This is a genomic window from Sphingomonas telluris (assembly GCF_022568775.1).
Lineage (GTDB): Bacteria > Pseudomonadota > Alphaproteobacteria > Sphingomonadales > Sphingomonadaceae > Sphingomicrobium > Sphingomicrobium telluris.
Genome location: NZ_JAKZHW010000002.1, coordinates 413,848 through 525,677 on the forward strand (window position 1 = coordinate 413,848; position 111,830 = coordinate 525,677).

Annotated in this window: 110 protein-coding genes and 2 tRNA genes (2 of these 112 only partly in view); 70 read left to right on the forward strand and 42 right to left on the reverse strand. The window is 63.8% G+C overall.

Annotated elements, in window-relative coordinates; all coding sequences use genetic code 11:
- The 3 genes from LZ016_RS13100 to LZ016_RS13110 form a co-directional block, all read left to right on the forward strand.
- A protein-coding gene (locus LZ016_RS13100; protein ID WP_241447908.1) for a DUF1489 family protein crosses the window boundary here: on the forward strand, positions 1-332 show its 3' portion. Its footprint begins 97 nt before the window's first position; the window shows 332 of its 429 coding nt (coding positions 98-429); the start codon falls outside the window, past its left edge; the stop codon is at positions 330-332.
- 70 nt (positions 333-402) lie between these two features.
- Complete coding sequence (locus LZ016_RS13105) at positions 403-1,080, forward strand: CADD family putative folate metabolism protein (protein WP_241447909.1); 678 nt, start codon at positions 403-405, stop codon at positions 1,078-1,080.
- A 61-nt stretch (positions 1,081-1,141) separates the two neighbouring features.
- Positions 1,142-2,191 carry a hypothetical protein gene (locus LZ016_RS13110; protein WP_241447910.1) on the forward strand — a complete coding sequence of 350 codons (1,050 nt, stop codon included), beginning with the start codon at positions 1,142-1,144 and terminating at the stop codon, positions 2,189-2,191.
- Here LZ016_RS13110 and LZ016_RS13115 read toward each other — a convergent pair.
- The 5 genes from LZ016_RS13115 to dinB form a co-directional block, all read right to left on the reverse strand.
- Positions 2,184-2,876, reverse strand: coding sequence for a DUF4956 domain-containing protein (locus tag LZ016_RS13115; RefSeq protein ID WP_241447911.1), 693 nt, complete (start codon positions 2,874-2,876; stop codon positions 2,184-2,186). The two genes, LZ016_RS13110 and LZ016_RS13115, sit on opposite strands and share 8 nt — an antisense overlap.
- Positions 2,877-3,149: 273 nt before the next feature.
- Complete coding sequence (locus LZ016_RS13120; protein WP_241447912.1) at positions 3,150-3,848, reverse strand: GIN domain-containing protein; 699 nt, start codon at positions 3,846-3,848, stop codon at positions 3,150-3,152.
- Positions 3,849-3,883: 35 nt separating this feature from the next.
- Positions 3,884-4,606 (reverse strand): head GIN domain-containing protein, encoded by a 723-nt coding sequence (locus LZ016_RS13125; protein WP_241447913.1) that lies wholly within the window; start codon positions 4,604-4,606, stop codon positions 3,884-3,886.
- A gap of 135 nt (positions 4,607-4,741) precedes the next feature.
- Positions 4,742-5,281: a CarD family transcriptional regulator gene (locus LZ016_RS13130; protein WP_241447914.1), complete on the reverse strand. Its 540-nt coding sequence runs from the start codon at positions 5,279-5,281 to the stop codon at positions 4,742-4,744.
- 220 nt (positions 5,282-5,501) lie between these two features.
- Positions 5,502-6,536 (reverse strand): DNA polymerase IV, encoded by a 1,035-nt coding sequence (gene dinB / locus LZ016_RS13135; protein ID WP_241448377.1) that lies wholly within the window; start codon positions 6,534-6,536, stop codon positions 5,502-5,504.
- Positions 6,537-6,745: 209 nt separating this feature from the next.
- Here dinB and sucC point away from each other — a divergent pair, with 209 nt between their 5' ends.
- From sucC to LZ016_RS13160, 5 genes are all read left to right on the forward strand, one after another.
- On the forward strand, positions 6,746-7,951 hold the full coding sequence (gene sucC / locus LZ016_RS13140) for an ADP-forming succinate--CoA ligase subunit beta (protein ID WP_241447915.1): 1,206 nt from the start codon (positions 6,746-6,748) through the stop codon (positions 7,949-7,951).
- Between the two features lie 19 nt (positions 7,952-7,970).
- On the forward strand, positions 7,971-8,720 hold the full coding sequence (locus tag LZ016_RS13145) for an electron transfer flavoprotein subunit beta/FixA family protein (protein WP_241447916.1): 750 nt from the start codon (positions 7,971-7,973) through the stop codon (positions 8,718-8,720).
- Entirely contained in the window at positions 8,717-9,646 is a 930-nt protein-coding gene (locus LZ016_RS13150) for an electron transfer flavoprotein subunit alpha/FixB family protein (protein WP_241447917.1), read from the forward strand. The genes LZ016_RS13145 and LZ016_RS13150 overlap by 4 nt, the downstream gene beginning before the upstream one ends.
- Before the next feature lie 7 nt (positions 9,647-9,653).
- Entirely contained in the window at positions 9,654-10,199 is a 546-nt protein-coding gene (locus LZ016_RS13155) for a hypothetical protein (protein WP_241447918.1), read from the forward strand.
- A gap of 406 nt (positions 10,200-10,605) precedes the next feature.
- Positions 10,606-11,430: a hypothetical protein gene (locus LZ016_RS13160; RefSeq protein WP_241447919.1), complete on the forward strand. Its 825-nt coding sequence runs from the start codon at positions 10,606-10,608 to the stop codon at positions 11,428-11,430.
- 2 nt (positions 11,431-11,432) lie between these two features.
- Here LZ016_RS13160 and LZ016_RS13165 read toward each other — a convergent pair whose 3' ends face one another.
- From LZ016_RS13165 to LZ016_RS13175, 3 genes are all read right to left on the reverse strand, one after another.
- Positions 11,433-12,437: a histone deacetylase family protein gene (locus LZ016_RS13165; RefSeq protein ID WP_241447920.1), complete on the reverse strand. Its 1,005-nt coding sequence runs from the start codon at positions 12,435-12,437 to the stop codon at positions 11,433-11,435.
- Positions 12,434-13,651: a Na+/H+ antiporter NhaA gene (gene nhaA, locus LZ016_RS13170; protein WP_241447921.1), complete on the reverse strand. Its 1,218-nt coding sequence runs from the start codon at positions 13,649-13,651 to the stop codon at positions 12,434-12,436. The genes LZ016_RS13165 and nhaA overlap by 4 nt, the downstream gene beginning before the upstream one ends.
- 275 nt (positions 13,652-13,926) lie before the next feature.
- Positions 13,927-14,496: a DnaJ domain-containing protein gene (locus LZ016_RS13175; RefSeq protein WP_241447922.1), complete on the reverse strand. Its 570-nt coding sequence runs from the start codon at positions 14,494-14,496 to the stop codon at positions 13,927-13,929.
- A gap of 38 nt (positions 14,497-14,534) precedes the next feature.
- On the opposite strand from LZ016_RS13175, the gene LZ016_RS13180 reads away from it, so the two are divergent.
- The gene (locus LZ016_RS13180; RefSeq protein WP_241447923.1) at positions 14,535-14,819 is read left to right on the forward strand and encodes a BolA family protein; all 285 of its coding nucleotides are present in this window, start codon (positions 14,535-14,537) and stop codon (positions 14,817-14,819) included.
- 6 nt (positions 14,820-14,825) lie between these two features.
- Here LZ016_RS13180 and LZ016_RS13185 read toward each other — a convergent pair whose 3' ends face one another.
- Positions 14,826-18,041 (reverse strand): autotransporter outer membrane beta-barrel domain-containing protein, encoded by a 3,216-nt coding sequence (locus LZ016_RS13185; RefSeq protein WP_241447924.1) that lies wholly within the window; start codon positions 18,039-18,041, stop codon positions 14,826-14,828.
- A gap of 266 nt (positions 18,042-18,307) precedes the next feature.
- On the opposite strand from LZ016_RS13185, the gene LZ016_RS13190 reads away from it, so the two are divergent.
- The 11 genes from LZ016_RS13190 (at position 18,308) to LZ016_RS13240 (ending at position 26,972) form a co-directional block, all read left to right on the forward strand.
- Positions 18,308-19,204: a pirin family protein gene (locus tag LZ016_RS13190; protein ID WP_241447925.1), complete on the forward strand. Its 897-nt coding sequence runs from the start codon at positions 18,308-18,310 to the stop codon at positions 19,202-19,204.
- The gene (locus LZ016_RS13195; protein WP_241447926.1) at positions 19,201-20,085 is read left to right on the forward strand and encodes an alpha/beta fold hydrolase; all 885 of its coding nucleotides are present in this window, start codon (positions 19,201-19,203) and stop codon (positions 20,083-20,085) included. The genes LZ016_RS13190 and LZ016_RS13195 overlap by 4 nt, the downstream gene beginning before the upstream one ends.
- A gap of 24 nt (positions 20,086-20,109) precedes the next feature.
- The gene (gene nusB, locus LZ016_RS13200; RefSeq protein ID WP_241447927.1) at positions 20,110-20,565 is read left to right on the forward strand and encodes a transcription antitermination factor NusB; all 456 of its coding nucleotides are present in this window, start codon (positions 20,110-20,112) and stop codon (positions 20,563-20,565) included.
- Positions 20,566-20,578: 13 nt separating this feature from the next.
- A complete protein-coding gene (gene thiL, locus LZ016_RS13205) occupies positions 20,579-21,556 on the forward strand; it encodes a thiamine-phosphate kinase (RefSeq protein WP_241447928.1) in 978 nt (325 codons plus the stop codon).
- A 158-nt stretch (positions 21,557-21,714) separates the two neighbouring features.
- Positions 21,715-23,823 (forward strand): sodium-translocating pyrophosphatase, encoded by a 2,109-nt coding sequence (locus LZ016_RS13210; protein WP_241447929.1) that lies wholly within the window; start codon positions 21,715-21,717, stop codon positions 23,821-23,823.
- 86 nt (positions 23,824-23,909) lie between these two features.
- Positions 23,910-24,881 (forward strand): quinone oxidoreductase family protein, encoded by a 972-nt coding sequence (locus LZ016_RS13215; RefSeq protein WP_277622776.1) that lies wholly within the window; start codon positions 23,910-23,912, stop codon positions 24,879-24,881.
- Positions 24,882-24,952: 71 nt separating this feature from the next.
- Positions 24,953-25,171: a translation initiation factor IF-1 gene (gene infA / locus LZ016_RS13220; RefSeq protein ID WP_114952794.1), complete on the forward strand. Its 219-nt coding sequence runs from the start codon at positions 24,953-24,955 to the stop codon at positions 25,169-25,171.
- Positions 25,172-25,183: 12 nt separating this feature from the next.
- Positions 25,184-25,756, forward strand: a complete 573-nt coding sequence (locus tag LZ016_RS13225; protein WP_241447930.1) for a Maf family protein — start codon at positions 25,184-25,186, stop codon at positions 25,754-25,756.
- The gene (locus LZ016_RS13230) at positions 25,749-26,687 is read left to right on the forward strand and encodes a ribonuclease E/G family protein (RefSeq protein ID WP_241447931.1); all 939 of its coding nucleotides are present in this window, start codon (positions 25,749-25,751) and stop codon (positions 26,685-26,687) included. Before LZ016_RS13225 ends, LZ016_RS13230 begins: the two co-directional genes overlap by 8 nt.
- Positions 26,671-26,856 carry a DNA gyrase inhibitor YacG gene (locus LZ016_RS13235; RefSeq protein WP_241447932.1) on the forward strand — a complete coding sequence of 62 codons (186 nt, stop codon included), beginning with the start codon at positions 26,671-26,673 and terminating at the stop codon, positions 26,854-26,856. Before LZ016_RS13230 ends, LZ016_RS13235 begins: the two co-directional genes overlap by 17 nt.
- Positions 26,857-26,896: 40 nt before the next feature.
- Positions 26,897-26,972 (forward strand) — tRNA-Phe (locus LZ016_RS13240).
- 154 nt (positions 26,973-27,126) lie between these two features.
- On the opposite strand, the gene LZ016_RS13245 is transcribed toward LZ016_RS13240, so the two are convergent.
- Positions 27,127-28,080: an excinuclease ABC subunit UvrA gene (locus LZ016_RS13245; RefSeq protein WP_241447933.1), complete on the reverse strand. Its 954-nt coding sequence runs from the start codon at positions 28,078-28,080 to the stop codon at positions 27,127-27,129.
- Between the two features lie 83 nt (positions 28,081-28,163).
- Positions 28,164-28,391 carry a zinc-binding dehydrogenase gene (locus LZ016_RS13250; RefSeq protein ID WP_241447934.1) on the reverse strand — a complete coding sequence of 76 codons (228 nt, stop codon included), beginning with the start codon at positions 28,389-28,391 and terminating at the stop codon, positions 28,164-28,166.
- Between the two features lie 42 nt (positions 28,392-28,433).
- On the opposite strand from LZ016_RS13250, the gene LZ016_RS15745 reads away from it, so the two are divergent.
- The gene (locus LZ016_RS15745; protein WP_366512925.1) at positions 28,434-28,721 is read left to right on the forward strand and encodes a LuxR C-terminal-related transcriptional regulator; all 288 of its coding nucleotides are present in this window, start codon (positions 28,434-28,436) and stop codon (positions 28,719-28,721) included.
- On the opposite strand, the gene LZ016_RS15750 is transcribed toward LZ016_RS15745, so the two are convergent.
- Positions 28,687-28,923 carry a DUF2171 domain-containing protein gene (locus LZ016_RS15750; RefSeq protein WP_366512942.1) on the reverse strand — a complete coding sequence of 79 codons (237 nt, stop codon included), beginning with the start codon at positions 28,921-28,923 and terminating at the stop codon, positions 28,687-28,689. The two genes, LZ016_RS15745 and LZ016_RS15750, sit on opposite strands and share 35 nt — an antisense overlap.
- Between LZ016_RS15750 and LZ016_RS13255 the strand changes: the two genes are divergently transcribed.
- Positions 28,819-29,247 carry a hypothetical protein gene (locus LZ016_RS13255; RefSeq protein ID WP_241447935.1) on the forward strand — a complete coding sequence of 143 codons (429 nt, stop codon included), beginning with the start codon at positions 28,819-28,821 and terminating at the stop codon, positions 29,245-29,247. The genes LZ016_RS15750 and LZ016_RS13255 overlap by 105 nt on opposite strands.
- A 169-nt stretch (positions 29,248-29,416) precedes the next feature.
- On the opposite strand, the gene LZ016_RS13260 is transcribed toward LZ016_RS13255, so the two are convergent.
- The 3 genes from LZ016_RS13260 to LZ016_RS13270 form a co-directional block, all read right to left on the reverse strand.
- Positions 29,417-29,665, reverse strand: a complete 249-nt coding sequence (locus tag LZ016_RS13260; RefSeq protein WP_241447936.1) for a hypothetical protein — start codon at positions 29,663-29,665, stop codon at positions 29,417-29,419.
- 85 nt (positions 29,666-29,750) lie between these two features.
- The gene (locus LZ016_RS13265; RefSeq protein ID WP_241447937.1) at positions 29,751-30,221 is read right to left on the reverse strand and encodes a hypothetical protein; all 471 of its coding nucleotides are present in this window, start codon (positions 30,219-30,221) and stop codon (positions 29,751-29,753) included.
- A 1,019-nt stretch (positions 30,222-31,240) separates the two neighbouring features.
- Positions 31,241-31,951 (reverse strand): CoA transferase subunit A, encoded by a 711-nt coding sequence (locus tag LZ016_RS13270; protein WP_241447938.1) that lies wholly within the window; start codon positions 31,949-31,951, stop codon positions 31,241-31,243.
- A gap of 172 nt (positions 31,952-32,123) precedes the next feature.
- Here LZ016_RS13270 and LZ016_RS13275 point away from each other — a divergent pair, with 172 nt between their 5' ends.
- The 6 genes from LZ016_RS13275 to LZ016_RS13300 all read left to right on the forward strand — a co-directional run bounded on the left by LZ016_RS13275 (position 32,124) and on the right by LZ016_RS13300 (position 42,207).
- Positions 32,124-35,555, forward strand: a complete 3,432-nt coding sequence (locus LZ016_RS13275; protein WP_241447939.1) for a TonB-dependent receptor domain-containing protein — start codon at positions 32,124-32,126, stop codon at positions 35,553-35,555.
- A 117-nt stretch (positions 35,556-35,672) separates the two neighbouring features.
- Positions 35,673-37,682 (forward strand): tetratricopeptide repeat-containing sulfotransferase family protein, encoded by a 2,010-nt coding sequence (locus tag LZ016_RS13280; protein ID WP_241447940.1) that lies wholly within the window; start codon positions 35,673-35,675, stop codon positions 37,680-37,682.
- 4 nt (positions 37,683-37,686) lie between these two features.
- Positions 37,687-38,832: an aspartyl/asparaginyl beta-hydroxylase domain-containing protein gene (locus tag LZ016_RS13285; RefSeq protein WP_241447941.1), complete on the forward strand. Its 1,146-nt coding sequence runs from the start codon at positions 37,687-37,689 to the stop codon at positions 38,830-38,832.
- Entirely contained in the window at positions 38,829-40,340 is a 1,512-nt protein-coding gene (locus tag LZ016_RS13290; protein WP_241447942.1) for a putative 2OG-Fe(II) oxygenase, read from the forward strand. Before LZ016_RS13285 ends, LZ016_RS13290 begins: the two co-directional genes overlap by 4 nt.
- Positions 40,341-40,349: 9 nt before the next feature.
- A complete protein-coding gene (locus tag LZ016_RS13295; RefSeq protein WP_241447943.1) occupies positions 40,350-41,861 on the forward strand; it encodes a 2OG-Fe(II) oxygenase family protein in 1,512 nt (503 codons plus the stop codon).
- 79 nt (positions 41,862-41,940) lie between these two features.
- Positions 41,941-42,207, forward strand: a complete 267-nt coding sequence (locus tag LZ016_RS13300; RefSeq protein ID WP_241447944.1) for a hypothetical protein — start codon at positions 41,941-41,943, stop codon at positions 42,205-42,207.
- Between the two features lie 3 nt (positions 42,208-42,210).
- Here LZ016_RS13300 and msrA read toward each other — a convergent pair whose 3' ends face one another.
- Genes msrA through LZ016_RS13350 form a run of 9 tightly spaced genes read right to left on the reverse strand, consistent with a single transcriptional unit; the run spans position 42,211 to position 48,185 of the window.
- Positions 42,211-42,828 (reverse strand): peptide-methionine (S)-S-oxide reductase MsrA, encoded by a 618-nt coding sequence (gene msrA / locus LZ016_RS13305; RefSeq protein WP_436286368.1) that lies wholly within the window; start codon positions 42,826-42,828, stop codon positions 42,211-42,213.
- A gap of 44 nt (positions 42,829-42,872) precedes the next feature.
- Positions 42,873-43,526 carry a glutathione S-transferase family protein gene (locus LZ016_RS13310; RefSeq protein ID WP_241447945.1) on the reverse strand — a complete coding sequence of 218 codons (654 nt, stop codon included), beginning with the start codon at positions 43,524-43,526 and terminating at the stop codon, positions 42,873-42,875.
- A complete protein-coding gene (locus LZ016_RS13315; RefSeq protein ID WP_241447946.1) occupies positions 43,523-44,224 on the reverse strand; it encodes a DUF899 family protein in 702 nt (233 codons plus the stop codon). Before LZ016_RS13315 ends, LZ016_RS13310 begins: the two co-directional genes overlap by 4 nt.
- A complete protein-coding gene (locus LZ016_RS13320; protein ID WP_241447947.1) occupies positions 44,221-44,889 on the reverse strand; it encodes a dihydrofolate reductase family protein in 669 nt (222 codons plus the stop codon). The genes LZ016_RS13315 and LZ016_RS13320 overlap by 4 nt, the downstream gene beginning before the upstream one ends.
- Positions 44,882-45,382, reverse strand: a complete 501-nt coding sequence (locus tag LZ016_RS13325) for a VOC family protein (protein ID WP_241447948.1) — start codon at positions 45,380-45,382, stop codon at positions 44,882-44,884. Before LZ016_RS13325 ends, LZ016_RS13320 begins: the two co-directional genes overlap by 8 nt.
- 10 nt (positions 45,383-45,392) lie before the next feature.
- Positions 45,393-46,220, reverse strand: a complete 828-nt coding sequence (locus LZ016_RS13330; RefSeq protein WP_241447949.1) for a VOC family protein — start codon at positions 46,218-46,220, stop codon at positions 45,393-45,395.
- Positions 46,221-46,255: 35 nt separating this feature from the next.
- On the reverse strand, positions 46,256-46,996 hold the full coding sequence (locus LZ016_RS15755; protein ID WP_366512926.1) for a DUF1428 domain-containing protein: 741 nt from the start codon (positions 46,994-46,996) through the stop codon (positions 46,256-46,258).
- 35 nt (positions 46,997-47,031) lie between these two features.
- Positions 47,032-47,712: a glutathione S-transferase family protein gene (locus LZ016_RS13345; RefSeq protein ID WP_241447950.1), complete on the reverse strand. Its 681-nt coding sequence runs from the start codon at positions 47,710-47,712 to the stop codon at positions 47,032-47,034.
- Between the two features lie 20 nt (positions 47,713-47,732).
- Positions 47,733-48,185 (reverse strand): VOC family protein, encoded by a 453-nt coding sequence (locus LZ016_RS13350; RefSeq protein WP_241447951.1) that lies wholly within the window; start codon positions 48,183-48,185, stop codon positions 47,733-47,735.
- Positions 48,186-48,274: 89 nt separating this feature from the next.
- On the opposite strand from LZ016_RS13350, the gene LZ016_RS13355 reads away from it, so the two are divergent.
- From LZ016_RS13355 to LZ016_RS13370, 4 genes are all read left to right on the forward strand, one after another.
- Complete coding sequence (locus LZ016_RS13355; RefSeq protein ID WP_241447952.1) at positions 48,275-48,934, forward strand: winged helix-turn-helix transcriptional regulator; 660 nt, start codon at positions 48,275-48,277, stop codon at positions 48,932-48,934.
- A gap of 45 nt (positions 48,935-48,979) precedes the next feature.
- Complete coding sequence (gene cobS, locus LZ016_RS13360) at positions 48,980-49,987, forward strand: cobaltochelatase subunit CobS (protein ID WP_241447953.1); 1,008 nt, start codon at positions 48,980-48,982, stop codon at positions 49,985-49,987.
- 7 nt (positions 49,988-49,994) lie between these two features.
- Positions 49,995-51,806 carry a cobaltochelatase subunit CobT gene (gene cobT / locus LZ016_RS13365; protein WP_241447954.1) on the forward strand — a complete coding sequence of 604 codons (1,812 nt, stop codon included), beginning with the start codon at positions 49,995-49,997 and terminating at the stop codon, positions 51,804-51,806.
- A 217-nt stretch (positions 51,807-52,023) separates the two neighbouring features.
- The gene (locus LZ016_RS13370) at positions 52,024-53,142 is read left to right on the forward strand and encodes a PepSY-associated TM helix domain-containing protein (protein ID WP_241447955.1); all 1,119 of its coding nucleotides are present in this window, start codon (positions 52,024-52,026) and stop codon (positions 53,140-53,142) included.
- A 27-nt stretch (positions 53,143-53,169) separates the two neighbouring features.
- Here LZ016_RS13370 and rpmB read toward each other — a convergent pair whose 3' ends face one another.
- Positions 53,170-53,460: a 50S ribosomal protein L28 gene (gene rpmB / locus LZ016_RS13375; RefSeq protein WP_241447956.1), complete on the reverse strand. Its 291-nt coding sequence runs from the start codon at positions 53,458-53,460 to the stop codon at positions 53,170-53,172.
- 159 nt (positions 53,461-53,619) lie between these two features.
- Here rpmB and LZ016_RS13380 point away from each other — a divergent pair, with 159 nt between their 5' ends.
- The 4 genes from LZ016_RS13380 (at position 53,620) to LZ016_RS13395 (ending at position 56,857) form a co-directional block, all read left to right on the forward strand.
- Positions 53,620-53,901 carry a hypothetical protein gene (locus LZ016_RS13380; protein WP_241447957.1) on the forward strand — a complete coding sequence of 94 codons (282 nt, stop codon included), beginning with the start codon at positions 53,620-53,622 and terminating at the stop codon, positions 53,899-53,901.
- Between the two features lie 69 nt (positions 53,902-53,970).
- Positions 53,971-54,399: a nucleoside deaminase gene (locus LZ016_RS13385; protein ID WP_241448381.1), complete on the forward strand. Its 429-nt coding sequence runs from the start codon at positions 53,971-53,973 to the stop codon at positions 54,397-54,399.
- Between the two features lie 73 nt (positions 54,400-54,472).
- Complete coding sequence (locus LZ016_RS13390) at positions 54,473-55,816, forward strand: hemolysin family protein (RefSeq protein WP_241447958.1); 1,344 nt, start codon at positions 54,473-54,475, stop codon at positions 55,814-55,816.
- A gap of 21 nt (positions 55,817-55,837) precedes the next feature.
- The gene (locus LZ016_RS13395; RefSeq protein WP_241447959.1) at positions 55,838-56,857 is read left to right on the forward strand and encodes a glycoside hydrolase family 5 protein; all 1,020 of its coding nucleotides are present in this window, start codon (positions 55,838-55,840) and stop codon (positions 56,855-56,857) included.
- On the opposite strand, the gene LZ016_RS13400 is transcribed toward LZ016_RS13395, so the two are convergent.
- From LZ016_RS13400 to purD, 3 genes are read right to left on the reverse strand one after another with little or no spacing between them, the layout of a single operon-like run.
- On the reverse strand, positions 56,854-57,351 hold the full coding sequence (locus LZ016_RS13400) for a helix-hairpin-helix domain-containing protein (RefSeq protein WP_241447960.1): 498 nt from the start codon (positions 57,349-57,351) through the stop codon (positions 56,854-56,856). The two genes, LZ016_RS13395 and LZ016_RS13400, sit on opposite strands and share 4 nt — an antisense overlap.
- Positions 57,352-57,891, reverse strand: a complete 540-nt coding sequence (locus LZ016_RS13405) for a hypothetical protein (protein WP_241447961.1) — start codon at positions 57,889-57,891, stop codon at positions 57,352-57,354.
- The gene (gene purD, locus LZ016_RS13410) at positions 57,888-59,159 is read right to left on the reverse strand and encodes a phosphoribosylamine--glycine ligase (RefSeq protein ID WP_241447962.1); all 1,272 of its coding nucleotides are present in this window, start codon (positions 59,157-59,159) and stop codon (positions 57,888-57,890) included. The genes LZ016_RS13405 and purD overlap by 4 nt, the downstream gene beginning before the upstream one ends.
- Here purD and xseA point away from each other — a divergent pair.
- The 6 genes from xseA (at position 59,152) to LZ016_RS13440 (ending at position 63,065) form a co-directional block, all read left to right on the forward strand.
- On the forward strand, positions 59,152-60,564 hold the full coding sequence (gene xseA / locus LZ016_RS13415) for an exodeoxyribonuclease VII large subunit (protein ID WP_436286369.1): 1,413 nt from the start codon (positions 59,152-59,154) through the stop codon (positions 60,562-60,564). The two genes, purD and xseA, sit on opposite strands and share 8 nt — an antisense overlap.
- A 3-nt stretch (positions 60,565-60,567) precedes the next feature.
- Positions 60,568-60,774, forward strand: coding sequence for a DUF2093 domain-containing protein (locus LZ016_RS13420; protein ID WP_241447964.1), 207 nt, complete (start codon positions 60,568-60,570; stop codon positions 60,772-60,774).
- A 117-nt stretch (positions 60,775-60,891) separates the two neighbouring features.
- Positions 60,892-61,179, forward strand: coding sequence for a hypothetical protein (locus LZ016_RS13425; protein ID WP_241447965.1), 288 nt, complete (start codon positions 60,892-60,894; stop codon positions 61,177-61,179).
- The gene (locus tag LZ016_RS13430) at positions 61,173-61,457 is read left to right on the forward strand and encodes a hypothetical protein (protein ID WP_241447966.1); all 285 of its coding nucleotides are present in this window, start codon (positions 61,173-61,175) and stop codon (positions 61,455-61,457) included. The genes LZ016_RS13425 and LZ016_RS13430 overlap by 7 nt, the downstream gene beginning before the upstream one ends.
- A 15-nt stretch (positions 61,458-61,472) precedes the next feature.
- A complete protein-coding gene (locus LZ016_RS13435; RefSeq protein WP_241447967.1) occupies positions 61,473-61,754 on the forward strand; it encodes a hypothetical protein in 282 nt (93 codons plus the stop codon).
- A 45-nt stretch (positions 61,755-61,799) separates the two neighbouring features.
- Entirely contained in the window at positions 61,800-63,065 is a 1,266-nt protein-coding gene (locus tag LZ016_RS13440; RefSeq protein ID WP_241447968.1) for an aspartyl/asparaginyl beta-hydroxylase domain-containing protein, read from the forward strand.
- Here LZ016_RS13440 and clpB read toward each other — a convergent pair whose 3' ends face one another.
- Together clpB and LZ016_RS13450 are read right to left on the reverse strand one after the other, a co-directional pair.
- Positions 63,066-65,672: an ATP-dependent chaperone ClpB gene (gene clpB, locus LZ016_RS13445; protein ID WP_241447969.1), complete on the reverse strand. Its 2,607-nt coding sequence runs from the start codon at positions 65,670-65,672 to the stop codon at positions 63,066-63,068.
- A gap of 60 nt (positions 65,673-65,732) precedes the next feature.
- A complete protein-coding gene (locus tag LZ016_RS13450; protein WP_241447970.1) occupies positions 65,733-66,593 on the reverse strand; it encodes a hypothetical protein in 861 nt (286 codons plus the stop codon).
- Between LZ016_RS13450 and LZ016_RS13455 the strand changes: the two genes are divergently transcribed.
- The 6 genes from LZ016_RS13455 to LZ016_RS13480 all read left to right on the forward strand — a co-directional run bounded on the left by LZ016_RS13455 (position 66,592) and on the right by LZ016_RS13480 (position 72,807).
- A complete protein-coding gene (locus LZ016_RS13455; RefSeq protein WP_241447971.1) occupies positions 66,592-66,978 on the forward strand; it encodes a polyhydroxyalkanoic acid system family protein in 387 nt (128 codons plus the stop codon). The genes LZ016_RS13450 and LZ016_RS13455 overlap by 2 nt on opposite strands.
- Positions 66,978-68,288 (forward strand): FAD-dependent oxidoreductase, encoded by a 1,311-nt coding sequence (locus LZ016_RS13460; protein WP_241447972.1) that lies wholly within the window; start codon positions 66,978-66,980, stop codon positions 68,286-68,288. Before LZ016_RS13455 ends, LZ016_RS13460 begins: the two co-directional genes overlap by 1 nt.
- Before the next feature lie 90 nt (positions 68,289-68,378).
- Positions 68,379-68,455, forward strand: a tRNA-Pro gene (locus LZ016_RS13465).
- A 63-nt stretch (positions 68,456-68,518) separates the two neighbouring features.
- Positions 68,519-69,811, forward strand: a complete 1,293-nt coding sequence (locus tag LZ016_RS13470) for a hypothetical protein (protein ID WP_241447973.1) — start codon at positions 68,519-68,521, stop codon at positions 69,809-69,811.
- A 49-nt stretch (positions 69,812-69,860) separates the two neighbouring features.
- The gene (locus tag LZ016_RS13475) at positions 69,861-70,475 is read left to right on the forward strand and encodes a methylamine utilization protein (protein WP_241447974.1); all 615 of its coding nucleotides are present in this window, start codon (positions 69,861-69,863) and stop codon (positions 70,473-70,475) included.
- Positions 70,465-72,807, forward strand: coding sequence for a putative bifunctional diguanylate cyclase/phosphodiesterase (locus LZ016_RS13480; RefSeq protein WP_241447975.1), 2,343 nt, complete (start codon positions 70,465-70,467; stop codon positions 72,805-72,807). The genes LZ016_RS13475 and LZ016_RS13480 overlap by 11 nt, the downstream gene beginning before the upstream one ends.
- On the opposite strand, the gene LZ016_RS13485 is transcribed toward LZ016_RS13480, so the two are convergent.
- On the reverse strand, positions 72,808-73,944 hold the full coding sequence (locus LZ016_RS13485) for an L-lactate dehydrogenase (RefSeq protein WP_241447976.1): 1,137 nt from the start codon (positions 73,942-73,944) through the stop codon (positions 72,808-72,810).
- Between the two features lie 114 nt (positions 73,945-74,058).
- On the opposite strand from LZ016_RS13485, the gene LZ016_RS13490 reads away from it, so the two are divergent.
- A complete protein-coding gene (locus tag LZ016_RS13490; protein ID WP_241447977.1) occupies positions 74,059-74,541 on the forward strand; it encodes a carboxymuconolactone decarboxylase family protein in 483 nt (160 codons plus the stop codon).
- Here the strand turns inward: LZ016_RS13490 and LZ016_RS13495 are convergent.
- Together LZ016_RS13495 and maiA are read right to left on the reverse strand one after the other, a co-directional pair.
- On the reverse strand, positions 74,538-75,323 hold the full coding sequence (locus LZ016_RS13495; RefSeq protein WP_241448382.1) for a class II aldolase/adducin family protein: 786 nt from the start codon (positions 75,321-75,323) through the stop codon (positions 74,538-74,540). The two genes, LZ016_RS13490 and LZ016_RS13495, sit on opposite strands and share 4 nt — an antisense overlap.
- A 26-nt stretch (positions 75,324-75,349) precedes the next feature.
- Positions 75,350-75,991 (reverse strand): maleylacetoacetate isomerase, encoded by a 642-nt coding sequence (maiA, locus tag LZ016_RS13500; RefSeq protein WP_241447978.1) that lies wholly within the window; start codon positions 75,989-75,991, stop codon positions 75,350-75,352.
- A 61-nt stretch (positions 75,992-76,052) separates the two neighbouring features.
- On the opposite strand from maiA, the gene LZ016_RS13505 reads away from it, so the two are divergent.
- Positions 76,053-76,262, forward strand: a complete 210-nt coding sequence (locus LZ016_RS13505; RefSeq protein WP_241447979.1) for a KTSC domain-containing protein — start codon at positions 76,053-76,055, stop codon at positions 76,260-76,262.
- Here the strand turns inward: LZ016_RS13505 and LZ016_RS13510 are convergent.
- Both LZ016_RS13510 and LZ016_RS13515 read right to left on the reverse strand, forming a co-directional pair.
- A complete protein-coding gene (locus LZ016_RS13510) occupies positions 76,259-76,519 on the reverse strand; it encodes a DUF2171 domain-containing protein (protein WP_241447980.1) in 261 nt (86 codons plus the stop codon). The genes LZ016_RS13505 and LZ016_RS13510 overlap by 4 nt on opposite strands.
- A 64-nt stretch (positions 76,520-76,583) precedes the next feature.
- Positions 76,584-76,838 carry a hypothetical protein gene (locus LZ016_RS13515; RefSeq protein WP_241447981.1) on the reverse strand — a complete coding sequence of 85 codons (255 nt, stop codon included), beginning with the start codon at positions 76,836-76,838 and terminating at the stop codon, positions 76,584-76,586.
- 133 nt (positions 76,839-76,971) lie between these two features.
- Between LZ016_RS13515 and LZ016_RS13520 the strand changes: the two genes are divergently transcribed.
- The 5 genes from LZ016_RS13520 (at position 76,972) to LZ016_RS13540 (ending at position 82,136) form a co-directional block, all read left to right on the forward strand.
- A complete protein-coding gene (locus tag LZ016_RS13520) occupies positions 76,972-77,172 on the forward strand; it encodes a hypothetical protein (protein WP_241447982.1) in 201 nt (66 codons plus the stop codon).
- Between the two features lie 106 nt (positions 77,173-77,278).
- Positions 77,279-78,565 carry a homogentisate 1,2-dioxygenase gene (hmgA, locus tag LZ016_RS13525; protein ID WP_241447983.1) on the forward strand — a complete coding sequence of 429 codons (1,287 nt, stop codon included), beginning with the start codon at positions 77,279-77,281 and terminating at the stop codon, positions 78,563-78,565.
- On the forward strand, positions 78,562-79,848 hold the full coding sequence (gene fahA / locus LZ016_RS13530; protein WP_241447984.1) for a fumarylacetoacetase: 1,287 nt from the start codon (positions 78,562-78,564) through the stop codon (positions 79,846-79,848). Before hmgA ends, fahA begins: the two co-directional genes overlap by 4 nt.
- Positions 79,849-79,915: 67 nt before the next feature.
- Positions 79,916-80,404 (forward strand): peptide-methionine (R)-S-oxide reductase MsrB, encoded by a 489-nt coding sequence (msrB, locus tag LZ016_RS13535; RefSeq protein WP_241447985.1) that lies wholly within the window; start codon positions 79,916-79,918, stop codon positions 80,402-80,404.
- Between the two features lie 7 nt (positions 80,405-80,411).
- The gene (locus tag LZ016_RS13540; RefSeq protein ID WP_241447986.1) at positions 80,412-82,136 is read left to right on the forward strand and encodes a cytochrome c biogenesis protein DipZ; all 1,725 of its coding nucleotides are present in this window, start codon (positions 80,412-80,414) and stop codon (positions 82,134-82,136) included.
- Positions 82,137-82,140: 4 nt separating this feature from the next.
- Here the strand turns inward: LZ016_RS13540 and LZ016_RS13545 are convergent, their stop codons facing one another.
- The 3 genes from LZ016_RS13545 to LZ016_RS13555 all read right to left on the reverse strand — a co-directional run bounded on the left by LZ016_RS13545 (position 82,141) and on the right by LZ016_RS13555 (position 85,139).
- Positions 82,141-82,551 carry a Cif family virulence factor gene (locus LZ016_RS13545; protein ID WP_241447987.1) on the reverse strand — a complete coding sequence of 137 codons (411 nt, stop codon included), beginning with the start codon at positions 82,549-82,551 and terminating at the stop codon, positions 82,141-82,143.
- Positions 82,548-84,050 carry an MFS transporter gene (locus LZ016_RS13550; RefSeq protein ID WP_241447988.1) on the reverse strand — a complete coding sequence of 501 codons (1,503 nt, stop codon included), beginning with the start codon at positions 84,048-84,050 and terminating at the stop codon, positions 82,548-82,550. Before LZ016_RS13550 ends, LZ016_RS13545 begins: the two co-directional genes overlap by 4 nt.
- Before the next feature lie 63 nt (positions 84,051-84,113).
- Complete coding sequence (locus tag LZ016_RS13555) at positions 84,114-85,139, reverse strand: LacI family DNA-binding transcriptional regulator (protein WP_241447989.1); 1,026 nt, start codon at positions 85,137-85,139, stop codon at positions 84,114-84,116.
- Between the two features lie 158 nt (positions 85,140-85,297).
- Here LZ016_RS13555 and LZ016_RS13560 point away from each other — a divergent pair, with 158 nt between their 5' ends.
- The 7 genes from LZ016_RS13560 (at position 85,298) to LZ016_RS13590 (ending at position 97,343) form a co-directional block, all read left to right on the forward strand.
- The gene (locus LZ016_RS13560; protein WP_241447990.1) at positions 85,298-88,261 is read left to right on the forward strand and encodes a TonB-dependent receptor; all 2,964 of its coding nucleotides are present in this window, start codon (positions 85,298-85,300) and stop codon (positions 88,259-88,261) included.
- Positions 88,262-88,320: 59 nt separating this feature from the next.
- Entirely contained in the window at positions 88,321-89,841 is a 1,521-nt protein-coding gene (locus LZ016_RS13565; protein ID WP_241447991.1) for a tryptophan halogenase family protein, read from the forward strand.
- Entirely contained in the window at positions 89,841-91,613 is a 1,773-nt protein-coding gene (locus tag LZ016_RS13570) for an alpha-amylase family glycosyl hydrolase (protein WP_241447992.1), read from the forward strand. The genes LZ016_RS13565 and LZ016_RS13570 overlap by 1 nt, the downstream gene beginning before the upstream one ends.
- Positions 91,603-93,204, forward strand: a complete 1,602-nt coding sequence (locus LZ016_RS13575) for an alpha-glucosidase (RefSeq protein WP_241447993.1) — start codon at positions 91,603-91,605, stop codon at positions 93,202-93,204. Before LZ016_RS13570 ends, LZ016_RS13575 begins: the two co-directional genes overlap by 11 nt.
- Entirely contained in the window at positions 93,201-95,276 is a 2,076-nt protein-coding gene (locus LZ016_RS13580; protein WP_241447994.1) for a glycoside hydrolase family 97 protein, read from the forward strand. Before LZ016_RS13575 ends, LZ016_RS13580 begins: the two co-directional genes overlap by 4 nt.
- Positions 95,273-96,253, forward strand: a complete 981-nt coding sequence (locus LZ016_RS13585) for an alpha/beta hydrolase (protein ID WP_241447995.1) — start codon at positions 95,273-95,275, stop codon at positions 96,251-96,253. The genes LZ016_RS13580 and LZ016_RS13585 overlap by 4 nt, the downstream gene beginning before the upstream one ends.
- Positions 96,254-96,431: 178 nt before the next feature.
- A complete protein-coding gene (locus LZ016_RS13590; protein ID WP_366512929.1) occupies positions 96,432-97,343 on the forward strand; it encodes a phytanoyl-CoA dioxygenase family protein in 912 nt (303 codons plus the stop codon).
- Positions 97,344-97,346: 3 nt separating this feature from the next.
- Here the strand turns inward: LZ016_RS13590 and LZ016_RS13595 are convergent, their stop codons facing one another.
- Positions 97,347-98,147 (reverse strand): class I mannose-6-phosphate isomerase, encoded by an 801-nt coding sequence (locus LZ016_RS13595; RefSeq protein ID WP_436286370.1) that lies wholly within the window; start codon positions 98,145-98,147, stop codon positions 97,347-97,349.
- A gap of 121 nt (positions 98,148-98,268) precedes the next feature.
- A complete protein-coding gene (locus LZ016_RS13605; RefSeq protein WP_277622777.1) occupies positions 98,269-99,036 on the reverse strand; it encodes an outer membrane protein in 768 nt (255 codons plus the stop codon).
- Positions 99,037-99,501: 465 nt separating this feature from the next.
- Here LZ016_RS13605 and LZ016_RS13610 point away from each other — a divergent pair, with 465 nt between their 5' ends.
- From LZ016_RS13610 to LZ016_RS13630, 5 genes are all read left to right on the forward strand, one after another.
- Positions 99,502-100,629, forward strand: a complete 1,128-nt coding sequence (locus LZ016_RS13610) for a mannose-1-phosphate guanylyltransferase (protein WP_241447996.1) — start codon at positions 99,502-99,504, stop codon at positions 100,627-100,629.
- A 76-nt stretch (positions 100,630-100,705) separates the two neighbouring features.
- Positions 100,706-101,860: a KpsE/RkpR family capsule polysaccharide export protein gene (locus tag LZ016_RS13615; protein WP_241447997.1), complete on the forward strand. Its 1,155-nt coding sequence runs from the start codon at positions 100,706-100,708 to the stop codon at positions 101,858-101,860.
- Positions 101,860-102,666, forward strand: coding sequence for an ABC transporter permease (locus LZ016_RS13620; protein WP_241447998.1), 807 nt, complete (start codon positions 101,860-101,862; stop codon positions 102,664-102,666). The genes LZ016_RS13615 and LZ016_RS13620 overlap by 1 nt, the downstream gene beginning before the upstream one ends.
- Complete coding sequence (locus tag LZ016_RS13625) at positions 102,663-103,334, forward strand: ABC transporter ATP-binding protein (RefSeq protein WP_241447999.1); 672 nt, start codon at positions 102,663-102,665, stop codon at positions 103,332-103,334. Before LZ016_RS13620 ends, LZ016_RS13625 begins: the two co-directional genes overlap by 4 nt.
- Positions 103,335-103,537: 203 nt before the next feature.
- Positions 103,538-104,596 carry a glycosyltransferase gene (locus LZ016_RS13630; protein ID WP_241448000.1) on the forward strand — a complete coding sequence of 353 codons (1,059 nt, stop codon included), beginning with the start codon at positions 103,538-103,540 and terminating at the stop codon, positions 104,594-104,596.
- Here the strand turns inward: LZ016_RS13630 and LZ016_RS13635 are convergent.
- Positions 104,528-107,722, reverse strand: coding sequence for a glycosyltransferase (locus LZ016_RS13635; RefSeq protein WP_241448001.1), 3,195 nt, complete (start codon positions 107,720-107,722; stop codon positions 104,528-104,530). The genes LZ016_RS13630 and LZ016_RS13635 overlap by 69 nt on opposite strands.
- 16 nt (positions 107,723-107,738) lie before the next feature.
- Positions 107,739-108,260, reverse strand: coding sequence for a DUF4214 domain-containing protein (locus LZ016_RS13640; RefSeq protein ID WP_241448002.1), 522 nt, complete (start codon positions 108,258-108,260; stop codon positions 107,739-107,741).
- Between the two features lie 220 nt (positions 108,261-108,480).
- Here LZ016_RS13640 and LZ016_RS13645 point away from each other — a divergent pair, with 220 nt between their 5' ends.
- The 3 genes from LZ016_RS13645 to LZ016_RS13655 form a co-directional block, all read left to right on the forward strand.
- A complete protein-coding gene (locus LZ016_RS13645) occupies positions 108,481-109,854 on the forward strand; it encodes a glycosyltransferase family 2 protein (RefSeq protein WP_241448003.1) in 1,374 nt (457 codons plus the stop codon).
- 137 nt (positions 109,855-109,991) lie between these two features.
- Positions 109,992-111,050, forward strand: coding sequence for a polysaccharide pyruvyl transferase family protein (locus LZ016_RS13650; RefSeq protein WP_241448004.1), 1,059 nt, complete (start codon positions 109,992-109,994; stop codon positions 111,048-111,050).
- 6 nt (positions 111,051-111,056) lie between these two features.
- A protein-coding gene (locus LZ016_RS13655) for a glycosyltransferase family 2 protein (protein WP_241448005.1) crosses the window boundary here: on the forward strand, positions 111,057-111,830 show its 5' portion. Its footprint extends 240 nt past the window's final position; 774 of the gene's 1,014 nt are visible here — the first part of the coding sequence; the start codon lies at positions 111,057-111,059; its stop codon lies beyond the right edge, outside the window.

Genomic DNA, 111,830 nt, shown 5'->3' on the forward strand with positions numbered 1-111,830 from the left:
CACGCGTCGACGCGCGCGCGGAGCAGGGTGAGGTCCGCGTGGTGACTCGCATGCGGCCCAAGCGCGCGGACGAGCTGGTCGGCGGCAATCTCTACTGGATCGTCAAGCACCGGATCATCGGCGGCCAGCGCATTCTCGCGTTCGAGGATCGGCCCGACGGGCGAATCAATATCGTCTGCTCCGGCGAGCTCCAGACGGTCGCCCCGATCCCCAAGCGCGCGCACCAGGGCTGGCGCTATTTCGAGGCCGAGATCCCGGCGGGGGATGAATCGGGCCTCGCCGAGCTCCCCGCGCAATTGTACGGACGACTCGCGGCGTTAGCGCTCGTCTGATTGCGCGCGTCGGCTTGCCGACGTTTTCGCTGGCAGCTATCTCCCGGCCTCCAACAGCAGGAGGCCCATGATGACCACCCTTTCCGTTTCGTCTTGCATCGATTCGAAGGTGGCCGAACGGGCCATGCTGAGCCATCCGTTCTACCAGGCGTGGACCGAGGGACGGCTGCCGATCGAGACCCTGCGCGACTATGCGCGCCAGTACTTCCACCATGTCGAGGCTTTCCCGCGCGCCGTTAGCGCCGTGCACAGCGCCTGCCCGGACCGCGACGGCCGCCGCATGCTCGCCGAGAACCTCGCCGAGGAAGAGGGTGTCGAGGTTGGCAAGCAGGATCATGCGACGCTGTGGATGATGTTCGCCTGCGGGCTGGGCGAGGATGAATCGGCCGTGCGCGGTCAGCAGCTCAATGCCGAGACGCAGGGCCTCATCGACACTTTCCGCAAGCTGTCGCGCCGTTCCTACGCTTCCGGCCTCGGCGCGCTCTATGCGTACGAGAGCCAGTTCCCGGGTGTCGCCAGCGCCAAGATCGAGGGTCTCATCGACCGCTACGGCATCGAGGACGAGCAGACGCTGCGGTTCTTCCGCGTGCACGAGGGCGCGGACGTCGAGCACAGCCGCGTCTGCCGCGAGCTTCTCGACCGCCTTCCCGAGTCGGAGCGCGAGGAAGCCGTCGCAGCGGGCGAAGAGCTGGCCGTCGCGCTGTGGAACTTCCTCAGCGGCGTTGAGCGGACCGCCACCGTCCACTGATCGCCCGATTGACAAGGTGCTGAATTAGCGGCCCCTTTGCCGTGCTCGTTGGAGGTGCGGCATGGGGGCACGCCTTGCTCTTGCATTTGCGCTGGCAGTCACTGCCGGACCGGGGGCCGCTGCGCCCAAGCCGCCCACGCGGTTGTTCACGGACGATGCGCCGATCCACATCGCGCTGAAGGGCGCCCTAGCGAGGATCGCGGCGACGCCCGCTCCCGCGCGCACGGCTTACCCGGCGACCCTCAGTCTGATCTCGCCAACTGCCGAGCAGCACGCTGTCCAACTCTCGCCTCGCGGTCTTGCGCGTCGCACGAAGACGGTCTGCACCTTTCCGCCACTTCGCGTCGAGTTCACCGCCAAGCCCGCTGACACATCGCTGTTCGAGCGTCAGCATCGCCTGAAGCTGACCACCTATTGCCGGGTTACGGCCGGACATCAGCAGCACGTGCTCCTCGAATATGCGGCCTACCGCCTCTACAACATCCTCAGCCCGATCAGCCTCCGCGCCCGCCTCGCGACGGTCGACTATGTCGATCAGGACGGGCGGGGCACGATCACGCGGACCGGCTTCTTCGCCGAGGATCCGGGCGACGCCGCCAAGCGAAACGGACTCTTCGAAGTGAAGATCATCGCGCGCGTTGCTCCCTCGGCGATCGATGCGACGGCTGAGGCTCGCGCGGCCATGTTCGAATATATGATCGGCAATCTCGACTGGTCGATGCGCGGTGTCCACGCGGGCGAGAGCTGCTGTCACAACTTCAAGCTGCTCGGCGCGACTGCCAATGCACAGTCCGGGCTGATCCCGGTGCCATACGACTTCGACTACTCGGGCCTGGTTAACGCGCCTTATGCCGTGCCGCCCGAGGGCATACCGGTCCCCTCGGTCCGCGTGCGTAGGTACCGTGGCTACTGCATCCACAATGCACAGGCGCTCGCTGTGGCCGCGGAGTTCCGGACGAAGCGCGGCGAACTGATGGCCGTTCTCTCTACGACTCCGGGTCTCGATGAAGATCGCAGGCGGAAGGCGTCAGCCTATCTCGACGACTTCTTCAGCGACATTGCGACCGACGCGGACGTCACCAAGCGCCTGCTCAAGACCTGCATCAACTAGGGTCGACGGCTTCCTTGTCGACCGTCTTTCTCTCAGTCGCTTCCTTAGCTTCGGCTGCCGCCTCTTCAGGATCGCAGTCGATCATGTAGCGCTTCTTGAGGCCTCGCCGGTCGCCATAGTCCGTCACCCAAAGGCCGAGGAAGACGTAGTTGAAGGCGACGGTCATCACGATGGCCAGCTCCAGCGCGCCAATCCCCGCCGACAAGCCGATGCCGACGGACAGCAGGATGAACAGCGCGTCGCCCGAACTCTTCAACGAATTGCGAAACCGGACGGCCGCTGCGATCCCGGCGATTGAGAAGGCCAGCGCGAGGGAGTTCTGAACGATGATGATGATGCTGGTGACGACGATCGGCAGGATCACGATCGTGTCGACCAGCGACTGATCGTAATCCTCGGGATTGCGGATCGCGATGTAGACCCAGCTGACCGGCAGCGCCGTCAGCAGCGCGCCGAGGATGGTGATCACCAGCCAGTAGACGGTCCCGCGCAGTCCGCTAGAGGGGGTCGCCAGCGGTGCGAAAACCTCGTCGACAGCCGGACGGGTCTTGGCCATCAAGGCCTCCACCCCGCCGAACGGCATGTAGTCGCGAAGGTTCGGAAAGAGCTGAAGCGCGATCAGCACGATAATCGTGACCGCCAGATAATAAGCGGTAAGCTTCGCGAAGAGTCGAAGCGCCAGCACGACCGGCATCCTGACACAAAAGCCGCGATCCGCAACGGCTGTATGAAAAAGCGCAGCCGCCTCGAAGGAAACGGCTGCGCCTGGTCACTTGGAAATCCTAATTTACGCGCGATCAATCGCGCGACGTGCGCGCACTCAGAACAGGATGATCAGCAAAATGATCAACAGGATGAGGCCGCCAATGCCGATGTACATAGTTTCGCTCCCATCTTGCTTGGCTTCGTGACTGTAACGAACTGCCTGGGAGCCGGGTTCCGGCGGATCGGCGCGCTGTCAGCACCCCGTGACGGATGCTGAGCCCTGAGCGGTCACCGTGCAGGAGGGGCCTCCGGCAACGTCGATGGTGGCGGTGCCGCGCGCATCGACCTTCAGCGTGCCGCCGACGTTGGCCTTGATCTGTGACGGGCCCTCGGCGCCGATCGAGGCGTCCTTCACCTGGAGGTTCGTCGCGTCGAGCGAGGAGACGCCCCGGATGATGGCGGTCAGCTTGGCGGCCCGGCCGGCGAGCGTTGCGCTGCCCGTTCCGCTGATTCCGACCTTTAGCTGGTCGACGTCGGCATTGCCGATGGCCACCGAGCCTGCGCCCTGCAGGTCCACGCCGAACGAGAGGCCGCGCACACGATCAATCTGGAGCGTGCCTGCGCCATTGAGCCAGACCTGCGACAGGTCATGCGTGCCGACGATGATCTCCGCGGGACCGACGCTCTGACCAGGGTAGCCACCCCAGCTCGACGCACTGGAACGCACGACGAGCGTGCTGCCTTGCACGTCGACCGAGACGCGATCGAGCGCTGCCGAGGAGCCCGATGCCTTGGCGAATGGCGCGACGCCTGTCCTCAGCGTAACCTTGAATGGCCCGTCGACGCGGATGCGCTCGAACGAGGTGACGGAGAAATTGCGCTCGGTCGCCAGTGCCGGCGAGCCGGCCAGCGCGGCGGCGGAAAATGCGAGGAGGGCGGCGATGGTCTTCATGCCGCTCTTCTCACCCGAACAGGGTTAATATGTCACTAGGAGCAGCTAACGTTCCCGGCTCCTGCCTTGGACACCGAGCACTTCGCTCCGCCGGTCAGCCGAACGTCGCCGGCACCCATGATGCTGACGCTCGCGGTCTTCGAAGCATGGCCGTCGACGTCGCCGGAGCCGGCGATCGAAACGGCCGCCGTTTCCGCCTGAACGCCTTTCGCGTCGATCCCGCCTGACCCGGCGATATCATAGGAAGCTTGCTGGGCTCGACCGCCCATCAAATGGGCATTGCCTGCGCCGGCGATGCTGACTTTCAGACTTTGAACCTCAACATGCTCGACGCGCAAATCACCGGCGCCGGCGACCGCACCGTCAAAGCTGTTCCCGGCGACGCGATCAATGTGGATATTGCCCGCCCCGGCAAGCTCGGCCGCGCGAAGCGTCGGCACGGTGACTGTCAACTCGACCTTGCCGCGGGAGCCATGGCCCCAATTGAAGTGCTTGTCCTTGGGGTGGATGAGCAAGCGCCCGTCCTTCACTTCGACGATCAACCGGTCGAGGACATTCTGCCCGCCCTTCGCGTGAACGCTCGGCGCGCTTCCCGTTCGGATATTGGCGTCGTAGGCCCCCGCCAGCTCGACCCGGTCAAAGTCGCCGACCTTGTAATCGCGCTCGGTCGTGGGGCCCGCGTCCGCGCTGCGTGCTTCGGTGCAGCCGACGACGCTCACTGCCGCTGCTGCCAATCCCACCATGATCGCCTTGCGCATCAACGCCTCCCTATCTGTGTTATACAAGCAATACACCTAGGTTGCTGGCCCGTGCAAGGCGGAAAAGCAATGTGCACAAAGAAAAAGGGCGCACCCGGATGGGCACGCCCTTGATCTGTTCAGAAGCCAGACGCCTTAGGCGTTCGCAGCTTCCTTCGGCTTGTGGTGGATCACCGCAGCCTTGTTGAGGATGTCGAGGATCTTCGCCAGGGCAGCCTTCTCGTCGGTCTGCTCCATGGCGCCGAGCTCACGCGCCAGGCGCGAGGACGCGGCTTCGAAGATCTGACGCTCGGAATAGCTCTGCTCCGGAGCGTCGTCCGGGCGGAACAGGTCGCGAGTCACTTCCGCGATCGAGGTCAGGTCGCCCGAATTGATCTTCGCCTCATATTCCTGGGCGCGACGCGACCACATGGTGCGCTTCACCTTGGGCTTGCCCTTCAGGGTCTCGAGCGCGTCCTTCATGGTCTTGTCGCTCGACAGCTTGCGCATGCCGACCGAGTCCGCCTTGAGGACGGGGACCCGCAGGGTCATCTTCTCTTTTTCGAAACGGAGCACGTAGAGGTCGAGGCGGGTGCCAGCGATTTCAGTGCTCTGGAGTTCAACCACGCGGCCAACACCGTGCTTGGGGTACACCACATAATCGCCAACGTCGAAGCTAAGCGCCTTGGCAGCCATTGCTATCCTTTCCGTTGAGGCAGAAAGAGCCGACACGCATTCTCGCATCGTCCCCCAAAACGACCCGTGGTCGCGGCTCTTTGCCTTGTTCCGGTCCTGCTAAAAAAATCGGCCACCACTGTTAGCGGTAACCTCTGTGACAATTTTATATCACAACTGATCTCTAAAAACCAGACCGAGTCGATTCTATCCCCAGTATCATCCCCAGCTAATTGCTGTTTCAGATGGCGAGCCCCAGTTGACGGGCGGGCTCGGCCCCGTCCTCCGTAAGATTATGTAGTCCGAGGCCCAGCAGCCGGATGCCCTTCGGGACAGGATGAAGCGCCGCCAGAAGCTGCTGACCCGCAGCCTCAAACGCAGACCGGTCGAGGGGGGTTCCAAAGCTGCGCGAACGTGTGATCATCTCGAAATCGGCGAATTTGACCTTGAGCGTCACAGTCCTGCCGGCGACTCCTGCTCGCTCGATCCGGTCCCAGGCATAACCCGCGATGCGGGCCAGCTGGGTTGCGAGCTCATCGGGCTCGCGAAGATCGGTGTCGAAGGTTCGCTCCGCGCTGACAGACTTGTACGGCCGGTCCGAGCAGACCTCGCGATCGTCGATCCCCCGGCAGATCCGCCAATACCAGCGTCCGGAACTCCCGAATCGGGTCTCAAGCTCGGCCAGGCTGCGCTCCTGCAAGTCCGCGCCTGTATGAATGCCGAGGCTCTCGAGCTTGCGCGCAGTTACCGGTCCGATGCCGTGAAATCGTGAGACGGGGAGCGCGGCGATATAGGCGTACGCGCGGTCCGGCGTGATGACGCACAGGCCATCGGGCTTGTTCTGGTCGGAGGCGAGCTTGGCGACGAACTTGCAGTAGGACACGCCGGCCGAAGCGGTGAGCCCGGTTTCGTCGCGGATGCGCCTCCGGATCTCCTCGGCCGTCGCCCGGGCCGTTCCCAGACCCGCTCGATCCGACGTTACGTCCAGATAAGCTTCGTCGAGGCTCAGCGGTTCGATCAGGTCGGTATAGTCGGCGAAGATCGCCCGGATTTGCTGCGACACCGCGCGATAGACGTCGAAGCGCGGCTTCACGAAAATGATGTCGGCGCACCGGCGCTTCGCGGTGACCGAGGGCATGGCCGAGCGGACGCCGAACTTGCGAGCCTCGTAGCTCGCAGCCGCGACGACTCCGCGATGACCACCCCCAACCGCAACCGGCTTGCCCTTCAGCTCCGGCGCATCGCGCTGCTCCACGGACGCATAGAAGGCGTCCATGTCGATGTGGATGATCTTGCGTACGGGCTTGTCGGACTCGGACACGGTCCCAAGTGTCTGTCCTACAGCACTTGCCTGAGTCTAGCGTTGGATGCGGGTCTCGTGCGCCGGGCAATCTAAAGTCGCTGCAAAGGCGCCGCTCTCCGTGACTTTTGTGACTTTATGCCTGCCTTCCATTCTGCAGCCCATGTGCTTAAGGGCAGCCCGCGATGAACATCCACGAATACCAAGCAAAAGAGCTGCTCGCGAAGTACGGCGTGCCGGTCCCGGCTGGCCACGCGGCGATGAGCGTCGATGAGGCGGTCCAGGCCGCGCAACAGCTTCCCGGACCCCTGTGGGTCGTGAAGGCGCAGATCCACGCAGGCGGCCGCGGCAAGGGCAAGTTCAAGGAACTCGGCTCCGATGCGAAGGGCGGCGTGCGTCTCGCCCGTTCGATCGACGAGGTCCGCGACAACGCCGAGGAGATGCTCGGCAAGACGCTGGTCACGATCCAGACCGGCCCGCAGGGCAAGCAGGTCCAGCGCCTCTACATCACCGATGGCGTCGACATCGCGAAGGAATTCTACCTCGCGCTGCTCGTCGATCGTGAGACCGGGCGCATCGCTGTGGTCGCCTCCACCGAAGGCGGCATGGACATCGAAAAGGTGGCCCATGACACGCCGGAGAAGATCGAGACTCTGACCATCGATCCGGCCACCGGTCTGCAGCCTCACCACGGCCGCGCGGTCGCAGCGGCTCTCGGGCTCACCGGAGACCTCGCCAAGCAGGCCGGCAAGCTGATGCCGCAGCTCTACAACGCGTTCGTCGGCACGGACGCTTCGCAGATCGAGATCAATCCGCTCGCCGTCACCGAGGACGGCAAGCTGCTCGTGCTCGATGCGAAGGTCGGCTTCGACAACAATGCCGAGTTCCGCCATCCGGAGCTAGAGCAGCTGCGCGACCTCACCGAAGAGGATCCTATGGAGGTCGAGGCGTCGAAGTACGACCTCGCCTACATCAAGCTCGACGGGAACATCGGCTGCATGGTCAACGGCGCCGGCCTTGCGATGGCGACGATGGACATCATCAAGCTGAACGGCGCCTTCCCGGCCAACTTCCTTGATGTCGGCGGCGGCGCTTCGAAGGAGAAGGTCACAGCGGCCTTCAAGATCATCCTCAGCGATCCCGAAGTGAAGGGCATCCTCGTCAACATCTTCGGCGGGATCATGCGCTGCGACATCATCGCGGAAGGAATTGTCGCGGCGGCAAAAGAAGTGTCGCTGAACGTCCCGCTAGTGGTTCGCCTCGAGGGGACGAACGTGCAGCAGGGCAAGGACATATTGGCGATGAGCGGACTTCCGATCGTCGCCGCCAACGACCTTGGCGACGCCGCGAAGAAGATCGTCGCGGAGGTCAACCAGGCGGTCCCCGCCTGACCATTCTGGGAGCAACGCAATGAAGGTGCTGGTCGCCGTAAAGCGGGTGATCGACTATAACGTGAAGCCGCGCGTCAAGATGGACGGGACGGGCGTCGATCTCACCAACGTGAAGATGAGCATGAACCCTTTCGACGAAATCGCCGTCGAAGAGGCAATCCGCCTGAAGGAAAAGGGCGTCGCGACGGAGATCGTCGCCGTGTCCATCGGCCCGGCCAAGGCGCAGGAGACGCTGCGCACCGCACTGGCCATGGGCGCCGACCGCGCGATCCACGTGACGACCGATGAGGAAGTCGAGCCGCTCGGCGTCGCCAAGCTCCTCGCGAAGATCGCCGGCGAGGAACAGCCGCAGCTGGTCATCCTCGGCAAGCAGGCGATCGACGACGACAACAATGCGACGGGCCAGATGCTCGCCGCGCTCCTTGGCTGGCCGCAGGGCACTTTCGCGTCGAAGGTCGATCCGTCTGGCGGCGAAGTCAGCGTGACTCGCGAGGTCGACGGCGGTCTCGAGACCGACAAGCTGAAGCTTCCGGCGGTGATCACCACGGACCTTCGCCTGAACGAGCCGCGCTATGCTTCGCTGCCAAACATCATGAAGGCGAAGTCGAAGCCGCTGGCGACCAAGACTCCGGAAGAGCTCGGCGTCGACATCGCGCGTCGCCTCGAAGTGCTGAAGGTTACGGAGCCCGCCAAGCGGCAGGCCGGCGACAAGGTCGGCTCGGTCAATGAGCTCATTGGAAAGCTGAAGACGCTGGGGGTGGTGCAGTGAAGACTCTCGTCTACGTCGAGCATGAGGGCGGCCAGATCAAGGACGCCACCCTCGCCGCGGTGACCGCCGCATCGAGGCTGGGCGAAGTCCACGCGCTCGTGGCCGGCAGCAATGTCGGCGCGGTCGCGGACGCAGCCACCAAGATTGCGGGCGTGGGCAAGGTCCACGTCGCCGATGGCGCGCACCTCGATCACGGCCTCGCCGAGAATGTCGCGCCGGTCGCGGCCAAGCTGATGGAGACGCACGACGCGTTCGTCGCTCCGGCCACGACCACGGGCAAGAACCTCGCTCCGCGCGTCGCTGCGTTGCTCGACGTGATGCAGATTTCCGAGATTCTGTCGGTCGAGGACGAGAACACGTTCACCCGCCCGATCTACGCCGGCAACGCCATTGCCACCGTTCGGTCGAGCGATGCCAAGAAGGTCATCACGATCCGCGGCACGGCCTTCGCCAAGGCTGAGCGCGAGGGCGGCAGCGGTTCGGTCGAACAGGTCGACGCGGGCAGCGATGCGGGCAACAGCAGCTTCGTCGGCCTCGAAGAATCGAAGAGCGATCGGCCGGAGCTAACCAGCGCCAAGATCATCGTCTCCGGCGGCCGCGCGTTCGGGTCCTCGGAGCAGTTCCACTCCCTACTCGATCCGCTCGCCGACAAGCTCGGCGCCGGCGTCGGCGCGAGCCGCGCCGCGGTCGATGCGGGCTATGCCCCGAACGACTATCAGGTCGGGCAGACCGGCAAGATCGTCGCTCCCGACGTCTATATCGCGATCGGCATTTCCGGCGCGATCCAGCACCTCGCCGGCATGAAGGACTCGAAGATCATCGTCGCGATCAACAAGGATGAGGAGGCCCCGATCTTCCAGGTCGCAGACATCGGCCTGGTCGGCGACCTCTTCAAGATCGTCCCGGAGCTGACCGAGAAGCTCTGAACCCAAGGTGCCCGCTCGTCCGCGTCGCCGGCTGAGCCGCCGCTGGTCGAAGGTCTCGAAGCGCTTCGGGATCGCAGGGCTCGCATTCGGTGCTTGGGGACTGTTCTACCCTCGGCCGCTTCCGCTCGTCGTCCCGCTGCTGGCGATTACGCCGGTCATCGCGGTGATGGCGTCACTGGCGTCGAACCGGGAACTCGATCCTTTCGACGAGCCGGAGCGGGCATTTGGGCTGGCAACGTTTTGTCTGCTTCCCCCGATCTCGCTGAGCCTCGTCGACCTGCGGTTCTTCCCCTTACTCGAAGGCTGGCGCCTCTTGGGTTTTGGCGCCGTGTCGGGAGTGATCATCGGACTGCTCTATCTGAAGGTTCGCCCCGCCACGTTTATCGAAACCCGTACATCCATTTGGCAGCAGATTGCGGGATGGCTCGGCGCGATCGTTTACGGCTGGATACTGGTCGTCGCGGCCAATGGCCTCGGACCGCAGGGCGCGCGTGCCGTGTACAAAGTGCCGATCCTCAAGATGCGCGTCGAATCCGGCAAGAACACGAGCTAATACCTGACCCTGCCGCCGTTCGGACCCGTCCGGGAAATGGACGAATGGAGCGTGGCCGGCGAGTTCTATCGTCGGCAACAAGTCGGCGGGAGCGTCTGCATTTCGATCTACCCCGGAGCCCTGGGCGAACCCTGGTATGAGCCGCACCGCTGCGCCGTTTAAGACCCATTCAGCTGTAAGTCCTTTCGCAACCTCGCTCCGGTAATGCTCCGGAACGATGGCACAGTTGCGTAGGCCTGCCGCGATCATCGCGGTCTTTGTCGGGTGCGGGCTCCTGTTTGCCTGGCGCGGGGCCGATGCCGCTCGCGACTGGGTGTCAGGAATTTCCCAGGTTGGGGATCTCGCAAGCGAACTGGACGAACCTCGGCGGTCCTCCCGGCCAGCGGAGCCCCCGAAGCCCCTCTTCGTGGCCGATCCGGGTGGCACTCCACGAGACGGTTGCTTTCCGGCGTCGTCGATCAGGGGCGCCCGCGTCGTTCTCGCGGGCGCTTACGAAGGCAACCGGCAGACCGATCTTGCCTTCGAAGGTTCTGGCGATGCGGTCGGCAGCGTGGCCCTTCTGGCCGATAAGCGTGGGCCGCCGCTTTTCCTCATCGTGTCGGGTCATGACCCGGTGATCTGGGACTTGGCTGATTTCCCGACCTCGCGCCTGCGCGGCGTTCTCGTGACCGGCTACGATCCCCAAGGGGTCGCTCACCTTCCGGCGTCCATACCGTTGCGGTTCGCCGTTGGTCCGAACGGCAGTCCCAAATGCGGTTCGTTCGAACAGGCCTACGAGACGGGCAATGGCCTGCGGCAGTTGCGAGCAGGAATCCGCCGGGCGCTCGGCGTCGGCCTGTCGAATTTCGCAGGAGCCTACGATCCGACGGCTCTTCACGTTGAAGGCGGTTCAACGGAATCGAGCGGATCGATCGTGATCAAGGCCGAAGACGTGAAGGCCAGCGCGCCGCTGCAACGCACAGGGTTGTTCGCTGGAGATCGTGGACTGGCACAGTTGGTGAACGCCGGCGCAATCCGGCCGGCAACCAAGGGGGATCTTGCCAAGTGGCGCACTGCCGGGGACGGAATGGGCGCCTATGTCGTAGAGCGTCAAACCGACCTACCGCGTGACATGTATGGCGCGAATTCCCGAACGTTCCTTGTGCCGCGCGGCGTTCCGATGCCTCGCGATCCCGGCAGTCATAATCGGATCCTTCGCGAAGACGGCGGCTGCACTGGTCCGGCCTGCTAACTTCAGAACCGGCTGAGAAACTCCGAGACGTTCGCGCCGAGGGCGTCGACGGCATAACCACCTTCCATCACGACTACCGTCGGCAGGCCGAGCTTCGCGATAGTTCGGGCCATCGGTGCGTAGTCGGTCGTCCGCAACTTGAAATAGCTGATCGGATCGCCCTCGTACGTGTCGGCGCCGTACGAGACGATAAGCAGGTCCGGCGCGTGCCGGCCGATGGCCTCGACTGCCATCGCCAGTGCCCCTTCGTAGCTGCTCCACTCCGTGCCGCGCGGCAGTGGAAAGTTGAGGTTCGCGCCTTCACCGGTACCCTGTCCACGCTCGTCGGCGTGGCCCCAGTAATAGGGATAGTCCATCACCGGGTCGGCGTGGATCGACACGTAAAGGACGTCGCCGCGCTCGTAGAAGATGTCCTGCGTGCCGTTGCCGTGGTGATAGTCGACGTCGAGGATGGCGACGCGCTTCCGGCCAGCAGCAACGGCATGTTCCGCTGCGATCGCGGCATTGCTGAGATAAGAATAGCCGCCGAGATAGTCGGCCCCGCAATGGTGGCCCGGGGGTCGGCAGAACGCGAACGCCGTTCGTTCACCGCCGAGCACGGAGTTCGTCGCTGCGAGTGCCGTCTGCGCGGCCCAATAAGATGCCTCCCACGTGCCCGGTCCGATCGGCGTCGACGTGTCGAAGCTGTATTGCCCGAGCAGCGCATCGATCCGCTGCAACTTCAGCGGCCGTCGCTTCACCACCGGGAAGGTGTAGGGAAGAGCGTCGCCCTCGCGTCCCGCGGCGAGCCACTGATCATGCGCCATTCTCAGGAAGTCGAGGTAGTCCTGGCTATGGACGCGGAGCAGCGGATCGAGCCCGAGATCGCCCGGCGCCTGCGTAGATCCAATCGCCTTGAGGATGGCTTCGACGCGACCCTCATGCTCGGCGGCTGGATGCATGGCGCCATTGAAGAACTCGCTCGCAGGAACATGCGCTCTCTGCCGGTCGTCCCAGAAACATTTCATGATCGCTCGTCCTCGGGCTGGTCGCCGCCGAAAATCTCGCGGGCCTCGGCTGACTCCCGATCGTCGATCGGCTTTTGCGCGACGAACCGCAAAACGGCGTAGCCGAGGATGGCGGACAGGAGCGATCCGGCAAGCGTGCCCACCTTCGCCGCTTCGACTTCCTCCTGCGATGCCGGAAACGCCAGCGCCCCGATGAACAAGCTCATGGTGAAGCCGATGCCACAGAGTGCCGAGGCTCCGTACAGCTCGCTCCAGCGTGCGTGATCGGGTCGCGGCGCAAGGCCGGAGCGGACCGTCGCCCAGATCGCGCCGAATACTCCGATTTGCTTGCCGACGAACAGGCCGAGCATGATGGCGATGGGAAGGGGATTGGAAATTCGGAAGTTGCCGAGCTCCACGCCGGCGCTGGCAAGTCCGAAGAGCGGCATTACTCCGAACATCACCCACGGGTGTATCGCGTGCTCCAGCCGCTTGAGGGGCGAGTGATCCTCGTCCAGTCCCAACGGAATCGTTAGTGCGGCGAGGACTCCCGCGATGGTCGCGTGAATGCCGCTCGCAAGCATAGCGTACCAGAGGAACACGAAGCCGATCATATAGGGCCAAAGGCGGCGCACCCCGAACAGGTTCAGCGCGGCCATGGCGCCGAGGATGAGGACCGCAGCACCGATCGCAATGGCGCTGAGGTCGGCCGTGTAGGCAAGCGCGATGATGATCACCGCGCCGACGTCGTCGACAATGGCGATTGTCACGAGCAGGAGCTTAATCGCCGGGTTCGCGCGGGCGCCGAGCAGCGCCAGCACGCCGACCGCAAAAGCGATGTCCGTGGCTGCGGGGATCGCCCAACCGCGGATGATCGATGGCTCGAATCCGGTGACTGAGAGATAGATGAGCGCCGGCACGGCCATGCCTGCGGCCGCTGCAACGATCGGCAGCCTCCGCTCGGCGGGAGTCGACAGCCGCCCGTCATACCACTCGCGCTTCACCTCGAGGCCGACGAGCAGGAAGAAGACCGCCATCAATCCGTCGGCAATCCAGTAGTGGACCGACAGCAAGCCGAAGCGAGGCATCGGCGGACCAAACTTGAACTCCAGCAGGTGTTGGTAGGCATCGGCGAGTGGGCTGTTCGCTAGTATCAAGGCAGCGGCAGCCGCTCCGATGAGGATCAGGCCGGCGCGCTTTTCCTGTCGTTGAAGCTGAACCAAGTCCGCTGCCATTGGCGACCATTAGCGTCCCCGATGATCATTGGAAGTTTGGAAGGAGAGGGACGCCTCCAGCACTGTCGGCACTTTCCTCCGCGCTTTGCGTTGTGAGGATTGGCGGTTTTCCGCCATCGGCGAGGCTCGGGCAGGCATTTCGCCGCGTAGGCGTTTGCGTACGAAGCTCGGCCCTTCTTCTGTTGTTCCAAGGTCGAGCGCGACCCGCGTTTCGCAGCCGACCTGGCCTTTTCGGGAACAGGCTCCCCGACCGTGAAACGCGGGTCGAACGCCTCTTAGGCGAGTGCCGCCGACTTCCTCAGCAATTGGTAGGCTTCGATGACCTCGCCGAGCTTCTTTTCGTGGCTGCGGTCGCCGCCGTTGCGGTCCGGGTGGAAGCGCCGAACCAGCTTGGAATATCGGCTGCGCACCGACTTAAGGTTCGCATCCTCACCTAGGCCGAGGACCGACAGCGCCCGCCGCTCCGCCCTCGAGAACCGCGACGCCTCCTCCCGCCTGGCATGCCGGAAGCGCCCCGAGATCGCATCGAGCGGATCCGAGAAATCGGACCACGAGGGCGCCGGATCGCCTCCACTCGTCGCGAAAGCGCGCGTTGCGCGATCCCAGCCGCCAAGCGGGGACTGGGCCTCCGCGATCTCGTCGGCGCTCATGCCCTCGAAGTAATTGTACTTCGCATTATGCTCGCGAACGTGCTCCAGGCACAGCAGGCGATAGACGCCGGGACCGTGGAAGTCGGCGGGCTGAACCGGCGCCTTATATTCGCCATGCGCGTCGCAGCCTCGCACCGCGCAACGGCCCGTTGCTCCCTCGACTTTTCCATGCATTTTCGGATGACGCGTCGCCACTTGGTTCCTCGATCGGCTAGCCGCTCTATATAGGAACGATGACCACGACCGCCACGGGACCTGTCGCAACTGAAATGCTGAAGCGCCTCAACTCGGCGCTCTCGCCAACCTCCATCCGCCTCGTCGACGACAGCGAGAAACATCGCGGACACGGAGGCTACAATCCCGCCGGCGAGAGTCACTTCACCTTGGACATCGAGAGCGAAGCCTTCGCGGGCACGACCCGCGTCCAACGCCAGCGGATGATCTACAAGGCCCTGGGGGACTTGATGCGCGAGCGGGTGCACGCGCTCCAGATCAGAGCGCGCGCACCCGGAGAGTAGCGCCAATTAGAAGGCGAACTGGAGGCCAAGGCGGCCGCCGATGGACAGCTTGTCCTGCTGCTCCTCGGCATTGAGTTCGCCGGTGATCGACAGGCCGTCGCTTCCGCCGATGGCGCGGAAGGCGCCGACGAAGCCGCTAGTGCGTTCCTCGGCCGCCACGGTGAACGGCGTGCCGTCGTCGCCGAAGCGCGCGGTCGTCGTTCCGAGCTTGCCGCTGAGGATCTGGCGGCGTCCGCCTTCGAGCTCTAGCCGCATCCAACCGCCGTCGTCGGTCTTACCGCCGCCGACGAGCTGGTAGCCGAGCGCGAGCGTGCCGGTCACCGCCGTCTCGTCGCTCTTGCGGCTGTCGACCGTGAGGTTGAACGCGTCGCCGCCGCCGGACTCGGAGTAGCCCTTTTCCTTGAGCGAGTAGTGCTCGATGACGGCCGTCGGGCGAAGCGACAGGTTGCCGAAGCGCGCGTCGTAGGAAACGCCCGCGGTCGCCGAATAGATGTGACCCTTCCACTCGCCGTCGGCCTCCCGGCTTATCGGCGCTCCGTCGACTGTCGCCGTGAAGAAGCGGCTGCCGTCGAAGTTGATCGTGGCGATGGTGCCACGCGCAAAGGCGCTGAACGGCCCGTGCGTGGTCCGCCAATAGAGGCCGGCCTCATATTCGTCGGTGCGGATTTCGTTGTCGCTGCTCTTCCGCCCGTCCTTGCCGGACAGATAGCTCAGCGTCGCGCCGACATTGCCGATGGGGCCGACGCTCGTCTCGACGCCGGCGGCCATGCCCCAGCCATTGAGGTCGTACGACGAGGTGTCGCCGATCGACTTGCTTCCGCCCCAGGCGACCTGCTCCAGCCAGATGCCGAGCTGCCCGCGCTTGATGGCCGGCGGCTTCGGATCGATCAGGAGCTTGTTGACCAGGCGCGAGCCCTTGGTCGCCGTCTCGAACGTGCCGCCCGCATTTTCCGGAAGCATCTGCTGCAGGGCATCGCGCAGGGTCGCGCTGTCCTGCGCACCCAGGAACACGGACGCGACCGGTGCGTCCGCGTCCGCCGCCTCGATCACCGCGTCCAGGATGGAGCCCTCGGCCAGATTGACGCCCAGCTCCTCGTTCGACTTCTGCCGGATGACCAGCGAGATCTCATTCGGAGTGGTCGTGACGAGATCGCTCTCGAACAGGAATGGTAGCGATTCGACGGTGCTCGTCAGGTTCGTGCCGCCGGTCAGCGTGCCGGCCTGGACGATCTTGTACGTGCCTTCCGCGCCGCCGAGCGACGTGAGGTGGACGTCGACGATCGTGCCGGTCCCGAAGGCAGCAGCGCCCGTGACATTGTAGAGCGTGTTGGTGCCTGCCGTAGAATCGACGGTAACACCCAGCTTCGCGCCCGAACCGGTCGTCAGCGACGACAGGTTCACGGCTCCGAGGTTGGTGGCATTGAGCGTGCTGCCCGCGCCGACATTGACTGCCAGGCCCGCGCTGTTGCTCAGCTTGCCGTTGAGCGCCGACGTGCCGGTCAGGGTCAGCACGTCCGCGCCGCCGCCGAAGTCCACGTCGCCTGCGAGCGACGAGGTCCCGCCGAGCGTGAGCGTGTCCGCCCCGCCCTCGAAGGTCACCGCGCCATTCATGATCGCATCGCCCGAGAGCGAGAGGCGATTGTCGCCGCCGCCGAACTTCGCTGCGCCGGTGACGGTGCCGTCGGCCACGTCGAGAACGTCATTGCCGGAGCCGAACAGGATCTGGCCAGCGATCTGCGGGGCCGAGCCTGAGGTCACGGCGAGTTGGCGAATGGTCGCGCCGGTGGTGTTTGCGGTCAGATCGAAGGCGATCGCCTTCGTGCCGAGCGACGCAGCGCTCGCGACGCCGATGGTCCCGCTGTTCTCGATCAGCGTGACCGTGCCGGACTTGTCGACGATCGCGGAGCCAACGCCATCCGCTCCACTGAGCGTTGCGGCGATGGTGCCCGTATTCTTGATCGTCGAGACGTTGGCTCCCGCGTCGATGACCAGCGCTTGCGAGGTGCTGGTTGCCGTGGAGCCGCCCTGTGCCGTGATGGCTCCGGAGACGGTGATCGTGGGCACCGTCGCGCCCGCACCAATGCGCAGGCCCGTGGCGTTGCCGCCGTTGGAAACCGCCGCGACCGTGCCGGATACCGACATGCCGCCCGCGACGCTCACCGCGTGGCCCATGCCGCCGACGACCATGCCGTTACCCGCGACGCCTGAGTAGACGCCGCTGCCGAGGATCGCGCCCTTGATGACGATGCCCTTGCCGCCAGAGCCGGCGACCGCACCGATCGTCGTGTCTTCGGTGGTGGAGCCGATCACCACGGCTGGCGCTGCACCCAGCGTCGTGATCGTCGCAGTCGACTCGTCGGCGTCAGGAACGCCGTCGTCATCTTCGTCCGTGTCCGTGGTGCTGTTGTCCTTTGGCCGTGCGTCGAAGAGGATTCCGCCTGCGACGTTTCCGCTGACCACGACAGCCGATCCGCCCTGAAGCAGATCGTCGGCATCGAGCTTCGACGTATCCGCGGGCGGCGTGGTGTAGCGATAGCCGGTCGTCTGGACCGTGTTCTGGATCACCAGCGCTCCGCCGATGTCGCCCGTCAGCGAGACGCCGACGCCGTTCGCGCCCTGCACCTGGATCGTGCCCTTCGAGAGGGTGACGTTGCCGCTCACGTCTCCGGCCTTGATGCCAACGGTGTCATTGCCGAGCAGGCTGATGCTGCCGCTGTTGGTGATGTTGCCGGTCAGCGGGCCGTCGAGGACGATGCCGCCGGAATTGTTGCCTTCGACGGTGATCGTCCCGCTGTTCGCGATGTTGCCGGCAAGCGCGCCGAGGACGTGAATACCGAACCGGCCTGACCCCTGCGCGAAGGCGCCATCGATGTCGCCGTCGCTGTCGGTATCTGTCGCCGTGTAATTCTCGTCGATCGTGATCGTGCCGCTGTTGCTGATGTCACCCGTCAGGCCCGCGTTGGCGACGATGCCAGCGGAATTGTTCGATCCCTGGATGGCGATCGTGCCTTCGTTCTTCGCGTAATTGTTGGTGTTGACGGTCACGGCTACGCCGCTGGTCGGCTTGACCGACCCGGTATTGCTGATGCGGATATCGCCCGACGCACTGGTCGACTGGTTCGTCGTCACTGCCGTGGAGATGACCGTTTCGGCGTTCGCCGGGACTGCCGCAATCGCCGCGGCGATCGCCCCCAGACCCGTCGTTGCAAGCAGGAAACGCATGCGAGAATTGCCCTTTCTTCCGGACAGCTACGTGGCCCCCCGGCTTGTTCGTTGGTTGCGCGCCAGCGAGCCGGAAACAGCGTTCCCAGTGCAAGCTTGAAAAAAGGGGACCGAAGTCGCGGCCGCGATCTCGTTCCACCCCCGGACCGATGCCGCCCAAAGCCGTTTCTGCCTGAAGCCAAGATGAACAAATGTTAAGATACTGGCGCACTTGGCAAAATTCGGCTTCCTTCCGCCTGGTCCAGAGAATCGCTAGGAGCGTTGGGATGGAGCAGACGATTCTGCAGAGCATCGCGCCCGTCACCCACGACCTCGGCGGGTTCAAGGTCCATCGCACGCTGCCCAGCAAGCAGCGGACCATGGTGGGGCCCTTCATTTTCTTCGACCAGATGGGCCCGGCCCGCCTCAGCCCCGGACAGGGGATCGACGTGCGGCCGCATCCGCACATCAACCTAGCTACCGTCACCTTCCTTTTCGCCGGCGCGATCGACCATCGCGACAGCCTGGGGACGTATCAGCGGATCGAGCCGGGAGCCGTGAACCTGATGACCGCGGGCCGCGGGATCGCCCACTCCGAGCGGTCGCCCGGGGATGAGCGGGCGGCCGGGCCGAACCTCGACGGGATCCAGACTTGGCTCGCGCTTCCACAGGCCAAGGAGGAGATGGATCCCGGGTTCGAGCACGTTGCGGCGGAGCGTCTGCCGTTGGTCGAGGGAGACGGTGTGCGCCTGCGCCTGATCATGGGTGATGGCTTCGGCGAGCACTCGCCCGTCACCCAACATTCGCCTACGATCTACGCGGCAATCGAACTCGCGCCAGGCGCCGTCATGCTCGTCGATCATGAGGCGGACGAAAGGGCGCTCTACCTGCTCGACGGTGATGCGATCGTGGACGGATTGCCGCTCCTGCCGCAGCACCTGACGCTCCTCGCGCCAGGCCATCTGCCGCTGCTTTCGTCCGCAAGCGGCGCGAGGCTGATGCTGTGCGGCGGCGCGCCAATGGATGGCGAACGCCACGTCTGGTGGAATTTCGTATCGTCGCGCCGCGACCGCATCAATGAGGCGAAGCGCGCTTGGCGAGCGGGCGAGTTCGTGCTTCCGCCGGACGACCATGACGAGTTCATACCCCTGCCGGAGGTCCCGCTGACGGTCAGCTATCCGTGACCGAGTTCCGGCGCGTCGGCCTGTCCACCGGCGTCACCCTCAACGTCGCGTTCGCCGGACCAGAAGACGCTCCGGCGATCCTCTTTCTCCACGGCTTTCCGGAATCGCATCGCACGTGGCGAGAGATCGTGCCGCGGCTGGAGGATCAGTTCCGGCTGATCATGCCCGACCAGCGTGGCTTTGCCGGGTCCGACCTCGTTCAGGACGTCGGCGCCTACAAGACGGAAACGCTGATCGGCGACGTCTTCGCCCTGGCCGACACGCTCGGACTGGATGAGTTCGCGCTCGTCGGTCACGACTGGGGCGGAGCAATTTCCTGGGGCGCGGCGCTTCGCGGCGACCCGCGGCTGAAGAAGCTGGCGATCGTCAACGCGCCGCATCCGGTGGTCTTCCAGAAGAGCCTCATCGAAGACGCGGACCAGCGCGCGGCTTCTCAGTACATCAGCGCGTTTCGAGCGCCAGGCTTCGATAAGGCGATTGAGGCGATGGGTTACCGCGCCTTCTTCGACAAGACCTTTGCCCGCCACGTGGGCACGTCGAAAATCCTCGAGGCGGAAAAGCAGCAATATATCGCCGACTGGTCCCAGCCGGGCGCCATGACCTCGATGCTCAACTGGTATCGGGGTTCGCGCGTTGTCGTGCCGCCGCCCGGCGTCACCGTGCCGCTTCCCGACTGGCTGCTGCGCGCCTTCCCGAAGGTGGAGGTTCCGACGCTCGTCGTTTGGGGGATGCAGGACACGGCGCTGCTCCCGATCCAGCTCGAAGGGCTGGAGGAACTGGTCGAGGATTTGCGCATAGAGCGGCTGCCAGAGGCGGGTCACTTCGCTCCGTGGGAGGCTCCCGACGAAGTCGCCAACGCGCTTCGGGACTTCCTCGCCTGAGCCAGCGCGGCTAAGCGCGTCCCGATGAATACCGCAGCGCGTTCCCGTTCCCGCTCTGCCGCCCGACTGGCGGCGGTGCAGGCCCTCTATCAGCATGACATGGAAGGGACGCCCGTTCCGCGCCTGCTCAAGGAATTCCACGAGCATCGGCTCGGCGCGACCATCGAGGAAGCGCAGTACATCGAAGCGGAGCAGAGCTTCTTCGACGACGTCGTTTCAGGTGCGGACGCGCGCCGGGACGAGATCGACACAGTGATCGCCTCGAAACTCGCCGAGGGCTGGAGCCTCGAGCGGCTCGACCGGCCGATGCGCGCGATCCTGCGCGCCGGGACCTACGAGCTCCTGGCGCGCGCCGACGTGCCGGTGGCTTCGGTCATCTCGGAGTATGTCGACGTGGCCCACGCCTTTTACGACAAAAGGGAAAGCGGCTTCGTGAATGGACTTCTCGACGCGGTCGCAAAGGAGGCGCGCCGGGGCTAGGCTCGCGTCGAGCATGCGTGAATCCCGAGCCATCGAGCGCCTGAGGCGCATCGCCGCCAGCCCCGCCGCCCTCGGCCTCACCGACGATGTGGCACTGCTCGACGGCCTGGTGCTCACGCACGACAGCATCGCCGAGGGCGTCCACTTCCTCGCCACCGATCCCCCCGCGAGCGTCGGGTGGAAGCTGGTCGCCGTGAACCTCTCCGACCTTGCGGGCAAAGGCGCGATCCCGGCCGCCGCTCTACTGTCGCTTGCCCTGTCAGGCGACGACGATTGGGACCTCCATTTCATCGATGGCGTCGACGCAGCGTGCGAAAGCTACGGCCTTCCCTTGGTCGGCGGCGACACCATCGCCTTGCCGCCCGGAGCGCCGCGCATCTTCGGGCTGACGGCGATCGGCCGCGCGGGCGCCAACGTCCCGCTGAGGAGCGGCGGCAAGGATGGCGACGCTTTGTGGATCGTCGGAGTGCTCGGCGACGCCGCTGCCGGCCTCGCCCTGCTCCGCGACGATGCTGCGGCGACGGGTCCGCTCGTGGACGTCTACCGCCGCCCCGTGCCGCTTCTTGCCGCCGGCCTCGGCCTGGCCCCGCACGCGCACGCCATGATGGACGTGTCAGACGGCCTGCTGCTCGATGCGTCGCGGATGGCTCAGGCGAGCGGGCTGGGCGTCAGGATCGACCTTGATGCCCTGCCGCTGTCTCGCGCCTTCGTTGCGGAGAAAGGCCAGGACCTAGGCCCGAGGCTGTTCGCCGCGACAGGCGGGGACGACTACGCGCTCCTCGCGGCGTTGGGGTCTGACGTCGATCCCTTAAGCCTTTCTTTACCTCGGGGAACGACCATTGCCCGTGTCGGCACCCTCGTTGCCGGAGAGCCTCTGTTAACGCTCTTCAGCAATGGGCAGCCGGTCCCGCTTCCGGGGCAACTGGGATTTGAGCATTCGGGCCATGAACATCGCCGCAATCCCCCTTCGCCAATGGCTGATCGCGGTTAGCGGTCTCATCTCGGGTATCGCGACGGCGCTGCTGCTCCACTGAGGCCCTACCAAACGCGGTTGCCAGCTGCGATTTCGGTCCATAAACATCTCGCCCGTTCGCCGGCTGTGTCCTGCAGCCGGTTCGGCTCTGCCGCGAAAACGGGGAAGAATTTTCGATGAACCTTACACTTATCGCCATCGCATGCGGCGTGATCGCGCTGCTCTATGGCATTCTGACAAGCGGGCAGGTGCTTCGCGCCTCGGCCGGCAACCAGCGCATGATGGAAGTCGCCGGCGCGATCCAGGAAGGCGCTTCCGCGTACCTTCGCCGCCAGTATCTCACCATCACCATCGTGGGCGTCATCGTCGCTGCGATCGTGTTCGCGTTCCTCGGCCCGCTTTCGGCGGGTGGGTTCGTGCTCGGTGCCTTGCTGTCGGGTGCAACCGGCTTCGTCGGAATGAACATTTCGGTTCGAGCCAACGTCCGCACGGCAGAGGCGGCAAGCCAAGGCCTGCAGCAGGGACTGACCATGGCCTTCCGCGCGGGTGCTATCACCGGCATGCTGGTGGCCGGTCTCGCTCTGCTCGCGATCTCCATTTTCTTCTATTATCTCATCGCGATTGCCGGCCATGCGCCGAACGACCGCATCGTCGTCCAGGCGTTGGTCGCTCTGGCCTTCGGCGCCTCGCTGATCTCGATCTTCGCTCGCCTTGGCGGCGGCATCTTCACCAAGGCTGCGGACGTCGGAGCTGACCTTGTCGGCAAGGTCGAGGCCGGAATTCCGGAGGACGATCCCCGCAATCCGGCCGTGATCGCCGACAACGTCGGTGATAACGTCGGCGACTGCGCCGGTATGGCCGCCGACTTGTTCGAAACCTATGTCGTGACCGTCGGCGCCACGATGGTGCTGACCGCGCTGCTCGTGAAGAGCGCCGCGCCGGACACCTTGCTGGCCCTGATGAGTCTCCCGCTGCTGATCGGCGGCGTCTGCGTCATCGCTTCGATCATCGGCACCTACTTCGTTCGCCTGGGCAAGAGCGCGAGCATCATGGGCGCCATGTACAAGGGCTTCGTCGTGACCGCCGTCCTCTCGGCGATCGCGATCTACTTCGCGGTCCAGTACGCGCTTGGTGATCTCACCACGTCCATCGAGGCGAGCGGCACGACTTTTAACGGCATGGCACTCTACTGGTGCGCGCTTCTCGGTTTGGTCGTGACCGGGCTCATTATCTGGATCACTGAATATTACACGGGGACGAACTATCGCCCGGTGAAGTCGATCGCCAAGGCTTCGGAAACCGGTCATGGCACCAACGTCATCCAGGGTCTGGCAATCAGCCTTGAATCGACCGCGCTGCCGACGATCGTCATCTGCGCCGGCATCATCATCGCGTTCAAGCTGGCCGGCCTGATGGGTATCGCCTTTGCGGCAACGTCGATGTTGGCGCTTGCGGGCATGGTGGTCGCGCTCGATGCTTACGGCCCGGTCACCGACAATGCCGGCGGCATTGCCGAAATGTCAGGGCTGGACGAAAGCGTCCGCACCAAGACCGACGCGCTCGACGCGGTCGGCAACACGACCAAGGCCGTGACGAAGGGCTATGCAATCGGATCGGCCGGCCTCGCTGCGCTCGTTCTGTTCGCGGCCTTCACCACCGACCTCGAGGAATTCTTCCCGAACCTCGATGTCGATTTCAGCCTGAAGAGCCCGTACGTCATCGTCGGCCTGCTGCTGGGTGCGCTTCTGCCGTACCTGTTCGGCGCGCTCGGCATGACCGCTGTCGGTCGCGCTGCCGGCGACGTCGTCAAGGACGTTCGCGAGCAGTTCCGCTCCAACAGCGGCATCATGGATGGCTCGTCGCGGCCCGACTATGCGCGGACCGTCGACCTCGTCACCAAGGCTGCGATCAAAGAGATGATCGTCCCGTCGCTGCTTCCGGTGCTCGCCCCAATCGTCGTCTACTTCGTGATTAGCGCGGTTGCCGGTCAGGCCGAGGGCTTTGCGGCACTCGGCGCCCTCCTCCTTGGCGTGATCGTGTCCGGCCTGTTCGTCGCCATCTCGATGACCTCGGGCGGCGGCGCTTGGGACAACGCCAAGAAGTACATCGAGGACGGCAATTTCGGCGGCAAGGGCTCGGAAGCCCACAAAGCCGCTGTCACGGGCGACACCGTCGGCGATCCTTACAAGGACACCGCCGGCCCGGCCGTGAACCCGATGATCAAGATTACCAACATCGTCGCGTTGCTCCTGCTCGCCGCGCTGGCGGGACACGGGGTCGGCTGACCGTCGCCTGATCGAAAGAACGGCCCCGCCCGGCACTGCCGCGGCGGGGCTTTTCTTTGCGCGTGAGCGGGCGCATGCGGGGCGGCATGGTTCATGCGATACGAGTGCATCAGACAGGCGGCCCCGAAGTCCTGCAGTGGGAAGAGGTCGAGGTCGGAGAACCCGGACCCGGGCAAGTCCGGCTCAAGCAGGAAGCGGCCGGCCTCAACTATATCGACGTCTACCACCGCACCGGCCTGTATCCGCAGCAGCTGCCGTTCATTCCGGGCGTAGAAGGTGCCGGTGTCGTCGTCGGAGTCGGTGCAGGCGTGACGAGCGTTCAGCCGGGCGACCGCGTCGCCTACGGCGGGCCTATGGGCGGGTACGCCGAGGAGCGCCTGATCGACGCCGACAAGCTGGTGAAACTGCCGGAAGCGATTGCGTTCGACACGGCCGCGGCGATGATGCTCCAGGGCATGACTGCGCACATGCTCATTCGCTCGGTTCACGAAGTGAAGGCGGGCGATACGATCCTCGTTCACGCGGCAGCGGGCGGCGTCGGCCTGATCGTGTGCCAATGGGCGAACGCACTCGGCGCGAAGGTGATCGGGACGGTGTCGACGGACGAGAAAGCTGAGCTCGCACGGGCGCACGGCTGCCACCATCCCGTCGTCTACACGCGCGAGGACTTCGTCGCCGAGGTGGACCGCATTACGAACGGAGCCAAGCTGCCGGTGGTTTATGATTCGGTGGGCAAGGATACGTTCCTGAGGTCGCTCGACTGTCTTCGACCACGCGGCATCATGGTGAGCTACGGCAATTCGTCGGGACCGGTCGATCCGTTCCCGCCCGGCATCCTGGCGCAAAAGGGCTCGCTCTTCCTCACGAGGCCGACTCTGTACCATTACACAGCGTCGCGGGCCGAGCTTGAGGCGGCAGCCGCAGAGCTCTTCGACGTCGTGGCGAGCGGAAAGGTGAAGATCGAAGTCAAGCAGCGCTTCGCGCTTAAGGACGCCGCCGAAGCGCACCGTGCGTTGGAAGGGCGAAAGACTTCCGGCTCGACCATTCTCACGGTCTGAAGCCACCCGGCTTCCATTTTCCGGCACTCCCAAGTAAGGCTCCGCGACTTTTTGCGAAGAAGAGGTATCGCTTGGCCAAGGAAGAACTTCTCGAGATGCGGGGGCAGGTTGTCGAACTGCTGCCCAATGCCATGTTCCGCGTGCGGCTCGAGAACGGCCATGAGATCCTGGGACATACCGCCGGGAAGATGCGCAAGAATCGCATCCGCGTTCTGACCGGTGACGAAGTCCTCGTCGAACTGACGCCCTACGACCTGACCAAGGGTCGGATCACCTACCGGTTTAAATAAGGAGCGCCGCTGGTGCGGCTCGTCCTTGCCTCCGCGAGCCCTCGCCGGCTCGATCTGCTCGCGCGCATCGGCGCCGTGCCGGATGCGGTGGTGCCTGCCGACATCGATGAGAGCGTGCCCCCGGGCGAACTGCCGCGGCAGCATGCCTTGCGCCTGGCCCGGGAGAAGGCCGCTGCGGTCGCTGCGAGCGAGGGGGATGCCTTGGTTCTCGCGGCGGACACGGTCGTCGCGGTCGGGCGCCGAATCCTGCCGAAGGTGGAGGACGAGGCAACTCTTCGCGCCTGCATGAAGCTCCTCTCCGGAAGGCGGCACCGGGTCCTCACTGGAGTAGCCCTCGCGGTACCGGGCCGCGGTATCCGCAAGCGGCTCGGCGAGACGATGATCGCCATGAAGCGTCTCTCGGACGAGGAGATCGATTACTACGCCGGCCATGGCGAGTGGCGCGGCAAGGCGGGCGGATATGCCCTCCAGGGATATGGCGAGGTCTATGTCCGCCACCTCGCCGGCAGCTATTCCAATGTGGTAGGGCTGCCGCTCGGGGAGACGCGCCTGCTGTTGAAGGGTGCGGGGTACCCGATTGCCTGAATGGCTGATCGAGCGCGGGATCGGCGAAACGCGCTTCGCCCGGATCGAGCGGGGTGAGATCGTCGAAGCACGTATCCTGCTCGACGGTATTGTGCCCGCTGGCAGCGAACTGACCGCCCGGCTGCAGCGCTCGGGCATGCAACTCTTCCTGACTGTCGACGGGCAGCAATATCTGCTCCCGGACGGCGCGCGCGGGGTCGCGGACGGTGGGCAGGTGAGAGCGCAAGTCGTGCGGGAGAAAATCCCCGGCGCCGAGCCGTGGAAGCGGCCGCTGGCGCGAGTGGTTCAGGCTCCGTCGGCCGAACCGCTTCCAGACGGGCAGGAGTTACCGCTCACGGTGAAGAACGAGCTCGACGCAGCCGGCTGGGACGATCTCATCGACGAGGCGCGGACGGGCATCGTACAGTTCGAGAGCGGCGAGCTTCGGATCTTCCCGACGCCGGCAATGACTCTCATCGATGTCGACGGGACGGACGATCTGACCCGGCTCGCGACGTCGGCCGCTCGTTCCGCATGCCGTGCGATCCTCAGGCTCGGGATCGCCGGATCGATCGGCATCGATTTCCCGACACTCGGGGGCAAGCAAGCGCGTGCCCAGGTCGCGAGTGAGATCGATCAAAACCTGCAGCAGCCCTTCGAGCGAACTATGCTGAACGGATTCGGCTTTCTCCAGATCGTTCGGCCCCGACGCCATGCGTCACTGCTCGAACTCGCGCAGGATCGAGCTGCCTTCGAGGCGCGCGCGCTCCTAAGGCGAATTGCCAAAGACCGAACTGGCCCGACCCGGCTGGTCGCGCGTCCATCCGTCGTTGCTGTCCTCGAGCGCCAAAGCGACTGGCTGGCAATGTTGGCTCGCCAGATTGGGGGGCAGGTCACCTTGCGAAGCGAGGCCACGCTCCCCATCCATGGGGGGTATGGCGAAGCAGGCTGAATCAAAATCCTGTCCGATCTGCGGCAAGCCCTCGTCCGTGGACAACGCGCCCTTCTGCTCGCGCGGTTGCAAGGATCGCGACCTCTTGCGCTGGCTGGACGAAGGCTATCGCATTGCCGGTCCAGCTGCCGATCCCGAAAGGGTGGACAGCGGGGAAGGCGAGGGCTAGGGAGCGCGTCGCTTCGACGGGCGTCCGCCCGATCGCGAGAGCCCAGGTAGCTCAGTTGGTAGAGCACGTGACTGAAAATCACGGTGTCGGTGGTTCGATCCCGCCCCTGGGCACCATCGCCTGTTCCAGAACAGTCCCGAGCAGACCCAAAATCCGGCTTCCGTGATGCCGCTCCATGCCTTCGTTGTTTGGCCAAGTTCCGCTAGGATTGAGTCGGTTTCGAGCGTCGCAATCGTGCCGCCCGGCTCCAGCGGGCGCAAGCTTCAGAGATCACCGCGTATGCTCTGGCCATTTACAGGCCGACCCGCGATTCACCATTTGGCGACGCGCGTATGGTACGGACAGGGCTTCCCGGCGCAGCCTCTTGCCGTGACAGAGCGGGCAGTCACGGCCGATCATGAAGCGGGCCGCGCGCTTCTTCATCATCGCACTCTGGGTGGTCGCAAAACTGTGGGTGACATGGCGCTTGGCGCTCGAGAAGGTGCCCATGTAGGCCGGCTCGATCTTGCGGCGGATCGCCCGCTGGATTTCGTCATGGCTCCAGCCGGGATAGACGGGCACCTGCGGCTGCTCGTCAGTGAACAAGATCCAATCGCGAACCTTCTTCGGCAGCTCGCGCCACGGCGTGTCGACGTCGATTCCCAGGCTGATGAGGATGTCGCGCAGGTTCTGTCCGCCCCACGCCATCGGCCAGGCGGCGACGGCGCGCTCCCGGATGGTCTTCGAAGGATCGGGCACCATCGAGGCTTCCGTGACCTCGTGGATCCGGCCGAGGCCGTGGCAGCGCGGGCAAGCCCCCTCAAGAGTGTTGGGCGAGAAGGATTCCGCATCGAGATGCGGCTGTCCCGGCGGGTAGTCGCCGGCGCGCGAATAGAGCATGCGCAGCAGGTTAGACAGGGTGGTAACACTCCCGACCGACGATCGGGTGGTTGGCGATCCGCGCTGCTGCTGAAGCGCCACCGCTGGCGGCAGGCCCTCTATCTCGTCGACCTCAGGCACCTCCATCTGGTGGAACAACCGGCGCGCGTAAGGCGAGACCGATTCCAGATAGCGGCGCTGAGCCTCGGCATAGAGGGTGGAGAAAGCGAGCGACGATTTGCCCGATCCCGACACGCCGGTGAATGCGACGAGCGCGTCGCGCGGAATGTCCACGTCGACATTCTTAAGGTTGTGCTCCCGCGCGCCGCGTACGCGGACGAAGGGGGATACCGTCGCGTCGCGCATGCGACCCTCCTGGGTTCCTGATACGCGCGGGCGTTCGGTTCGGTTGCGCGGTGGGGGTCTGGCGCCTTGCGAAAGGGGATTGCTCACCGACGTGGCGCGATCAATCCGGCTGCACGCAGGACGATTTTTCCCAGCACATGGCTGGCCGCGAGGCGTTGATGCGCTCTCGCAGCTTGATCCAGCGGAAACTCCGCCGCGATCGGCACTAGGACGTTTCGCTGCTGGATCGCCTCGTTCGGTGCCTCGAACTCGCGCACGCCCGATTGGCCGTCACAGGACATGACCTCTATTCCGGGGCGCTCGTCCGGCACCGGTTGGACGCCGGATATGCGACGCGGCCGCCTTTCCGTACGGTGTCGATCACCCGATCGAGACCTGGGACCAACAAGTCGAGCGGCAAAAAGCTCGGTATCAGCCCTCGGACCGTACAGATGCATCGGGCACAGGTGATGAGCCGCCTGAATGCGAAAAGTCTTCCCGATCTCATTCAGGTCGCTGTAGGCGCCGGCTTGGGTATCATCGCGAAATATGCACGGCCGTCGTGCGAACGACCCATCGGTGAGCGGTCGCAACTCCACTCTTACGATCGACGCTGCGCGGACCCGCTCAAATGTGTGGCCGCAGGTTGTGGTTTTTGTTGAACTCGTCGTCCCTCCATAGCCGGCGAAGCTCGTCCCAGCTCCGGCTGAGTCGGACGCGATCGTCAACCGAATGGATGAGCTCGGGACTGATAAATTGATGCGCGTTGCGCGGCCTCTGGTCGTTGCGAAGTATCTTCACATGTCCGCCTTCGATCCGCGCAACCGTGCCGAGGAGGGTCCCGTCGGTGTCCACCACGTCCATTCCTTCGCGAATCCTCATGAGCAATTCGCTGGTGGAGCGCTCGCTGTGAAGACCGCCCTCTGTGATGCGGAGGCGCCCGGCCGTCTGAACCCATTCGAGCTCCGCGCATGGGCGCGGGAACGTCGCCCGACCGTTGAGATCGCGCTCGTCGGTAATATCGAGACAGCTGCGAACAAGGCTGCCGAACTGTGCGACGAGGGACCGCAGCTTGCTCGTCCGTACGACCCGCAGAGCGTCGTCGCGTATATACGACGTGCCCTCGGAGGACGCGGTCGGCAGACATCGAGCGGGCCGCTAACTGACCTTCGCCGAAGCCCGGAATAGGTGGACATCGGACATTAGCGGCCGGTCTGAGTTGAACCTGTATCCCTCGCAGTGGACGACGCACGCGTTTTTTAGGGCGTCAAGGACTCGGCACGTACCGACGACCTACGATTGAGCGCGGCAGATCCGGAAGACGGGGTAACGGTGACGCTCCAGCAGCTCTGAGCGATTATGGCGTCATGTCCGGTGGGTGTCTGGTCAGGCTCTCCTCGCCGTGCTTGACCTTGTCGCCCTTGTTCACGCCTTCGTGCCTCTCCGGGTCGCGCACTCGCTCGAGCTCGATCTTTGTGGCGATATCGGCCTGCAGGTTGCCGCCGGCCGTGCCCTCGAAGCGTGGCGTCGGTTCCTCCCCTACCATGCTTTCGATCAGTTCGTGATCGTCGTGCTCCCGCGCGATTTCGGTGCGGCGGTTTTCCATGGCGAACTCCTTCCTCCAAGCAACGACCCGCGCCCCGGGTGACTGTCGAGGCCGACAAGGCTCCGCAGACAGCGCTCACGGAAGGCTAGCGCTTGGGGTTTTTTCTATTCAGGACGCAATGCGTGGTCACCTTCGAAGAGCAATCAGGAAGCCCTGCAACTGAGTCCGCCGCCACCGGAATGACGACGCGAACCTCGCCTCCGGGCGGCGGAACGACGGCAACCGACGGCGCATTGGGATCCGGCGGAATGACCGCAAGCGCGGGCGGCGCGCCGGGAGTGGGCGGCGGCACCACGGCCACGGCGGGCAGGCCGGGCTTTGGCGGCAGGATTGCAAAAGCCGGTGGTGCGTCGGGCTGGGTCGGCGGCACGACCGCGACCCGCGGCGCATTGGGATCAGGCGGCTCCACGACCGCCACCGGGGGCGCATTTGGATCGGGTGGCACGACGACCTGTACCTTGGGCTGAGGTTGGACAACCGCTGCTGCGACGTTTGAGGGAAAGATCAGGGCGACTGACGCGGTGGCCGCAAGCAATGGGATGTTCGGACGGTTCATCGGTCGATCCTTCAGGCTGCTCGACGAGCGGGCTAACTGAAGGAGATTTCAGAGTTTTTCTCTGACGACGGTCAGTATCCGGCTCAATCGCGGGCCGCGATCCTTGGCCCACATCGGGCTGACGGCGACGAGAAGGGCAGCGTAGTGTTCCAAAAGCTGCCAATGGAGCGCTGCCTAGGTCTGTAAGATTGCGTAGGTTTGCGTATTTGACATGGCGGTTTCTGGCCTCACACCCTTCGCATGAAATGGAGGTCGATCCGCCTCGAGCTCGGCAGCACCATGGAGTTTCCGGACGGCTCGGTTGGTCGCGCTTATCTCTTGCGCCTGCCTCTCGACGATCAGGACAGGGTCGATGCAAAGGCCTTCGACGATAATCCGCTAAAAGCGACGGTCCGTCGCCCTTGGTCAAACGAACCGGATGAACGTGGGTATGTATAGCACGACGGTGCGGATTGGGTGCTTCGGTGCCACGGCAAGAGCCACACCCTCCGGTTCGACTCGCGCCCAATACGCTTGGGCGGGAAGCTCCAGCTCGTCGACGCGGATGGCGAAGCGCTCCCCTTCCGGATAGCGAGCATTCGCTAGCGCCCGCTCCGGTGCCGCTATAATTCTCTAACTGTGATGGACAAGCCAGCCATGGCCGAATCGCGGATTGCCGCGGGGGGCGCGGCGGCGCCGGAGTGAGGGTGGAGGGCCGCCAGTCTACCTTTCCGGGCCGAACTCTGCGACCAAGCGGTGTCGGTCCCAAAGCTCCCAATGCTTGAACCGGCCGATTGATCGGCCTGTCTCTATGGCTTGGAAGTGCGTGGCCGCATCATAGCTGAACTTGCGCAACGACCTGGCCGGGGTCGAAAAGACAAATAGTGTGGACGACCAGTGGCACCGGGTGACGCAGGCCCATCGTAACCTTGAGCGCGAGTTGCCATGTCGGAAGCATAGACCATAATAGGCGGCGCTTGGATACGGAATCCACTTAAGCTGAATGTGAGGCTTGGCCTTACGGAGCCACGAGGCGCCCGCTAATCAGATCCACGCGGGCGCGTGGTGCGTTTCTCGATCCTTTTCTCGTTGATGGTGCTGAGGACGATCCGGTCGACGTAGATGCCGGGCGTGTGGATGCAGTCGGCATTGAGGGCGCCTTCCGGGACGATCTCCTCGATCTCGGCCACTGTGACCCTCGCGGCCGTCGCCATGTTCGGATTGAAGTTCCGCGCTGTCTTCCGGAACATGAGATTGCCCGCGAGGTCCGCTCGCCATGCCTTTACGATGGCCAGGTCGGCCCGCAGCCAGGTCTCGCGTACATATTCGTCGCCATCGAAGACGTCGACGGGCTTGCCCTCCGCGACCAGCGTCCCGACCCCCGTCCTCGTGTAAAAGGCGGGGATGCCGGCGCCCCCGGCCCTGATGCGCTCGGCAAGCGTCCCCTGCGGATTGAGCTCAAGCTCCAGTTCTCCCGACAGATATTGCTGCTCGAACAGTTTGTTCTCCCCGACGTACGACGAGATCATCTTGCCGATCTGGCGGGACTCCAGAAGCATCCACAATCCGAAGCCGTCCGCTCCCGCATTGTTCGAGATGATGGTGAGGCCGCTCACGCCTGACTTCCGAATCTCCGGGATCAGGCTTTCGGGATTTCCAGCGAGGCCGAACCCGCCGCACATGATCGTCATGCCGTCGAACAGCAATCCGTCGAGCGCCGCCTCCGGCGTGGCGTAGACTTTGTCGATCATTCGTCTCCTATCGCCCAATCGGGACGTCGCACCCTAATTGAGTATGTTGTTTCGCCGACACACCAATCGGGAAAAACCACACTCCGCCTCCCCGAAATCTTGTTCTGTTACGCTTCTCGGACAATGAGGGCGCCATGTGCGCCCGGTCCGCGGGCCTCAAAAGGGGAGTATTATGACAAGCAACCTGCGCCAAAGACTGCTTGCATCGACCTTGCTGGTCGGTGCGTCGGCATTCGGCGCTCCTGCGATGGCGCAGGACACGACAGTTGATCCGGCGGCGTCGCAGCCTACGGGTCCGGTCGAAGCTCAGCCGACTCCGTCCGTCTCGTCGGAAGGCGAAGACGTACAGGGCGGCCAGGACATCATCGTCACCGGCTCGCGCATTCCGCAGCCGAACCTCGAATCCGCCGCTCCAGTCACGGTCGTTTCCGACCAGGACGTGAAGCTGTCCGGTTCGACCCGCATCGAAGACGTCCTCAACCAGCTGCCGTCCGTCGGCGCTGCTCAGGCGTCGGGCGTGTCTAACGGCGCGACCGGTACGGCGGAAGTCGACCTTCGCTACCTCGGCGCCAAGCGCTCGCTGGTTCTCGTCAACGGCCGTCGCCTCATGCCGGGTGACCCGAACAGCAGCAACCTGTCGGCCGATCTTAACGTCATTCCTTCGGCGATCATCAAGCGGGCGGAAGTCCTGACGGGCGGCGCCTCGTCGGTGTACGGTGCGGACGCGGTCGCGGGCGTCGTGAACTTCATCATGGATACCAATTTCGAAGGTATCCGGTTCGACGGCAACTACAGCATCTGGCAGCACCATCAGGACGACCCGAGCGTCAGCGGCGGTCTGCACATGAGCGACATCATCGGCGCCCGTCAGGCTGTTGCCGGTGCGGATGCTTTCCCGCTTCCGACGGGTAGCACCACCGATGGTCGTTCGATCGACGGCACTGTCACCATCGGCGCTGGCTTCGACGATGGCCGCGGCCACGTCGTTGCCTACTTCGGCTATCGCAACACGAAGCCGGTTCTCCAGGGCAACCGGGACTACAGCGCCTGCGTGCTGCAGAACACTGGCGGGGGCGTTCCCCGTTGCGGCGGTTCGGCGACCGCAAATCCTGGTACTGGCGTTATCTTCGCCACGACCACGGATGGTGCGATCACGTCGACGGTTGCGGCCCTCGCGCCGGGAACGATCACCCCGTTCGGTGGTAACCTCTACAACTTCGCTCCGCTGAACTACTTCCAGCGTCCGGACGAGCGTTACATCGCTGGTGCGTTCGCTGACTACGAGATCAGCCCGGCGATCAAGCCGTACCTCGAGTTCATGTTCATGGACGATCGTACGCTCGCACAGATCGCCCCGTCGGGTGACTTCGGCAACACGCTGACGATCAACTGCGACAACCCGTTCCTGGCCGGCTCGCCCTTCGGCGATCCAGCCAACACGGGTAACCAGTACGCGAACATCTGCGGCAATCCGAACAACGTGATCAACGGCTTCCTCGGGAACTTCCCGCTGGCGACCGGCGCTCCGTACAACCCGAACCCGGGCAATGCGCCCGTCGATTTCTTCGACGCTCGTGGCAACACCTACAACCAGGCCTTCTTCCAGTTGCTTCGCCGCAACACGGAAGGTGGTCCGCGTATCTCCGATCTCCGTCACCAAGCGTGGCGCGGCGTTCTCGGAACTCGCGGCGACCTGTCGAACGTCTTCTCGTACGACGCCTACTTCCAGTACGGCCGCACGAACTACACGCAGGTCTACAAGAACGAGTTCTCGATCGCCCGTATGAACCGTGCGCTCAACGTCGTGAACGTTGATGCGAACGGTGCCGTCGTTCCGATCGGAACTGACGGTTCTCAGATCGTCTGCCGCTCGGTTCTCGACGGCTCCGATCCCAACTGCGTGCCGTGGGATGTGTTCGGTGCGGCTCCGTCTCAGGCGGCAGTCAACTATCTGAACATCTTCGGTGTCATCCAGGGCATCACCTCGGAGCAGATCGCCAACGCGAACGTGACCGCTCAGCTGGGCGAAATCGGTTGGCGGACTCCGTGGGCCGAGGATGGCGTCGCGGTGAACGCTGGTGTCGAATATCGGCGTGAGTCGCTCGACCTGAACCCGGATCAGTCGTTCCAGACCGGCGATCTCGCCGGGCAGGGCGCTCCCACCCTTCCGGTCAGCGGCAACTTCCGCGTTTGGGATCTCTTCGGCGAAGCCCAGATCCCCATCGTTCAGCATCAGGGTATCGAAGATCTGACTCTCGGCCTCGGCTATCGTAAGTCGTGGTACGACGTCAGCAACGGCCGCAGCTACGACACGGACACGTACAAGATCTCGCTCGAATTCGCGCCGATCTCCGACGTCCGTCTCCGTGGTTCGTACAACCGCGCCGTCCGTGCTCCAAATATTCAGGAGCTCTTCGGTCCGCAGTTTGTCGGCCTCGACGGCTCGAACGATCCGTGCGCGAAGCTGATCACCGCAACCGACTACGGATGTCTTGCTCAGGGCCTCGTCGTTGGTCAGTCCCCGGCTGAGAACCCGGCTGGCCAGTATAACGGCCTGCTCGGCGGCAACCCGAACCTAAGCCCCGAAAAGGGCACGACCTGGACGATCGGCACGGTGCTTCAGCCGCGCTTCATCCCGAGGTTCGCGCTGACCGTGGACTGGTGGAACATCAAGCTTGAGGACGCGATCCAGGGCTACGGCGCTGACGCAGTTCTCAACGCCTGCGTTGCTCAGTCGACTGCGACCTTCACGGCGCCGGCCTGCGGTCTCGTCCAGCGCGATCCTGCGGGCTCGATCTGGCTGACGCCGGGTGGTTTCGTGAGAGACGTTCCGCAGAATACCTCGACCATGAAGAACAGCGGTATCGACGTGAATGCGGCGTACTCGCACCCGCTCTTCAACTACGGCAAGATGTCGTGGAGCTTCATCGGCACCTACATGCTGAAGGCTGAGGTCGATAACGGCCTGTCGGCGAAGTACGACTGCGTCGGCTACTACGGTCCGACCTGCTCGGGCGGTACGGTCGCCGCTTCGGCTCCGATCCCGCAATGGAGGCACAAGCTGCGCACGACGTGGCAGTCGCCGTTCGGTCTCGGACTGTCGCTGCAGTGGCGTTATGTCGGCAAGGTTAAGGCCGAGACGCTGCAGGACAATGAGACGGTCGGAGGCGAGTTCAACTTCGATCCGGGCCTTCACGTCAAGGCGCAGAACTACTTCGATCTGTCGGGTACGTTCACTCTGCTGGATCGCGTGAACATGCGCTTCGGTGTGAACAACCTGTTCGACAACGATCCGCCTCTGGTCACCGGTGGTAACGCAGCCCGCGGTGGTTCGAACCTCTGCCCGGCTGGTCCGTGCAACGGCAATACCTACCCGGGTACCTGGGACGCCTTGGGACGCCTGCTGTGGGTCGGTGCGACGATCGACTTCCTGCCTCCGAAGCCGGCTCCGGCTCCGGCTCCGGTTCCGATCGCTCCGCCGCCGCCGCCGCCGCCGCCGGCAACTCAGACCTGCCCGGACGGATCGGTGATCCTGGCAACGGAGACCTGCCCGGCTCCGCCGCCGCCGCCGCCGCCGCCGCCGCCGGCTCCTGAGCGTGGCTAAGAAGTACTGAGTACCAAAGACTGGGGCGGCGGATCGAAAGGTCCGCCGCCCTTTCTTTTGCCCCAATCAAGCCGGTCCAAGGCTGTTCCTCAGCCCCAATTGCGCTAGACAGCGCCCATGACCGCCAGTTCCGTTCTCGACGATAAGACTACGACCGCCATCCGCGCAGCCATGACGGCCGCAGGGGCTGGACGCGTGTCCGAGGCAGTGGACATCGGAGAGCGCGCCCTCGCGGGTGGTGGCGACAAAGCTGCGCTAAACGCGATGATAGGCATGCTGCATTGCCAGACCGGCAACCTCGACGCCGGCATCCGTCATCTCAAGACCGCCCGTCAGGCGAGGCCCGCTGACCCCGTCATCGCTGGCAACCTGGCCACCGCGCTTGCTTCGAACGGCGACAATTCAGGCGCGCTACAGGTTTTAGGCGAGGACGTTGCAGCGAAGGACCCGACGTTCCGCTTGTTGAAGGTTCGGGCTTTCCTGGCGCAATCGACCGAGGACTTTCCTGCCGCGGTTACGGCGTACCAACGAGTTGTCGAAGCAAACCCCTCTGACTGGGAAAGCTGGAACAATCTCGGGAATGCGCGCCGCATGCTGGGAGATTTCGAAGGCAGCGTCATTGCTCTGCAGACAGCCGCAAAGCTCAACCCTGAGTCGCCTCCGGTGCGACTCAATCTGGCTCTCGCACTCGGCAACGCGGGGCATTTCGACGAAGCCGAGCAGCGCCTCCGGCGGATGGCCGAAGATCTCTCGAGCGATCCGAAGCCCCTTCGTGAATTGCATGCGTTGCTCAAGGAGCAAGGTCGCGAGGACGCGGCCTTGGAGGCGATCGAAGCGGCTGCTGAACGCGATCCAGCAGACAATGAATTGCAGCTGGCGTTAGCGAGCCAGCGCCTCAACCTGCTTCACACGGAAGCTGCCGAACGAGCGTACCGGCAGGTTGTAGATCGTGATCCGTCTAACGCGCTGGCCAATTTGGGACTGGCCGTGGTGTTCGAGCTCACCAACCGAACCGAAGAATTGTCGTCCCTGGCCGGGGAAGCCGAGAAGCGAGGCGTCGGGCCCGATGTCCTGAACTTCATCCGCGCGTTCGATCATCGGCGAGGCAAGCGTTTTGCCGAGGGGCTTGCGGCGCTTGAGGGCGTGCCGGACGAGCTGGAGACTGCTCGTCGGAATCACCTTCTCGGCCAGCTGCTCGAAGGTGCGGGACGCTACGACGAGGCTTTCGATGCCTTCACGCGCATGAACAAGATCCAGAGCGAGGATGCCTCACAACCTCTGGAACGCGCCGCCACATATCGGGCGACCATCCGCGCTCAGTTGAACACGCTCACGCCTCATTGGGTCGACAGCTGGACGGCTCCCCACGAAGATGAGCGGGGGACCCCTGTCTTTCTTGTGGGCTTTCCGAGGTCAGGAACCACGCTTCTAGACACGATGCTCATGGGTCATTCCAACGTCGAAGTTCTCGAGGAAGAGCCGACATTGACCAGAGCGACAAAGCTCTTGCCGGAGTTGAGCGAGCTTCCAAGCGCAACCGAGGAGCAGGTTCGCGCCGCACGGGATGAGTACTTCCGTATTGCCGCAGGTCATGTAACGCTGGAGGCCGGGAAGCTCCTGGTCGACAAAAACCCTCTTTCGATGAATGGCCTTCCAGTCATCAAGAAGCTCTTCCCGAACGCCAAGATCATTCTCGCGCTTCGGCACCCCTGCGATGTGCTGCTGAGTTGCTACGCGACGAACTTCAAACTCAATGACGGAATGTCGAACTTCCTCAAGCTCGACACTGCGGCCGAACTATACGACCTCAGCTTCCGCTATTTCGAGAAGGCCCAGGAGCTGCTGGGCATGCCTGTTCATCGCGTCGTCTACGAAAACGTCGTGGAGGATCGCGAGAGCGAGCTGAAGGCGCTTCTCCAATACCTTGGGCTCGAGTGGGACGCGGACGTGCTCGAGCATGAGAAGACGGCGCGCGGTCGCGGGCGCATCAAGACCGCGAGCTATGCGCAGGTCGCTCAACCGATCTACAGCCAGTCGGCGGGACGCTGGACCAACTATCGCAAACATCTCGAGCCCGTTCTGCCTGTGCTTGAGCCCTGGATAGCCAAGTTCGGCTACACGGTGTGACCTGATGCAGGACGGACTGGTGGGCGAAGCGGAACAGGCCGTCGCTGCCGGTGATCTCAAGCGGGCAGCAACCTTGCTCCGGCAGGCGGCGGAGAGCCGTCCCGACGATCCGTCCCTATGGATGAAGGCCGCTGCGCTCCTGCGTGCAACAGGCGAACCGCAGGCCGCGCTCGACGCGGTGCACCGCGCGCTCACCGCTTCTCCGCTCGACTTCACAATGCTGCTGATGCGCGCCAGCCTCTTGCAGCGCCTCGGCCATCCCGAAGCCGGTCAAGCTTGGGGGCACGCAATCGCGCAGAAGCCGACTGGTGATTTGCCTCCGCAGATCGAGCAGGTTCTTGCCGAGGCTGAACGCCACCATTCAGCCTATGTTGATGCTCGCGAGACGCGGCTGAAGTCCGCGCTTTCTCCGATCGAGAAGGACGCCAGCGCAGAAGAACGCAAACGGATCGAGCGGTTTCGCGATAACGTCGTCGGCAGGACGAAAGTCTTTCATAGCGCGCCAACGCACTTCCATTTCCCCGAACTGACCGAGCGCGAATTTCATCCTCGTCACCTTTTCCCGTGGCTCGAGGATCTCGAGGCTGCGACCGATACGCTCGCGGAAGAACTGCAGACCGTCATGGCCGCCGAGCGCGCGGAGCTGGTTCCTTACATCCAGTACGACGAGCATCTTCCGCTCGATCAATGGCGTCCGCTCAACAAGAACCCGGACTGGACGGCAATCCACTTGTGGCGGAACGGGTCGCTCGTCGAGGCGAATGCGCGCCACTGTCCGCGGACGATCCAGTTGCTAAAGTCATTCCCGCAGCCGACAATTCGCGGTTCGGGGCCGAACGCAATGTTCTCGCTCCTAGCGCCGAAGACGGAAATCCCGGCGCATGTCGGTGTGAACAATGCGCGGCTGGTCTGCCATCTGCCGCTGATCGTGCCCGAAGGCTGCTGGTTCCGCGTGGGCGCGGAGACACGTTACTGGAAGCGCGGCGAGGCGTTCGTCTTCGACGACACGATCGAACATGAGGCGCTGAACCCCTCCGACGAACTGCGCGTCGTCTTCATCTTCGACGTCTGGCATCCGGACCTTAGCACCGTGGAACGCGATGCCGTGGCCGCACTGATCGGCGCCGAAGGAGGCGTGGGCGCGCTGTGAGCTTCTCCGCTGCATTGGCCGAGGCGTCTTCGCGGCCCGCGGACTCGGCGGCGCTGGAGCAACTCGCGGGAAGCGCCGTCGAGAACGGCGAGGAAGAGCGTGCTCTCCCGATCCTTGCGCGGGCCGTCGAGACCAGTCCGACTGCGCGCTTGTGGCAGGGGAAGGCGTTCCTCGAACGATCCCTCGACGAACATGAGCTGGCGCTCGCGTCCTACGCCGCTGCTGCCCGGCTCGCGCCCGACAACGTCCGGATCGCGCGTGATCGCGCGGAGACGACGCTAGAGGCAGGTCTCGACGCGCGGCCGCTCTATGAGGAGGCGCTGGCGCTCGCCCCGGGCAACGGCCTCCTGCGGATCGGGATGGCGAGAGCGCGAGCAGCGGCGGGGGAGGGCGAGAGCGCTATCGCCGAGCTGGAAGCATTGCTGGAGCAGGCGCCAGCCTGGACCGTGGGTCACGAGCAACTTGCCCAATTGAAGGCCACGCAGGGGAAGGCGGCCGAAGCGACATCGTCGCTGGAGCGCGCGCTCGAACGCTTCCCCGGTGCGCAGCCGCTTTGGGAGACCCTGCTCTACGTCCAGCTGCGGCGGGGCGCCTACGAGAGTCTGAGCGATATCCTCCTCAGGGCGCGCGCCGCGGGCGTCAATTCTCCCGAGTTCCGTATCTACGATGCCATTCACGCTGCGGAATTCGGGGCAGAGACTCATCCCGCAGCCTTGTTCGATCCTGCCCATCCGGAAATCGACGCGGCACTTGGCCGCTGGCGGGTACGCCATCTGCTTCGCGTCGGCGCGCTCGACGAGGCATTGCGCTTGGTCGATGCACAGCTTCGTGGCGATCGGACGGCCGAACTTTATGCCTATGCGGCGACCGCTTGGCGCCTCGCGGACGATCCGCGTTCTGAGTGGCTGGAGCGTCACGAGCCGTTTGTCAGCGTCGTCGACCTTTCCGACGATCTTCCGCCGTTGGACGTGCTTGGCGATACTCTTCGGGCGCTGCACGTCGCTAAGGGCGAATATCTCAACGAGTCCGTGCGCGGTGGGACGCAGACGGACGGGCCGCTGTTCAGCCGGATCGATCCCGTCATCCGGCAACTCCGCAAGGCGGCCGTAGGCGCCGTGGAGAAGTACGTGTCCGCCCTGCCGCCAACCGACGGCGATCATCCATTGCTCCGTGAACGACGCGACCGCCGGGTGCGCTTCTCGGGAAGTTGGTCGGTCCGCCTGCGCTCCGGCGGCCGGCATGCGAACCACGTGCATCCGCAGGGATGGATCAGCTCGGCGCTCTATGTTGCGCTGCCCCCGAAATCGCAGGGCGAGGCCGACGACGCGGGGTGGTTCACACTCGGCGAACCCGACGAGCGCCTTGGCCTTCAGCTTGGGCCTTGGCGCAAGATCGAGCCGAAGCCGGCGCAGCTCGTACTCTTTCCGTCCTGGATGTGGCACGGAACCGTGCCTTTCGCGGAGGGCGAGCGCCTTACGGTCGCCTTCGATGTCGCCCCGCCAATCTGAGCGCCGCGGATGAGCTTTACCAACGCGCTCGCCATTGTATCCAGCCGGCCGACGGACGTCGCGGCGCTGGAGCAGCTTGCGAGCGCGGCTCTAGACGCAGGCGAGGAAGATCGCGCGCTTCCGCTCCTTGCTCGCGCTGTCGCCCAGCGCCAGTCGGCGCGGCTGTGGCAGTGGAAGGGGCTCCTCGAGCGAGCGCTCGACGAGCATGAAGATGCTCTTGTTTCCTTGTCGGAAGCTGCGCGGCTCGATCCGCAGGACGCGAGCATCGCGCACGGCCTCGCGCGCACTGCGCTCGAAGCCGGTGTCCCGGCGGAGACATTATTCGAGCGGGCCCGCGCTCTCGCACCGGTCGATGGATCGGTGCTCATCGGGCTGGCTGCGGCGAGAGCCGCTGCCGGTCACGGCGAGCAGGGTGCGCAGGAGCTGGAAGCGATCCTTGCCGAGGTACCGCTGTGGCTCGACGGGCAATTGCAGCTCGCCCAATTGCGATCGACGCTTGGCGCCGGGCCACGTGCGATCGAAGCAGTCGAGCGCGCGCTAGCAGCGACACCGCAACAGCCGCAGCTTTGGCAGCTCTTGTTCGACCTGCATGCGAAGCGCGAGGACTTCGCGGCGCTTCTGGCGGCCGTCGAAAGGAGCAAGCAGGCTGGCGCACCTCGTACGCTGACGCGCGTGTTCGAAGCCGTTGCTTCGGGCGAGCTGGGAATGACGGAGCAGGCCGACCGCCTCTACGCCGAGGTGGACGCGAACGGGGGCGCCGGAATCGCGATGTGGCGCGTGCGGCACCTGCTGCGATCCGGCCGTCCCGAAGAAGCCAAGCCCATCATCGATGCGGAGATGGGTGGACCGGGCGCAGCCGTGACCTGGCCCTACGCAGCTTCCGCTTGGCGGATGACTGGAGATCCGCGTTCCGATTGGCTTGACGGCGCTTCGAAGCTCGTGTCGGCCGCCGACCTCACGCCGGACCTGCCGCCAATCGAGCAGCTGGCGGCCACGCTACGAGCGCTTCACATCGCCAAGGGCGAATATCTCGACCAGTCCGTTCGCGGCGGGACCCAAACTGATGGTCCCCTGTTCTCGCGGGTCGATCCGGTCATTCGCGCGCTGCGATCTGCGGTCGTGAGGGCAGTCGAGAAGCACGTCGCGCAGCTTCCGCCGCCGGACTCGCGCCATCCGCTACTCGCATCTCGTCGCGACCGCCGCATCCGTTTCGCGGGCAGTTGGTCGGTGCGGCTTCGGGATGCGGGCTTCCACACCAGCCACGTGCATCCCCAAGGCTGGATCAGCTCGGCCCTCTACGTCGCATTGCCGGAGGAGAAGCCCGGCGGCGATCCGCATGCTGGCTGGTTGCAACTGGGAGCGCCCCCGGCGGACCTCCGCACAGGGCTGGAGCCGCTCCGGCTGATCAAGCCCGAGCCGGGCAAGCTCGTGCTCTTCCCGTCATGGATGTGGCATGGGACGGTCCCGTTCGCGGCGGGCGAACGGCTCACCGTCGCCTTTGATGTTGCCCCGCCGCGCTGAGGACCGTTTGTCGATTTTGCTTTGCTTCTCCGCGCCCGGAGGAGAATATTCGCCGAGTTCGTTATCGGGAGTTTGTACCTTGAAGATTCATCGCGCGTCATTGGTTGCGGCATTGACACTTGGTCTGTCCGCACCTGCATTCGCTCAGGCGCCCACTGCGGCTCCGGCTCCGACGACCGCTGCCCAGAACCCGAACGAGATCGTCTGCCAGAAGCAGGAAGAAACCGGCAGCCGCCTCGCCAAGAAGAAGATCTGCATGACCCGCGCCGAATGGGCGGATCGGCAGCTTCAGGACCGCCAAGAACTGGAGCGCGCGCAGACCCGCCGCGGAATGAAGGGCGAGTAAAGCCTAAGCCTTATAGAATTGCGGATACGTCCGCTTCAGCTTCGCGACTTTCGGTGCATCGTTGATCACGATGTAGGGATAGTTGGGATTCCGCCGGGCGAAATCTTGGTGATAGGCCTCGGCCGGGTAGAAGCCGCCGCTTTCGATCTTGGTCGCGATCTTGTTTCCGCGGGCGCGTAGCTGCTGGATGAAGCTCGCGGCGAGCTGCTTCTGCGCGGCATTCTGTGGGAAAATCGCGGAACGATAGCTCGGTCCCACGTCGGGCCCCTGGCGGTTCACCTGCGTCGGGTCGTGTGCGACCGCGAAATAGATTTTGAGCAGCTGCCCATAGCTCACCTGGCGAGGGTCGAAGGTGATGCGGACGGCCTCGGCATGACCGGTACCTTCGCCGCTGACCTTGTCATACTTCGCGTCCCGCGCGGTTCCTCCGGCGTAGCCCGAGACGACGTCCTTCACGCCTTTGACGTGCTCGAAGACCGACTCCATGCCCCAGAAGCATCCGCCTGCAAGGACAGCCGTCTCCGTTGCCGGTTGCGCAACTGCGGAGGTCGAGAGCGAGAAGCTGGCGGCCCCTGCAAGTGCGAGAAGGCCTAGCGGCTTGATCATGGCGATCGTCTCCATCTTCTGCGCGCTTTATCCACAGGCCACCTGAATGAAGGCTGAGGCTAGTCGCGGTCCGGTGCGCCGAGCGGGAAATAGGCGCGGTACGGGCGTCCTTCGTCGACTGCTCGGACGACAACGGGGTGCGCTAACAGCCTTTCGCGGTAAGCCTTGAGCTTCGGGCGGCCGTCGCCGATCTCCTCGACCCAGTCGGCATAGAACAGCGACGGCGCGGCCGCGCAGTCGGCGAGCGTGAACCGGTCGCCCGCCGCCCATGCATTGCCGATCTGATCCTCCAACCAGTCGTAGGCGACGTGCAGCTTTTGCCGCGCGCGTTCGACCCCGAGCGCGTCCTGCGTGCCGTCTGGCCGAAGCCTGTCCGCGACCGGCACCTGCATGTTGCCCATGACGTAGAGGTCGAAGAAGCGGTCGAGGAAGCGCACGCGGCGTCCTTCTTCTCCGTCGGGAATCCAGCGGTTCGGCCCCGGATGATGCGCCTGCAGATGCTCGATGATCGTGGTCGATTCGAAGACGGGACGGCCGTCGTCGATGATCAGCGGGAAAAGGCCGTACGGCGAGTGCCGCTTCAGCTCCTCGAAATTCTCGGGATGGTCCTGTTCGAGGATTCGATATTCGAACGGCGTCTCGTCCGCCCAAAGGGCGATCAGGACCTTCTGCGTGTAGCTGCTGAACGGATGCCCGAAGAACTGCAGGCTCATGCAGTGTACTCGAGCTTGGGGTACCAGTCCGTGCCGCGACCGCCCGGAGTCCAGTCGAGTATGTTCCACAGCGGCGTCGGGTCGGGAGCAAGGTGCGGATCGAAGCCCGGGTCGGCCGTCTCGAAGTCGCCTTCCGCCGCCCAGAACAGGCGAACCTTGTCGCCTTGTCGCCTCCAGCTCGCGCAGATGGCCCACTCGCTGCCGTCGTCGTGAAGACCGCGATAGTCGCGCGCGAAGTCATCGCCGACCGTCTGGTAGAACTTCAGGTTGTTCCAACCGCGCTCGCGAGCGAACTCGAGCTGCCGCGACACCGGCGAACGGCCGATAATCACGAGTGCGACACGTTGCTCGATGTCCCGAGCCGGAATGTCGAGCGAACCGACGAACGACGTGCACATCGGGCAGGGCCGCTCGCGTTCCGGGCCGAACATCCAGAAATAGGTGACCAGAGTGTCGTGCCGCCCGAACAGATCGGCGAAGCGATGCTCCTTCCCCTCGGCGTCGAGGAAGCGATAGTCTCCCGCCTCGCTGCCATCTGGGAGAGCACGGCGTTGAGCGGCCACGCGCTGTATCTGCCGCCGGAGCTCAATCTCCTCGGCGAGAAGTTTGGTTCGGGCCGCGCGATATTCTGCGCTCTCCCGGGGGAAGGGCTTGCTGCCAATTTCGGCCAGCTCCGCTGCAGGTCGTAGTGCAGTCATGCGTCCTCGCTTGCCCATTTGGCGCGCCGCTCAAGCTCTGCTTCGCTCGGGGGTTTGGTCTCGAAGGTGCCGGTTGGGACTTCGCCAGCGGGCTCGTAGGTCGCGAACACCACGCCCTTGTCAGTGACGGTGTGTTCGACGAGCTTCAGTGCGCCCGGGTGCTGCGACCCGTCGAAGATCCGTTTTCCCTCGCCCAGTACCACCGGATAGGTCATCAGGATCAGGCGATCGATCAGGCCGGCGGCAAGCAAAGGCACGTAGAGTGTGCTGCTGCCCTGGATCAGCAGGTCGCGGCCTTCGCTCCGCTTGAGCTTCTCGACCGCAGTCGCCGTGTCGCCCGCGAGCTTGTGGCTATTGTCCCAGGTCAGCGGCTCTTCGGAATGGGTCAGCACATATTTGTTGATGCGCTGGAACTTCTCTCCGATCGCATTATCCCGGTTGTACGGCCAGTAAGCCGCGAAAATGTCGTACGTCCGCTTGCCGAGCAGGAGGTCGTAGTCCGGCTCCATCAGATATTTCGACAAGGGCTCGTGCGCGCTCTCGTCGTCGAACGGAGCGGTCCAGCCGCCAAAACGGAAGCCGCCGGACGGATCCTCATTCGGTCCGCCCGGAGCCTGCATGACGCCGTCGAGCGACACGAAGACGGCGCCGGTCAGCTTACGCATCGATGGTTTCGCCACGCTCGGCCGCCTCGATCTTGGCGATGTCGATCTTCTTCATCGTCATCATCGCCTGGAAGGCCCGCTGGGCGGCAGCCTTGTCCGGGTTGCTCGTCGCCTTGAGCAAAGCACGAGGGGTGATCTGCCAGGAGAAGCCCCACTTGTCCTTGCACCAGCCGCAGGCGCTTTCCTGCCCGCCGCCGTTGACGATCGCGTCCCAGTAGCGGTCGGTCTCCGCTTGGTCATCTGTCAGCACCATGAAGCTGACCGCCTCATTGGCCTTGAAATTAGGACCGCCGTTTAGCCCGACAAAGGACTGTCCGAGCACAGTGAACTCGACCGTCAGCTCCTCGCCCTGCGAACCGCCCGGGAAGTCGGTGACGGCGTCATGGATCGAGCCGACGCGGCTGTCCGGGAACACGGAGGCGTAGAATTCCGCCGCCTTGCGAGCCTCGCCTTTGTCGAACCAGAGGCAGGTCGTCAGTTTGTTGCTAGCCATTGAGCCCTCCTCAGGCCTTGCCGACGAGCGCGAATTCGGCGCCCTGGGGATCGTTTCCGATGATGATGTAATCGGCGCCCGGGACCTCGTGCGGCCCCATGCTCACCTGGCCCCCGCCCGACTTCACGGCTTCGACCGCAGCGGAGATGGAGGGAACGCGGAAATAGTAGCGCCACTTGCTGCTGCCGCTGCCCATCTCCTTGCAGACCGCGCCGAAGGGGGCTCCTTGGCGGGCCCAGAAGCGATACTCGCCATTCTCCCCCATCGGCATGAAGTCGTCGCTCGTCCAGCCGAACAGCTGGCCGTAGAATTGCCGGGCAGCGACCGGGTCGCTCGTCATCAGCTCGTTCCATCCGACGCGCTGCTCGGCATCGAGCGAGAAGACGTCGCTCTGCGCGTTGGGATCGCCCTGCGGCGGGATCGGCTTCATGATGTAGAAGGGATTGCCCTGCGGGTCGGTCACCATCGCGATGCGGCCGACGTTCGGGATGTCCATCGCGGGCATCAGCGCCTTGCCGCCCGCCGCCTCGAGCTTTGAGAGCGACTGGTCCACGTCCGCCACATGGATATAGCCGAGCCAGGTCGGCCGCGCGCCATGCTGCTGCATTTCGTCGTTGAGGGGCAGGACTCCGCCGGCGAACCCGCCGTCCTTCCGGCCGATCATGCGGTAGCCGTTGAAGTCCACGGAGCCCTCACCGATGTCCCAACCCACCACTGCGTCGTAAAAGGCCTTCGCGCCATCGGGATCGGGCGTCATCAGCTCGTACCAGATGAAGCCTCCCGTATCGCTGGATGCGCTGTCCTGGGTGGACGCAGCGGCGTCTCGAACGTCCGTCATGGATCGATCTCCTTGTTCTGCAGTCGTGGTGCGAGTCAGGCGCTCGCGGACGCCTTGGCCAGGTCGTTGTCGAGGATCGGTTCGAAGCCGCCCCAGAACATACGCTGACCGGAAAATGGCATGGGATCCTCCGGCTTCATCGTGTCGTCCTGCATGATCTTCGCCCAGGCTTCGTCGCGCGACTGCTTGTCCGGCCATTCGATGAAGCTGAACACCACGGTCTCGCCGTCCTCGGCCTTCACGGCGCGATAGAAGTCGGTGACTTCGCCGTGCGGAACGTCGTCGGCGATCGCCTCGACGACGCGGTTGGCGCCGTGCTCGCGGAAGACCTTGGCCATCTTCGCCGCCAGCTCGCGATAGGCCTCGCGCTTGCCCTCGGGGACCGGGACGACGAAGCCGTCGGTATAGCCTCCGCGCTCGCTGCCTTCCTCGACGATCGCATTGAAGCCGCCGAAGATCATCCGCTTCGCATCAAAGGGCATGTTCTTGCCCATTTCCTCCATGCGCGGATCGCTCATCATCTTCTCGTTCGCGGCGTCGCGAGCGGCGCGGTCCGGATATTCGAACCAGGCGAAGACGACCTTCTCTTCCGGCTTGGCGTCGACCGCCTTGCGGAAGTCCGTCACCTTCCCTTCGGGTACGTCACTCTCCCAAGCCTCGAAGTGCCGCTGGACACCGAAGTCGCCGAACATGGACGACGCTTCATTCGCATGGCCGCGGTAAACCTCCCTATTGTCCTCGGGGACTGGCGCGATGAAGCCTTCGAAATAGGTCATTGGTCTCTCCTCTGGGGAATTGAGGTACGCCTAGTTCACGCCGGCTGAGGCTCCGGCTGGTTCTCTGCGAAGACGGAAAGCTGGTCGGCCAGGGCGCGCTGGAATGCGGGCCGGGCCTCACCCCGAGCGACGAGCGCCTTCAAATTGGGGAAGTCGTCGAGCACCCGGCCGCCGCGCAGCTGGCGCAGAACGGTCACGAGCATCAGGTCCGCGATGGTGAAGCGGTCTTCCAGCCATTCCTTGTCGCCAAGCGCCTCCGACATGCACTTCAGCCGACTGTGGAGACGCTCCAGGAACTTCGGTCGCGCGTCCTCCGTCCACGGCTCGCCCTTGTTGAAGATGTTGATCATCAGCAGGGGGAAGATCGCCGGTTCGACGCTGTTGAGCGACGCGATTAGCCAGGCGATGGCGCGCATCTTCTGCGCTTGGTCCGTTGGAAGAAGCCGCTCGTCCTGTGACCCCAGGTGAATGAGGATCGCGCCGCTTTCGAAAAGCTGCACCTGGTCGTCGCGGAAGGCAGGGACCTGGCCGAACGGCTGCTCGCAGAAATATTCCTCGGGCCGAGGCTTCGTCGCGTCGAGGAGACGCACGCTGTAGGGCCGGCCAATCTCTTCCAGGGCCCAACGTACGCGCAGGTCGCGAACGAGCCCCTGAGCGAAGTCCGGAACCCAGCGGAAGGCCGTGACCTCCGCAGTTGCAGTCGAGTCGACCGGCATGGCGCGCTCCTTAGCCTAAGTTAGACAATATCAGCAGTGGCGGATTCGACGGGATGAGCCCCCTTTTCGGCGAACTCGGGGTCCATCCACATGGGTGCCCATTGATGGCCGTCGGGGTCCTCGAAGTCGCGGCCGTACATGGGGCCACCCTGGGTCTGGTCTTCCTGGGAGACGTCGATCTTCCCGCCTGCGGCTCCGGCGGCATTCGTGATCTCGTCTACTTCGGCCGGGCTGTCGCACGAGATGCAGAGCAGCACCTGGCTGGTCTGATGAGCGTCCGCGATCGGCCGGGTCGTGAAGGTCGAATAGAACGGCTTGGTCAGCAGCATGATGTGGATGGTGTCTGAGAGCACCATCATGGCCGCAGCCTCGTTTGTGAACTTCGGCTCATTCCGTGCGCCGATCGCCTCGTAGAAGCGCTTGGACCGCTCGAGGTCCTCCACCGGCAGGTTCACGAAGATCTTTCGAGACATTTTCAGCGCTCCCCTTGCGACTCGATTCGCTTGCATTTTGCCCGCCGGAGTCATAAATTGCAACTTAGTCGTTATAAAAGATAACCAAGATGACGAAATCAGAGACGAAACGCCGCTATGACGACGCCTGTGGGACCGCTCACGGGCTGGAACTGATCGGCGAGCGGTGGGCCCTGCTGGTGCTCCGCGAGTTGATGCTGGGCGCCCGTCGCTTCAGCGACCTGCGCGCCGACCTGCCGGGGATCAGCGCCAACGTATTGACGCAGCGGCTAACCGAACTGGAGGAGCGCGGGCTGGTCCGCCGCAAGAAGTTGCCGCCTCCGGCGTCAGCGCAGGTCTATGAAGCGACTGAATGGGGATTGGAGGCGGAGCCGATCGTGCAGGTCCTCGGGCGCTGGGCCGCCCGCTCGCCGATGCATGATCCGACGATGCCGATCAGCGCGACCTCGATCATGCTCAGCCTGAAAACCATGGCCGACGAGAAGAAGGCCAAGGGCTTCGAAGCGCGCATCGGCTTTCGCTTGGGCGAGGAGCGCTTCATTGGTCGGATGCGCAAGGGTCGCTTCAAGGTCGCGCGGGCTGAGCCGGAGAATGTGGACTTCACCTTCACCGGCACTCCGCCGCAGCTGGCAGGGGTAATTTACGGGGGAGCGCCGCTCGATTCGATGGGATTTGAGGGCGATGCGAACCTCGCCAAGCGGTTCGTGACCCTGTTCACGCTGCCGCCCAAGGCCGAGGTTGCGTGCTAATCCCGATTGTTGAGACGCTCGCGCCCTTCCCGTAAGGGACTCGCGATGACCGATTTGCCAAATGTGAAGCCCGAAGCCCGTGGCGAGACTGTGCTCTCCGCGCCCGACAAGTCTGTGAACATCCGCGAAATCTTCGGAATCGACAGCGACATGGCGGTCCCGGCCTTCAGCGAGGCGGATGAGCGCGTTCCCGACCTCGATCCGGCCTATGTGTTCGATCCGGACACCACCCTAGCGATCTGTGCCGGCTTCGCGAAGAACCGCCGAGTCATGGTCCAGGGCTATCATGGGACCGGCAAGTCGACCCATATTGAGCAGGTTGCGGCACGGCTGAACTGGCCACTGATCCGCATCAACCTCGACGCGCACATCAGCCGCATCGACCTCGTCGGCCGCGACGCCATCGTCCTCAAGGACGGCCAGCAGGTCACGGAATTCCGCGAAGGCCTTCTGCCCTGGGCTCTGCAGCATCCGGTCGCGCTGGTGTTCGACGAATATGACGCCGGACGGCCGGACGTGATGTTCGTCATCCAGCGCGTGCTGGAGACAGAGGGAAAGCTGACGCTTCTGGATCAGAACCGCGTGATCCGCCCGAACCCGTTCTTCCGGCTGTTCGCGACCACGAACACGATCGGGCTCGGCGATACGACGGGCCTCTATCACGGCACGCAGGCGATCAATCAGGGCCAGATGGACCGCTGGAACATCGTCACGACGCTCAACTACCTGCCCGCCGCGGTCGAGGCGCAGATCGTCCTCGCCAAGTCGGGCGAGTACGACAATCCGAAGGGCAAGGATGCCGTCGAGAAGATGATCAAGGTCGCCGAGCTCTCGCGGCAGGGCTTCATCAATGGCGACATTTCGACGGTCATGAGCCCTCGCACCGTGATCAGCTGGGCGCAGAACGCGCTCATTTTCGGCGATGTCGGCTTCGCGTTCCGGGTGACATTCCTCAATAAGTGCGACGAATCCGAACGGCCTCTGATCGCCGAATATTATCAGCGGGTGTTCGGCACGGACCTTCCCGAGAGCGTAGCCTCGAAGGCGACCTGAGGCTCCCGTGGCTGAGCCGATCGATCTGTTCCGGCGAGCCCTGGCGGGAGCCGCGCGCGCAATCGCTCGCGATCCGGAAGTCGAAGTCATCTTCGCCTCGGAGGCTACCGCGGCTTCCGGGAAGACTGCTCGGGTTCCTTCGCCTGGGCCGTCACTGCAGGCACGGCTGGTTGCCGAGGCCCGCGGCGCGGCCGATTCCACCGCGTTGCGCCTCCGATATCATGACGACCGGCTGCACATGGTCGCGGCACCGCTCGACCTCGATGCCCGCGCCGTCTTCGACGCGCTGGAGACGGCGCGTTTCGAGGCCCTCGGAGCGCGCGTCATGGACGGCGTGCGCGAGAACCTCGGCGAGCTGACCGAGGCGCGCGTCCGCGGCGACGCGATCCTGCGGGCGCGCGAGGCCGAGGAAGTGCCACTGGCAACGGCGATCGGCCTGCTCGCCCGCCAGCGCCTCACCGGCGCAGAGCCGCCCGCTACGGCGCGCGCCGGACTCGACCTGGTCGCCCCGTGGATCGAGGAGAAGGCGGGTGCGGAGCTCGACGCCTTGGCTTTGACGATCGACGATCAGGCCGCCTTCGCGAAAATAGCGCGACACCTTCTGGAAGATCTCGAACTCGCCGCCGCGCCCGATGAAACGCAGGAGCCTCCTGAGAACGGCGGCGAAGAGGAGCAGGGCGAACAAGGCGGCGCTGACGAAGGCGGCGAGGACAGCGACAGCGGCGCTTCCTCCGAGAAGACCGAAATGCGCGCGGAGCAGGTCGAGGAGGAGGGTGAGGGCGATACCGCCCCGCAGGAGATGGACCTCGGCGACGACGAGCTCTCGGACGGCGAGGATGCCAGCGAAAGCTCTTTCGCGACGCCTGCGCGCCGCAATTGGGACCTGTCGCCGGTGACCGACTACAAGGCATTCAGCACTCGGTTCGACGAGATCATCGAAGCCGACGAGCTGTGCGACGAGGACGAGCTTACCCGGCTTCGCGCCTATCTCGACCAGCAGATGGCGGGCCTGCACAACGTCGTGACGCGCTTAGCCAATCGCCTTCAGCGGCGCCTCATGGCGCAGCAGGCGCGTAGCTGGGATTTCGATCAGGAAGAAGGCCTGCTCGACGCCGCTCGGCTGGCGCGTGTGGTCGTCAACCCTATGCATTCGCTGAGCTACAAGGTGGAGCGGGACACGGAGTTTCGCGACACGATCGTCAGCCTGCTGATCGACAATTCGGGATCAATGCGCGGTCGACCGATCGCCATCGCCGCGATCTGTGCGGATATCCTGGCGCGGACGCTCGAGCGAGTGGGCGTCGCCAGCGAAGTGCTGGGATTTACGACGCGCGCCTGGAAGGGAGGCCAGAGCCGTGAGCTATGGCTGGCGGACGGTCGGCCGCCCAATCCGGGCCGCCTCAATGACCTTCGCCACATCGTCTACAAGCGCGCGGACGAGCCGTATCGCCACGCCAAGCGCCATCTCGGCCTGATGATGCGCGAAGGGCTGCTCAAGGAGAATATTGACGGCGAGGCGCTGCTGTGGGCGCACAACCGGCTGATCGGCCGGCCTGAGGAGCGGCGGATCCTCATGGTGATCTCGGACGGCGCGCCGGTCGACGATTCGACGGCTTCGGCCAACGGCGGCGCCTATCTTGAGCGGCACTTGCGGCAGGTAATCGAGTGGATCGAGAAGCGCTCGACAGTCGAATTGGTCGCCATCGGCATCGGCCACGACGTGACGCGATACTACAGTCGCGCTGTGACGATCATGGATGCGGAGCAGCTTGGCGGTGCAATGATCGAGCAGCTGGCCCGTCTGTTCGAAGCGGATTAGCTGAATAAAAAGTGGGCCCGGTACAGCGACGCGCACCGGGCCCCCCTCGGTACGCGACGCGAGGGTAAGTTACGGCGGCGAGGAAAAGGGGAAAACCGCGCCACTTGAGGGCCTTATGTCCGATTCGGCCTTCACCTAGGCTGAACAGCTCTCGCAACGTCCGTTCAGGAAACTTGTCCGTTGTTGCGAACCGCTCGCAACAAGCTATGGGCGAATTATGAGCCCATCTACGATTCGCCTTCGCCGCGCCTGGTTCCAAATCCACAAGTGGATCGGCATCCTCCTAGCCGCCCTCATCATCCCGCTCTCGCTCAGTGGGGCGGCCCTGGTCTGGCACGACTGGCTGGACGAGCAGGTTAATCCGCAGCGTTATTCAGAAGTGTCCGCGCCGTTGTTGGCGCCGAGTGCGTACACGGCAAGCGCGAACAAGCTCCTGAAGCCGGGCGAACGCATCGCCTCGGTCAGCTTTCCCGATGGCACCGGAAGCGTCCAGGTCTCGGTCAGCAAGGCGGCCGAGGGCGGGGGACGTCCACAGCGGTCGTGGATCTGGCTCGATCCGAAGACCGCGGAGCCGATCGAGCGCGCGGGGATGAACGAAGGGATCGTGCGCGTCCTGCACTCGCTTCACGGAAGCCTGATGGTTCCGGGCGTGGGCCGTCAGATCGTGGGCTGGATCGGCGTTGCCATGCTCCTGTCGTCGCTGACCGGCCTCTGGCTGTGGTGGCCGCTCAAGGGCAGCGTGACGCGAGGACTCCGCTGGGACCGGCGGCCGGACTTCAACTCCAACCTCCACCATTTGGGCGGGTTCTGGATCGCCCTGCCGCTGGCCGTCCTGTCGGCCACGGGCGTCTGGATCTCGTTCCCGGCGGCGTTCAACCAGTTTTCCGTCGCGCCGCAGGCAGCGGGTGGACCCGGGGGACCGGGCGCAATGGCTCTACCGCTGATGCTTCCGCGTCAGAGCGTCGATCAGGCAGCGTCGGCCGCGCAGGTCGCCGGCAATGGCCGAATCACGAATATCGCCTGGCCGACCGACAAGAAGCGCGAATGGACCGTAATTGTGAAGGGGAAGGGCGCGCCGACCGGGGTGAAGGTTCAGGACCTCGATGCCAGCACCAAGCTCTCGCCGCCAAAGCCGGAAACGGTCGCGCGGACTATGCGGCGCATCCACGACGGCACGGGAATGCCGCTCGTCTGGCAAATGATCATCTTCGTTGGGGGAATCCTGCCAGCGATCCTTGCTGTGACAGGAATCCTGATGTGGCTACGCACCCGCAGGCGGCGCGACAAATACCGCCGAGCGGCGGCCTTTGCGGAGTCGGAAGCCTTGGCAAGCTAGCGGCCCCGGACCGGGCCGCCGAGAGGGTCAGGCCGCGGCCTGGCCCTTCTTCGCGATCTCGCGCTTCAGCTTGCGGACCTTCGGCGACAGCTTGTCCTCGCTGGTCTTCAGCAGCCAGTTGTCGAGGCCGCCCACGTGCTCGACCGAACGCAGGCCGTGCGTCGAAACGCGCAGCTTCACGCTCTGACCCAGCGTGTCGGAAATCAAGGTCACGTTCTGCAGGTTCGGCAGGAACGTGCGCTTGGTCTTGTTGTTGGCGTGGGAAACATTGTGTCCCACCTGCCGGCCCTTGCCGGTCAGCTCGCAAACGCGCGACATGTTGTTCTTTCCTGATTCTCTGGATCGGGCCGCTCAAGAAAGCGCCCGGAAAGCCGAGGCCCGTTAGCGGCTGGGGCGGTGGACGTCAACACTTGGGCGGAAACCTTGGCAGGGTTCGCTGCGTTGTGTCGGGAACGTAACAAGAAGTGAGAGCCGCCAATGCGCCCCGTCCTGCTCGTCCTGATCCTCGCCGTCGTGGTTCTCATCGCGCTGGTAGCCACCGGTCTGCTGAACATCAATCAGACCCGGCCGGCGGAGGTACCGAAGGTCGAGGCCACCCGCGAAGGAATCGTTGCAAAGGGCGGAAAGGCTCCCGCGTTCGACGTGGAGACGGGCTCCGTCAGCGTGCAGGCGAAAGAAAAGACCGTTGCCGTTCCGGTCCCGACGCTCAAGGTCAACGAGGCCAACGAGCAGGCGCCGGCCACGAACGCCGCGCAATAGGCGCCGCGTCGACACAGATGCACGGCTGCGCTAGCCGCGACAGCCGTGAGCTTTCCGCTTCCACCGCCGATGCGCCGTGCGCTCGACCTTGCCCGCGAGGCAGCAGAGGCCGGGGAGGTACCGGTCGGGGCAGTCGTGACCAAAGGCGACGAAATCGTCGCGGAGGCGCGCAATGCCATGCGGGGAAGCATCGACCCCACGGCCCATGCCGAGATCGTCGCCATACGCGAAGCCGCATCCAAGCTCGGCCAGCCGCGGCTCGACGGATGCACGATCTGGGTGAGCCTGGAGCCGTGCGCGATGTGCGCGGCGGCGATGGCGCTCGCCCGCGTGGATGCGGTTCGTTTCGCGGCCGAGGACCCGAAGGGCGGTGGTGTCGTCCACGGCGCGCGCATCTTCAACCAGCCGACCTGCCACCATCGGCCGGACGTCCTCGGCGGCATTGGAGAAGACGAGGCGGCGGCCCTGCTGCGGCGCTTCTTCGAAGAGCGCCGCTAAGCTCTCATTCCGCCTGCGAATATATCGGCGCTTGTGAACAAAATCGCTCCACGGCATTTAGCAGTCTCAAGCAATGAGTGCTCCTACTCCCATCCCCTGGATCGACGTCGTCATCATCCTCGCCCTGGTCGCGCTGAACGGCGTGCTGGCGATGAGCGAGCTTTCGATCGTTTCGGCGCGCGAGGCGCGGCTCAAGGCCATGGCCAAGAGCGGCAGCAGGGGAGCGCAATGCGCTCTCGACCTCGCGTCCGACCCGGGACGGTTCCTCGCGACCGTCCAGACGGGCATCACGCTGATTGCCATCTTCGCGGGCGCTTTTTCTGGAGCAAGCCTCGGCAAACCGGCCGCAGAGCGCATTCAGCAGTTGGGCTTCAGCCCGGAAACAGCTGAATCGCTGGGGTTCGGCCTGGTCATCGTTCTGACCACCTACGTTTCGCTGGTGATCGGCGAGATCGTTCCGAAGCAGATCGCCCTTCGCTCGCCGGAGCCGATCGCAGCAGTCATGGCGCGCCCGATGTTGTGGCTGTCGAAGATCACGGCGCCCTTCGTCTGGTTGCTCGACCAAACGAGCCGACTCGTGTTCAAGCTCATCGGGCTCAGCCGCGAATCGGAGAACACGGTCACCGCCGAGGAACTTCACCTGGTCGTCGCCGAAGCGCAGACGGCGGGCGTTTTGGAAGAGAGCGAACGAGCGATCATCTCCGGCATCGTGCGCCTCGCCGATCGCCCGGTGCGCGAGGTGATGACGCCCCGCACCGACGTCGACTGGATCGATATCTCGAAGGCGGGCGAAGAGCTGCGCCAGGCACTGAAGGAGATCCCGCACACGCGGGTGCCGGTCGCCGAGGGTTCCGTCGACAATATCGTCGGCGTGATCCAGACGCGCGACCTCCTTGATACGGTGCTCGAAGGGCGGGAGCTGAGCTTGCGCGAGCTGGTGAAGCCCGCGCCGGTCATTCCCGACCTGATGGACGCGATGGACGCGCTGGCGGTGCTTCGCTCTGCCGAAGTGCCCCTCGCCCTCGTCCACGACGAATACGGCCATTTCGACGGCATCGTGACGCCCGGCAGCATCCTTGCCGCTCTGGCGGGTGCCTTCGCACACGACGTGGAGGACGAGGAGCCGCCGCTGGTCGAGCGTGACGATGGCAGCTGGCTGGTTTCGGGAGCTGCCAGCGCTGACCTGCTGATCGACCGCCTAGGCATCAACATGCCGAACGATCGCGACTACGCGACGGTCGCCGGCTTCGCTTTGTCCGTGCTCAAGCACCTTCCCGACACCGGGGAGGTGTTCACGCACGACGGCTGGAAGTTCGAGGTCGTCGATCTCGACGGCCGCAAGATCGACAAGCTGATTGCGTCGCGTCCGAAGCGGCGGTCCAAGGAACAGGAGCCTGCGTCGGTCGTGCAGGACTGAGGCTCACGAAGAGGGGGAGTGATGTTCAAGAAGCTGATTGCGCCGATTATTGCGTGTCTGCTGACGGCCTGTGCAGCGGAGACGCCTGCGCCTGAAACAGCCTCGACACCGGCAGGGGCACCCAGCGCCGAGCTTCGCCGGGGTGTCAACGTTCTCGGCTACGACCCGATCTGGACCGACCCTGCGAAGGGCCGCTTCCAGCAACGTCACTTTGCTGAGATCCGTCAGGGCGGCTTCGACTTTGTTCGCGTCAATCTAGCCGCCTTCAAGCACATGAATGCCGAAAATCAGCTGAGCCCGGCCTTCCTCGAACGTCTCGACTGGATCGTGGAGAATGCGACCGCGGCCGGCCTGTCGGTCATCATCGACGAGCACGACTTCAACGCCTGCTCCGACAACGTCGACACCTGCCGCGCAAAGCTGTCCGCGTTCTGGAACCAGGTCGCGCCGCGCTATCGTGATGCGCCGCAGAGCGTCCTCTTCGAGCTATTGAACGAGCCGCACGCCAAGCTCGACGCGGATACTTGGAATGCGCTGTACCCAGAGATCCTCGCGATCGTTCGCCAGACGAATCCGACCCGGCGCGTGGTCATTGGCCCGACGCAGTGGAACAGCCGGTCTAAGCTCGACGCGCTTAAGCTGCCGGCTGACCCGAACATCATCGTCACCTTCCATTATTACGATCCGTTCCCGTTCACCCATCAGGGCGCGTCATGGGTCGAGGAGACCAAGCTCCTGCGCGGAATTACCTGGGGCACTGACGCGGACCGCGCCGCTGTCGCGAAGGACTTCGACGAGGTCGCAGCCTGGGCCAAAGCCAACGATCGCCAAATCCTGCTTGGCGAGTTCGGCGCCTACGACGGCAGCGGAACGCCGATCGAAATGCGCGCGGCTTATACCGAGGCGGTCGCGCGCGAGGCCGAACGCCACGGCTTCTCGTGGGCCTATTGGCAGTTCGACAGCGACTTCATCGTCTGGGACATGAAGAAGAACGGCTGGGTCGAGCCGCTCCACAAGGCACTGATCCCGGAGGCTCGCTAGTTGAGGCTGCCGAAGCGGGACTCAAAACCTTCGGTGTCTCCGCGGGCGAGGTAGTCCGCCTGCTCGACGACACGGTCCCGGAGCAGGCGGCCGCGAAAGGGGCCGAGGTCCTTGTCGAGATGCTCGATCTCAGCCGCGGAAAGTTTTGCGAGCTGATCGTAGCGCAGGATCCCCCGCTCGTTGAGCATCTGCGCGAATTTCGGGCCCACGCCCTTCAGCCTCTGCAGGTCGTCGGCGGGTCCAGACGCGCCCGGAAGGTGGGCGTGGACCGGCGCATCGAGAATCTCGCCGGATACGTCGCCGATCGCAGCTGCGGCTTCCGAAACCAAATCGTTCGGCTCACCACCGTCCTTGTTCAAATGCTGCATGTGGGGCCGGACCGGGGTGGTATCGCTCAGCTGAACCCTTTGTCGCGGCCGCAGCAGCAGAAACGCGAGGATCGCGAGAACGACGATCCCAAGGATGATCCAGACGAGGTTGCCACCAAAATCCATTCACCATCTCCACTGAGCGCGCGAGCGTCGACGAAGCTCGAGCAAGTAGGCCAACAACAGTCCCAAGCCAAAGCTGACGAGCGCCCCAAGTTCCACTTCCGCCAGCAGCGGCAGCTGCAGCGGCTCGGGCATGTCCTGCCAGCGCGCTGATCCCGCGCCGTCGACAGCGCGCATGATCCGCACGAGCTCGGTACGCTGGAAATCGTCCGCCGGACCGGTGAGGAGGAGAGTGCGACGAAGCGGTCCGCGCTCCAGCTTCGCCTGCACCTGCGCCATCTCGAAGTCGACGAGTGTCTTCTTCGACCTGGCTTCGACGCCTGAGGCGAAGCGTTCGCCGTAGCCGACTGGGCCGTGCCACACCGCTCCGAAGACGAGCGCGACCGCAATGCCGCTCGCGAGGATCAGGGCGCGCTTGCGGGTGTAGGAAGAGGTCTGAAACCGCGTTGCCGTCTTGCGGCGGAAGGCGAATGCGCCGGCGTTCAGCCCGATGATGATGGCGGCCGTCAGGACCGGCCAGTACGCGTCCCACAAAGCATTCATTCGCCCGCCATTGCCCCCTCTGACCGTTGAATCTCGCGCCAACCGATGTCGCTGCGATAGAAGCCGTCCGCGAAATCGATCTGATCGACGGCGCGGTACGCCCGCGCCCGTGCATTGGCGAAGGTCTCGGCGATGGCCGTGACCGCGAGGACGCGTCCGCCTTTCGCGACGAGGCCATTGTCGGACTGGGCGGTGCCGGCATGGAAGACGGTCACGCCGGTAATCTGCTCGGCAGCCTCGATCTCGCGGATGAGGCCTCCGCTTGCCGGCGTGCCGGGATAACCTCGCGCTGCGACGATGACGGTCACGGCGTGCTGCGGCGAAAGCCGCGGCTCGACGCCAGACAGTCGACCGGTCGCGACATTGAGCAGGAGCTCGGCGAAGTCACCCTCGATGAGAGGCATGATTGCCTCGCACTCGGGGTCTCCGAACCGGACGTTATATTCGATCAGCTTCGGCCCATCGTGCGTCAGCATGAGCCCTGCGTAGAGAACGCCCGAGAAGGGCGTCCCGGCGCTTGCCATGGCCCGCGCGGTCGGGAGCACGATCTCTTTCATCGCGCGTCGTTCGAGTTCGGCGGTCAGCACGGGCGCGGGGCTGTAGGCGCCCATGCCACCGGTGTTCGGGCCCGTGTCCCCTTCGCCGACGCGCTTGTGGTCCTGTGCCGAGGCCAGCGAGATAGCGGTTTCGCCATCGACCAGCGCGAACAGGCTCGCTTCCTCGCCCTCCAGGAATTCCTCGATGACCATCGGTCCGTCGCCCGCCGCGTCGATCGCGGCTTCCGCTTCGACCATGGACATGGCGAGGGTGACGCCCTTGCCGGCGGCGAGCCCGTCGGCCTTGATGACGACCGGTGCGCCGAACTGCGCCAGCGCGTTGCGCGCTTCATCGACAGTCTCGACACGCACGTAGCCGGCGGTGGGAATGTCGTTTGCGGCGCACAGGTCCTTGGTGAAGCCCTTGGAGCCTTCGAGCTGGGCAGCGGCCGCGTTTGGTCCGAAGACCGGAATCGCAGCGCTACGCAGCGCATCTGCAACGCCCGCCACCAAGGGCGCCTCGGGCCCAATGACCACCAGGCCGATGTCACGGTCCTTCGCGAGGTTCGTCACCGCCTCGGGATCGCACGGGTCGATGCCGACGCATTCAGCCCATCGTGAAATGCCCGGATTTCCCGGCGAAGCGATGAGTGTTTCGCAGCTCGGCGATTGCCTCAGCCGCCACGCGAGCGCATCTTCGCGTCCACCCGAACCCAGCAGCAGGATGTTCATGGATCTCCCCGAAGACAGCGGCGGTGGACTGTTAGCCGAGGCCAAGGCCGGCGACAACGCGCCAGCGTTGTCCGTTACCGAGCTGTCGTCGTCCCTGAAGCGGACTATCGAGGCCTCGTTCGGCCGGGTCCGAGTCCGCGGCGAGATTTCCGGCTTCAAACGTCACGCTTCGGGCCATTGCTATTTCTCATTGAAGGACGAGGGCGCCTGCATGGACGCGGTCGTCTGGCGCAGCTCGGCGCAGACGCTTGCCTTCCGCCCCGAGGACGGAGCCGAGGTCATCGCGACCGGCAAGCTGACGACGTACCCCGGCCGCTCGAAATACCAGATCATGGTCGAGCGGATGGAGTTGGCGGGCGAGGGCGCCCTCATGGCTCTGCTCGACAAACGTCGGCGGGCCCTGGCCGCGGAAGGCCTGTTCGACGTCGGCCGCAAACGCAAGCTGCCGTACCTCCCGCGCCTGATCGGCGTGGTCACCTCGCCGACCGGCGCGGTCATCCGCGACATCCTCCACCGCCTGGAGGATCGCTGCCCGACCCACGTCATCGTCTGGCCGGTCCCGGTGCAGGGGGAGGGCGCGTCAACAAAGGTCGCGCAGGCGATCCGCGGGTTCGGCGCGCTTGAACCGGGTGGTCCGGTGCCCAGACCCGACCTGCTAATCGTCGCTCGCGGCGGCGGATCGATCGAGGACCTGTGGGCCTTCAACGAGGAAGAGGTCGTACGCGCGGCGGCGGAATCGCCGATCCCTCTGATCTCGGCCGTGGGCCATGAGACCGATACGACCTTGATCGACTTCGCCTCGGACATGCGGGCGCCGACCCCTACGGCGGCGGCCGAGATCGCGGTCCCGGTCAGGTCGGAGCTGATGGCGCTGGTGGACGACCTCGGTCGGCGTTCGGCGTCGTGTCTCACCGTCCACGCGCGACGAGCCCGCGAAAGGCTCGACCTCACGCTTCATCGCTGGCCGCAGCCGGAAGCGCTGTTCGCTCCGGCAACCCAGCGCGTAGACGATCTTGTCGCGCGCATGCCGCGAGCGCTGGCGGCGCGTGCCGCCCACGCTCGCGCCGACCTTAGCGCAGTCGCACCCAGGCTGCGGATGGAGCTTCTGACGGACCGTATCCACCGCGCCGAGGACCGGCTGGCCTCGCTCTGGCGGCTGGCCGAGCTCGCGCACCCCGACCGCCCGCTAAAGCGCGGATTCGCCCGCGTCACCGACCGTGCGGGCAAGACCCTCACCCACGCCCCGGAGGCGCGCGCGGCCAAGACACTCACGCTGCATTTCGGCGACGGGACCGTCGAAGCGACCACCGAAGCGGAGCCCAGGCGCCCGCCACGGGTTGAGAGGACGTCCAGCCGACCCTATGTCGCTCCTCAACGGGGGCTGTTCGATGAACCTGAGGACTAGCCAATGCTGATGAGCGGCACCGGCCGGATGGCCCGCCTTCACTATCTTCCTGGCACGTTCAGGGTGCTCTCGAACGGCGATCACGTGATCTGTGCGGTCACAGGCGCGCACATTCCGCTGCACGAGCTCCGCTACTGGAGCGTGGAGCGGCAGGAAGCCTATGCCGATGCCGATGCCAGCCTTCAGGCCGAGAAGAACGCGGGCGGCTGACCATCCGCCGTTGGTCGAATTGACCTTGCGCTAAACACTAGACGAAGTTCACAAATTTGGTTTGGCTGTTCGCGGTTTCGCGGGCGGCTCCGAATCGCATTGGACAGGGAGACGCTCATGTTCGTTCGCCCCCTTGCACTGACCTTCGCTTTTTCCCTTGCGGCAGTGCCTCCAGCAACCGCTCAGACGGCGAGCAAAGCCACTGGCTACGATCCAAACGAAAAGGTCTGCGAAAGCATCCCCGCGATCGGCAGCCGCCTCGCCAAGAAGAAGGTGTGCGGGACGCGCGCCGAATGGGAAGAGAAGAAGCGGCTCGACCGTGAGGCCGTCGAGCAGGCTCAGAGGCAGATCGGCGGTCCCTGCACCACCGTCGGGAACAAGAACACGGGAGGGCCTTCGTGCTGAAGCCGCCTTTGATGATGATCGCCGTCTGCGGGCTTTGCCTGACGGCGACCCCCGCGCTCGCCGACCAGAAGAATGCGACGACCGCCTCCGAGGACCCGAACCAGAAGATCTGCGAGAATATCGTGGTGACGGGCAGCAGGTTGGCGAGCCGCCGGTTCTGCGGGACCCGCGCCGAATGGGCAGAGCGCAAGCGGGCGGATCGGGAGGCTCTCGATGCGGCGCAACGCGGCCCCTGCGTGCTCACTCATAACAACGGCGGGGGGCATCCCTCTTGCTAGTCAGGAGTTCATGAGATGATTGTTCGATCTCTGATGGTTGCGTCGGCCCTGATGATTTCCAGCATGGCGTCCGCTCAAACGGCCCCGGCGCCGCCAGCGAATGCCAACCCAGGCACGAACACGCCGGATCCGAACGAGAAGATCTGCCAGAACATCACGATGATCGGCAGCCGCCTCGCCACGAAGCGCTTCTGCGGAACGCGCGCCGAGTGGGCGGAGCGGAAGCAGCAGGACCGCGATGCGCTCGATGCAGCGCAAAGAAGCCCGTGCGTGCGCGACGGCCTGACCTGCAAATAGGCATTGCTTGACCACTAAGGGGCGGTCTGCCTGAATGCCGGTCGCATGGCGGGCGGCACCATCCACCAACACCTTGAAGCGGCCCAGCACGCTCGGAGCGCCGGCCAGCGCGACGTCGCGCGGAAGCATCTGGAAGCCGTCCTGGCCATCGACAGCGAGGAGCCAAGTGCCCGCAACCTTCTGGGCGTCGATGCTCTGGAGCGGCAAGACGCCGGTGCGTCAGCCGACCATTTCGAGATAGCGTGCAGGCGAGAGCCGGATAATCGCGGGCATTGGATCAACCTTGCGACGGCGCGTCGGATGCTCGGCAATGCAGCTGCCGAGGAAGCAGCTCTCGAAAAGGCCCTGACGCTCGACCAGACCGATTTGCTTGCGCTGATTCGGCTTGCGGAACTTTACGAGCGGCAGGGGAGGTCGGCGAAGGCGGCAGACCGCTGGCGCGCGGTCATCCAGCTTTCGTCGCACATCGAGGATCCTTCGCCGGAGTTCCTCGCCATCGTCGAGCGAGCCAAGAACGCAGTTCGGGAGGAGAAGCGGCAGCTCGCGACTGCCGTTGCGGATGCGCTCGACGCCGAGCTTTCGGAAGCGAGCGTCCGGGACAGGCGAAGGATGCAAGCAGCTTCTGATGCTTGGCTGGGAAAGCGGGCCATCTACGCAAACCATTGCGAAGGACTGCACTATCCGTTCCTGCCCGCCGACGAATTTTTCGACCGCGAGCATTTCACCTGGCTGGAGCAGTTGGAAGCGGCCACGGCCGTCGTCATCGAAGAGCTAAAGGCGGTTCTCGCGACGCCCGACGTCGGCCTGGTGCCCTACATCTCGATGCCGGAAGGCATGCCGGCGAACAAATGGTCTGAGCTCGACAAGTCACTCGACTGGGGGGCGCTGCATCTGTGGAAAGAGGGCGAGCGCAACGACGCGGTCTGCGCCCGCGTGCCTCGAACCGCCGCTCTGCTCGAATCGCTTCCGCTTCCCCGGATCTCCGGCCGAGCGCCGAACGCCTTCTTCTCGATCCTCAAGGCTGGAGCCCACATTCCGCCGCACACCGGGGTCACGAACGTCCGCAGCGTCGTCCATTTGCCGCTGATCGTCCCCGCGGGCTGCGCATTCCGCGTCGGGGGCGAGACGCGGTCGTGGCGCGTCGGCGAGGCGTTCGTGTTCGACGATACGATCGAGCATGAGGCGTGGAACCGCAGCAACGAGGACCGCGCGGTGCTGATCATCGACACGTGGAACCCTCATCTCAGCGAGCATGAGCGCGCGATGATCCGCCGCCTCTATGAAGCGGCCGACCGTCAACGTCTCGGCTGATTATTCGGCGGCCTCGGGCCCCGTCTCGTTCGCGGGCGTGATGACGAGCCCGCCGTCACCCTCGTCCACGCGCACTTCCTGACCGTCCTTGATCTCCCCGGCCAGAATTTTGTCCGCGAGCGGATCCTGCAGGTACTTCTGTATCGCCCGCTTGAGTGGTCGCGCACCGTAGACCGGATCGTAGCCGACGCGGCCGAGCCATGCGCGCGCCGCATCCGTGAGGTCGATGCGGATCTTGCGATCCTCGAGCAGCTTCTGCAGCCGCGCGACCTGGATATCGACGATCGGTCCCATGTGGCCCGCGCTGAGCCGGTGGAACAGGATGATCTCGTCCAGGCGGTTCAGGAACTCGGGCCGGAAGTGCCCGCGCACGACTTCCATCACCTGCGGTTCGACCTTCTCGACCGGATCATCATCGCCAAGCGAGGCGAGATATTGCGAGCCGAGGTTGGAGGTCAGGATGATGATCGTGTTCGAGAAGTCGACCGTGCGGCCCTGCCCATCGGTGAGGCGGCCGTCGTCGAGCACCTGCAGGAGCACGTTGAACACGTCGCCGTGCGCCTTCTCGACCTCGTCGAACAGCACGACCTGGTAGGGCCGCCGCCGAACCGCTTCGGTCAGGACGCCGCCTTCCTCATAGCCGACGTAGCCCGGAGGAGCGCCGATCAGCCGCGCGACCGCGTGCTTCTCCATGAACTCGGACATGTCGATGCGGACCATCGCCGAGGCGTCATCGAACAGGAATTCGGCGAGCGCCTTCGTCAACTCGGTCTTGCCGACGCCCGTCGGGCCCAGGAACAGAAAGGAGCCGAGCGGCCGGTTCGGGTCCTGCAGCCCGGCGCGTGAGCGGCGGACGGCCGCGGAGACGGCTTTGACGGCATCTTCCTGGCCGATGACCCGGGCGCCGATCAGCGCTTCCATCTGCAGCAGCTTCTCGCGCTCGCCTTCCAGCATCCGTTCGACGGGAACGCCGGTCCACCGGCTGACCACCGAAGCGATGTCCTCGGCAGTAACTTCCTCCCGGAGCATCGCGCCTTTCACGGCCGCCTGAGCCTCACGGAGCTGCTTCTCCAGCTCGGGGATGCGCCCGTATTGCAGCTCGCCCGCCTTGGCGAGATCGCCGTTCCGCTGCGCCTGCTCGAGTTCGATGCGGGCCTGGTCGAGCTGTTCCTTGATCTTGGCCTCGGCGCTGATCTTGTCCTTCTCGGCCTGCCAGCGCTGGGTCAGCTCGGAGGACTGCTGCTCGAGGTTCGCCAGCTCTTCCTCCAGCTTCTTGAGCCGGTCCTTCGACGCGGCATCCTGCTCCTTCTTCAGCGCCTCGCGCTCGATCTTGAGCTGGATGATGCGCCGGTCGAGATTCTCGATCTCCTCGGGCTTGGATTCGACCTCCATTCGGATCCGGCTCGCCGCCTCGTCCATGAGGTCGATCGCCTTGTCCGGCAGGAAACGGTCAGTGATGTAGCGGTTAGACAGTGTCGCCGCGGCGACGATCGCGCCGTCGGTGATCCTCACACCGTGGTGAAGCTCGTACTTCTCCTTCAGACCGCGCAGGATCGAAATGGTGTCGGGAACGCTCGGCTCGCCCACGAACACGGGCTGGAAGCGCCGCTCCAGCGCTGCGTCCTTTTCGATATACTTGCGATACTCGTCGAGCGTGGTCGCGCCGATGCAGTGTAGCTCGCCCCGAGCGAGCGAGGGCTTCAGCAGGTTGCCGGCGTCCATCGCGCCTTCGGCCTTCCCGGCGCCGACGAGCGTGTGCATCTCGTCGATGAAGAGGATGATGTCGCCGGCGGCCTGCTTCACCTCGTCGAGCACGCCCTTCAGGCGCTCCTCGAACTCGCCGCGATATTTCGCACCGGCGATCAACGCGCCCATGTCGAGCGCGAGCAGCCGCTTGTCCTTGATGCCGTCCGGCACGTCGCCGTTGGTGATGCGCAGCGCGAGTCCCTCGGCAATGGCCGTCTTGCCGACACCCGGCTCGCCGATCAGCACCGGATTGTTCTTGGTCCGGCGGGCGAGCACCTGGATCGTGCGGCGGATTTCCTCGTCGCGGCCGATGACCGGGTCGAGCTTGCCTTCACGCGCTACAGCCGTGAGGTCGCGCGCATATTTCTTCAAGGCGTCGTAGCGGTCCTCCGCCGACTGTGTGTCCGCCGTCCGGCCGCCGCGGAGACGCTCGATCGCCGCATTCAGGTTCTGCGGAGTCACCCCCGCCTTCTGCAGAGCGTTGGCGACATCCGTGCCCTTCGCCAGCGCCATCGCCAGCAGGATGCGCTCTACAGTGACATAGCTGTCGCCAGACTTCTGGGCGACCTGCTCGGCCTGGTCGAGGATACGGATCGTGTCGCCATCCAGCGCCGGCGCCTGCGTCGCGCCGCTGCCGGTGACGGCCGGGATCTTGGATACGAGCGCATCGACTTCGCGCTTCGCCGCCTTGGCGTCGCCGCCAGCGGCTTCGATCAGCCCGGCAGCCATGCCCTGCTCGTCGTCGAGCAACGCCTTCAAAAGATGCGCTGGCGCGATCCGCTGATGATGCTCGCGTACGGCGATCGTCTGCGCTGCCTGGAGAAATCCGCGGGCGCGCTCGGTGAACTTTTCGAGATCCATTACCTACCCCTGGCTAGAGGCCGGATATGGTGTTGCGTCAGGGCAACACAAGGGCCGTCGTCAATGTTGCGGCTGCGAGTCCGGCATCGACGGAGCCGTGGACGGCGGCGCGTAGACCACCTTCGGTGTGGCGGTGTCGACCGGTGCCGCGCTGACCGTTGGTACGGCCGTCGAGCTTGTCGTGCTCGACGCAGCCTGAAGCGGCTGGCCGACTGTCGCGACGTCGCTGGGCTTCACGATCGGCGGGCAAAGAGAGGCAACGGCCGGGTCCATGTTCCAGCGGCGGTACTTGGTCGTGTCGACATGGAAACGGAGGAACGCGTAGAAGCCGAGGCCGACCTGGTAGTCCGGTCCACGCCTCGCCTGCACCGCGCAGAGCGTGCGCATCAGCTGCTCGCGAGTGGTCGGGCGCAGCGGCACCATGTCGATCGCCGAATAATGCTTGTGCGCGCTTTCCGGCGCGCCGCCGGCGCAGGCATTGAGCAGTGGGTTGCGATACGCGGACACCGGCTCGACCGGACCGACGGCTGGGATTACGTAATCGCGAATGTACCGAAGCGTCTGCACGATGTGCGGCCATTCGCTCGTCGGGGGCACCTCGAACGGCGCGCCTCCGCACTTCTGCCAGGACGTGGCGGTGCGCAGCAGCTGCCAGGTCGGAAACACGCCGCCGACCTCATACTGCTCAAGATAAGCGTTGAAGGACTTCACCGCCGTCGCGTGCGCAGTCGTCGCCGCGAACCAGTTGCGGTAGCCCGGCTCATCCTGCCCAATGGCGATATAGTCGCCGACCGGATTCCACACCGCGGGTGTCGGGGCATAGACCATCTTGCCGACGGTCGGCGCGGGCATGACGACCTGAGCACTGGCGGGCGTCGCCACGAGCAACAGGAGAATTGAGAACAAACGCATCTTCGGCATGATACTCCTGCAGCGTGGCTTGCAAAGCGCCGAATGCCATCCCATCGTCGCATCGATGGAGCGTCCGATCGAAGTCGACCTGCCGCACAAGCTGGGCCGCGAAGAGGCTCGCCGGCGGATCGCGGACAATGTGCACAAGCTTCGCGACCATCTTCCCGGCGGAGCAGCCTCGCACGTTCAGTCGAACTGGACTGGAGACACGCTCAACCTGGACATTTCCGCCATGGGCCAGACGGTCGCCGGCCAGATCGACGTCCAGGATTCCAAGGTCCGCGTCAAAGTAATGCTTCCGGGGATGCTTTCCCTATTCGCGGCGCCCATCGAGGCGGCGCTCAAGGCAAAAGGCGGCAACGTCCTCCTCGAAGACAAGAGCAAGAAAAGCTGATGCGGCACTTCGCTGTGGTGGGGTCGGGGCCTGCGGGCTTCTACACGGCGGAGGCGTTGCAAAAGGCGTACGGGGAGCAGGCGCGGATCGACATTCTCGACCGTTATCCTGTGCCGTACGGGCTGATCCGCTTCGGCGTGGCGCCGGACCATCAGTCGCTGAAGGCGGTCAGCAAGCGCTACGACAAGGTCGCAGAGAGCCCGGGCGTCGACTTCATCGGCAATGTGAACGTCGGCAGCGATGTCTCCGTCGAGGAGCTGCTGGAGCTTTACGACGCTGTTATCCTGGCGATCGGCGCCCCGCACGATCGCAAGCTTGGCATCCCGGGAGAGGAGCTGCCCGGTGTCGTGGGATCCGCCGAGTTCGTCGGCTGGTATAACGGTCATCCCGATTTCGCCGACCTCGACCCACCGCTGGACGGGACGCACGCGGTCATCATCGGCAACGGCAACGTGGCGCTCGATTGCGCTCGCATCCTGTCCAAGACGCAGCACGAGTTCGAAGGCTCGGACATCGTCGGCCATGCTTTGGAGGCGCTCGATAAGTCGGCGATCACTACGGTCACGATCCTTGGCCGGCGAGGGCCTCACCAGATCGCAATGACGCCCAAGGAGCTCGGCGAGCTCGGGCATCTCGAAGTGTCGGCTCCGGTCATCGATGGCGCGGACTTCCCGCCGCTTGAGGCGGACGACGCGCTCGAGCCCGGTCACCGCAAGTCGATCACCATTCTCCGCGAGTTCGCGGCCACGCCGCGCGATTCCGCGAAGCCCAAGCGGATGGTCTTCGACTTCTTCGCCAAGCCGCTTCGCATCGAAGGCGACGGCAAGGCTGAGCGGGTGATCGTCGAACGAACGGAACTTGACGAGAACGGCGCTGCTCGCGGCACGGGCGAAACGTACGAAGTGCCCGCATCGCTGGTGATTACGGCCATAGGTTACGCCAGCCCGCGCATGGACGGCGTCCCGTACGACGAGCGTGGCGGCAAGTTCCAGAACCAGGATGGCCGCGTCGCGGACCGGCTCTTCGCAGTCGGCTGGGCCAGGCGCGGACCTACGGGGACGATCGGCACGAATCGGCCCGACGGATATGAGGTCGCGGAGCTTGTCGCGGCCGACATGCCGCCCGGAAGCTCGAGCGATCGCCAGGGCGCCGAGGGCCTGCAGCGACTCCTCAACGAGCGCGGCATCATGCTCACCGACTATGACGATTGGCGGAAAATCGAGGAAACCGAGGTCGGACGGGCGCGTCCGGGCTCTCCGCGCGAGAAGTTCGTACGGCCGGAAGACTGGTTCCGCGCTCTCGGCCGTTAAGCGGGTTGCGCTCCGCGAAACCCCCATCTATCTAGCCGCGGCCTTGGCTCCCGCAGCGACCCTTCGTCGTGGCAAAATGCGGGTTCCGGTCGGGGAGTAGCTCAGCCTGGTAGAGCACTGTCTTCGGGAGGCAGGGGCCGGAGGTTCGAATCCTCTCTCCCCGACCAACTAACTGCCTAAAATCCCAGTCCTTTGGGGGTCCTTAACCTTGTTCGGTTAACCCCCCGGTCGTGCGTAGCGATCGATCGTTCTCGATCCCGGGTGTTATCGCGCGGCTGCTGGTGACGGCGGGCGCGTGCTTCGGCGCGCCCGCAATGGCGCAGAGTGCCGACATCCTCTCGCCAGAAACGATTTCGGTGACGGGAACGGTCAGCCTTTCCGGAACGAATGGCGAAGAGACCTGGCTCGACGGCGGCTTCGGCAAGCTGAGCACGAGCGGCGACAATGACCGCAACCTCCGCGTCATTCCGATGCTCAGCGAAGCCAATCTCGTTTGGCTGCCACGCTTCACTTGGGCGCTCTCGGCGAACGTCGTCGGCACGTTCCAGGGCGGCGAGCGCAACGAAGCCGGGATCGGCGAAGCTTACTTCAGCTACAAGCCGATGCGCGGCTCGGCGACGCGCTTCTCCGCCCGCGCGGGGCTGATGTGGCCGCCGGTCAGCCTCGAGCATGAAGGCGCCGACTGGCACGTCCGTGACACGATCACGCCTTCGGCGATCAACAGCTGGATCGGCGAGGAAGTGCGGCCGGTCGCGCTCGAGGGGACGGTTGGGACAAGCCTTGGCGAGCACAAGCTCGCCGCGACGGCAGCCGTGTTCGCGGCCAACGACACAGCTGGGACTTTGCTTACGTTCCGTGGCTGGGCCCTACACAATCGCCGCACGCTCGCCTTCAACGATCAGCCTCTTCCACCGTTCGAAGAGGAAGACGAGGGCTATCAGGCGCCGTTTACGCACCCTTTGCTCAATGTGGATTCCGGCTTTGCCAAGCGGCCGGGCTATTACGCCAAGGTCTCGTGGCAGCCACCGGCGCCGATGCGGCTGGAGCTCTTCCACTACGACAATCGCGCCAAGCCCGAGGCCGTGAATGAGGACCTCGAATGGGGCTGGCGCACCCACTTCACCAATCTGGGTTTCGAAGCGGACCTGTCCGGCACCCATGTCCACGCCCAGGCGATGACCGGCCGCACGCGCATGGGTTATCCGGAATTGCCGAACAACCGGCACTGGATCGACATGCGTTTTCGGTCCGCATTCCTGCTCGTCACGCAGCCGATCGGGAAGTTGAGCCTGGCGGGCAGGATCGAGGCCTTCGAGACCCGCCATCACGGCAGCTGGTGGGATTCGGAATATGATGAAGACGGCTGGGCGGCGACGCTCGCCGGCAAGCGCGAATGGGGACCCTTCACCGGCCTTGTCGAACTGATTCATGTTTCCAGCGACAATCCTGCGCGTGAGCACGTTTCCCTCTCGCCGCGCCAGCAGCAAACGCGTCTTCAGGCAGATCTCCGACTAGCCTGGTAACCATCTTCGCACACCGGTCCGTTTACTTCGCGCGCGTAAACACCGGCCCATGTTGCGACGGGCGTTCTTCATTTCGCTGTTCCTTCTCTCGGCTGCGCAAGCGTCAGCCGCGCCGCTGTCGGTGCGCGTCGTCGATGCCAAGGGCCAGCCAGTCAGGGATGCCGTAGTCACCTTTCGCGCCGCCGGGAGCACAAGCAGGTCGGCGGCGTCCGGCAACTACAGCGTGTCGCAGAAGGACATGCAGTTCCATCCGTTTGTGCTGGTCGTGCCCGTCGGAGCGAAAGTCTCCTTCCCGAACCTCGATCCGACCCGCCACCACGTCTATTCTTTTTCGCCTGCCAAGAAGTTCGAGCTCAAGCTGTTCGCCAGGGACCAGTCGCGCAGCGTGACGTTCGACAAGCCCGGCGTCGTCGCGCTCGGCTGCAACATCCACGACGCCATGACGGCGTTCATCTACGTCTCGGACACGCAATATACCGCGAAGACGGGCGCCAACGGCGTCGCCCAGTTCGCCAATGCACCGGCGGGCAAGATCTCGGTCTGGCACCCGTACCTGCGGGCGAAAGGCAATGTGGTCGAGCGGCAGGTCGCGGCGAACGACCGCAACGAGAGCTTCACGGTCGCGCTGCGCGCGCCGCCGATGGCGATGAGCAATGACTACTAACGCCAAGCGCTTCCGCTCGCTGAGCGCGCGCCTGACGGTGCAGTTCGCGCTGCTGTTCGCGGTGGCGATGTTGTGCGTCTCCGCGGCGCTTTCGACCTTCATCGCCGGTGCTGCTTCGCGCCAGGTCGAGAACCAGCTTCAGTCGAGCGGCGCCGTCTACGATCGCCTCTGGCAGCAGCGGGTTCGCGAGCTGCAGGGGGCGTCCCAGCTCCTCGCCCGGGACTACGGGTTCCGCGCCGCGGTCGCGACCGGCGACACGGCCACGATGGAATCCGCGCTGGGCAATGCGGCGGCGCGCCTGCGGGTAAAGACCGCTTTCATCGTCTCGCTCGACGGGTCGGTGCACGGCCTGGCCAACCATCGGCTCGCGCGCGAAGCGGAGCAGCTATGGGACCCGCTGGATGCGGGCCGCCTCGGCGGAGTGGTCGTGCTCGGCGGGAAGCCGCGCCAGCTTGTCGCTGCACCTGTCATGGCGCCCAGCCTGATCGGCTGGGTCGTGTTCGCGGCGGACCTCGACGAGCGCGAGATGACCTCGCTCGAACGGCTTTCCGCGATCCCGCTTCACGCGGGCGTGCTTGTCGGCGACGAGCAGAGCTGGCGGACCGCTGCAGGCGGGCTGAGTGTCGATGAAGCCGCCAAGCGGTCGATCAACACGCATCTCAAGAGCAATGCCGCCTTCGAAATGAGCTTCGAGGGCGAGCAGGCGATCACGCTCGCCAAGCCGCTGCCCACGATGCTTCCAGGCGATCGCGCGTTGCTAATCCTCGCCTATCCGAAGGCGCAGGCGCTCGCCGCGGCCCGCAAGCTGCAGCTGGCGCTTGGGCTGATGACGCTCCTCGGGCTCACTCTCGCCGCCTTCGCCACCTGGCGCGCGGCGGGCCGGATCACGGAGCCGCTGGCGAGGCTCGACCATGCTGCAGGACGTCTCGCATCAGGAGAGCATGTGAAGGTCCAGGTTCGGGGCGAAGACGAGCTTGCCCGCCTCGCCGCCACTTTCAATGAGATGTCCGACAAGATCGAGGAGCGCGAGAAGAGAATCACACAGCTCGCGTTCAACGATGTGCTGACCGGACTGCCGAACCGAACAATGTTCCAGCAGCAGCTGGAGCATGTTTACACCTCGCTCGGCGACGGATCGTTGGTCGCGCTTCACTGCCTCGACCTCGACCAGTTCAAGGTCATCAACGACACGCTCGGCCATCCCGCCGGCGACGCCTTGCTGATCGCTGCCGGCCAGCGCATTCGCGAAGTCGCGCGCGGTCATTTCGTGGCGCGGCTGGGTGGCGATGAGTTCGTCGTGCTTCAGACGGTCGGTCAGGACCGCAACGCCGTTGACCGGCTCGCGGAGAAGCTGATCGAATCCGTCGCCCGCCCGCTCAACATCGACGGGAATGAGCTGATGCCCTCCACCAGCGTCGGCATCGCTATCGCGCCTTTCGATGCTCCGGACGCGGGAACGCTGCTCAGGAACGCCGACCTCGCGCTCTATCGCGCCAAGGAGGCGGGCCGCGGGACGTTTGCCTTCTTCGAAGAGAGCCTGAACCGTCGTGCCCAGGATCGGCGCCGATTGGAGACCGACCTGCGCCTGGCGCTCGAGCGCGGGGAGTTCGAGCTATACTATCAGCCGCTCTTCGATCTCGAGAGCAATCGCATCGGCTCCTTCGAGGCGCTCATCCGCTGGAATCATCCGGAGCGCGGGCTCGTCTCTCCTCTCGAGTTCATCGGCGTCGCGGAGGAGACTGGGCTTATCGTCCCGATGGGCGCTTGGGCCCTGCGCGAAGCATGCCGCAAGGCAAGCGAGTGGCCCGACCATGTGCGCGTCGCCGTCAACGTCTCGCCGGTGCAATTCCACCGCGGCGGCCTCAACGAGACCATCGTTCAGGCGCTTGCAGCCAGTGGCCTGGCTCCGCAGCGGCTGGAGATCGAGATCACCGAGTCCGTCTTCCTCGACGGCAGCGACGCAACGCTGAAGCTGTTGCACGCACTGCGCTCGATCGGCGTGCGGGTGGCGCTCGACGATTTCGGGACGGGCTATTCCTCGCTCAGCTATTTGCAGAGCTTCCCGTTCGACAAGATCAAGATCGACCGCAGCTTCATCGAGAACATCCTGACCCGTCCCGGCGCCAGCGCGATCGTCGCTGCGATCACCGACCTTGCCAACGCGCTCGGCATGGAGACGACGGCTGAAGGGGTGGAGGACAACGCGCAGCTGGCAGAGCTTCGCTCGCATGGCTGTTCGTCGGTGCAGGGCTTTCTGTTCGCCAAGCCGATGCAGGCGCGGGAAGTCGAAAAGCTTTTCGATGAAGGCAATCAGGCCCGCCACGTCGCGTGATCAGCGGCGATCAAGGATCTCCGGGCCGATCTTCCGCACCTCTGTGCAACCCGTCAGAGCCATCGCCACGCGCATCTCCGCTTCGATTAGCTTCAGCACGTGCGCAACGCCTTCGCCACCGCGTGACCCGAGAGCGTAGGCCCAGGCGCGTCCGAGAAGGACGAAGTCGGCGCCGAGGGCGAGCATGCGGATGACGTCGAGACCAGAGCGAACGCCTCCGTCGACGAGAACGGGCATACGCCCAGCGACGGCTTCGGCGACCGACGGTAGCGCTCGAACGGACGAGCTGACGCCATCCAGCTGCCGCCCGCCGTGGTTGGACACGACGATCCCGTCCACGCCGTTCGCCGCGGCTTCACGCGCGTCGTCGGGTTCGAGGATTCCCTTGATGATGAGCGGTCCGTCCCAATTCTCGCGGACCCAGGCGACGTCATTCCATGTGATGCGTGGGTCGAAATTGGCACCGATCCAGCCGAAATAATCCTCCATGCCGGAATTCTTGCCGAGAACCGGCTCCAGATTGCCGAGGCTGTGCGGACGTCCGCGGAGGCCCACGTCCCAAGCCCAACTGGGGCGCAGCAGGCCTTGGCATGCCCGGCGAAGCCTGCTGCCGCCAGACAGGCCCGAGCGGCTATCACGATACCGGCTACCCGCGACGGGCAGATCCACTGTCAGGAGCAAGGCGCTGCAGCGCGCCTCCTTGGCCTGATCCAACAGGTCCGTCACGAAGCCGCGGTCGCGGATGACGTAGAGCTGCATCCAGAATGGCGCCTGGAGCTCACGCGCGATCTCGCGCACCGAGCAGACGCTGAGGCTCGAAAGCGAGAAGGGCACGCCCGCCGCGTGGGCCGCCTTTGCCGCCTGCACTTCGCCGCGGCGCGCATACATTCCGGACAGTCCGACCGGTCCGAGGCCCACCGGCAGCGACCAAGTTTGACCGAACAATTCCGTGGTGAGATCCAGCTCGGAAACATCGCGAAGGACGCGCTGGCGAAGTTTCACGGCGCGGAGGTCGTCGACGTTCGCGGCCAGCGTCACCTCGTCGTACGAACCGCCGTCGAGATATTCGAAGAGGAAGTGCGGCAGCCGCGCCTTGGCGAGTTCGCGATAGTCGCTGACCGATGCGGCTTTCTTCATGCGCGATCAGGCATCGCAGGCACTGCCGATGACCGCAAGATCGTGCCATAGGGCCCCGCGAGTCTGCCGACTCCTGTTCCCGCGTCACTCGCCGAACCACGACAGGAGAAAGCCATGGTCGAACCCCTGCGGATGAACATCGCGAAGCTTGCGCCGGAGGGATATCAGCACCTGTTGAACCTGGAGCAGGCGATCGCTTCGAAGCTCGATCGGAAGCTCATCCATCTCATCAAGCTGAGAGCCTCGCAGATCAACGGCTGCGCCTATTGCATCGCCATGCACACTCGGGAGGCTTTGCACGACGGAGACTCGGCGGAACGCCTGCTGCTGCTCGACGCGTGGCAGGAAAGCTCGCAGTTCAGCGAGAAGGAACGGGCGGCGTTGCAGTGGGTCGAGGAGATCACGCTGATTGCCGACGGCCACGCGCACAAGGAAGCCTTCGAAGCGCTGAAGCCGCACTTCTCGGAAGAAGAGATCGCTTGGCTGACGCTGGCGTCCAGCCTGATCAACGCCTGGAACCGGATCTCGATTGCCTCACGCGCGCAGCTTGGAGCATCCCATCAGGCGCCGGAGCAGAAAGTCGCTGAGCCCGCCTAGGAGGCGAAGCTGGGATCGAGCCGGTAGGCTTTGCGCTTCAGCGCCGGCCATGCGAGCAGGTTCGCGGCGAGCGGAAGTCCCACCTCGCCCTGCTGGGCAGTAATCTCGGGCGATCCCTGCGGCGGCGTGTTCAGCCTATCGCCTGCGGTCAGCGCCATGATCTGCGCCTGGCAAGCACGCTCGATATAATAGAGGCGGATGAAACACTCGCCGACGTTCTTGCCGACGGCGAGCGTGCCGTGATTGCGCAGGATCATCGCATTCTTGGTGCCGAGGTCTGAGACGAGCCGCTCACGCTCGCCGAGGTCCACTGCAACGCCCTCATATTCGTGGAATGCGATCTCGCCACGGATCAGCATCGCAGTCTGAGTGAGCGGAAGAAGGCCATCGGCGTTGGCGGACACAGCCTGCCCTGCCGGCGTGTGGAGATGCATCACCGCATGAGCATCGTCGCGCGCCATGTGAATCGCCGAATGGATGGTGAAGCCAGCGGGGTTAGTGATGAAGGGGGTCGGATCGACCGGATTGCCGTTCACATCGACCTTCACCAGCGACGACGCGGTCACTTCCTCGAACATCAAATTGTACGGGTTGAGCAGGAAATGATGTTCGGGTCCCGGGGTGCGCGCTGACAAGTGCGTGAAGATGAGGTCATCCCAGCCGTAGTGCGCAACCATGCGGTAGGCGGCGGCGAGATCCACGCGGATAGCCCATTCCTCGTCGCTGACCTTGCCCTCCAGCGAGGGGATGTTGACCGACTCCAGCGGCCTAGTGTCGCTCATTCCGCGGTTGATCGCGTCGACGCGGTTCATTTCGGTTGCTCCTGTCGGTCCGGGTGCGCGGAGGCGAACGGCTCCAGCTTACTCGCATTCTCGTCGGCACGCAGCAGGGTCGGATAATCGTCGAGCGGCACGTTGAAGCGCCGCGCATTAAAGAGCTGTGGCACGAGGAGGACATCGGCCGCGGTCGGCGCGTCGCCGAACAGGAACTTGCCCGCTCTCGGCGCAGCGAATGCTTCCAGCGCTGGGAGGCCCTCGCTGATCCAGTGTGCGTACCAGGCGTCGGCTTCTTGCTTGGAATGGCCGAGCTCGTTCTTCAGATATTTAAGAACCCTGAGATTGTTCAGCGGGTGGATGTCGCAGGCTACCATCATCGCCATTGCGACCACATGCGCGCGGTCGACCGCAGGCGTCGGAATCAACGGCGGGGTCGGGAAGCGCAGGTCGAGATAATTAATGATCGCCAGGCTCTGAACGAAGCGGTGCCCGTCGATCTCAAGCATGGGAACGAAGCTCTGCGGATTTAGCTTTTTGTACTCGTCGGATTTCTGAGCGCCCTCGGCCAAATTGATCGGCCGGCTCTCATATTGAACGTTCTTGAGGTTGAGGGCGATCCGCACCCGGTAGGCGGCGGAAGAGCGAAAATAATCGTAGAGAACGACGTCGGGCATGCCTCGGCTTAGCGGCTGGCGCCCTCATGCGGCAAGTTACGGCTTAGCGCGTTGTTACGGCATGCCGTCAAAGGTCATCCGCCGCTTTTTCTACGTGCCGGACTCGCGGGAACTCACGATCGAGTTCGTGACCGGGCGGCGATACATCTATTCAGAAGTGCCGGAGGACGACGTACGCGCCTTCCGAGCGGCGTTCTCGAAAGGCGCACACTTCAATCGTCACATCCGCGATCACTACGAATGTCGCGAACTCGCGGCGGGCGAGACCTAGAGGTTCTCGCCGCCCTCTTCGGTCTCGAAGATGCTTTCGAGGGCATCGATCCGAGCGGACAAGCGAACGGTATCGCCTTCGACATCGGCCACGAGGCCGGCCGGTACGTAATGATGGTGACCTTCATGCGAGCCCGCGCCCGCGCTGTCCCGAGTCAGTTTGATGCGGTCGCCTTCCACATGATCGACCTTGCCGATCGGCGTACCCTCGGCGTCGATTACCTGCATATGCTCACGAACCTGGTCGATGCTGCTCATCCGTGTCTCCATTGGTGGGGGTCTCAAAACAGGCCGCGCTACCGGCGGCAGATAGTATACCGCGTCATTGTGACGGGGCCGAATCTCCGCCGGCTCCATTCCCTGGATCGCTGGTAGGTCCCGCCGCGTTGGCGGGCATGGTGTCTCCGAGCTGGCCCTGCTCGGTCGCGGGTGCCGTTCCGGCGGCAATATTGCTGGGACCGGTGACCTGTTCCGGTCCGCGCTCACGCTCCGAGATATTCTGCTCCGCGGCGGTTGGTCCCGACCCGCAAGCGGCGATGAGCACGAATGCGGGGGTGACGACCATCCATCGGCGCATCTGAAGTCCTTCCGGCGTATTGGAGCGAGGAAGCCTCGGAAGGCGCAAAGGTTCCGCTTTGGGCATCACGGAACCCTCACCCCAAAGCTTCGTTCGTTTCGCCAGCATAACAGGCCAACAGGGAGGTAAACCAATGGCCGATGACCGTGATACCGTAGAACGCACGACTGTAGTCGAGACGGATGGTGGCGGCGGAGGCGGCGGTGTCCTCGCCGTTGTCCTGCTGATCATCGTCGTGCTCGTTCTGCTGTTCCTCTTCCGCGACCAACTCGGTTTCGGAAGCAAGACGACGGAAGTGAAGATCCCCGACCAGATCAACGTCAACGTCAACTAGATCGACGACCAAAACGCGCGGTAGGCGAGTCCCGCGCGGTCGGGCGCAGTTCCAACAGGGGCTGCGCCCGTTTGTTTTTGGGCGCCGCAGCCTTTAACGAGCCGCCATGCAAGCGAACGCATTGCGGTACATGAGCGGCTTCGGCGGCCATTTCGAAACCGAGGCCGTGGAAGGCGCGCTGCCGAAGGGCCGCAACAGCCCACAGAAGCCGGCCTTCGGTCTCTATGCCGAGCAATTGTCCGGCAGCGCTTTCACGGCCCCGCGTCACGAGAACCGGCGCAGCTGGCTCTATCGCATGCGGCCGACGGCGGACCACCGGCCGTTCACCCGTTACGATGGCGCGCCCTTGTTTGCGCCGGGGACGGTCAAGGAGCCGCTGGCACCCAATCGCCTGCGCTGGAACCCGCCTGCCGATCTGCCCGCGGATACGGACTTCGTCGACGGCATGGTCACCATGCTGGCGAACCGCGACCCTTCGGATCTGGAAGGCGTCGCGGTCCATCTCTATCGCGCTAGCAAGTCAATGAGCCGCCGCGTCTTCGTCGATGCCGACGGCGAGCTGCTGATCATCCCCCAGCAGGGCGTCCTGCACCTCCTGACCGAGTTTGGCCGCCTCGAAGTTGCGCCGGGCTCCGTCGCGCTGGTTCCGCGCGGCGTGAAGTTCCGCGTCGAGGTGGACGGCGAGTCTCGCGGCTATGTTGCCGAGAACCACGGCCTGCCGTTTCGGCTTCCGGATCTCGGGCCGATCGGCTCCAACGGTCTCGCCAATGCGCGCGATTTCGAGATTCCCGTCGCCTGGTTCGACGACCGCGACGAGCCGACCGAAGTCATCCAGAAGTCGCTCGGCTCGCTGTGGACGACCACGCTCGATCACTCGCCGCTCGATGTCGTCGCGTGGCACGGCAATTACGCGCCGTGGCGCTACGATCTCGCTCACTTCAACACGATCGGCACGGTTAGCTTCGATCATCCGGACCCGTCGATCTTCACGGTCCTGACGAGCCCCAGCAACGTGCACGGGCGTGCCAACGCCGACTTCGTCATCTTCCCGCCGCGCTGGATGGTGGCCGAGGATACATTTCGGCCTCCTTGGTTCCACCGCAACGCGATGAGTGAGGCGATGGGCCTGATCCACGGTGCATACGATGCGAAGGCGGACGGCTTTTCGCCGGGCGGACTGTCGCTGCACAATTTGATGAGCGGCCACGGGCCGGACGTCGAAAGCTGGCATAAGGCGAGCGAGGCGGAGCTGACGCCCGCGAAGATCGACAACACCCTGGCCTTCATGGTCGAGACTTGCTGGCCGTATCGCCCTACCCAGTTCGCGCTCGACCGCGCGCAGCACGACTATGATGAAGCGTGGGCGGGCTTTCCGAAGGCGAAGCTGCCGTGACTGACGAAACGCACGATCCCTCCGCCGTCAGCTGGGTCGATGGGGCCGGTCCCGGCAGCGACTTCCCGGTGCAGAACCTGCCGCTTGGGATCTTCTCGGAGGCAAAGGGGCTCAGGCGGCCGGGTGTTGCGATCGGCGATTACATTCTCGACCTCGTGTCCGCAGCCGATCTGCTCGACGAAGAGTGGCGCGAAGACTTGTCGCAACCCATCCTCAACGCCTGGCTGTCACGGGGGCCGGAGACGCATCGAGCACTTCGCCAGCGCCTGTTCGAGCTACTGACCGACGAGCGCTATCGCGACGATCTGGAAGTGCATCTGATCGGGCAGAGCGAGGTGCGGATGCACGTGCCGTGCCTCATCGGCGACTACACCGATTTCTACGTCGGCATCCATCACGCGACCAATGTCGGCAAGCAGTTCCGGCCCGACAATCCGCTGCTTCCAAACTACAAATATGTGCCGATCGGCTATCACGGCCGGGCAAGCTCGGTGCGCCCGTCGGGCGAGCCCGTGACCCGGCCGAGAGGCCAGCGCAAACCGCCGGACGCTGAGACGCCGGACTACGGTCCCAGCCGCCGTCTCGACTACGAGCTGGAACTCGGCATGTGGATCGGGCGCGGCAACGATCTCGGCCAGCCGATCCCGATCGGCGAGGCTGGCGAGCACATCGCAGGCTTTTGCCTGCTTAACGATTGGTCCGCGCGCGACCTGCAGGCTTGGGAATATCAGCCGCTCGGTCCGTTCCTGGCGAAGAATTTCCTGACCAGCGTGTCGCCGTGGATCGTGACTGCCGATGCGCTGGAGCCATTCCGCAAGGCTCTGCCGCCGCGCGCCCAGGGCGATCCGCAGCCGCTACCCTATCTCGACGATCCTTCGGACCGCGCGAGCGGGGGCCTCGCCATCCAGCTCGAAGTGACGCTGACCTCCGCGCGGATGCGCAGCGAGGGCATCGCGCCCCACGTTCTGTCGCGCGGAAGCGCGGACGCCGCGATGTACTGGAGCGCCGCGCAGATCGTCGCGCACCATTCCTCCAATGGCTGCAACCTTCAGCCGGGAGACCTGATCGCGACGGGCACGCTCTCGACCGACAGCGACGAGGGGCTGGGATCGATGCTGGAGATCAGCCGCGGTGGGAAGCAGCCGCTCACCCTGCCGACCGGCGAGACGCGAAGCTTCCTCGAAGACGGCGATGAAGTCACTCTTCGTGCGTGGTGCGAGCGTGAAGGTGCCGTGCGCATTGGCCTCGGCGAGTGCGTGGGGCGCGTCGTCCCACCGGCGTAAGTTCCAAATCATCACGGTCAGGGCCAGCTTCAGCAATCAGCAAGGTTGATTGTTGCTATGAGCCTGCATGGCTCCTGTTTTGGACCGCCGCACGCTTCTCGCCGGCCTGGGCCTCGGCGGAGTTGCTTGGGTGCTGTTCAGGCCGGCTGCAGGCGATGCAGCACCTGCTTTCGCGGTCACACACACCCAGGACCAGTGGCGCAAACTGCTTGGACCGGCGCGCTACCATATCTTGCGTGAAGCTGGGACGGAGCGTGCCTACACGAGCCCGCTCAACTCCGAGCATCGCCGCGGCACGTTCTTTTGTGCCGGCTGCGCGCTTCTGCTGTTCAGTTCGACGACGAAATTCGACAGCGGCACCGGCTGGCCGAGTTTCTTCAAACCTCTGCCCAACGCGGTCGTCACCCGCTCGGATCGCAGCCTGCTAATGGAACGCACGGGGGTGCTTTGCCGCCGTTGTGGTGGGCATCTCGGGCATGTTTTCGACGATGGTCCGAAGCCCACAGGTCTTCGCTATTGCATGAATGGACTCGCGCTGAAGTTCCAGCCAGCTTGAGCGCGCCATGCTGATCGCACTGCTAGCCTATTTCGGCGGAATGCTGACGATCGTCAGCCCCTGCATCCTGCCGGTCCTCCCCTTCGTGTTCGCCAATGCTGGCCGCAGCTTCAAGCGCGGCGCGCTGCCCATGCTCGCAGGTATGGCGCTAACCTTCGCGGTCGTTGCGACTCTTGCGGCAGTGGGGGGCAGCTGGGCGGTTCGCGCCAACGAGGTGGGACGCTGGGCGGCCCTGATCCTCCTCGCCTTGTTCGGGCTGGCGCTAGTCTTTCCATCGATTTCCGACCGCGCGACGCGTCCTCTAGTCGCGCTCGGCTCGCGGCTGTCGGAGCGGCACGATCAGGAATCGATCTGGTCGTCGGTCGTTCTCGGCATTGCGACCGGCTTGCTGTGGGCCCCCTGCGCGGGCCCGATCCTCGGGATCATCTTCACGGCGGCCGCAATCCAGGGCGCAACGCTCGGCACCACCTTCCTGCTGCTGTCCTATGCACTGGGCGCTGCGACTTCGCTGGCGCTCGCGCTTCTAGTCGGCGGCAAGGTCTTCCAGCGGATGAAGGGGTCGCTTCACACCACCGAATGGATCCGCCGAGTGCTGGGCGTGCTGGTGATCGTCGGCGTTGTTGCCATTGCGTTTGGGCTCGATACGCGGGTGCTGGCGAAGATCTCGAGCACGCAGACGACCACCCTCGAAACAGGGCTAGCGAGCAAGCTCGGGTTGGGCGCTGGTCCGTCGAAGGGGCCGAAGCTCGGCGCCGGCGGCAAGCTCGAGCTTCCGGTCGAAGGGCAGCTTCCGTCGCTCGATGGCATCGGTCCGTGGATCAACAGCCCGCCGCTCTCGGCCGGCGACCTCAAGGGCAAGGTCGTCGTCATCGACTTCTGGACCTACAGCTGCATCAACTGCATCCGTTCGATCCCCTACGTCCGGGCCTGGTACGAGCGCTATCGCGACGACGGACTGGTGGTTATCGGCGTGCATGCGCCCGAGTTCGCGTTCGAGCGTAATGCGGAGAACGTGATGCAGGCGGTCCGGGACCTCGGCATCCGCTACCCCGTCGCTCTCGACAACGACTATGTCGTCTGGAACCGGCTGAAGAACAATTACTGGCCGGCCCACTACTTCTTCGATGCGCAGGGCCGGCAGCGCTATCATCACTTCGGAGAGGGCAAGTACGACGAGTCCGAGATGGTGATCCGCCAACTCCTCGCCGAAGCCGGCCACGCGCCCAAGGCCGGGGGCATGGCAGAGGAGACCGCCACCGGCGCGGAACAGGACGCCGCGCGTTCCGATCTCAGGTCTCCCGAGACTTATGTCGGCTACGCGCGGGCCGACCGCTTCGCGTCACCGGGCGGACAGGCGAAGGACGTCGCCAAGGCCTATTCCTCGTCGCCCCTGGCGCTCAACGACTGGTCGCTGGAAGGCCAGTGGCTGGTCGGCAAGCAGGACGCGACCCTCAAGTCCCCATCGGGGGCAATCGCCTACCGGTTCCACGCTCGCGACCTGCACTTGGTCATGGGTACTTGGAGCGGGATTCCGATCCGCTTCCGCGTGACCATCGACGGCAAGCCGCCGGGTGCGGACGCGGGCGTGGACGTGAAGCCGGACGGGACCGGCACGATCGTCGGTCAGCGCCTCTACCAGCTCGTCCGGCAGAAGGGCCAGGTGCGCGACCGCACCGTCCGGGTCGAATTCCTCGATCCCGGCGCTCAAGCCTTCGCTTTCACCTTCGGCTGAGCGCCTAGCGTTCGTTGTCCCAAATCATCGAGATGATGCGCCATCCCTGGTCGGGGTCGCGGAACAGCTGGATGGAATTGATGCCGCGACGCTCCGGCTCCTCGTCGTCCAGCGAGGTGCGGGCTTCGTAATGGCTCCAGACGTGGGCCATGTTGCCGAACACGTCGATGCGCCGCGCGGTCTCGATCTCGTAGAAGTTGTTGGCGTTGAAGAAAGGCGTCGTGTTCTCCGCATATTCGTCGAGGCCCATGATCTTCTTCGCCGGGCGGCCATGCTCGTCCAGCCAAGTCCGGACTTGCCGCGCTTCGGGCAGGAAGGCGTTGCGCTGCCGCGACCAGTCGCGAGGTCCTGCCGGACCGGAGATCATCGCGTACATCTCGTTGATGACGGCGCCGATCGCGTCTTCGTCGCTCATGCCTGGCTCTCCTTCACGCGAGTCATGGCGAGTGCTGCAAGCACCAACACCCCGGCGGCGACCAGCATGGTCCAGATCGGCTCGTCGGGGAAGGCGGCCTTCATGATCGATCCCATGACCGTCGCGACCAGCAGCTGCGGGACCACCACGAAGACGTTGAACAGGCCCATGTAGATGCCGAGCTTCCTCTGCGGCAGGTTGGACGCGAGGATGGCGTAGGGCATCGCAAGGATAGACGCCCAGGCGATGCCGACGCCGATCTCAGACAGAACCAGCCATTTCGCGTCCTGGATGAAGAAGAAGCTCGCATAGGCTGCGGCTCCCGCGAGGAGGCAGACCATGTGCGTGCGCTCCTTGCCCAAGCGGCTGCTCAGCCACGGAAGTAGTGTCAGAGCGGCTACGGCGGAGACGCCATTGTAGATGGCGAACAGTTCGCCGACGCGGTTGCTGGCGTCCTGGTATCCGGCGCTCGCGGGATCGGGAGAATGGAAGAAGTATTGGGCGACCACGGGCGTCGTGTAGATCCACATGATGAAGAGCGCGGACCAGCTGAAGAACTGAACCAGCGCCAGGCGCTTCATCAATGGCGGCATTCCGGTAAAATCGCCGACGATGTGAGCCAGCATATTGCTCGACCCGCCGCGGCGAGCGAGTTGGATGGCGATGATGCTGGCAAGGCCGTAGGCGATCAGAAGGCCGCCCAGCAGATACATCTCCTTTTCGAGGCCCCATTTGGCGACACCGAAGATCACCAGGCCGCCCGCCACAATCCAGATAATGCTTCGGCCGAGGCTTCGTGAGCCAAGAGCGCGAATCGTGGTGTCGCCGTCGGGATGGTCGGCCGTCTCGCCGAAGCCCGCCATTTCCTCGGGCGAATATTCGCGGGTCGCGAGCACGGTCCAAAGCACGGCAAGGAACAGCGCAGCTCCGCCGATCCAGAAGGCGTAGCGGACAGTGTCGGGAATGCCTCCACCTGCCGCCACGTTCGAAACGCCCAGTTTCTCCAACCCGGGCGGGATGAGCGAGCCGAGCACCGCACCGGCGCCGATGAAGGCGGTCTGCACCGCATAACCGGCGGTGTGCTGATCCTTGCGCAGCATGTCGCCGACGAAAGCGCGGAAAGGCTCCATGGAAATGTTGAGGCTCGCGTCGAGCATCCACAGCAGCAGCGCCGCGAAGAGGAGCGCGCCGGATAGCGGCATGAGGAAGAGCGACAGCGCCGCGAGAAGGGCGCCGGCGACGAAATAGGGCCGGCGGCGACCGAGCCGTCCAAGCCAGGTCCGGTCCGACATGTGCCCGATAATCGGTTGGACGAGCAGTCCCGTCAGCGGCGCCGCGACCCACAGGGCGGGCAGGTCATCGAGGCTCGATCCGAGCGACTGGAAAATGCGTGACATGTTCGCGTTCTGAAGCGCGAAGCCGATCTGGATGCCGAAGAAGCCGAACGAGATATTCCAAAGACCGGCCAGACTCTGCCGGGGTTTCTCACTGCCGAGCATGCTTTCCCTCCCGCGCTCACGCGCGAGGCTGGCAGATCGATTGGCGTCGGACAACGCGGTCGGTCAGGCGCCTTGGCTGGAGTCGCGAACCACGAGCTTCACGGGAAGCAGCTGCGACTTGATCGTTCCATATTCGACCGCCTCGACGGCCGCTTCGACCAGCGCCTCGCCGGCGCGGCGCGAATCCTGGCGCACAGTGCTGAGTGGTGGGCTCGACAGGCTAGCGGCTGGAATGTCGTCGAAGCCGACGATCGCAACTTCGTCGGGGATCAGCCGCCCTAACTTCTGGAGCGCGTGCATGGCGCCAATCGCGGCGACGTCGCTGGCGCCAAAGATCGCGTCGAAGCGAACGCCTCGTTTGATGAGTTCTTCGACGCCCTCGCGCCCGGCTTGCTCGCTGGGCTCCGCATCGACGCACAGGCGGTTGTCGGGCTCGATGCCGGCGGCACGAAGGGCGCGGCAATAGCCACGCCAGCGGTCGAAGCACTCGGGATAGGCGGGTCCAGCTGTACCGATGAAAGCGATGTCCCTGCGGCCGGACTGCAGGAGGTGCTCGGTCGCGTCGAATCCGCCCTGTTCATTGTCGGAACCGACCGTGGCGCCGATTGGCACTCCCGGGGCCGATCCCCACCAGACGAAATGCGTACCCCGTTCGGTCAGCCGGCGAAGGATCGCCTCGTACTGCAGATAGTCGCCGTAACCGAGCAGGATGATCCCGTCCGCGCGATGCGTGTCGGCATAGTCGACGTGCCAGTCGGAGGAGAGCTGCTGGAACGAGATGAGCAGGTCGTACCCAGTGTCGGCGCACTTGCGGACCATCGCCCCCAGCATCGACAGATAGAAGGGATTTATGAGGCCGCCGTCGTCCGACGCGGCCTCCTCGAACAGGACGGCAAGCGTGCGCGAGCGGTTCCGGCGGAGGCCGGAGGCGTTCTTGTCGACCTTGTAGTTGAGCTGCTCCGCGGCGGCGAGGACTCGGGCCCGGGTCTCGGCGCTGACGGAGGGGCTATTGTTGAGGGCGCGGGACACCGTCGGCTGCGAAACGCCAGCCAGTGCTGCGATGTCGAAAGAGGTCGGCCGCCTCTGCATCATCCCCTTCGACCCAAATTAGGCGCTCTGAATACGTATGTATAGCTGCTGATCCAGTTCCCCTCAGCCGAAGCACTGATATTCCTGGTGCATCAGGAGAGAGGCGTCCGCGCTGCTTGGGGCATCGACGGCCGGACGTGTCAACGAGGGGAGAGTACATGACTGGTTTAACTTCGCGTTCGCGCCTGGCCGCAGCGGCGAGCCCGCTCGCGCTATGCCTGGCATTCGCAAGCAGCGCGGCCTACGCGCAAGACACGACGCCACCGCCGCCGGATCCGAGCGCAGCGATCGAGGCCGGCCAGGAGGTCGACGCCGGCGCTTTAAAGGAAGAGACGCCGGGCGAGAGCCCGATCGTCGTTACCGGCTTCCGCGCCGCGCTGCAGAACGCAGTGAACACTAAGAAGCGGGCCGACCAGATCGTCGAGTCGGTCAGCGCGGAAGACATCGGCAAGCTGCCGGACGCCTCGATCGCGGAATCGATTTCCCGCCTGCCGGGCGTCGCCTCGCAGCGCATCGCGGGTTCCGGCCGCACGTCCTATCTGTCGATCCGCGGCTTCGCCCCGGACTATTCGACGACGCTCCTTAATGGGCGCGAACAGACGTCGACGGGCGACAACCGTGCGGTCGAATACGACCAGTATCCGTCGGAAATCGTCAGCCAGGTCAACGTCTATAAGACGCCCATGGCCTCGATCATCGGCCAGGGTGTCGCCGGTACGGTCGACCTTCGGACGATCCGTCCCCTCGAATATGGCAAGCAGGTCATCTCGTTCGGTGGCCGTGGCGTCTACATCGACAACGGCAAGATCAACGACGGCAGCAAGGAGTTCGGCTACCGCCTGAACGGCGTCTACGTCGACCAGTTCGCCGACGGGAAGGTGGGCGTGTCGCTCGCCGCCAGCTGGAACGACGAGCCCTATTCGCTCGAGGAGTTCGAATCGTGGGGCTATCCGACGATCGGCCCGAACGGCGGCCCGCCGGCGGTCATCGGCGGCACCAAGTCCTACGTGACGTCCAGCCAGCTGAAGCGCTTCGGCCTTCAGGGCACGCTGGAATTCAAGCCGACGGACCAGATCACGTCGACCGTCGACGCCTTCTACTCCAACTTCAAGGACGACCAGATCAAGCGCGGCATGGAAGTGCCGCTCTATTGGTCGTCGGCCGTCCTGGAGCCTGGCTTCACCGTCAACGACGGCCTGGTCACCAAGGGGACGTTCAGCAACGTCCATGCCGTGCCCCGCAACGTCGCCTGGCAGCGTGATGCCAAGCTCTATTCGTTCGGCTGGAACAACCGGTACGACAATGACGACGGCTGGCACGGCGTCCTCGACCTCAGCTACTCGAAGACCAAGCGCAACGAGTGGATCTTCGAGGTCTGGTCGACCACCGGCGGCGTGCCCGACGTCATGGATTTCGAATCCGGCGGCCACGGGACCAGCTTCACGCACGATCTCGATTATTCCGATCCGAACCTCGTCGTTCTGTCCGATCCGGGCGGATGGGGCGGCACCGGCTACTCGAACAACCGCATCGTCCACGATCGCATCTGGCAGTATCGCGGCGAAATCGGGAAGGATCTGAACACCAGCATCTTCTCGCGCGGCGTCTTCGGCGTGAACTTCACGAACCACGACAAGTCGCTGACCCCGGACGAGGCCTTCATTCGCCTGCCGAACGGCGCCGCTTCGGCCCACGTCCCGACAGACCTTCTCAAGAAGCCGACCGATCTCGACTTCCTCGGGCTCGGACCGGTTCTGTCCTTCGATCCGTTCGATCTGCTCGACGCGGGCATCATCACGCTCGTCAGCGGCAACACGAATCCGGACGTTCAGCTGAAGGCCTACGACGTCCACGAAAACCTTTGGACGCTGTACACGCAGTGGGACATCCGTGCCGACCTCGGCTCGGCTGAGCTGACCGGCAACGTTGGCGTGCAGGCGGTGCACACCGATCAGAGCGCCGGCGGCTTCATTGCGCAGAACGGCGAGATCACGCCTACGACTGGTGGGGCGCAGTATTGGGACGTCATGCCCAGCCTCAACCTGTCGGCTCGCTTCCCGAGCGATTGGGTGATCCGCCTCGGCCTCGCGCGTGAAGTGATGCGGCCGCGCATGGACGACATGCGGTCCTCGACGCGCGTTAATATCAGCAATGGAAGCAGCCCCGATCCGGAGCTTCACTTCGTCACGGGCGATACGGGTCAGCCGGAACTCCGGCCGTTCCGTGCCAATGCAGCGGACCTCAGCTTCGAGAAGTATTTCGGCATCAAGGGCTACGTCGCGCTGCAGCTGTTCTACAAGCACTTCAACACGTTTGTCGTGAACCAGGCGCTGCCCGGCGTACCTTACGACTTTACGGGGCTTCCGCTGCCGGAACCGTTCCAGAGTACCGACCCGAGCGATCCGCTCACCTACGTGCCGCCTGAAAATATCCAGAACGGCATCATCTTCCAGCCGTACAACGTGAAGGGCGGCAACCTGTACGGTGCGGAACTTGCAGGTACGATCCCGATTGGCGAATTCATCCCCGCACTGGACGGCTTCGGCTTCACGGGCGGCGCGGGCTGGACCAAGTCGAAGATCCACATTTCTCCAGGCGCGCCTCCAAGCGACCTGCCCGGCTATTCGAAGTGGGTCGTGAACGGCACCGCCTACTTCGAAAAGTACGGCTTCTCTGCCCGTGTCAGCGGACGCTATCGTTCGAGCTTCATCGGCGAGGTCTCGGGCTTCGGCGCGAACCGTACGCTTCGCCGTTCGAAGCCGGAGACGGTCTGGGATGCGCAGATCGGGTATGAGTTCCAGCCAACCTCTGCGCTGGCTGGCTTGTCTCTCTATCTGCAGGGCCAGAACCTGACGAACGAGCCGTTCGTGACCTTCGGAAGCGCCGAGAACCAGATCATCAACTATCAGGAGTTCGGTCGGCGCTTCATGCTGGGCGCGACCTACAAGTTCGGTCAGCACGCGGCTCCGCCGCCTCCGCCGCCGCCACCTCCGCCGCCGCCTGCACCGCCGCCTCCGGCGACGCAGACTTGCGCCGACGGCTCGGTAATCCTGGCGACCGAGGCCTGCCCGGCCCCGCCGCCTCCGCCTCCGCCGCCTCCGCCGGCGCCTGAACGCGGCTGATCTTGAGCGTTGCCGGCGGCGCTTCGGTGCCGCCGGCCCGCGAACGATGAAAGAGCGACATGGGTGAAGTGAGTCAGCCCCGGATCGTCGTCGTGGGCGGCGGAACGGCGGGATGGATGACGGCCGCCGCACTCGCGCGCTTCTGCGTGCCGAAGTTCTCGGTGACGCTCGTGGAGTCGGACGAGATCGGCATCGTCGGCGTCGGCGAGGCCACGATTCCCTCCATCCGCGATTTCAACAGCGCGCTGGGGATCAACGAGGCGGAATTCCTCGCCGCGACGGGCGCCACCTACAAGCTTGGCATCGCCTTCGAAGGGTGGGGTCGCCCGAATGAGAGCTATGTCCACGCCTTCGGCCTCGTCGGCAGCGCTCTCGGCGTCGTGCCCTTCCATCAATACTGGTTGCGCGGCCGGCAGCTGGGCATTTCGAAGCCGCTCGGCCATTACGTCCTGCACACGATCGCCATTGCCGGCAATCGCTTCGCGCATGTCGAGCGGCCGGCGGGAAGCCCGCTTCCGCCGATGCCCTACGCGTTTCACTTCGACGCGAGCCTGTACGCCCGCTTCCTGCGCGGTTTTGCCGAGCAGCGCGGCGTCGTCCGGCAGGAAGGTCGCATCGTCAGCATCGAGCGCAACGGGGAGAACGGCGACGTCTCGGCAGTCCTGCTGGCGAACGGCACGCGGGTGGCGGGCGACCTGTTCATCGACTGCTCCGGGTTCCGGGGCCTGCTGATCGAACAGGAGCTGGAAGCCGGTTTCGAAGACTGGTCGCAGTGGCTTCAGTGCGACCGCGCGGTTGCCGTTCCCTGCGCTCGGGTAGAGCCACTGATGCCGCTCACGCGCTCGATCGCGCGGGAGGCGGGCTGGCAGTGGCGAATTCCGCTGCAGCACCGGATCGGCAACGGCCACGTCTTCTCATCGCGCCGCATCAGCGAAGACGAAGCAACGGCGCAGTTGCTCGCCAATCTCGACGGCGAGCCGATGGCAGATCCCCGAACGATCCGCTTCAAGACGGGTCGGCGGCGGAAAACCTGGGTACGGAACGTGGTCGCGATCGGTCTCTCGTCGGGGTTCATCGAGCCGCTGGAATCGACGTCGATCCATCTGATCCAGACCGGCATCAACCGCCTGCTGGAGCTCTTGCCCGCAGCCGAGATCACCGATGCTGCCCGCGAGGACTACAACCAGCGCTCCGCGTTCGAGATGGAGCGCGTCCGCGATTTCATCATCCTCCACTATCACGCCAACCAGCGCGAGGGTGAGCCGTTCTGGGATGAGCTCCGGACCATGGAAGTGCCCGAGGAGCTCAAACACAAGATGGATCTGTTCCAGGCGATCGGCCGCGTCAGCCCTAGCTTCGACGAACTCTTCGACTCCCGGGCGTGGGTGCAGGTGATGATCGGTCAGAACGTCATCCCAGAGAGCTACAATCCCGTTGCAGACCTGCTACCCGAGCCGCGCCTGCGCGAGTTCCTCGAAGGGCTGGAGCGGTCGCACGTACAGGAGGTGTCGCGAATGCCTGATCACGGCGAGTTTGTCGCGAAGTTCGGTCCCATGAACCGCGAGATGGAGACCGCCTGATGGTCATCCTGACGATGCTTGCGGCGATGGTCGTCGCCACACCGCCGGCTGCCGACTACCGCGCTCGCCAGCCGGAAGACGAGGTCATCTACTTCCTGCTTCCGGACCGGTTCGATAACGGCGACCCCGCGAACGATCGCGGCGGTTTGAAGGGTGACCGGCTGACGACCGGCTTCGATCCGACAGCTAAGGGCTTCTTCCACGGCGGCGACCTCAAAGGCGTGATCAAGCGCCTCGATTACATCCAGGGGCTTGGCGCGACCGCCGTCTGGGTCGCGCCGGTATTTCAGAACAAGGCCGTTCAGGGCGCTCCCGGGCATGAGAGCGCGGGCTACCATGGCTACTGGATCACCGATTTTACTGAGGCCGATTCACATCTCGGCACGAACAAGGACTTCAAGGCGCTGGTGGACGCCGTCCATGCGCGCGGAATGAAGTTCTACATGGACATCGTGGTCAACCACACGGCCGACGTGATCCAGCTCGAAGGATGCAAGAGCGGCGTCGAATGTCCGTATCGGAGCATCGCCGATTATCCTTTTCAACGCCGCGGCGGCGTCGACGGCACGCCGATCAATCCGGGCTTCGATGGCGCCAATTTCGAAGCGCTGAAGGATCCGAACTACGCCTATACGGTCAGCATTCCGCCCGCCGAGCGGAACGTGAAGGTTCCGGCCTGGCTCAACGACCCGATCTACTATCACAACCGCGGCAACTCGACGTTTCGGGGCGAGTCCAGCTTGATGGGCGACTTCTTCGGGCTCGACGACGTCTACACGGAGCATCCTCGGGTCATCGAAGGGATGATCGAGATCTACGGGAAGTGGATCGACGACTTCGCTGTCGACGGTTTCCGCATCGACACGGCGCAGCACGTCAATCCCGAGTTCTGGCAAAAGTTCGTCCCCGCCATGCTGGCGCGGGCGAAGGGTCGCGGCATCCCGAACTTCCACATCTTCGGGGAAGTCTCGACGAGCGAGATGGACCCGGCGCACACTGCCGTGAACACGCGCGTCGACAAGCTGCCCAACATCCTCGACTTCGCGTTCGGCCGCGCAGTCATCGACACCGTCGCCGGGCAAGCGGGAACGGACGAGCTCGCCAAGCTCTTCCGCGCCGACCCCTTATACGAAGGCGGGGCCGATGCCGCGCGGCGGAACCCGACCTTCCTCGGCAATCATGACGCGGGCCGCTTCCCCGCATTGCTCAAGATCTTCGGCTTCAAAGGGGACGATGCCGAGCTGTTCAAGCGCGACATCCTGGGTCACGCGATGCTGCTCACACTGCGCGGAGTTCCGACGATCTACTCGGGCGACGAGCAGGGTTTCGTCGGCAAGGGCGGGGACCAGGACGCTCGTCAGGACATGTTCGCGTCCAGGGTGGCGACCTATAACGAGGACAAGCTGCTCGGCACGGCGTCGACGACCGCCCGCGAAAACTTCGCCACGGATCATCCGATGTACCGTGAAATCGCGAAGCTCGCTCAACTTCGCACGAGCCATGCGGCGCTGACGCGCGGCCGGCAGGTCGTGCGCTACTCGCAGGACAAGCCGGGACTGTTCGCGGTGTCGCGTCTGGACCCGTCGACCGGCCGCGAGATGCTGCTGCTGTTCAACACGTCGACAAGTCCCGTCGAGCAGAACGTCGTCGTCGAAGTTCGTTCCGCTCAGTGGGACACCCTCGCCGGGACCTGCTCCGCGACGGCGTCAGCGCCCGGGAGCGTTCGCGTCAATGTGCCGGCTCTCGGCTATGCTGTGTGCAATGCTCGCTGACGAGGCGGCGCCCACTGCCAAAGCGGCCACGGCGCATCCGTGGTGGCGCGGTGCGGCGATCTACCAGATCTATCCTCGCAGCTTCGCCGACTCCAACGGCGACGGCATCGGCGATTTGCCGGGCATCACCTCGCGGCTCGACTATGTCGCACGGTTGGGCGTGGATGCGATCTGGCTTTCGCCCTTCTTCAAGTCGCCGATGCGCGACTTCGGCTACGACATCTCGGATTATTGCGCGGTGGACCCAATCTTCGGGACGCTCCACGATTTCGACCAGCTTGTTCGTACGGCACACGCCGCGGGCCTGAAAGTGATCATCGACCAGGTTTATTCGCATACGTCCGATCAACACGCCTGGTTTCAGCAAAGCCGCCAAAGCCGCGATAACGAGCATGCGGACTGGTACGTCTGGGCAGATGCCAAGCAGGACGGCTCGCCGCCGAACAATTGGCAGTCGGTCTTCGGAGGGCCCGCGTGGACGTGGGACGCGCGGCGCGGGCAATATTACCTGCACAACTTCCTGTCCGAGCAGCCGGACCTCAACGTGCACAATCTCGCGGTCCAGGATGCGTTGGTCGATGTGACGCGCTTCTGGCTGGATCGCGGTGTCGACGGTTTCAGGCTGGATGCGATCAACTTCGCGATGCACGACCCGTCCTTGCAGGATAACCCGCCCGCGCCACCGGGCGGCAAGCGAACAAGGCCGTTCGATTTCCAGCAGCACGTCTACAACCAGTCCCATCCGGAGATCGCGAATTTCCTGAAGCGCGTCCGTGACGTGACGGATGAATATGGAGCGCGCTTTACGGTCGCAGAGGTCGGTGGCGACGATGCGCTTGCGGAGATGCAGACCTTCACCAGGCCTGGCCATCTGAACAGCGCGTACGGGTTCGACTTCCTTTATGCGGACCGGTTGACGCCGCGCCTCGTCGCTAGCGTTGCCCAACACTGGCCCGAAGAAGCGGGGTGGCCGACGTGGGCCTTCGAGAACCACGACGCGCCGCGCGCCATTTCCCGCTGGGTCGACGAGGAGCATCGCACGACCTTCGCCCGCTCGAAGATGCTCCTGCTGTGCAGTCTGAGGGGCTCGATTACCATCTGGCAGGGAGAAGAGCTCGGGCTTCCACAGGTCGATGTGCCGTTCGACAAGCTGCAGGATCCCGAAGCGATCGCGAATTGGCCGCTGACGCTCAGCCGTGACGGCGCGCGGACTCCCATGCCGTGGGAGGCTCAGGCGCCGAACCTCGGCTTCACGAATGGGGTTCCCTGGCTTCCGCTCGGTTCGACGCATGTCGAACTGGCGATCGACCGTCAGGAGACGGCGGAATCCACGCTGAACTTCACGCGCAAGTGCCTCGCCCTGCGGCACGCGCGTGCCGCACTCCATCATGGCTCGATGACCATCCTCGAAGCCGGCGATCAGTTGCTCGTCTTTGAGCGAACATCTGGCGGCGAGACTCTTCGGTGCACATTCAACTTGTCGGATCGGCCGGCGTCCTATCGTCCGAGCGGAACTCCGCTGATCGCCGCAGGGGATATCGACGGCAGCTCGCTTGGGCCTTACGCAGCGGTCGTCGAGGAGATCGCATGACCCTGCTGCGCGTATTTGTTGCATTTGTCCTTTGTTTAATTGCAGTTCCCGCCACGGCCCAAGGCGTCGCGCAGGCCGCGCGAACGTCCGAGACCGTGGCGAGCGCCTCGTCTCCTGCGGGAACGCTGAAGGTCGAGATCACTCTCAGTCCCGAGGGCCGCGTCGGCTACGTCGTCAGTCGCCTGGGGAAGCCGGTCATCGACGAGAGCCGACTCGGCTTCCTCTTCACCGACCAACCCGAGATGCTCCGCAATTTCCAGTTGGCGGGGCAGGGAACGCGCAGCTTCGATGAGACCTGGGAAGAGCCCTGGGGCGAGTACCGGACTATCCGGAATCGCTACACCGAGCTGACGGCGAGCTTCGACGAGAAGATATGGGCGAAGCGGCGGATGAACGTCGTGTTCCGCATTTACGACGATGGCGTGGGCTTCCGTTACGAGCTTCCGAGCCGCCCGAACTTCACGCACGCGAACATCGCCGACGAACTGACCGAGTTCAACGTGGCCGAGCCCGGCACTGCCTGGTGGGACGAAGCGCTCGAGTGGAACCGCGAGGAATATCCGTATCGCCGCACGACGATCGATCAGATCGGCACTGCTCAGACGCCGCTGACTATTCGCACGGACAGCGGACTGCACCTCTCGTTCCACGAAGCCGCCCTGGTCGATTATTCCGGCATGGACCTGCGCCGCGTGCACGACCGCCTGCTCAAGGCGACGCTCATGCCGTCTTCGACCGGGCCGAGGGTCAGCCGCGATCTGCCGCTGGCGACGCCCTGGCGCGTCATCATGATCGCTCCGGACGCGCCGTCGCTCTACCGGTCAGCGCAGATCGTCCTCAACCTCAACGAGCCCAACAAGCTTGGCGATGTCAGCTGGGTGAAGCCGATGAAATATGTCGGCATCTGGTGGGCGATGCACCTCGACAAGGCGACGTGGGATTCCGGACCCAAGCACGGCGCCACTACAGCCAACGCGAAGCGCTACATAGATTTCGCGGCGAAGAACGGGTTCGGCGGGGTCCTCGTCGAGGGCTGGAACAAGGGCTGGGACAAGAACGGCAACTACGAATGGTTCGCCAACGGGTCGGAGTTCAGCTTCACCGAGGCCTATCCCGACTTCGATATCGCCGAGGTCGCGCGTTACGCACGATCCAAGGGCGTAGCGATCATCGGCCATCATGAGACCGCCGGAAACATCGCCAATTACGAGAAGCAGCTGGGGCCGGCGCTCGACCTCTATCAGCGCCTGGGCATCCACGCGGTCAAGACCGGCTATGTCGCCGATGCCAGCGGTATCCAGGCCGAGGGCGCCGATGGAAAGATCCACTTCGAATGGCATCAGGGCCAGGTTGCCGTGAACCATCATATGAAGGTGGTGACGGAGGCAGCGAAGCGGCAGATCGCGGTGAACCCGCATGAGCCGGTAAAGGACACAGGTCTCCGCCGCACCTATCCGAATTGGGTCTCCCGCGAGGGGCAGCGGGGCATGGAGTACAACGCTTGGGGTGAGCCGAAGAATCCGCCTGAGCACGAAGCGAATCTGGTCTTCACCCGCATGCTGTCCGGGCCGATGGATTTCACGCCCGGCATCTTGAGCCTTGAAGGTAAGAACAAAACTCACATCCCGTCGACGCTGGCGAAGCAGTTAGCGCTCTACGTCGTGCTCTATTCGCCGATCCAGATGGCCGCCGACCTCCCCGAGAATTACGCGGCCAATCCGAAGCCATTCCAGTTCATCAAGGATGTGGCGGTGGATTGGGACGATACGCGCATGCTTGCCGGTGAAGTCGGCGATCTCGCGGTCTTCGCGCGCAAGGCAAGAGGCAAGGACGAGTGGTTCCTGGGTGCCGTCGGGGACGAGCAGGAGCGCCGGTTCGACGTCGCGCTGGAGTTTCTCCAGCCTGGCCGCCGCTACCGCGCCGAGATCTACCGCGACGGGGACGATGCCGATTATCGCACCAATCCGCGCTCTATCGTAATCGAGCAGCGAACGGTGACTTCAACCGATCGGTTCGCCGCGAGGATCGCCCCGGGAGGCGGTACGGCGATCCGGTTCGTCCCGGCCAAATGAATCTCGTACGGTTCCTGGTCTCATTCGCGCTGCTCGCCGGGGCTCCAGCTGCCGCGCAGACAAGCGACCAGTCCGCCGAGGCACTACAGCCTGTTCATGTCAGCGCGGGTCGGATCGTCGACCTGGGCATTGTGCAATCGAGATACGCCGACCCTCGGCGCGTCGTCGTTTGGCTGCCAAGCGGCTACAAGCCGGACGGGCCGAGATATTCCGTGCTTTACATGCACGACGGGCAGAATCTCTTCGACAAGGCGACCGCCGGTTATGGCATGGAGTGGGAGATCGATGAGCATCTCGATCCTCTCATCCGGCAGAAGGAGGTCAGGCCGACCATCGTGATCGGCATTTGGAACACGCCCAAGCGGCTGCGGGAATACGTACCTTCGAAAGCGTTCGCCCATCTTCCGCGACAATATATGGACAGGGTCCGCGGGCTCTACAGCGGCGATCCGCTGTCTGATGGATACCTTAAGTTCATCGTCGACGAGCTTCGTCCGATGATCGCCCAACGCTTTCATGTGAAGACCGATCGCGCGAACACGGCAATCATGGGTTCGTCCATGGGCGGACTGATTTCTCTCTATGCGATCGACGAATATCCGGATGTGTTCGGAGCGGCGGGGATGATGTCGACGCACTGGCCGCTGTTCCTGCCGACGAATGGAAGAAAGGCGATCACCGATCAGGAGTATGAGGTCGTCTCCGCCGCTTTCGAGTCCTATCTCCGGCCGTCGCTTCCTGATCCGAAGAGGCATCGCCTGTATTTCGATCACGGCAGCGAAACGCTCGATGCCATTTACGCGCGGTATCAGGCGCGAGTGGATGCAGTCGTCGCCGCGCGCGGGTACCGACTGAACAAGAATTGGCTGACCCGTAACTTTCCGGGCCAGGCTCACAACGAACTCAGTTGGGCCTCGCGCGTCGACATTCCATTGAAATTCCTTCTCCCGCCCGAGAAATTGCCGGTCAGCCGTTGATGACACGAGCCGCCCGCTTCTAAAGGAGCGGGTGCCTAGTGCAGGGAACAGCATCTCGCGAACGATCCGAGCCGCGATCAGTGCGCCTGCCTGGATATTGGCCCTCGTTACTGGGGCCAAAAGCTTCGTCGACAATCCAATTATTGGCTCCCCAAGGCTCAATCGTTTCGGATTGCATGTGTGGCGGATCAAAGCCGCTCACGGCCTTGCCGGATTTCGCAGGAGGCGCCTGAGGCACCTGATCTCCGAAGACCTGCGTGAGCAGTTCGATCACAACGGCTTCGTGCTCCTCCCGGAAGCCATGGCGCCAGAGGACTTCGCTGCTTTGAAAGGGACGTTGCTCGAAGCGGCACTTGAATCCCGCTCCCACCAACAGGGAGACTCGATCACGCGCCGGGTTCCGATTGGGCCTGATGTCAGGCGCCGCTTTCCGCAGCTAAACGCGTTGATCGAGAGTCGCCGCTGGAAAGGCCTCATGGCTTATGTCGCCAGCACACGCAGCGAGCCGATCTATTACATCCAGACCATCTTCGGCGGCGCCGTCGAGGGGCCGCCAGACCCGCAGCTGCAGCTCCATGCCGACACCTTTCACCCTTCACTCAAGGCGTGGCTGTTCCTGACCGATGTCGAAGAGAATGGACGCCCACTGACCTATGTCGCCGGTTCACACCGCCTGACGGAGAAGCGGGTGGAGTGGGAGCGAAAGAAGAGCATGGAGGTGCTGTCGGACGGTGACCGCCTTTCGCAGCGGGGCTCGTTCCGGGTCGCGGAGGAGGAGCTGGCCGCTCTGGACCTGCCAGCCCCAACCCATTTTGTGGTCCCTGCGAATACTCTGGTCGTCGCCGACACCTGCGGCTTTCACGCGCGCGCAAACTCATCGGTACCGACGGTGCGGCTTGAACTCTTTGCCTATTGCCGCCGGACGCCATTCCTCCCCTGGACCGGCTTCGATCTGTTGTCGTGGCGACCGCTCGCGCAGCGGCGAGCCGACTGGGCAAACGCCATCGTCGACTGGTTGGATCGCCGCGGCCTCATGAAGCAGCATTGGCGGCCGATAGGCCCCCGTCGCGCTGCGGAGCCTGACGCCTAACAGTCAGAGAGGACCTTGCGCTCCGACGAGAGCGATTGCGCGCTCCGAAAACCACAGAGGCGCATTCGGCTCCAGCAGCAGGCATTCGCCGCATGACGCTTCCTCGCTGCCGGAAGCCACGGTCCCTTCGAGGGGCATGACCCACCGGCAGCGCCCATCGAGCCCGCGCGGGACCTCGTTGTCGGATGTCGCCCGAACGAGACAGAAATGTGGGCCGTTGGCCAGGACGCTCGCCCCCGGCCCACCGGCATGGCGGTAGTTGTCCATGTCAAATTCCGGCCGCGAGACAGCCACGCCCTCCTCCAGGTGAAGCTCGCGGGGGCGCCCATAATCATAAAGCCGATAGGTCACGTCTGCATTCTGCTGAAACTCGAGGAGCGAAATGCCGGCGCCGATCGCGTGGATGGTGCCGGCGGGAACGTAGATGAAGTCGCCCGCGGCGACAGGCTTCCAGTCTACGAGGTCTTCGATCGAACCATCAGCCGCCGCGGATCGCAGCGCATCTGGCGAGAGCGCTGCTCGTAGCCCGAGGCCGAGCACCGCATCCTCTTGCGCGTCGAGGATGTACCAGCATTCATTCTTGCCTTGGCCAAGCCCGCGCTCTCGCGCTTGTTCGTCGTTGGGGTGGACTTGGACTGAGAGCCTTTCGCTCGTGAAGATGTACTTCGCCAGGAGCGGCAGTGAATTGTCGTTCCGATTCTCGAACCAGATTTCGCCAATACGTCGGCCATTCGTCCCGTCGAACATCCAGGGAAGCTCCGTGCGGCCCCACGGCTTTTCGACAAAACGTGGCTCAAGCTTCACGCGAACTCTCCAGATCTGGCCGATGGTAACGTCGATTTCTTGCCATATGAACCGATTCCGCTCCGGACAAAAAAAGAGGGGCCGGCGGTAACCGGCCCCTCCCTTCGTAAGGACTAAATCCTTAGCCGCGTTCCGGCGCCGGCGGCGGCGGCGGAGGCGGAGGCGGCGGAGCCGGACAGGTCTCGGTCGCCAGGATCGTGGTGCCGTCCGGGCACGTCTGCGTCGCCGGGGGCGGCGGCGGAGGCGGAGGCGGCGGAGGCGGCGGCGGAGGCGGCGGAGCCGCTTCTTCCGCTGCGAACCGGACACCAAGGCCCAGGAGCAGCGCTAGGCTGGAAGAGTTGGTCCGGTAGTTCGAATACCGAACTTCGCCCTTGCCGTAGAACATCGAGCCGAAGTTCTGCTGAGCGCCGGCGCCAACCTGCCAACCGCGTGTGCGGTAGTGATTGTAATAATCGCCGAAGTTCGGATTCCCATTCGGGAAGCCCGGCGTAACAACCGGATCCGCATCGAACCGCTTGCGCTGCTCGTTGATCGTCCAGCCACCCTTTACGTAGAGCAGCGTGTCCGGAGTGACGAGCGCACCGGCGCGAAGGCCGAGGCTCCACTCTTCGAACGACTTGCGGTAGGCAACGCCCGGACCGTCACGAGTGACGTTCTCGTTGCGTGCGTTCCAGAAGCTGCCGTACGGGCCGACGACGAAACCGCCTAGGTCGAAGTCGGCACCAATCTCCGCACCCCATCCGAGGTGATCGTCATGGTTGCCTTCCGAATAGAAGCGGTCGCCGCCGATATTGACGTCACCATGGACGTCCCGGAACGACTGTGCATTGGCCTGCTGAGAGGCCAACAGGGCTGCCGCCGCGAAGGCGCCAACTCGAACTAACTTCATGTGCATCCCCTTTCTCTTGCCGTCTCTATCATTCGCAATCTGAACGAGTCCACTAATTGCGGGTCTGTCACTCTATGCGATTAAATATCAGGCTGGTCGGTAATTGGTTAAGGATTATATACTAGTAAAGCAGCCGCTACTCACTGCAAAGTATGTCAAAAACGCGACCTCCTTACTAGTATCCGGCAGCAGGTCAGACGCAGTACAGTCAAGCGTGGTTCCACAAAAGCTATTAGTTTCGGCGCAGATGTTGCTGCGCTGCAACAACTGATGAAGCTCGTTGGCATCCTATGTCCATTGAGTTATTTGCTCTTTTCCGAAGCGGATTATATGTCCGGATGCGAGCACGCTTGGGCGGTGCCGAGTGGGCCAAGTGTCGGCTACGCAACCTAGCGAGCCGCTCCGGTTTCATTGGGCTCGTCTTACGGCTTCGCGTGTAGTCGAGTGAGAAACCTGGGGTGGGCAATGGAATTCGGCGAGGAGTGCCAACATGTTGCGGTCGACGGGGAACGGCTGACTGCAATCGAGCTCCGGACATCTATTTCCGCCTGCATCATCCCGGTTGTTCTTAGCGGGGGTGGTGGAAGTCGCCTGTGGCCAGTGTCGACGAACGAGAAACCGAAACAGTTCCTTCCGCTGAATGGATCCCATACCCTTTTTCGCGGCACTGTTGAACGGGTAAGCGACAGATCGCGCTTCGCGGCCCCGATCATTGTGGGGAGTGCGCTACACGAAGAGCTCCTGGAACGGGACCTCGCGGGAATTGAAGCGCAATTGATCTTCGAACCATGTGCCAAGAACACCGCGGCCGCGATTGCCATGGCCGCCCTGATGGCGCGCGAGGGGCATGGCGAGGATGCCTTGCTGTTGGTGATGCCGAGCGATCATGTGATCGATGATTCCAAGGCATTTTGCGACGCTGTAGTGAAGGGCGAGGCGGCGGCGCGAGCTGGAAGGCTTGTCGCCTTCGGAGTAAGACCCACAGCTCCGGAGACTGGGTACGGCTATATCCGTCTTGGAAGAGAAATCCCCGGCATCCAAGGCGTCATGGACGTCGCTAACTTCGTCGAGAAGCCAAGCCTCGAGGTTGCCAAAGCGATCGTGGGGGACGGGGAGCATCTCTGGAACGCCGGCATATTCCTGTTTCGTGTAGGCACCGTCCTCGAGGAACTCAGGGAATTCGCCCCTGAAATTGCTCGCGCTGCCGAAGGCGCCATTGCGAGCGGCGCTCGCAAAGGCGATCACTTTTGGCCGGATTCTGCGGCGATGGCGGGGTGCCCGGACAAGAGCTTTGATTATGCGGTAATGGAGCATTCTCGTCGGGTGGCGGTAGTTCCGATGTCACCAGGCTGGAGTGATCTCGGTAGTTGGGATTCCATTGCAGATATGGCGGATGGCCAGATGGACGCCGACTTCGTCACCACCGTCGATTGTGATGATTGTTATGTGCGAACTGACGGCCTCCGCATTTCGGCGCTCGGCGTGCGCGATTTGATCATCGTTGCGTCGGGTCAACGGCTCCTGATTGTGCCTCGCGGACGGTCGCAAGAGGTAAAGAGGCTTCTGTCGGCAATGGGCGCTCCTGCGACCTGACTTGGAGTAAGCGCAATCCGCGGCTATCACGCGGAAGTTTAGTAGCCAATTCAATCTTTTAAGGCGTTTCGATTCGATGCTGAAAGTACGCGAAGCATTCTTTAGGGCTGAGAGCTCACCGTTGCTGGCGAGCGTGCGCGAGCATTCGCCGAATGTCGACAAGCTGTTCCTGCTCGTCGTCGTCCTGCCGACGATCCTCGCGGGAATCTACTTCGGCTTCATCGCCTCCAACATTTACGTGTCGGAATCGCAGTTCGTAGTGAAGAGCCCGGAGAAGCCGGCGGCGGACGGTCTCGGGCTCCTGCTGAAGTCCAGCGGGTTCTCGAATGCCGGCGATGAGGTCTACGCTGCAGAAAATTATGTCGGCTCACGGGACGCGCTTCGCGAGTTGAACAAGAACGGCGCAGTCGCGCGCGCTTTCAGCCGGCAGCATGTCTCCCTCTTCGATCGCTTCAACGCGCTCGGCACAAACGGGACTTTCGAGGATCTTTTCAGGTTCTACCGAAGCAAGGTCAGCATTCACTACGATTCGACGACGTCCATCGCCAAGCTTTCCGTGAAGGCTTTCACGCCTGAAGACGCCTTTCGGTTCAATCGTGAGCTCCTCCAGCTCTCCGAAAATCTCATCAACGATCTGAACGAGCGCGGCCGTACGGACCTGGTCGAGTTCGCGATGCGCGAAGTCACGCAGGCCGAGATCGCCGACCGTCGCGCAGCACTCGCGCTTGCGAGCTTTCGCAATGCTTCTGGCATCGTGGATCCCGAACAGCAGGTAGCAGTCCAGTTGCAAACGGTTTCGAAGCTCCAAGACGAGTTGATCGGCGCTCGGATGCAGTTGCTGCAGCTCCGATCTATTGCGCCTGATAATCCCCAAATTCCCGTCCTCGAGACGCGGATTGCTGGCTTGAGCCGGGAAGTCGATGTTCAGATGGGCCGGGCCGCCGGCAGCCGTCAGTCGCTTTCCGCAAGCGCGGTGCAGTACCAGCGTTTGCAACTCGAGAAAGAATTCGCCGACAAACGTCTCGCCACGGCAATGACCTCGCTCGAGACAGCCCAGGTGGAGGCGCGGCGCAAGCAAGCTTACGTGGAACGCATCAGCCAACCGAGCCTTCCGGACGAAGCGACGGAGCCGGCGAGGCTGCGAGGTGTGTTGTCGACCTTGATTGTCGGGCTGCTGGCATGGGGGATTTTGAAGCTGCTCCTTGCCGGAGTGAGAGAGCATCACGGCTGATGGCCACCAAAACCAGTACGAGCCTTGAGGAACTCCGTGACAGCTGGCGGATCCAGCGCCGTGTGATCTGGGCTCTAGTGATGCGCGAGATCCTGACGCGTTACGGCCGCCACAATATCGGTTTTCTGTGGCTGTTCGTGGAGCCGATGATCTTCACGCTGCTAGTCACGGCCCTATGGTCGTCGACGAAGTCGCTGCATGGGTCCACGATCCCCATCGTTGCGTTTGCCGTCACCGGCTATTCGAGCGTGTTGTTGTGGCGGAACATGCCGGCCCGGACAATCGAGGCCCTCACCCCGAACTCGGGGCTTCTTCACCATCGCAACGTCAGGCCGATCGACATCTACCTGTCTCGGATTTTCCTGGAGATCGCGGGCGCGACGACTGCCTTCGTCGTGCTGGTCATATTCTTCTATGCCATTGGTTGGCTCGAACTCCCGGAGGATTTGGTGCAGGTCGCCGAGGGTTGGGCTTTGAGTGCCTGGTTTGGGTCGTCCCTGGCGCTGTTTCTAGGAGCGCTCTCTGAACGAACCGAGATCGTGCAGAAGTTCTGGAAACCGACTTCGTACATCGTGTTTCCGCTCTCCGGTGCCGCCTTTCTGGTCGACTGGCTCCCGAAGCAAGGGCAGGAATTCGTGCTCTTGCTCCCAATGGTTCATGGGGTGGAATATCTGCGCGAAGGTTTCTTCGGCTCGCAGATCAATGCCCATCACGACATTCCCTACATGGCGATCATCAACGCCGTGCTAACTCTGTTCGGCCTATCGCAAGTCAGAGCCATCGGAAGCAATGTGGTGCCAGAATGATCCGCCTGTCCAATATCAATAAATTCTACAAGACACGCTGCGGACCAGTTCAGGTTCTGAACGACGTTAGCTTGACCGTCCGGCCGGGCGAGCACGTCGGGATCGTAGGCCGAAACGGTGCCGGAAAATCCACGCTCATCCGGATAATGAGCGGCGCTGAGCTTCCCTCGAACGGCAGGGTAGAGCGTGGAATGAGCGTCTCCTGGCCCCTAGCGTTCGGCGGCGCTTTCCAAGGATCCCTGACTGGCCTCGACAATCTTCGATTCATCTGCCGCGTCTACGGGGTCGACCCCGAGGACAAGGTCGATTTCGTTCAGGATTTCTCGGAACTCGGGATTTACCTCAATGAGCCGGTGAAGAGCTACTCGACGGGCATGCGCGCCCGGCTTGCCTTTGCGATCTCGATGGTGATTGAGTTCGATTGCTTTCTGATCGACGAAATCGTCGCCGTGGGTGACGCTCGCTTTCATGAACGGTGCCTCATCGAACTGTTTGAGAAGCGAAAGGACCGCGCGAAGATTATCGTTTCGCACAACCCGAAGTACATTAAGAAGCACTGCACTCGTGCAGCCGTCCTGATGAACGGCAAGCTTCACCACCACGACGATATCGACCAAGCTTTGGCGCTCTATTCGGAGGCGCCTGCACCGGCGATGCAGGCAGCGTGAACACGGTACGGAATTCCTACCGCGCGCCTCTTCAGCGTCTCTGGCTAAAGCAACACCGCACGGCGTTCAGTGATTCCGGCAAGATCCGTCGGCCTCGGCTTCTTGTCGATGTTTCCGTGATCATGCGGAACGATGCCGCGACTGGTATTCAACGGGTTGTTCGTTCTGTTTGGTCGCATTTGAAGGCGTCCGACCAAACCTTCGTGGACGTTGTGCCGGTCTACGCGGGACCGACACGCGGCTATTGTTTCGCACCCGAGGATTTTCTGTGCCCCGAGACGAAGCCAACCCATCTTCCGGTCGGCGTCCGCCCAGGCGACAAGTTCCTGGGTCTGGACCTAACGGCACACTGGCTTCCAAATTATTCGGATCAGATTTCTGCCTGGCGACGGCACGGAGCGACGATCCATATCGTCGTCTACGACCTCCTTCCGCTCGCTCGACCCGATTGGTTCGAGAAAGCCACCAGCCAGCATTTCGCGCGTTGGTTCAAGACGGTTACCAACCACGCGGATCAAGTGCTTTGCATCTCTGAAAGCGTCGCGCAGGAATTTCGTCGCCGTATCATCGGAACCTCAGCTCACGAGCGCGTCAAGGTCAGTCGCCTTCATCTGAGTGGCGACATCGTGGGCTCCATTCCGTCCGTTGGACGATGCGAGCGCGTCGCCCAAACACTCGATCACGTGCGGTCCCGTCCAACCATCCTGATGATCGGCACGATCGAGCCACGGAAGGGTTACGATCGCGCACTGGATGCGTTCGATTGGCTGTGGTCGCACGAGAGTTCCGCTGCTCCTGACTTGGTTATCGTAGGCAAGCCCGGTTGGAAGACGGCGCCGCTTCAGGAACGGATCAGAAACCATCGCGAAAACGGTCTCCGACTGCACTGGCTTGAGAACGTCAGCGATGAAGCCCTCATGGAGCTGTACGAGTCGAGCCGCGCGATCTTCCATGCATCCTATGATGAAGGGTTCGGTCTGCCTCTGACCGAGGCTGCGACTCACCGCCGGTGGGCACTAGTCCGCGACCTGCCAGTGTTCCGAGAGCAGAACCTTTCGAACGTGCGCTACTTTGATAGCGATGCGCCGGAAGCTCTCGGCACCAAAGTACTGGATCTGATGGGGGAGGCAGAGCGAGGCTTGCCTCCGGCTGCCTCTCCCACGCCGAATTGGGCGTGGTCCGTCGGCAAGCTACTAGAGGAACTCGGCCTCACGCACGATGGAGTGGTCCGCCAGCCCCCGGTCCTGCGAATGGTCTCCTGATCCCGACAGCAAGTTCAATAACTCTTCGATTAGGGCCATGCGTGGTGAGGCGCTCGAGCTGCCACCAAGCCAATCTTGGGCGACCATTATCTTGAAATCGGCGCTTGCTGGCCTGTCCGCAAGGCAGGCGCGGAGCTCGTCCGCGAGACTTTCAGACGAGCAGATCGCTCCGCCGGATTTCGCGACAACATCAAGCCATTTCGCGAACCGTTTGCTGATATCATCCCCCGATCGGGATCCTGACCGGCAATCTCGCAGATCATCGAGCACGAACAGTGTTCGCGGCGGGCTGAAAGCCGCAGGTTGCTCGGTTGCGTCGAAGCGCAGAAGCGTGTCGCCCTCCGCGAAATCGAGGGGTTCTTCGTCGGCCAAAGGTCGCCTGAGCGAAAGCAGTTCAGCCATATAACGATGAGCCTCGACGTAAAGGCCACGGCTCTCATCATATCGGATTGGTCGAAGGCAAAGGTGGCGAGGCAAGGCAGCAATAAGGGTCCGCAATACGTCCTCAAGGGAATCGCGTCGCCTCGAGATCGCAGTCGCGTCCAGTTCGGAAACGTCCACGAAGATCCTTCTCGCCGCCGGAGTGTAGGTCGCTGTTACCGCCAGTTGTGCCAGTCGCTCGATCTCATCGATCGTGAGCGCAGACGCGTAACTCGCCAAAGCCTCGGGGAGATCGGCCTGGCCGCCGTAAACGCGCTCGATTTCCGCGTGGAAGCGCGCGGCGATGTCCGCGGGGTCGTGCTCAGCCTCGATATAGGCCCGTCCGGCAAGCCCGGTTTCCAGTGCCGACGACTGGTCGCGATAGAGATCGTCGATTGTGTCGCGCAGTTGCGATATCTCGAAGCCATCAGGCAGCATGGAAAGGATGCCATCAGGCAGTTCGGCTATCGAACCGTTGGCATTCGCGATTGTTGGTCGGCCGTACGCGAGACATTCCAGGACCGTAAGGGACGACTCCCCTCGGGACTCCTTTCGCAGCTGAACAGCGATGTCGCACGTAGCTAGATAGTCTCGGTAACTTTCTTCGTTCACCCAGCCAGTGATGACCACGCGATCACCCAATTCAGATTCGGCGATCTCGGACTCGATTTCTTGGCCGTAGTCGCCCACCGCGGCAGCACCGACGAAAACGAGCGTGCAGTCGGAGTCTCGCGATGCGGCCGAATCTCTCCATGCACGGAGGAGATCCAGGTTGCATTTCGATGGTCCCATCCTTCCGAAACTGCATATGAGACGCTTGTTCGATGCAATTCCTAAGCGTTCGCGCGCCACCTCGCGATCTCGTTCGCTCGGGACGGAACAGGGCAGCGGAATGCAAGCGAGCCTCTGTCCAGGCTCGACGGTGAACCAGGTTTGCGCGAGCCTTTGCGCATAGGAAGAATGCACGATCACGGCCCGGGCACGATCCGCGATAGCCGTGCTGCAGGGAAAATAGCTTGTCGCTTCGTGCGGGTTCCCCGAATGCCGGCAGTCGAAGACGGCCGAGGCGCCGTGATTATCGTACAAGGCCCTGAGCCAAGCTCTTTCGCCACCTTCTCGGACCGCGCGATGGCGAAACAGACCACCAAGGTAGAAATCGTGCAGAACCACTAGGCCGGGAACGGCCTCGAGCAGCGGCACCATATAGTCGTGAAATTCAGAATTCCCGATTTGGTAGAGGACGCGCTCGTACCGGTGGCCGTGGTGAAGGAATGTTCGGGGGTCGATCACCTGAGACACGCCCGCGACGGCGCTTGAACTCACGTTTTGGGATGCAGTTTCGACGACAACATCGATGTCGTAGAAGTCGGTGAGGTGCGGCAGCAGCTGCTCGCTGTATATTGCGATGCCGCTCCACGCAGGAGGCATCGGCGAGACGTATGCTAGGCGCCGCTTAGTCCCCGTTCTAATATTCGGCGACGCGGGTGCCTTGCGCCCATCTGCCAACCGCTCAAGCGCACCAATTGCTCGCTGTCCGACAAGATCCCACGAAAACTTTGTCCTCTGAAGCGCCGAATGGCTCTTCAGCCGCTCAAGAAAGGCCTCGTCCGTCAACGCCCTTTGTAATGCATTGCGGATCGCGCGGGGATCCCGAGGATCGAACAATGCTTCGTCAAGCCCAATGACCTCGGGAATGCTTGAGAGGTTCGAACCGAGAACCGGCGCACCGCATTGCATGGCCTCGAGCACGGGCAAGCCGAACCCCTCGTGCAATGAGGGAAAAACGAAGAGCTTGGCGGAAGAGTATAGGGATGCCAGCTCAGAATCCGTCACCGCACCCGTCAGTATCACCGCGTCCCGCGGAAGATCCGCCTGCCGCGCGAGGTCGAGCACGCGTCGCCTGTCATCCGGCGAGCATTCGCACGCAATCACCAGTTGGTGGGCGGACTGAATATCTTGCGGAAGGGCTGCATATCCTTCGAGAAGAGCTGCCAAATTCTTCCGGAAGTCGATCCCGCCAGTGTACATCACGTAAGGTCGATGAACCCCCAGACGCGCGATGAATCCAGCCTTGGTGAGGTTGCGAGCCCGCATGCGAAAGCGTGGGTCGGCGGCGGTGCCAACGGCCACGACCCGCTCTGGCGGAACATGCAAATGCTCGATTGCTTCTTTCGCTGAAGAGCCAGAGATCGCCAACAGAAGATCTGCCCGCCGCATCTGAGCTATCCGTTCGTCATACCACGCAGCGGTGCGCTCATCGGCCAGGTATTCTGACGGATAGATGAGTGGGATAGCATCGTAAAACGTCACAGATGTCGGCAGGTCCAACCCAAGCCGTCCGATGCTGGACACGCTGTTCCCGCGCATGCCTTCGACAAGGCTGGAGATATGCACGACGTCAGGGCTCAGCCGTGCGAGAAATGCTTCGCGGCACAATTCGGACGCCGCACGCCTCGGGTCGGCCGGGTCGTCCGGGAGCGGCTTCAGAACATCGAAGACGTGCAAACGGTCGGGGGCGAGCAGATCTGCCAGGCGATTACGGATCGACTGAACCGTCTCCGGGAACGTGCCATTCACCGCGAGGTGAACATCGTGCTCTCCGCGATTGCGTAGGATTCCTTCCGCGAGACCTAAAGAATAGCGCCCTATGCCCCGTTCACGAGTGCTGGGTGATTGAGCGCCCTGAAGGTCAATAACGATGCGCACGCAAAACGGCGCCCGCTTAGCCGGAAACTAGCTTTTCGAAGATTTCGCGAGCACGGGGGCTGAGCTGCTCAGCCGCAATATTCCGTCGTGCGGAGGGAGCATTGTTGTACACGTTGGGTTGAGACAGCGCCTGCGGCCGGGCCGGTGCGACAACCGGCATAGAGGGGCGGCCGGCCATTGCGCCGCGAAGAGCGGCAATCTCGCTCAGAATGGCCCGCTGCAGACGCTCATTGACGGACTCACCTTCAACGCGGAACAGCTTGCGAACCATCCAGCCGATCAACGGCAAGCGTCCCAAACGATAGCGGCTGATCGCACGCGCGAGCCCTGGCACTCCCGGGCCCAAAAGCGGCTCGTTAGACGATCGCAATTGTCCGAGCACAGAAAGCTTGCTGTATCCGGTCCGCAGTCGCGCGACATAATAAGCGCGCCCTTCGTCATCAGGATCACGCCCGAGGATCGCGTCATAGGCGGAATCGACGAATTCCTCGTTCTGAAGGCTAAGCAAGCCGGCGAGCGAAGTCGTATGAGCGTTCATGTCTATTTGCCGTCCCCGAGACTGCGGACAACCTGTCCGCCGATTTTGTTTCCGAATTCCAAGCAGCATGCCAGACCGAGCAGGGTTCCAGCCCGCCGGCGGTGAGGTGATTTGTCGCGGCATGACAAGTGGATGTCAATTTTCCTGATGCGTTTTCCGCTCCAGCCCGGCACGACGGTCCGGGCGTGCATTGCAAGTTAGGGTGAGCTGCGAAAAGACGATGAGTTCGCCGTCGACCGAGACGATCTGCTGCCTCTTTGAGCGGGGAGGCGAGCACCCGATCAGCTCCATCGATTACGAGGGCGGGGTGAGCTTTTCGGTCGTCATCTGTACGGACAACCGGCTTGATTACCTAAAGCGGGCGATCTCGTCGCTACGGTATCAGACCTATCGGAACTTCGAGCTCTGCGTGATTGCGGGCCCTACTGAAGACGGCACGCACGCTTTTCTGCGTGATCTGGACGGGCAGTTGAAGATAGCCGACTGTCCTGAGCGCAATCTGTCCCGATCACGAAACATGGGCATCAGCCTCGCCGCAGGAAACGTCGTCGCCTTCATCGATGATGATGCCGTTCCGGAGCCAGAGTGGCTCACGCAGCTCGCGCGATCGTACGACGATCCGCGGGTCGGTGCGGTCGGCGGTGTCGTCCACGACCACATCGGCATCGATTACCAGGCGCGGTTTGTCAGCGTCGATCGCCTTGGACGACCACGTGAGGAGACGCGGCCGACACCGGAATTGAATTTCCCGGGCTCGCCGCAATTTCCGCATTTGCTGGGGACAAACTGCTCGTTCCGGCGGAGCGTCTTGCTGGAAATCGGCGGCTTCGACGAGGTGTACGAGTATTTCCTCGACGAGACAGACGTCTGCTGCAGGATCAATGATGCCGGGTATCGCATAGCCCAGCGCCCCGACGCGTTCGTGCACCATAAATATGCGCCGAGCGCCCTGCGCGACGAAAAGCGCGTGGTCAGGGATTGGTACCCCCTCATCAAGAATCGCCTGTATTTTGGACTGAGGCATGCAAGTGGATTCTTGCATCCCGACGATATTGTGGAAGCCGCGCTTGCCGACAAAGCTTTCTGGAAGAGGGACGTCGCCGAGAACGTCAGGAGAGGAAGCCTGACCGCCGCGGACGCTCAGAGATTCCGTGAGCAAGCTGACGCGGGCATCGAGGCCGGCCTTCGCCTCTCGACCGAGGAGCCGAGGCTACTGAAGGCGGAGACTGTGGGGACCCATGGTGGCGACTTCCAGCCGTTCGTGCCTGCTTCTTCGAACGATGCGAGGGCTGTCATCTACTTCGATCTTGCTGCGGAAGATGGCGAGATTCTTGCTCGGGCCCGCGAGGCGGCTGCCGGTGGGCAGCACGTCCATGCCGTCGTTCGTCGCAGCGGCGCGCCCTCGGTTGATTTTGAGGACGGGATCTGGATCCACGATCTCGGCAGGAACCAGGAATCCGAAGGTGGAGAATATGCGGGAGTGCGGGCCGCAATCCGGCGAATCACATCTCGCCGCCGGGTTGATCGTGCATACTGTCATGCTTCCAGACGCACGGCTTTGAAGGACATTTTCACATCGATTGGAGAGGCCTGAATCGGATTGCGTTTTCCGTTCCGCCAGTTGAAAGCGGGCCGGCGTTTGCAGGAAGCTGGCCTCCGGCTGCGATAACCGGCACTTTGAGCCAATTCGGTTGCGGGAAGGGGCGCTCCCGCATGGAAGGAAGAGTCTGAATGAATCGGGTAGTTACGCATTTCGACAAGCGTCCGGGTGCGCCAAAGGTCGGCATCGGAGGCTTCTTCGGCTACGGCAATTACGGCGACGAACTCTTCCTGGAGGTCTTCAAGGAGCATCTGGGCGCGGCCTTCGAGCTTGAAGTTCTCCCGGATCGCTTGGACTCTCCATATTTCTCTGAGCCCGTTGAGGATCGTATCGCCGACGTCCAGGCGGTCCTCGTCGGCGGGGGAGACTTGGTCCAGCCCTGGTCGATCGATGCGCGCTACTTCCACAGGGTATACCTCGAGCGGCCAGTATTCCTGGCCGGCCTCGGCGTTCCCATCCGCGCGCCGGGCTCGGCGCAGGTGGAAAAGGAACATATCGTTGAGCGCTATCGGAACTTCTTCCAGTCTCCGAGCGTGCGCTTCATCAATGCTCGCGACAAGCAGTCTGCCGACTGGATCTCATCGAAGCTCGATCCGCGGGTCGAAGTCATCGAGGCGCCCGATCTTGTGTGCGGCCTAACCCTGCCGACGGTCTCGCGCGACGCGGCAAACCCAATCCTCGGCATTGTTACGCGCCACCGACCGGGACATGAACAGGACGATGACTACACAAGGCTTTCGGAGCTCGGAGCCTACGCCAAGTCCGAGGGCTGGCGCGTTCGCCACATCATTCTTGGCAGCGGCGTGGTTGGCGAACGCGATGTGGCCAATGCCGAGCGGCTCAACATCCCGGGGAAGGAAGTCTTCTACAGCCAGGGAATCTGGGACATGACCCGCGCCATCGGCGAATGCTCCACGCTCGCGAGCATGAAGTTCCACGGCAGCGTCGTAGCGACGATGTATGGAATTCCGTCAATGGTTCTTATTCCTACCAGCAAGAACCGGAACTTCATGCGGCGCATGGGGCGCGACGACCTGCTCAGCAAGTTCGACGCGGAGGACTTGGTCGAACGCTTCAGGCCTTGGCCGAAGCCGATTGATCCGGAGTGGGTGAAGCGGTTGCGCAACGGCGCCACCGGAATGCTCAATCAGCTCCGTAAGTCGATCCTGGCCGAGACCGTGCCGGCCTGAGTTCCCGTGAGCGACGCGGAGGCCGAGCGCATCAGACGCCTCGCGGCCGAGGCGAAACTGACGAGAGCTTCCCCCCGGCGTTTCAGCGGCGGGGACATGAGACGGCCGCTGGTCATTTCCGTCGTCCGCAACGAGGGCCCGCGGATTGGGGAGTTTCTCCAGCATTATCGCGGTCTGGGGGCGGCGCACTTCTTGATCGTTGACAATGGATCGACGGATGGAACGCGAGAGACTCTCGTCGCCGAACCCGATGTCGATTTGTTCGCCACAGATCAGCCATTCGATGCAGCGAGCAAGCACGGCTGGATCACTCGGATGATTCAGGAATATGGCGACCGCTGGTACCTGCTGGCAGATGCGGACGAGCATGCGGTTTTCGATGGCGCCAATAATCTGCGAGAAGTCGTGCGGGCTGCTGAGCGGTTGCGACTGCGGCGAGTACGAGGTGCCCTGCTGGATATGTATGGCGACGGGCCAATTGGGGCTTCTAAGCGTGGTTCAGAGGAGCGGCTGGTTGATGCTTACCCGTATTTCGACCCCGACGGATACGTAGAGCAACGCGAGGTCGCTCTGACCACGCGGGTCGGAGGGCCACGGAAGAGAGCGCTTTCATCGGTAGATCCCGATCTAGAGCCGCAGCTGACCAAATACCCGCTGTTTCGCCTGCGTCCTGAGGATACGGTCGTCAGCCCTCATTACATCCATCCGCCGATGGTTGGCGAAGAAGATCCCTGTTGGCTGGCGCTGCTGCATTTCAAGTTCGATGTGGACGGCCGAATG

What these genes read in the sequence shown, in the direction of transcription:
- LZ016_RS13105 (WP_241447909.1), top strand. Translation starts at nt 403, where the DNA reads ATGACCACCCTTTCCGTTTCGTCTTGCATCGATTCGAAGGTGGCCGAA.
- LZ016_RS13110 (WP_241447910.1), top strand. Translation starts at nt 1,142, where the DNA reads ATGGGGGCACGCCTTGCTCTTGCATTTGCGCTGGCAGTCACTGCCGGA.
- LZ016_RS13120 (WP_241447912.1), bottom strand. Translation starts at nt 3,848, where the DNA reads ATGAAGACCATCGCCGCCCTCCTCGCATTTTCCGCCGCCGCGCTGGCC.
- LZ016_RS13125 (WP_241447913.1), bottom strand. Translation starts at nt 4,606, where the DNA reads ATGCGCAAGGCGATCATGGTGGGATTGGCAGCAGCGGCAGTGAGCGTC.
- LZ016_RS13130 (WP_241447914.1), bottom strand. Translation starts at nt 5,281, where the DNA reads ATGGCTGCCAAGGCGCTTAGCTTCGACGTTGGCGATTATGTGGTGTAC.
- dinB (WP_241448377.1), bottom strand. Translation starts at nt 6,536, where the DNA reads ATGGACGCCTTCTATGCGTCCGTGGAGCAGCGCGATGCGCCGGAGCTG.
- sucC (WP_241447915.1), top strand. Translation starts at nt 6,746, where the DNA reads ATGAACATCCACGAATACCAAGCAAAAGAGCTGCTCGCGAAGTACGGC.
- LZ016_RS13145 (WP_241447916.1), top strand. Translation starts at nt 7,971, where the DNA reads ATGAAGGTGCTGGTCGCCGTAAAGCGGGTGATCGACTATAACGTGAAG.
- LZ016_RS13165 (WP_241447920.1), bottom strand. Translation starts at nt 12,437, where the DNA reads ATGAAATGTTTCTGGGACGACCGGCAGAGAGCGCATGTTCCTGCGAGC.
- nhaA (WP_241447921.1), bottom strand. Translation starts at nt 13,651, where the DNA reads ATGGCAGCGGACTTGGTTCAGCTTCAACGACAGGAAAAGCGCGCCGGC.
- LZ016_RS13180 (WP_241447923.1), top strand. Translation starts at nt 14,535, where the DNA reads ATGACCACGACCGCCACGGGACCTGTCGCAACTGAAATGCTGAAGCGC.
- LZ016_RS13185 (WP_241447924.1), bottom strand. Translation starts at nt 18,041, where the DNA reads ATGCGTTTCCTGCTTGCAACGACGGGTCTGGGGGCGATCGCCGCGGCG.
- LZ016_RS13190 (WP_241447925.1), top strand. Translation starts at nt 18,308, where the DNA reads ATGGAGCAGACGATTCTGCAGAGCATCGCGCCCGTCACCCACGACCTC.
- nusB (WP_241447927.1), top strand. Translation starts at nt 20,110, where the DNA reads ATGAATACCGCAGCGCGTTCCCGTTCCCGCTCTGCCGCCCGACTGGCG.
- thiL (WP_241447928.1), top strand. Translation starts at nt 20,579, where the DNA reads ATGCGTGAATCCCGAGCCATCGAGCGCCTGAGGCGCATCGCCGCCAGC.
- LZ016_RS13210 (WP_241447929.1), top strand. Translation starts at nt 21,715, where the DNA reads ATGAACCTTACACTTATCGCCATCGCATGCGGCGTGATCGCGCTGCTC.
- LZ016_RS13215 (WP_277622776.1), top strand. Translation starts at nt 23,910, where the DNA reads ATGGTTCATGCGATACGAGTGCATCAGACAGGCGGCCCCGAAGTCCTG.
- LZ016_RS13235 (WP_241447932.1), top strand. Translation starts at nt 26,671, where the DNA reads ATGGCGAAGCAGGCTGAATCAAAATCCTGTCCGATCTGCGGCAAGCCC.
- LZ016_RS13245 (WP_241447933.1), bottom strand. Translation starts at nt 28,080, where the DNA reads ATGCGCGACGCGACGGTATCCCCCTTCGTCCGCGTACGCGGCGCGCGG.
- LZ016_RS13255 (WP_241447935.1), top strand. Translation starts at nt 28,819, where the DNA reads ATGCGCGTTGCGCGGCCTCTGGTCGTTGCGAAGTATCTTCACATGTCC.
- LZ016_RS15750 (WP_366512942.1), bottom strand. Translation starts at nt 28,923, where the DNA reads ATGGACGTGGTGGACACCGACGGGACCCTCCTCGGCACGGTTGCGCGG.
- LZ016_RS13260 (WP_241447936.1), bottom strand. Translation starts at nt 29,665, where the DNA reads ATGGAAAACCGCCGCACCGAAATCGCGCGGGAGCACGACGATCACGAA.
- LZ016_RS13265 (WP_241447937.1), bottom strand. Translation starts at nt 30,221, where the DNA reads ATGAACCGTCCGAACATCCCATTGCTTGCGGCCACCGCGTCAGTCGCC.
- LZ016_RS13270 (WP_241447938.1), bottom strand. Translation starts at nt 31,951, where the DNA reads ATGATCGACAAAGTCTACGCCACGCCGGAGGCGGCGCTCGACGGATTG.
- LZ016_RS13275 (WP_241447939.1), top strand. Translation starts at nt 32,124, where the DNA reads ATGACAAGCAACCTGCGCCAAAGACTGCTTGCATCGACCTTGCTGGTC.
- LZ016_RS13280 (WP_241447940.1), top strand. Translation starts at nt 35,673, where the DNA reads ATGACCGCCAGTTCCGTTCTCGACGATAAGACTACGACCGCCATCCGC.
- LZ016_RS13285 (WP_241447941.1), top strand. Translation starts at nt 37,687, where the DNA reads ATGCAGGACGGACTGGTGGGCGAAGCGGAACAGGCCGTCGCTGCCGGT.
- LZ016_RS13295 (WP_241447943.1), top strand. Translation starts at nt 40,350, where the DNA reads ATGAGCTTTACCAACGCGCTCGCCATTGTATCCAGCCGGCCGACGGAC.
- msrA (WP_436286368.1), bottom strand. Translation starts at nt 42,828, where the DNA reads ATGGAGACGATCGCCATGATCAAGCCGCTAGGCCTTCTCGCACTTGCA.
- LZ016_RS13310 (WP_241447945.1), bottom strand. Translation starts at nt 43,526, where the DNA reads ATGAGCCTGCAGTTCTTCGGGCATCCGTTCAGCAGCTACACGCAGAAG.
- LZ016_RS13315 (WP_241447946.1), bottom strand. Translation starts at nt 44,224, where the DNA reads ATGACTGCACTACGACCTGCAGCGGAGCTGGCCGAAATTGGCAGCAAG.
- LZ016_RS13320 (WP_241447947.1), bottom strand. Translation starts at nt 44,889, where the DNA reads ATGCGTAAGCTGACCGGCGCCGTCTTCGTGTCGCTCGACGGCGTCATG.
- LZ016_RS13325 (WP_241447948.1), bottom strand. Translation starts at nt 45,382, where the DNA reads ATGGCTAGCAACAAACTGACGACCTGCCTCTGGTTCGACAAAGGCGAG.
- LZ016_RS13330 (WP_241447949.1), bottom strand. Translation starts at nt 46,220, where the DNA reads ATGACGGACGTTCGAGACGCCGCTGCGTCCACCCAGGACAGCGCATCC.
- LZ016_RS15755 (WP_366512926.1), bottom strand. Translation starts at nt 46,996, where the DNA reads ATGACCTATTTCGAAGGCTTCATCGCGCCAGTCCCCGAGGACAATAGG.
- LZ016_RS13345 (WP_241447950.1), bottom strand. Translation starts at nt 47,712, where the DNA reads ATGCCGGTCGACTCGACTGCAACTGCGGAGGTCACGGCCTTCCGCTGG.
- LZ016_RS13350 (WP_241447951.1), bottom strand. Translation starts at nt 48,185, where the DNA reads ATGTCTCGAAAGATCTTCGTGAACCTGCCGGTGGAGGACCTCGAGCGG.
- LZ016_RS13355 (WP_241447952.1), top strand. Translation starts at nt 48,275, where the DNA reads ATGACGAAATCAGAGACGAAACGCCGCTATGACGACGCCTGTGGGACC.
- cobS (WP_241447953.1), top strand. Translation starts at nt 48,980, where the DNA reads ATGACCGATTTGCCAAATGTGAAGCCCGAAGCCCGTGGCGAGACTGTG.
- LZ016_RS13370 (WP_241447955.1), top strand. Translation starts at nt 52,024, where the DNA reads ATGAGCCCATCTACGATTCGCCTTCGCCGCGCCTGGTTCCAAATCCAC.
- rpmB (WP_241447956.1), bottom strand. Translation starts at nt 53,460, where the DNA reads ATGTCGCGCGTTTGCGAGCTGACCGGCAAGGGCCGGCAGGTGGGACAC.
- LZ016_RS13380 (WP_241447957.1), top strand. Translation starts at nt 53,620, where the DNA reads ATGCGCCCCGTCCTGCTCGTCCTGATCCTCGCCGTCGTGGTTCTCATC.
- LZ016_RS13385 (WP_241448381.1), top strand. Translation starts at nt 53,971, where the DNA reads ATGCGCCGTGCGCTCGACCTTGCCCGCGAGGCAGCAGAGGCCGGGGAG.
- LZ016_RS13390 (WP_241447958.1), top strand. Translation starts at nt 54,473, where the DNA reads ATGAGTGCTCCTACTCCCATCCCCTGGATCGACGTCGTCATCATCCTC.
- LZ016_RS13395 (WP_241447959.1), top strand. Translation starts at nt 55,838, where the DNA reads ATGTTCAAGAAGCTGATTGCGCCGATTATTGCGTGTCTGCTGACGGCC.
- LZ016_RS13400 (WP_241447960.1), bottom strand. Translation starts at nt 57,351, where the DNA reads ATGGATTTTGGTGGCAACCTCGTCTGGATCATCCTTGGGATCGTCGTT.
- LZ016_RS13405 (WP_241447961.1), bottom strand. Translation starts at nt 57,891, where the DNA reads ATGAATGCTTTGTGGGACGCGTACTGGCCGGTCCTGACGGCCGCCATC.
- xseA (WP_436286369.1), top strand. Translation starts at nt 59,152, where the DNA reads ATGTTCATGGATCTCCCCGAAGACAGCGGCGGTGGACTGTTAGCCGAG.
- purD (WP_241447962.1), bottom strand. Translation starts at nt 59,159, where the DNA reads ATGAACATCCTGCTGCTGGGTTCGGGTGGACGCGAAGATGCGCTCGCG.
- LZ016_RS13420 (WP_241447964.1), top strand. Translation starts at nt 60,568, where the DNA reads ATGCTGATGAGCGGCACCGGCCGGATGGCCCGCCTTCACTATCTTCCT.
- LZ016_RS13425 (WP_241447965.1), top strand. Translation starts at nt 60,892, where the DNA reads ATGTTCGTTCGCCCCCTTGCACTGACCTTCGCTTTTTCCCTTGCGGCA.
- LZ016_RS13435 (WP_241447967.1), top strand. Translation starts at nt 61,473, where the DNA reads ATGATTGTTCGATCTCTGATGGTTGCGTCGGCCCTGATGATTTCCAGC.
- LZ016_RS13440 (WP_241447968.1), top strand. Translation starts at nt 61,800, where the DNA reads ATGGCGGGCGGCACCATCCACCAACACCTTGAAGCGGCCCAGCACGCT.
- clpB (WP_241447969.1), bottom strand. Translation starts at nt 65,672, where the DNA reads ATGGATCTCGAAAAGTTCACCGAGCGCGCCCGCGGATTTCTCCAGGCA.
- LZ016_RS13455 (WP_241447971.1), top strand. Translation starts at nt 66,592, where the DNA reads ATGATACTCCTGCAGCGTGGCTTGCAAAGCGCCGAATGCCATCCCATC.
- LZ016_RS13450 (WP_241447970.1), bottom strand. Translation starts at nt 66,593, where the DNA reads ATGCCGAAGATGCGTTTGTTCTCAATTCTCCTGTTGCTCGTGGCGACG.
- LZ016_RS13460 (WP_241447972.1), top strand. Translation starts at nt 66,978, where the DNA reads ATGCGGCACTTCGCTGTGGTGGGGTCGGGGCCTGCGGGCTTCTACACG.
- LZ016_RS13475 (WP_241447974.1), top strand. Translation starts at nt 69,861, where the DNA reads ATGTTGCGACGGGCGTTCTTCATTTCGCTGTTCCTTCTCTCGGCTGCG.
- LZ016_RS13480 (WP_241447975.1), top strand. Translation starts at nt 70,465, where the DNA reads ATGACTACTAACGCCAAGCGCTTCCGCTCGCTGAGCGCGCGCCTGACG.
- LZ016_RS13485 (WP_241447976.1), bottom strand. Translation starts at nt 73,944, where the DNA reads ATGAAGAAAGCCGCATCGGTCAGCGACTATCGCGAACTCGCCAAGGCG.
- LZ016_RS13490 (WP_241447977.1), top strand. Translation starts at nt 74,059, where the DNA reads ATGGTCGAACCCCTGCGGATGAACATCGCGAAGCTTGCGCCGGAGGGA.
- LZ016_RS13495 (WP_241448382.1), bottom strand. Translation starts at nt 75,323, where the DNA reads ATGAGCGACACTAGGCCGCTGGAGTCGGTCAACATCCCCTCGCTGGAG.
- maiA (WP_241447978.1), bottom strand. Translation starts at nt 75,991, where the DNA reads ATGCCCGACGTCGTTCTCTACGATTATTTTCGCTCTTCCGCCGCCTAC.
- LZ016_RS13505 (WP_241447979.1), top strand. Translation starts at nt 76,053, where the DNA reads ATGCCGTCAAAGGTCATCCGCCGCTTTTTCTACGTGCCGGACTCGCGG.
- LZ016_RS13510 (WP_241447980.1), bottom strand. Translation starts at nt 76,519, where the DNA reads ATGAGCAGCATCGACCAGGTTCGTGAGCATATGCAGGTAATCGACGCC.
- LZ016_RS13515 (WP_241447981.1), bottom strand. Translation starts at nt 76,838, where the DNA reads ATGCGCCGATGGATGGTCGTCACCCCCGCATTCGTGCTCATCGCCGCT.
- LZ016_RS13520 (WP_241447982.1), top strand. Translation starts at nt 76,972, where the DNA reads ATGGCCGATGACCGTGATACCGTAGAACGCACGACTGTAGTCGAGACG.
- hmgA (WP_241447983.1), top strand. Translation starts at nt 77,279, where the DNA reads ATGCAAGCGAACGCATTGCGGTACATGAGCGGCTTCGGCGGCCATTTC.
- msrB (WP_241447985.1), top strand. Translation starts at nt 79,916, where the DNA reads ATGGCTCCTGTTTTGGACCGCCGCACGCTTCTCGCCGGCCTGGGCCTC.
- LZ016_RS13540 (WP_241447986.1), top strand. Translation starts at nt 80,412, where the DNA reads ATGCTGATCGCACTGCTAGCCTATTTCGGCGGAATGCTGACGATCGTC.
- LZ016_RS13545 (WP_241447987.1), bottom strand. Translation starts at nt 82,551, where the DNA reads ATGAGCGACGAAGACGCGATCGGCGCCGTCATCAACGAGATGTACGCG.
- LZ016_RS13550 (WP_241447988.1), bottom strand. Translation starts at nt 84,050, where the DNA reads ATGCTCGGCAGTGAGAAACCCCGGCAGAGTCTGGCCGGTCTTTGGAAT.
- LZ016_RS13555 (WP_241447989.1), bottom strand. Translation starts at nt 85,139, where the DNA reads ATGCAGAGGCGGCCGACCTCTTTCGACATCGCAGCACTGGCTGGCGTT.
- LZ016_RS13560 (WP_241447990.1), top strand. Translation starts at nt 85,298, where the DNA reads ATGACTGGTTTAACTTCGCGTTCGCGCCTGGCCGCAGCGGCGAGCCCG.
- LZ016_RS13565 (WP_241447991.1), top strand. Translation starts at nt 88,321, where the DNA reads ATGGGTGAAGTGAGTCAGCCCCGGATCGTCGTCGTGGGCGGCGGAACG.
- LZ016_RS13570 (WP_241447992.1), top strand. Translation starts at nt 89,841, where the DNA reads ATGGTCATCCTGACGATGCTTGCGGCGATGGTCGTCGCCACACCGCCG.
- LZ016_RS13575 (WP_241447993.1), top strand. Translation starts at nt 91,603, where the DNA reads ATGCTCGCTGACGAGGCGGCGCCCACTGCCAAAGCGGCCACGGCGCAT.
- LZ016_RS13580 (WP_241447994.1), top strand. Translation starts at nt 93,201, where the DNA reads ATGACCCTGCTGCGCGTATTTGTTGCATTTGTCCTTTGTTTAATTGCA.
- LZ016_RS13585 (WP_241447995.1), top strand. Translation starts at nt 95,273, where the DNA reads ATGAATCTCGTACGGTTCCTGGTCTCATTCGCGCTGCTCGCCGGGGCT.
- LZ016_RS13605 (WP_277622777.1), bottom strand. Translation starts at nt 99,036, where the DNA reads ATGAAGTTAGTTCGAGTTGGCGCCTTCGCGGCGGCAGCCCTGTTGGCC.
- LZ016_RS13610 (WP_241447996.1), top strand. Translation starts at nt 99,502, where the DNA reads ATGGAATTCGGCGAGGAGTGCCAACATGTTGCGGTCGACGGGGAACGG.
- LZ016_RS13615 (WP_241447997.1), top strand. Translation starts at nt 100,706, where the DNA reads ATGCTGAAAGTACGCGAAGCATTCTTTAGGGCTGAGAGCTCACCGTTG.
- LZ016_RS13620 (WP_241447998.1), top strand. Translation starts at nt 101,860, where the DNA reads ATGGCCACCAAAACCAGTACGAGCCTTGAGGAACTCCGTGACAGCTGG.
- LZ016_RS13625 (WP_241447999.1), top strand. Translation starts at nt 102,663, where the DNA reads ATGATCCGCCTGTCCAATATCAATAAATTCTACAAGACACGCTGCGGA.
- LZ016_RS13640 (WP_241448002.1), bottom strand. Translation starts at nt 108,260, where the DNA reads ATGAACGCTCATACGACTTCGCTCGCCGGCTTGCTTAGCCTTCAGAAC.
- LZ016_RS13645 (WP_241448003.1), top strand. Translation starts at nt 108,481, where the DNA reads ATGAGTTCGCCGTCGACCGAGACGATCTGCTGCCTCTTTGAGCGGGGA.
- LZ016_RS13650 (WP_241448004.1), top strand. Translation starts at nt 109,992, where the DNA reads ATGAATCGGGTAGTTACGCATTTCGACAAGCGTCCGGGTGCGCCAAAG.